The sequence below is a fragment of the Streptacidiphilus cavernicola genome (assembly GCF_042510955.1).
GTDB classification, from domain to species: Bacteria; Actinomycetota; Actinomycetes; order Streptomycetales; family Streptomycetaceae; genus Streptacidiphilus; species Streptacidiphilus cavernicola.
On the sequence record NZ_JBHFAB010000013.1, the window covers coordinates 1 to 105234 of the forward strand.

141 protein-coding genes, 6 tRNA genes and 2 pseudogenes (1 of these 149 only partly in view) are annotated in these 105234 nt (G+C 71.0%); 74 read left to right on the forward strand and 75 right to left on the reverse strand.

Features of this window, described 5'->3' with window-relative positions:
• The first annotated feature begins 321 nt into the window (after positions 1-321).
• Complete coding sequence (locus tag ACEZDE_RS18150; protein WP_380537337.1) at positions 322-519, forward strand: hypothetical protein; 198 nt, start codon at positions 322-324, stop codon at positions 517-519.
• Positions 520-708: 189 nt separating this feature from the next.
• Positions 709-1047 carry a hypothetical protein gene (locus tag ACEZDE_RS18155; RefSeq protein ID WP_380537338.1) on the forward strand — a complete coding sequence of 113 codons (339 nt, stop codon included), beginning with the start codon at positions 709-711 and terminating at the stop codon, positions 1045-1047.
• A 418-nt stretch (positions 1048-1465) separates the two neighbouring features.
• Here ACEZDE_RS18155 and ACEZDE_RS18160 read toward each other — a convergent pair whose 3' ends face one another.
• The 17 genes from ACEZDE_RS18160 to ACEZDE_RS18240 all read right to left on the reverse strand — a co-directional run bounded on the left by ACEZDE_RS18160 (position 1466) and on the right by ACEZDE_RS18240 (position 8999).
• Entirely contained in the window at positions 1466-1690 is a 225-nt protein-coding gene (locus ACEZDE_RS18160) for a hypothetical protein (RefSeq protein ID WP_380537339.1), read from the reverse strand.
• 196 nt (positions 1691-1886) lie between these two features.
• Complete coding sequence (locus ACEZDE_RS18165) at positions 1887-2300, reverse strand: DUF6221 family protein (RefSeq protein WP_380537340.1); 414 nt, start codon at positions 2298-2300, stop codon at positions 1887-1889.
• Positions 2301-2311: 11 nt separating this feature from the next.
• On the reverse strand, positions 2312-2578 hold the full coding sequence (locus ACEZDE_RS18170) for a hypothetical protein (RefSeq protein ID WP_380537341.1): 267 nt from the start codon (positions 2576-2578) through the stop codon (positions 2312-2314).
• Positions 2575-3006 carry a hypothetical protein gene (locus ACEZDE_RS18175; RefSeq protein WP_380537342.1) on the reverse strand — a complete coding sequence of 144 codons (432 nt, stop codon included), beginning with the start codon at positions 3004-3006 and terminating at the stop codon, positions 2575-2577. Before ACEZDE_RS18175 ends, ACEZDE_RS18170 begins: the two co-directional genes overlap by 4 nt.
• Positions 3003-3431 carry a hypothetical protein gene (locus ACEZDE_RS18180; protein ID WP_380537343.1) on the reverse strand — a complete coding sequence of 143 codons (429 nt, stop codon included), beginning with the start codon at positions 3429-3431 and terminating at the stop codon, positions 3003-3005. The genes ACEZDE_RS18175 and ACEZDE_RS18180 overlap by 4 nt, the downstream gene beginning before the upstream one ends.
• The gene (locus ACEZDE_RS18185; protein ID WP_380537344.1) at positions 3431-3634 is read right to left on the reverse strand and encodes a hypothetical protein; all 204 of its coding nucleotides are present in this window, start codon (positions 3632-3634) and stop codon (positions 3431-3433) included. The genes ACEZDE_RS18180 and ACEZDE_RS18185 overlap by 1 nt, the downstream gene beginning before the upstream one ends.
• A complete protein-coding gene (locus ACEZDE_RS18190; RefSeq protein WP_380537345.1) occupies positions 3631-3804 on the reverse strand; it encodes a hypothetical protein in 174 nt (57 codons plus the stop codon). The genes ACEZDE_RS18185 and ACEZDE_RS18190 overlap by 4 nt, the downstream gene beginning before the upstream one ends.
• A 2-nt stretch (positions 3805-3806) precedes the next feature.
• Positions 3807-4052: a hypothetical protein gene (locus ACEZDE_RS18195; RefSeq protein WP_380537346.1), complete on the reverse strand. Its 246-nt coding sequence runs from the start codon at positions 4050-4052 to the stop codon at positions 3807-3809.
• Between the two features lies 1 nt (position 4053).
• Positions 4054-4314, reverse strand: coding sequence for a hypothetical protein (locus ACEZDE_RS18200; protein WP_380537347.1), 261 nt, complete (start codon positions 4312-4314; stop codon positions 4054-4056).
• Positions 4315-4631: 317 nt separating this feature from the next.
• Entirely contained in the window at positions 4632-4949 is a 318-nt protein-coding gene (locus ACEZDE_RS18205; protein ID WP_380537348.1) for a hypothetical protein, read from the reverse strand.
• Between the two features lie 43 nt (positions 4950-4992).
• On the reverse strand, positions 4993-5283 hold the full coding sequence (locus ACEZDE_RS18210; protein ID WP_380537349.1) for a hypothetical protein: 291 nt from the start codon (positions 5281-5283) through the stop codon (positions 4993-4995).
• The gene (locus ACEZDE_RS18215) at positions 5276-5563 is read right to left on the reverse strand and encodes a hypothetical protein (RefSeq protein WP_380537350.1); all 288 of its coding nucleotides are present in this window, start codon (positions 5561-5563) and stop codon (positions 5276-5278) included. Before ACEZDE_RS18215 ends, ACEZDE_RS18210 begins: the two co-directional genes overlap by 8 nt.
• Entirely contained in the window at positions 5560-5997 is a 438-nt protein-coding gene (locus tag ACEZDE_RS18220) for a DUF7448 domain-containing protein (protein ID WP_380537351.1), read from the reverse strand. Before ACEZDE_RS18220 ends, ACEZDE_RS18215 begins: the two co-directional genes overlap by 4 nt.
• Positions 5998-6062: 65 nt before the next feature.
• Positions 6063-6305 (reverse strand): hypothetical protein, encoded by a 243-nt coding sequence (locus tag ACEZDE_RS18225; protein WP_380537352.1) that lies wholly within the window; start codon positions 6303-6305, stop codon positions 6063-6065.
• 132 nt (positions 6306-6437) lie between these two features.
• A complete protein-coding gene (locus ACEZDE_RS18230; protein ID WP_380537353.1) occupies positions 6438-7832 on the reverse strand; it encodes a replicative DNA helicase in 1395 nt (464 codons plus the stop codon).
• Positions 7829-8719: a hypothetical protein gene (locus tag ACEZDE_RS18235; protein WP_380537354.1), complete on the reverse strand. Its 891-nt coding sequence runs from the start codon at positions 8717-8719 to the stop codon at positions 7829-7831. Before ACEZDE_RS18235 ends, ACEZDE_RS18230 begins: the two co-directional genes overlap by 4 nt.
• A gap of 46 nt (positions 8720-8765) precedes the next feature.
• Positions 8766-8999 (reverse strand): helix-turn-helix domain-containing protein, encoded by a 234-nt coding sequence (locus ACEZDE_RS18240; RefSeq protein ID WP_380537355.1) that lies wholly within the window; start codon positions 8997-8999, stop codon positions 8766-8768.
• A 239-nt stretch (positions 9000-9238) separates the two neighbouring features.
• Here ACEZDE_RS18240 and ACEZDE_RS18245 point away from each other — a divergent pair, with 239 nt between their 5' ends.
• The 17 genes and pseudogenes from ACEZDE_RS18245 (at position 9239) to ACEZDE_RS18325 (ending at position 19010) form a co-directional block, all read left to right on the forward strand.
• Positions 9239-9724, forward strand: coding sequence for a hypothetical protein (locus ACEZDE_RS18245; protein WP_380537356.1), 486 nt, complete (start codon positions 9239-9241; stop codon positions 9722-9724).
• Between the two features lie 13 nt (positions 9725-9737).
• A complete protein-coding gene (locus tag ACEZDE_RS18250; RefSeq protein ID WP_380537357.1) occupies positions 9738-9938 on the forward strand; it encodes a hypothetical protein in 201 nt (66 codons plus the stop codon).
• Positions 9939-10098: 160 nt separating this feature from the next.
• A pseudogene (locus ACEZDE_RS18255) lies at positions 10099-10380 on the forward strand (SOS response-associated peptidase family protein); the annotation flags it as partial.
• Positions 10381-10715: 335 nt separating this feature from the next.
• Positions 10716-11102 carry a DUF7718 family protein gene (locus ACEZDE_RS18260; RefSeq protein WP_380537358.1) on the forward strand — a complete coding sequence of 129 codons (387 nt, stop codon included), beginning with the start codon at positions 10716-10718 and terminating at the stop codon, positions 11100-11102.
• Complete coding sequence (locus ACEZDE_RS18265; RefSeq protein WP_380537359.1) at positions 11092-11505, forward strand: hypothetical protein; 414 nt, start codon at positions 11092-11094, stop codon at positions 11503-11505. Before ACEZDE_RS18260 ends, ACEZDE_RS18265 begins: the two co-directional genes overlap by 11 nt.
• A gap of 315 nt (positions 11506-11820) precedes the next feature.
• On the forward strand, positions 11821-12033 hold the full coding sequence (locus ACEZDE_RS18270; RefSeq protein WP_380537360.1) for a hypothetical protein: 213 nt from the start codon (positions 11821-11823) through the stop codon (positions 12031-12033).
• Between the two features lie 116 nt (positions 12034-12149).
• Complete coding sequence (locus ACEZDE_RS18275) at positions 12150-12305, forward strand: hypothetical protein (RefSeq protein ID WP_380537361.1); 156 nt, start codon at positions 12150-12152, stop codon at positions 12303-12305.
• On the forward strand, positions 12302-12565 hold the full coding sequence (locus ACEZDE_RS18280; RefSeq protein ID WP_380537362.1) for a hypothetical protein: 264 nt from the start codon (positions 12302-12304) through the stop codon (positions 12563-12565). Before ACEZDE_RS18275 ends, ACEZDE_RS18280 begins: the two co-directional genes overlap by 4 nt.
• Before the next feature lie 233 nt (positions 12566-12798).
• On the forward strand, positions 12799-13053 hold the full coding sequence (locus ACEZDE_RS18285) for a helix-turn-helix transcriptional regulator (protein WP_380537363.1): 255 nt from the start codon (positions 12799-12801) through the stop codon (positions 13051-13053).
• A gap of 143 nt (positions 13054-13196) precedes the next feature.
• Positions 13197-13595, forward strand: coding sequence for a hypothetical protein (locus ACEZDE_RS18290; protein ID WP_380537364.1), 399 nt, complete (start codon positions 13197-13199; stop codon positions 13593-13595).
• The gene (locus tag ACEZDE_RS18295) at positions 13592-13801 is read left to right on the forward strand and encodes a DNA translocase FtsK (protein WP_380537365.1); all 210 of its coding nucleotides are present in this window, start codon (positions 13592-13594) and stop codon (positions 13799-13801) included. Before ACEZDE_RS18290 ends, ACEZDE_RS18295 begins: the two co-directional genes overlap by 4 nt.
• A 4-nt stretch (positions 13802-13805) precedes the next feature.
• Positions 13806-14102 (forward strand): hypothetical protein, encoded by a 297-nt coding sequence (locus tag ACEZDE_RS18300; RefSeq protein WP_380537366.1) that lies wholly within the window; start codon positions 13806-13808, stop codon positions 14100-14102.
• A gap of 112 nt (positions 14103-14214) precedes the next feature.
• On the forward strand, positions 14215-15003 hold the full coding sequence (locus tag ACEZDE_RS18305) for a hypothetical protein (RefSeq protein WP_380537367.1): 789 nt from the start codon (positions 14215-14217) through the stop codon (positions 15001-15003).
• A 53-nt stretch (positions 15004-15056) separates the two neighbouring features.
• Positions 15057-15224 carry a hypothetical protein gene (locus ACEZDE_RS18310; RefSeq protein ID WP_380537368.1) on the forward strand — a complete coding sequence of 56 codons (168 nt, stop codon included), beginning with the start codon at positions 15057-15059 and terminating at the stop codon, positions 15222-15224.
• Between the two features lie 530 nt (positions 15225-15754).
• Entirely contained in the window at positions 15755-16480 is a 726-nt protein-coding gene (locus tag ACEZDE_RS18315) for a hypothetical protein (protein ID WP_380537369.1), read from the forward strand.
• A 29-nt stretch (positions 16481-16509) separates the two neighbouring features.
• Positions 16510-18612, forward strand: a complete 2103-nt coding sequence (locus tag ACEZDE_RS18320) for a hypothetical protein (protein WP_380537370.1) — start codon at positions 16510-16512, stop codon at positions 18610-18612.
• A complete protein-coding gene (locus ACEZDE_RS18325) occupies positions 18612-19010 on the forward strand; it encodes a hypothetical protein (protein WP_380537371.1) in 399 nt (132 codons plus the stop codon). Before ACEZDE_RS18320 ends, ACEZDE_RS18325 begins: the two co-directional genes overlap by 1 nt.
• A 362-nt stretch (positions 19011-19372) precedes the next feature.
• Here the strand turns inward: ACEZDE_RS18325 and ACEZDE_RS18330 are convergent, their stop codons facing one another.
• Positions 19373-19609, reverse strand: a complete 237-nt coding sequence (locus ACEZDE_RS18330; protein WP_380537372.1) for a hypothetical protein — start codon at positions 19607-19609, stop codon at positions 19373-19375.
• A 116-nt stretch (positions 19610-19725) separates the two neighbouring features.
• Between ACEZDE_RS18330 and ACEZDE_RS18335 the strand changes: the two genes are divergently transcribed.
• The 33 genes from ACEZDE_RS18335 to ACEZDE_RS18495 all read left to right on the forward strand — a co-directional run bounded on the left by ACEZDE_RS18335 (position 19726) and on the right by ACEZDE_RS18495 (position 41344).
• Positions 19726-19926, forward strand: coding sequence for a hypothetical protein (locus tag ACEZDE_RS18335; RefSeq protein WP_380537373.1), 201 nt, complete (start codon positions 19726-19728; stop codon positions 19924-19926).
• A 208-nt stretch (positions 19927-20134) separates the two neighbouring features.
• Positions 20135-20908 (forward strand): hypothetical protein, encoded by a 774-nt coding sequence (locus tag ACEZDE_RS18340; RefSeq protein WP_380537374.1) that lies wholly within the window; start codon positions 20135-20137, stop codon positions 20906-20908.
• Positions 20909-21023: 115 nt separating this feature from the next.
• Positions 21024-21251: a hypothetical protein gene (locus ACEZDE_RS18345; RefSeq protein WP_380537375.1), complete on the forward strand. Its 228-nt coding sequence runs from the start codon at positions 21024-21026 to the stop codon at positions 21249-21251.
• Positions 21252-21408: 157 nt separating this feature from the next.
• Positions 21409-21486, forward strand: a tRNA-Met gene (locus tag ACEZDE_RS18350).
• 1 nt (position 21487) lies between these two features.
• A tRNA-Leu gene (locus tag ACEZDE_RS18355) sits at positions 21488-21560 on the forward strand.
• A gap of 5 nt (positions 21561-21565) precedes the next feature.
• A tRNA-Leu gene (locus ACEZDE_RS18360) sits at positions 21566-21639 on the forward strand.
• A 1-nt stretch (position 21640) separates the two neighbouring features.
• Positions 21641-21723, forward strand: a tRNA-Ser gene (locus ACEZDE_RS18365).
• 64 nt (positions 21724-21787) lie between these two features.
• Positions 21788-21870 (forward strand) — tRNA-Ser (locus ACEZDE_RS18370).
• Positions 21871-21874: 4 nt separating this feature from the next.
• Positions 21875-21946, forward strand: a tRNA-Gln gene (locus ACEZDE_RS18375).
• 149 nt (positions 21947-22095) lie between these two features.
• Entirely contained in the window at positions 22096-22230 is a 135-nt protein-coding gene (locus tag ACEZDE_RS18380; RefSeq protein WP_380537376.1) for a hypothetical protein, read from the forward strand.
• Between the two features lie 2 nt (positions 22231-22232).
• Positions 22233-22367 carry a hypothetical protein gene (locus ACEZDE_RS18385; protein ID WP_380537377.1) on the forward strand — a complete coding sequence of 45 codons (135 nt, stop codon included), beginning with the start codon at positions 22233-22235 and terminating at the stop codon, positions 22365-22367.
• The gene (locus tag ACEZDE_RS18390; RefSeq protein ID WP_380537378.1) at positions 22367-22726 is read left to right on the forward strand and encodes a hypothetical protein; all 360 of its coding nucleotides are present in this window, start codon (positions 22367-22369) and stop codon (positions 22724-22726) included. The genes ACEZDE_RS18385 and ACEZDE_RS18390 overlap by 1 nt, the downstream gene beginning before the upstream one ends.
• Positions 22723-22929 carry a hypothetical protein gene (locus ACEZDE_RS18395; protein WP_380537379.1) on the forward strand — a complete coding sequence of 69 codons (207 nt, stop codon included), beginning with the start codon at positions 22723-22725 and terminating at the stop codon, positions 22927-22929. Before ACEZDE_RS18390 ends, ACEZDE_RS18395 begins: the two co-directional genes overlap by 4 nt.
• Before the next feature lie 20 nt (positions 22930-22949).
• Complete coding sequence (locus ACEZDE_RS18400) at positions 22950-23135, forward strand: hypothetical protein (protein ID WP_380537380.1); 186 nt, start codon at positions 22950-22952, stop codon at positions 23133-23135.
• A 30-nt stretch (positions 23136-23165) separates the two neighbouring features.
• A complete protein-coding gene (locus ACEZDE_RS18405) occupies positions 23166-23354 on the forward strand; it encodes a hypothetical protein (protein WP_380537381.1) in 189 nt (62 codons plus the stop codon).
• Positions 23351-23935 (forward strand): hypothetical protein, encoded by a 585-nt coding sequence (locus ACEZDE_RS18410; protein ID WP_380537382.1) that lies wholly within the window; start codon positions 23351-23353, stop codon positions 23933-23935. The genes ACEZDE_RS18405 and ACEZDE_RS18410 overlap by 4 nt, the downstream gene beginning before the upstream one ends.
• 22 nt (positions 23936-23957) lie before the next feature.
• Complete coding sequence (locus ACEZDE_RS18415; RefSeq protein ID WP_380537383.1) at positions 23958-24263, forward strand: hypothetical protein; 306 nt, start codon at positions 23958-23960, stop codon at positions 24261-24263.
• Positions 24264-24297: 34 nt separating this feature from the next.
• Complete coding sequence (locus ACEZDE_RS18420) at positions 24298-24654, forward strand: hypothetical protein (protein WP_380537384.1); 357 nt, start codon at positions 24298-24300, stop codon at positions 24652-24654.
• Between the two features lie 12 nt (positions 24655-24666).
• Positions 24667-26856, forward strand: a complete 2190-nt coding sequence (locus tag ACEZDE_RS18425) for a hypothetical protein (RefSeq protein WP_380537385.1) — start codon at positions 24667-24669, stop codon at positions 26854-26856.
• A 10-nt stretch (positions 26857-26866) separates the two neighbouring features.
• Positions 26867-27601 carry a hypothetical protein gene (locus tag ACEZDE_RS18430; protein ID WP_380537386.1) on the forward strand — a complete coding sequence of 245 codons (735 nt, stop codon included), beginning with the start codon at positions 26867-26869 and terminating at the stop codon, positions 27599-27601.
• Between the two features lie 15 nt (positions 27602-27616).
• Positions 27617-29032, forward strand: a complete 1416-nt coding sequence (locus tag ACEZDE_RS18435) for a DNA-packaging protein (protein WP_380537387.1) — start codon at positions 27617-27619, stop codon at positions 29030-29032.
• Positions 29033-29052: 20 nt separating this feature from the next.
• Entirely contained in the window at positions 29053-32109 is a 3057-nt protein-coding gene (locus tag ACEZDE_RS18440; protein ID WP_380537388.1) for a phage portal protein, read from the forward strand.
• 9 nt (positions 32110-32118) lie between these two features.
• The gene (locus ACEZDE_RS18445) at positions 32119-32499 is read left to right on the forward strand and encodes an XkdF-like putative serine protease domain-containing protein (protein ID WP_380537389.1); all 381 of its coding nucleotides are present in this window, start codon (positions 32119-32121) and stop codon (positions 32497-32499) included.
• A complete protein-coding gene (locus ACEZDE_RS18450; RefSeq protein ID WP_380537390.1) occupies positions 32496-34361 on the forward strand; it encodes a hypothetical protein in 1866 nt (621 codons plus the stop codon). The genes ACEZDE_RS18445 and ACEZDE_RS18450 overlap by 4 nt, the downstream gene beginning before the upstream one ends.
• A gap of 78 nt (positions 34362-34439) precedes the next feature.
• Positions 34440-35939, forward strand: a complete 1500-nt coding sequence (locus ACEZDE_RS18455) for a hypothetical protein (protein WP_380537391.1) — start codon at positions 34440-34442, stop codon at positions 35937-35939.
• Between the two features lie 98 nt (positions 35940-36037).
• The gene (locus tag ACEZDE_RS18460; protein ID WP_380537392.1) at positions 36038-36406 is read left to right on the forward strand and encodes a hypothetical protein; all 369 of its coding nucleotides are present in this window, start codon (positions 36038-36040) and stop codon (positions 36404-36406) included.
• A 230-nt stretch (positions 36407-36636) separates the two neighbouring features.
• Positions 36637-36846, forward strand: a complete 210-nt coding sequence (locus ACEZDE_RS18465) for a hypothetical protein (RefSeq protein WP_380537393.1) — start codon at positions 36637-36639, stop codon at positions 36844-36846.
• 39 nt (positions 36847-36885) lie between these two features.
• Positions 36886-37194 (forward strand): hypothetical protein, encoded by a 309-nt coding sequence (locus ACEZDE_RS18470; protein WP_380537394.1) that lies wholly within the window; start codon positions 36886-36888, stop codon positions 37192-37194.
• Between the two features lie 703 nt (positions 37195-37897).
• Positions 37898-38242 (forward strand): hypothetical protein, encoded by a 345-nt coding sequence (locus ACEZDE_RS18475; RefSeq protein ID WP_380537395.1) that lies wholly within the window; start codon positions 37898-37900, stop codon positions 38240-38242.
• Between the two features lie 124 nt (positions 38243-38366).
• Positions 38367-38927 (forward strand): phospholipase D-like domain-containing protein, encoded by a 561-nt coding sequence (locus ACEZDE_RS18480; RefSeq protein WP_380537396.1) that lies wholly within the window; start codon positions 38367-38369, stop codon positions 38925-38927.
• Positions 38908-39795, forward strand: coding sequence for a GH25 family lysozyme (locus tag ACEZDE_RS18485; RefSeq protein ID WP_380537397.1), 888 nt, complete (start codon positions 38908-38910; stop codon positions 39793-39795). The genes ACEZDE_RS18480 and ACEZDE_RS18485 overlap by 20 nt, the downstream gene beginning before the upstream one ends.
• Before the next feature lie 447 nt (positions 39796-40242).
• Positions 40243-41079: a RhuM family protein gene (gene rhuM / locus ACEZDE_RS18490; RefSeq protein ID WP_380537398.1), complete on the forward strand. Its 837-nt coding sequence runs from the start codon at positions 40243-40245 to the stop codon at positions 41077-41079.
• A gap of 100 nt (positions 41080-41179) precedes the next feature.
• Positions 41180-41344, forward strand: coding sequence for a hypothetical protein (locus tag ACEZDE_RS18495; RefSeq protein WP_380537399.1), 165 nt, complete (start codon positions 41180-41182; stop codon positions 41342-41344).
• A 69-nt stretch (positions 41345-41413) separates the two neighbouring features.
• Here the strand turns inward: ACEZDE_RS18495 and ACEZDE_RS18500 are convergent, their stop codons facing one another.
• From ACEZDE_RS18500 to ACEZDE_RS18530, 7 genes are all read right to left on the reverse strand, one after another.
• The gene (locus tag ACEZDE_RS18500; RefSeq protein ID WP_380537400.1) at positions 41414-41746 is read right to left on the reverse strand and encodes a hypothetical protein; all 333 of its coding nucleotides are present in this window, start codon (positions 41744-41746) and stop codon (positions 41414-41416) included.
• A gap of 68 nt (positions 41747-41814) precedes the next feature.
• Positions 41815-42300: a DUF5949 family protein gene (locus tag ACEZDE_RS18505; protein WP_380537401.1), complete on the reverse strand. Its 486-nt coding sequence runs from the start codon at positions 42298-42300 to the stop codon at positions 41815-41817.
• Entirely contained in the window at positions 42300-42503 is a 204-nt protein-coding gene (locus ACEZDE_RS18510; RefSeq protein WP_380537402.1) for a hypothetical protein, read from the reverse strand. Before ACEZDE_RS18510 ends, ACEZDE_RS18505 begins: the two co-directional genes overlap by 1 nt.
• 63 nt (positions 42504-42566) lie before the next feature.
• Entirely contained in the window at positions 42567-43379 is an 813-nt protein-coding gene (locus ACEZDE_RS18515; protein WP_380537403.1) for a hypothetical protein, read from the reverse strand.
• Positions 43380-43466: 87 nt separating this feature from the next.
• Positions 43467-44087, reverse strand: coding sequence for a hypothetical protein (locus ACEZDE_RS18520; RefSeq protein WP_380537404.1), 621 nt, complete (start codon positions 44085-44087; stop codon positions 43467-43469).
• 503 nt (positions 44088-44590) lie between these two features.
• The gene (locus tag ACEZDE_RS18525; RefSeq protein WP_380537405.1) at positions 44591-45220 is read right to left on the reverse strand and encodes a 2'-5' RNA ligase family protein; all 630 of its coding nucleotides are present in this window, start codon (positions 45218-45220) and stop codon (positions 44591-44593) included.
• The gene (locus ACEZDE_RS18530; protein WP_380537406.1) at positions 45205-46689 is read right to left on the reverse strand and encodes an XRE family transcriptional regulator; all 1485 of its coding nucleotides are present in this window, start codon (positions 46687-46689) and stop codon (positions 45205-45207) included. The genes ACEZDE_RS18525 and ACEZDE_RS18530 overlap by 16 nt, the downstream gene beginning before the upstream one ends.
• Before the next feature lie 248 nt (positions 46690-46937).
• Here ACEZDE_RS18530 and ACEZDE_RS18535 point away from each other — a divergent pair, with 248 nt between their 5' ends.
• A complete protein-coding gene (locus ACEZDE_RS18535; protein ID WP_380537407.1) occupies positions 46938-47141 on the forward strand; it encodes a hypothetical protein in 204 nt (67 codons plus the stop codon).
• Positions 47142-47604: 463 nt separating this feature from the next.
• On the opposite strand, the gene ACEZDE_RS18540 is transcribed toward ACEZDE_RS18535, so the two are convergent.
• Together ACEZDE_RS18540 and ACEZDE_RS18545 are read right to left on the reverse strand one after the other, a co-directional pair.
• Positions 47605-47925, reverse strand: coding sequence for a helix-turn-helix transcriptional regulator (locus ACEZDE_RS18540; RefSeq protein ID WP_380537408.1), 321 nt, complete (start codon positions 47923-47925; stop codon positions 47605-47607).
• A 528-nt stretch (positions 47926-48453) separates the two neighbouring features.
• Positions 48454-48729 (reverse strand): annotated as a pseudogene (locus ACEZDE_RS18545) (cysteine hydrolase family protein); the annotation flags it as partial.
• A gap of 134 nt (positions 48730-48863) precedes the next feature.
• Here ACEZDE_RS18545 and dapD point away from each other — a divergent pair.
• Complete coding sequence (dapD, locus tag ACEZDE_RS18550) at positions 48864-49859, forward strand: 2,3,4,5-tetrahydropyridine-2,6-dicarboxylate N-succinyltransferase (protein ID WP_380537409.1); 996 nt, start codon at positions 48864-48866, stop codon at positions 49857-49859.
• A gap of 286 nt (positions 49860-50145) precedes the next feature.
• A complete protein-coding gene (locus ACEZDE_RS18555; protein WP_380537410.1) occupies positions 50146-50343 on the forward strand; it encodes a hypothetical protein in 198 nt (65 codons plus the stop codon).
• Positions 50344-50422: 79 nt separating this feature from the next.
• Here the strand turns inward: ACEZDE_RS18555 and ACEZDE_RS18560 are convergent, their stop codons facing one another.
• The 8 genes from ACEZDE_RS18560 to ACEZDE_RS18595 form a co-directional block, all read right to left on the reverse strand.
• Positions 50423-50962, reverse strand: a complete 540-nt coding sequence (locus ACEZDE_RS18560) for a DUF6099 family protein (RefSeq protein ID WP_380537411.1) — start codon at positions 50960-50962, stop codon at positions 50423-50425.
• A gap of 198 nt (positions 50963-51160) precedes the next feature.
• Positions 51161-51517, reverse strand: coding sequence for a nucleotide pyrophosphohydrolase (locus tag ACEZDE_RS18565; protein ID WP_380537412.1), 357 nt, complete (start codon positions 51515-51517; stop codon positions 51161-51163).
• Positions 51514-52830 carry an AAA family ATPase gene (locus ACEZDE_RS18570; protein WP_380537413.1) on the reverse strand — a complete coding sequence of 439 codons (1317 nt, stop codon included), beginning with the start codon at positions 52828-52830 and terminating at the stop codon, positions 51514-51516. Before ACEZDE_RS18570 ends, ACEZDE_RS18565 begins: the two co-directional genes overlap by 4 nt.
• 7 nt (positions 52831-52837) lie before the next feature.
• Positions 52838-53719 (reverse strand): putative RNA methyltransferase, encoded by an 882-nt coding sequence (locus ACEZDE_RS18575; protein WP_380537414.1) that lies wholly within the window; start codon positions 53717-53719, stop codon positions 52838-52840.
• Positions 53720-53784: 65 nt separating this feature from the next.
• Positions 53785-54231: a fic family toxin-antitoxin system, toxin component gene (locus tag ACEZDE_RS18580; RefSeq protein WP_380537415.1), complete on the reverse strand. Its 447-nt coding sequence runs from the start codon at positions 54229-54231 to the stop codon at positions 53785-53787.
• On the reverse strand, positions 54228-54461 hold the full coding sequence (locus ACEZDE_RS18585; RefSeq protein WP_380537416.1) for a toxin-antitoxin system HicB family antitoxin: 234 nt from the start codon (positions 54459-54461) through the stop codon (positions 54228-54230). The genes ACEZDE_RS18580 and ACEZDE_RS18585 overlap by 4 nt, the downstream gene beginning before the upstream one ends.
• An 83-nt stretch (positions 54462-54544) precedes the next feature.
• Entirely contained in the window at positions 54545-55897 is a 1353-nt protein-coding gene (locus ACEZDE_RS18590; protein WP_380537417.1) for a class I SAM-dependent RNA methyltransferase, read from the reverse strand.
• A complete protein-coding gene (locus ACEZDE_RS18595; protein WP_380537418.1) occupies positions 55894-57969 on the reverse strand; it encodes an APC family permease in 2076 nt (691 codons plus the stop codon). Before ACEZDE_RS18595 ends, ACEZDE_RS18590 begins: the two co-directional genes overlap by 4 nt.
• A gap of 423 nt (positions 57970-58392) precedes the next feature.
• Here ACEZDE_RS18595 and ACEZDE_RS18600 point away from each other — a divergent pair, with 423 nt between their 5' ends.
• On the forward strand, positions 58393-59055 hold the full coding sequence (locus ACEZDE_RS18600) for a potassium channel family protein (RefSeq protein ID WP_380537419.1): 663 nt from the start codon (positions 58393-58395) through the stop codon (positions 59053-59055).
• The gene (locus ACEZDE_RS18605) at positions 59055-59720 is read left to right on the forward strand and encodes a potassium channel family protein (RefSeq protein ID WP_380537420.1); all 666 of its coding nucleotides are present in this window, start codon (positions 59055-59057) and stop codon (positions 59718-59720) included. Before ACEZDE_RS18600 ends, ACEZDE_RS18605 begins: the two co-directional genes overlap by 1 nt.
• Before the next feature lie 68 nt (positions 59721-59788).
• On the opposite strand, the gene ACEZDE_RS18610 is transcribed toward ACEZDE_RS18605, so the two are convergent.
• The 4 genes from ACEZDE_RS18610 to ACEZDE_RS18625 are packed head-to-tail and all read right to left on the reverse strand — an operon-like array spanning position 59789 to position 64192.
• The gene (locus tag ACEZDE_RS18610) at positions 59789-60517 is read right to left on the reverse strand and encodes a DUF3159 domain-containing protein (protein WP_380537421.1); all 729 of its coding nucleotides are present in this window, start codon (positions 60515-60517) and stop codon (positions 59789-59791) included.
• A 7-nt stretch (positions 60518-60524) separates the two neighbouring features.
• The gene (locus tag ACEZDE_RS18615; protein WP_380537422.1) at positions 60525-60926 is read right to left on the reverse strand and encodes an OB-fold nucleic acid binding domain-containing protein; all 402 of its coding nucleotides are present in this window, start codon (positions 60924-60926) and stop codon (positions 60525-60527) included.
• A gap of 45 nt (positions 60927-60971) precedes the next feature.
• The gene (locus tag ACEZDE_RS18620; RefSeq protein WP_380537423.1) at positions 60972-61655 is read right to left on the reverse strand and encodes a response regulator; all 684 of its coding nucleotides are present in this window, start codon (positions 61653-61655) and stop codon (positions 60972-60974) included.
• Entirely contained in the window at positions 61652-64192 is a 2541-nt protein-coding gene (locus ACEZDE_RS18625) for an ATP-binding protein (RefSeq protein WP_380537424.1), read from the reverse strand. Before ACEZDE_RS18625 ends, ACEZDE_RS18620 begins: the two co-directional genes overlap by 4 nt.
• A 163-nt stretch (positions 64193-64355) precedes the next feature.
• Here ACEZDE_RS18625 and ACEZDE_RS18630 point away from each other — a divergent pair, with 163 nt between their 5' ends.
• From ACEZDE_RS18630 to ACEZDE_RS18660, 7 genes are all read left to right on the forward strand, one after another.
• Positions 64356-65768: an amidase gene (locus tag ACEZDE_RS18630; protein ID WP_380537425.1), complete on the forward strand. Its 1413-nt coding sequence runs from the start codon at positions 64356-64358 to the stop codon at positions 65766-65768.
• Positions 65769-65932: 164 nt separating this feature from the next.
• The gene (locus ACEZDE_RS18635) at positions 65933-67180 is read left to right on the forward strand and encodes an ROK family transcriptional regulator (protein WP_380537426.1); all 1248 of its coding nucleotides are present in this window, start codon (positions 65933-65935) and stop codon (positions 67178-67180) included.
• A 296-nt stretch (positions 67181-67476) separates the two neighbouring features.
• Positions 67477-68808, forward strand: coding sequence for an LLM class flavin-dependent oxidoreductase (locus tag ACEZDE_RS18640; protein ID WP_380537427.1), 1332 nt, complete (start codon positions 67477-67479; stop codon positions 68806-68808).
• Positions 68809-68834: 26 nt separating this feature from the next.
• On the forward strand, positions 68835-69857 hold the full coding sequence (locus tag ACEZDE_RS18645) for an ABC transporter substrate-binding protein (RefSeq protein ID WP_380537428.1): 1023 nt from the start codon (positions 68835-68837) through the stop codon (positions 69855-69857).
• 32 nt (positions 69858-69889) lie between these two features.
• Positions 69890-70837 carry a TauD/TfdA dioxygenase family protein gene (locus ACEZDE_RS18650; protein ID WP_380537429.1) on the forward strand — a complete coding sequence of 316 codons (948 nt, stop codon included), beginning with the start codon at positions 69890-69892 and terminating at the stop codon, positions 70835-70837.
• A gap of 26 nt (positions 70838-70863) precedes the next feature.
• Positions 70864-71727: an ABC transporter permease gene (locus tag ACEZDE_RS18655; RefSeq protein WP_380537430.1), complete on the forward strand. Its 864-nt coding sequence runs from the start codon at positions 70864-70866 to the stop codon at positions 71725-71727.
• 1 nt (position 71728) lies between these two features.
• Positions 71729-72418, forward strand: coding sequence for an ABC transporter ATP-binding protein (locus ACEZDE_RS18660; protein ID WP_380537431.1), 690 nt, complete (start codon positions 71729-71731; stop codon positions 72416-72418).
• 26 nt (positions 72419-72444) lie between these two features.
• Here the strand turns inward: ACEZDE_RS18660 and ACEZDE_RS18665 are convergent, their stop codons facing one another.
• The 7 genes from ACEZDE_RS18665 to ACEZDE_RS18695 form a co-directional block, all read right to left on the reverse strand.
• On the reverse strand, positions 72445-73185 hold the full coding sequence (locus ACEZDE_RS18665; protein ID WP_380537432.1) for an ABC transporter ATP-binding protein: 741 nt from the start codon (positions 73183-73185) through the stop codon (positions 72445-72447).
• A complete protein-coding gene (locus tag ACEZDE_RS18670; RefSeq protein WP_380537433.1) occupies positions 73182-74237 on the reverse strand; it encodes an ABC transporter ATP-binding protein in 1056 nt (351 codons plus the stop codon). The genes ACEZDE_RS18665 and ACEZDE_RS18670 overlap by 4 nt, the downstream gene beginning before the upstream one ends.
• A 109-nt stretch (positions 74238-74346) precedes the next feature.
• The gene (locus tag ACEZDE_RS18675) at positions 74347-77181 is read right to left on the reverse strand and encodes a hypothetical protein (RefSeq protein ID WP_380537434.1); all 2835 of its coding nucleotides are present in this window, start codon (positions 77179-77181) and stop codon (positions 74347-74349) included.
• Entirely contained in the window at positions 77178-80639 is a 3462-nt protein-coding gene (locus tag ACEZDE_RS18680; RefSeq protein WP_380537435.1) for an ABC transporter permease, read from the reverse strand. The genes ACEZDE_RS18675 and ACEZDE_RS18680 overlap by 4 nt, the downstream gene beginning before the upstream one ends.
• A gap of 182 nt (positions 80640-80821) precedes the next feature.
• On the reverse strand, positions 80822-81610 hold the full coding sequence (locus ACEZDE_RS18685) for a DUF3710 domain-containing protein (RefSeq protein WP_380537436.1): 789 nt from the start codon (positions 81608-81610) through the stop codon (positions 80822-80824).
• A 2-nt stretch (positions 81611-81612) separates the two neighbouring features.
• A complete protein-coding gene (dut, locus tag ACEZDE_RS18690; RefSeq protein WP_380537437.1) occupies positions 81613-82125 on the reverse strand; it encodes a dUTP diphosphatase in 513 nt (170 codons plus the stop codon).
• Between the two features lie 2 nt (positions 82126-82127).
• Positions 82128-82718: a PaaI family thioesterase gene (locus tag ACEZDE_RS18695; protein ID WP_380537438.1), complete on the reverse strand. Its 591-nt coding sequence runs from the start codon at positions 82716-82718 to the stop codon at positions 82128-82130.
• A 106-nt stretch (positions 82719-82824) separates the two neighbouring features.
• Between ACEZDE_RS18695 and ACEZDE_RS18700 the strand changes: the two genes are divergently transcribed.
• On the forward strand, positions 82825-83280 hold the full coding sequence (locus ACEZDE_RS18700) for a DUF3093 domain-containing protein (protein WP_380537439.1): 456 nt from the start codon (positions 82825-82827) through the stop codon (positions 83278-83280).
• A 24-nt stretch (positions 83281-83304) separates the two neighbouring features.
• Here ACEZDE_RS18700 and ACEZDE_RS18705 read toward each other — a convergent pair whose 3' ends face one another.
• The 3 genes from ACEZDE_RS18705 to ACEZDE_RS18715 all read right to left on the reverse strand — a co-directional run bounded on the left by ACEZDE_RS18705 (position 83305) and on the right by ACEZDE_RS18715 (position 86024).
• Entirely contained in the window at positions 83305-84267 is a 963-nt protein-coding gene (locus ACEZDE_RS18705; protein ID WP_380537440.1) for a hypothetical protein, read from the reverse strand.
• A gap of 25 nt (positions 84268-84292) precedes the next feature.
• Positions 84293-84592, reverse strand: a complete 300-nt coding sequence (locus tag ACEZDE_RS18710) for a DUF4193 domain-containing protein (RefSeq protein WP_030258984.1) — start codon at positions 84590-84592, stop codon at positions 84293-84295.
• Positions 84593-85049: 457 nt separating this feature from the next.
• Entirely contained in the window at positions 85050-86024 is a 975-nt protein-coding gene (locus ACEZDE_RS18715; RefSeq protein WP_380537441.1) for an acyl-ACP desaturase, read from the reverse strand.
• A gap of 358 nt (positions 86025-86382) precedes the next feature.
• Between ACEZDE_RS18715 and ACEZDE_RS18720 the strand changes: the two genes are divergently transcribed.
• The 8 genes from ACEZDE_RS18720 to ACEZDE_RS18755 all read left to right on the forward strand — a co-directional run bounded on the left by ACEZDE_RS18720 (position 86383) and on the right by ACEZDE_RS18755 (position 92962).
• Positions 86383-87438 (forward strand): tyrosine-type recombinase/integrase, encoded by a 1056-nt coding sequence (locus tag ACEZDE_RS18720; RefSeq protein WP_380537442.1) that lies wholly within the window; start codon positions 86383-86385, stop codon positions 87436-87438.
• Positions 87439-87442: 4 nt separating this feature from the next.
• A complete protein-coding gene (locus tag ACEZDE_RS18725; protein ID WP_380537443.1) occupies positions 87443-88018 on the forward strand; it encodes a hypothetical protein in 576 nt (191 codons plus the stop codon).
• A gap of 312 nt (positions 88019-88330) precedes the next feature.
• Positions 88331-91201, forward strand: coding sequence for a hypothetical protein (locus ACEZDE_RS18730; RefSeq protein WP_380537444.1), 2871 nt, complete (start codon positions 88331-88333; stop codon positions 91199-91201).
• Positions 91194-91715: a hypothetical protein gene (locus ACEZDE_RS18735; RefSeq protein ID WP_380537445.1), complete on the forward strand. Its 522-nt coding sequence runs from the start codon at positions 91194-91196 to the stop codon at positions 91713-91715. The genes ACEZDE_RS18730 and ACEZDE_RS18735 overlap by 8 nt, the downstream gene beginning before the upstream one ends.
• A complete protein-coding gene (locus tag ACEZDE_RS18740) occupies positions 91712-92107 on the forward strand; it encodes a hypothetical protein (RefSeq protein ID WP_380537446.1) in 396 nt (131 codons plus the stop codon). Before ACEZDE_RS18735 ends, ACEZDE_RS18740 begins: the two co-directional genes overlap by 4 nt.
• Positions 92104-92394, forward strand: a complete 291-nt coding sequence (locus tag ACEZDE_RS18745) for a hypothetical protein (RefSeq protein WP_380537447.1) — start codon at positions 92104-92106, stop codon at positions 92392-92394. The genes ACEZDE_RS18740 and ACEZDE_RS18745 overlap by 4 nt, the downstream gene beginning before the upstream one ends.
• Before the next feature lie 56 nt (positions 92395-92450).
• The gene (locus ACEZDE_RS18750; protein WP_380537448.1) at positions 92451-92642 is read left to right on the forward strand and encodes a hypothetical protein; all 192 of its coding nucleotides are present in this window, start codon (positions 92451-92453) and stop codon (positions 92640-92642) included.
• Between the two features lie 2 nt (positions 92643-92644).
• Positions 92645-92962: a hypothetical protein gene (locus ACEZDE_RS18755; protein ID WP_380537449.1), complete on the forward strand. Its 318-nt coding sequence runs from the start codon at positions 92645-92647 to the stop codon at positions 92960-92962.
• 68 nt (positions 92963-93030) lie between these two features.
• On the opposite strand, the gene ACEZDE_RS18760 is transcribed toward ACEZDE_RS18755, so the two are convergent.
• Positions 93031-93273, reverse strand: coding sequence for a DUF3263 domain-containing protein (locus tag ACEZDE_RS18760; protein WP_380537450.1), 243 nt, complete (start codon positions 93271-93273; stop codon positions 93031-93033).
• Between the two features lie 185 nt (positions 93274-93458).
• Between ACEZDE_RS18760 and ACEZDE_RS18765 the strand changes: the two genes are divergently transcribed.
• A complete protein-coding gene (locus ACEZDE_RS18765) occupies positions 93459-94280 on the forward strand; it encodes a hypothetical protein (RefSeq protein ID WP_380537451.1) in 822 nt (273 codons plus the stop codon).
• Between the two features lie 48 nt (positions 94281-94328).
• On the opposite strand, the gene ACEZDE_RS18770 is transcribed toward ACEZDE_RS18765, so the two are convergent.
• From ACEZDE_RS18770 to ACEZDE_RS18890, 25 genes are all read right to left on the reverse strand, one after another.
• Entirely contained in the window at positions 94329-94790 is a 462-nt protein-coding gene (locus ACEZDE_RS18770; protein ID WP_380537452.1) for a hypothetical protein, read from the reverse strand.
• Positions 94791-95003 (reverse strand): hypothetical protein, encoded by a 213-nt coding sequence (locus tag ACEZDE_RS18775; RefSeq protein WP_380537453.1) that lies wholly within the window; start codon positions 95001-95003, stop codon positions 94791-94793.
• 340 nt (positions 95004-95343) lie between these two features.
• Positions 95344-95664 (reverse strand): hypothetical protein, encoded by a 321-nt coding sequence (locus ACEZDE_RS18780; protein ID WP_380537454.1) that lies wholly within the window; start codon positions 95662-95664, stop codon positions 95344-95346.
• Positions 95661-96068: a hypothetical protein gene (locus ACEZDE_RS18785; protein ID WP_380537455.1), complete on the reverse strand. Its 408-nt coding sequence runs from the start codon at positions 96066-96068 to the stop codon at positions 95661-95663. The genes ACEZDE_RS18780 and ACEZDE_RS18785 overlap by 4 nt, the downstream gene beginning before the upstream one ends.
• Positions 96065-96667, reverse strand: a complete 603-nt coding sequence (locus tag ACEZDE_RS18790; protein WP_380537456.1) for a DUF6349 family protein — start codon at positions 96665-96667, stop codon at positions 96065-96067. Before ACEZDE_RS18790 ends, ACEZDE_RS18785 begins: the two co-directional genes overlap by 4 nt.
• Complete coding sequence (locus ACEZDE_RS18795; RefSeq protein ID WP_380537457.1) at positions 96657-97250, reverse strand: hypothetical protein; 594 nt, start codon at positions 97248-97250, stop codon at positions 96657-96659. The genes ACEZDE_RS18790 and ACEZDE_RS18795 overlap by 11 nt, the downstream gene beginning before the upstream one ends.
• Entirely contained in the window at positions 97243-97659 is a 417-nt protein-coding gene (locus ACEZDE_RS18800; RefSeq protein WP_380537458.1) for a hypothetical protein, read from the reverse strand. The genes ACEZDE_RS18795 and ACEZDE_RS18800 overlap by 8 nt, the downstream gene beginning before the upstream one ends.
• Entirely contained in the window at positions 97656-98063 is a 408-nt protein-coding gene (locus tag ACEZDE_RS18805) for a hypothetical protein (RefSeq protein WP_380537459.1), read from the reverse strand. Before ACEZDE_RS18805 ends, ACEZDE_RS18800 begins: the two co-directional genes overlap by 4 nt.
• Positions 98060-98503: a hypothetical protein gene (locus tag ACEZDE_RS18810; RefSeq protein ID WP_380537460.1), complete on the reverse strand. Its 444-nt coding sequence runs from the start codon at positions 98501-98503 to the stop codon at positions 98060-98062. The genes ACEZDE_RS18805 and ACEZDE_RS18810 overlap by 4 nt, the downstream gene beginning before the upstream one ends.
• Positions 98503-98973, reverse strand: a complete 471-nt coding sequence (locus ACEZDE_RS18815) for a DUF6884 domain-containing protein (protein WP_380537461.1) — start codon at positions 98971-98973, stop codon at positions 98503-98505. The genes ACEZDE_RS18810 and ACEZDE_RS18815 overlap by 1 nt, the downstream gene beginning before the upstream one ends.
• Positions 98970-99161 (reverse strand): hypothetical protein, encoded by a 192-nt coding sequence (locus ACEZDE_RS18820; RefSeq protein ID WP_380537462.1) that lies wholly within the window; start codon positions 99159-99161, stop codon positions 98970-98972. The genes ACEZDE_RS18815 and ACEZDE_RS18820 overlap by 4 nt, the downstream gene beginning before the upstream one ends.
• Positions 99158-99571 (reverse strand): hypothetical protein, encoded by a 414-nt coding sequence (locus tag ACEZDE_RS18825; protein ID WP_380537463.1) that lies wholly within the window; start codon positions 99569-99571, stop codon positions 99158-99160. Before ACEZDE_RS18825 ends, ACEZDE_RS18820 begins: the two co-directional genes overlap by 4 nt.
• 32 nt (positions 99572-99603) lie before the next feature.
• Positions 99604-100008 (reverse strand): hypothetical protein, encoded by a 405-nt coding sequence (locus tag ACEZDE_RS18830; protein ID WP_380537464.1) that lies wholly within the window; start codon positions 100006-100008, stop codon positions 99604-99606.
• Complete coding sequence (locus ACEZDE_RS18835; protein WP_380537465.1) at positions 100008-100262, reverse strand: hypothetical protein; 255 nt, start codon at positions 100260-100262, stop codon at positions 100008-100010. Before ACEZDE_RS18835 ends, ACEZDE_RS18830 begins: the two co-directional genes overlap by 1 nt.
• Positions 100259-100600 carry a hypothetical protein gene (locus ACEZDE_RS18840; protein ID WP_380537466.1) on the reverse strand — a complete coding sequence of 114 codons (342 nt, stop codon included), beginning with the start codon at positions 100598-100600 and terminating at the stop codon, positions 100259-100261. Before ACEZDE_RS18840 ends, ACEZDE_RS18835 begins: the two co-directional genes overlap by 4 nt.
• Positions 100597-101097 (reverse strand): hypothetical protein, encoded by a 501-nt coding sequence (locus ACEZDE_RS18845; RefSeq protein WP_380537467.1) that lies wholly within the window; start codon positions 101095-101097, stop codon positions 100597-100599. The genes ACEZDE_RS18840 and ACEZDE_RS18845 overlap by 4 nt, the downstream gene beginning before the upstream one ends.
• A complete protein-coding gene (locus ACEZDE_RS18850; protein ID WP_380537468.1) occupies positions 101094-101342 on the reverse strand; it encodes a hypothetical protein in 249 nt (82 codons plus the stop codon). The genes ACEZDE_RS18845 and ACEZDE_RS18850 overlap by 4 nt, the downstream gene beginning before the upstream one ends.
• Before the next feature lie 138 nt (positions 101343-101480).
• Positions 101481-101909: a hypothetical protein gene (locus ACEZDE_RS18855; protein ID WP_380537469.1), complete on the reverse strand. Its 429-nt coding sequence runs from the start codon at positions 101907-101909 to the stop codon at positions 101481-101483.
• Positions 101910-101980: 71 nt separating this feature from the next.
• Positions 101981-102754, reverse strand: coding sequence for a hypothetical protein (locus ACEZDE_RS18860; RefSeq protein WP_380537470.1), 774 nt, complete (start codon positions 102752-102754; stop codon positions 101981-101983).
• Positions 102755-102756: 2 nt separating this feature from the next.
• A complete protein-coding gene (locus ACEZDE_RS18865; protein ID WP_380537471.1) occupies positions 102757-103491 on the reverse strand; it encodes a hypothetical protein in 735 nt (244 codons plus the stop codon).
• Positions 103488-103733, reverse strand: a complete 246-nt coding sequence (locus tag ACEZDE_RS18870; protein WP_380537472.1) for a hypothetical protein — start codon at positions 103731-103733, stop codon at positions 103488-103490. The genes ACEZDE_RS18865 and ACEZDE_RS18870 overlap by 4 nt, the downstream gene beginning before the upstream one ends.
• 3 nt (positions 103734-103736) lie before the next feature.
• Positions 103737-103964, reverse strand: coding sequence for a hypothetical protein (locus tag ACEZDE_RS18875; protein WP_380537473.1), 228 nt, complete (start codon positions 103962-103964; stop codon positions 103737-103739).
• Between the two features lie 70 nt (positions 103965-104034).
• Positions 104035-104466 (reverse strand): hypothetical protein, encoded by a 432-nt coding sequence (locus tag ACEZDE_RS18880; protein WP_380537474.1) that lies wholly within the window; start codon positions 104464-104466, stop codon positions 104035-104037.
• Positions 104463-104768: a hypothetical protein gene (locus tag ACEZDE_RS18885; protein WP_380537475.1), complete on the reverse strand. Its 306-nt coding sequence runs from the start codon at positions 104766-104768 to the stop codon at positions 104463-104465. The genes ACEZDE_RS18880 and ACEZDE_RS18885 overlap by 4 nt, the downstream gene beginning before the upstream one ends.
• Positions 104769-104875: 107 nt before the next feature.
• On the reverse strand, positions 104876-105234 hold the 3' portion of the coding sequence (locus ACEZDE_RS18890; RefSeq protein WP_380537476.1) for a hypothetical protein. It continues 52 nt past the right edge of the window; 359 of the gene's 411 nt are visible here — the last part of the coding sequence; its start codon lies off the right edge, out of view — the gene reads right to left on this strand; it ends in the stop codon at positions 104876-104878.

Consider the following 105234-nt stretch of genomic DNA (forward strand, 5'->3'; position numbering starts at 1 on the left):
GAACCGGGAGTAGACCGGCCCCTGCCGACGACCGGGATCCCCCTGGGGAACCGACCGCCGTCAGGGTGGGGAATTACGCCGACAGCAACCGCCCGAAGTAGGGGAAAAGCGCCGTCGCTGACAAACGGCACCCTGCGGACTGGGCCGGGCTCGGCCGGGCAGCCGGCCCGATCCGCAACCAGCAGATGGTCGACGCCGGCGCGGTCCTCTGCCTCGCGTTCCCGCTCCACAACGCGCGCGGGACGAAGGACTGCATCAGGCGCGCCGAGGCGGCCGGGATCCCAGTCCGCGTCTACCGGTCCGCGGCGAAGGAGCAGCAGCGTGCCTGACGACCCGGAGACCCTCAATACGACCAGCGAGCACTGCCCATGCGGTCACGGGCATCCCGACCTGTATCAGTGCATCGGCGGCTGGATCTACGGGCCCTGCGATCACGAGGATTGCGGCGGGGTCTGTGAAACCGTCGCCGAGTGCAAAGGGCTGCCCGGCTGCTGCGACATCAGGGCCGACAAGAGCTGACCGGTCGAAGGCGGCCCACCCCGTGCATCGGGTGGGCCGCCCTCGTGTGCGCGGGTTCCGGGGTCGACTGCCTGTCGGCCGGGGTGCGCATCACCGACGCTACGGCGGGGGTCTGACAGTGCCTGATGCATGCCCATGCAACGCAGGGCAGGAGTGGTACACGAAGCCGATCGAAAGTATATTCGAACCATGCCGCCGGACTACACCCCCACCGAAGAAGCCGTAGAGATGCCGCCCTGGCGGCCGGGCCAGCCGCGGTACGACATCCGGCTCTACCCGCACGGCCGCGAGCCGCTGCTGTGGGTCTACGTCTACGGCGACTGGCACGAAGCAACGGTCCGCGCCCGACACCGCTACCGCACCGGCACCGCCTACCAGGTCGGCATCCGCCTCCCCGCGCAGCAGCCGGGGACCTATGGCAATTTCTCCCGCACCTACCGGTGGGGCACGCCCGCAGTCCAAGTCCGAACACGGGAACTCCCCGAGGAGCAGGCGCGGGCCGCGATCGACCGAGTGATGTCAGATTGACGAACTGAACGCCGCCACCTCGACCCGGCCCGTGCCTGCAGTGGGCAGGATCCGGGCCAGCCGCGCACCCGCCGGCCGCTCAGACAGATCCCGCAGCGGAGTACGCCGCGGCACGGAACGGACAGGAGCGGAGGCAGCCTCACGGGCGGCGGCAGTGTTCATGGGGCCATGGTGGCAGATTGGCCCACCCTCTGCGCGTCAACCAGGTGGCTGCCGTGGGCCACTTTGCGCGAGAGCAGCGGGTCCAGGGCGTGGCACGGGCCAGCACACGAGCCCCCACGGCACGGAACCGGCGGGGTACACCATGCCATGCCGACGATCCCCGGGCCGCCGCCAGCGGCGTGGTGCGGGCCGCGGTGCAGAGGGTCGCCGTCCTGGCAGGCGACCGGGTAGCCGTTCTCGTTCTCGACACCGCAGTTCACCCGCGCATCCTCCGCTCAACTTCCTTCTCCAACGCCGCGCATGGCTTGCACACGTCCTCGACGTCGCCGTCCGGCGCCGGGTTCAGCTCCTCGCGGGTGCAGTACTCGAAGCACAGGCAGCACATCACCCGGCCGTCCGAGAGCCGGTCCAGGCGCGTCCAGGTGCCGCCATTGGCGAGCGGGACGATGAGGAAGTCCGCGGGCTCAGTCGCTTCGGTCACTGCGGTCCCTCCTCTCGACGTCCTACGGTCCGCCGCGGCACTCTGCCGGACCGGATGGCCCGGCCGAGCGCTGCGGCTTCGGCCTGGCTGAGGTACTGCGCGCCGCCGGGCCCGTGGCTGAGGTAGTAGCCGCGACCCCAGCGGACATGCCAGCGGGCGACGAGGCGATTGCGATGCCACCAGTAGGTGAGGCGGCTCACGGCCGCTCCTCGTATCCCTCGGCGAGCACCGCGAGGTACGCGGCCACCCGCTCGTCCCGGCCGCAGAGGCAGGGTTCGCCATAGCACTGCTCGGTCCAGCCGAAGCCATGTTCCTCGGCGAGCAGCAGGTCCAGCAGTCGGCGGTCACGGGCGACTCGGGCCAGCACGGTCGCCGGGTCCTGGCGGGCGATGTGCTCAGCCACGCTCTCCGTGTCTGAGGATTCCGCAGACACGGCGGTCACCCCGTCGTCGAGTGAGTCAATGATGACGAACGGGCGCTCGTAGCTTTCCTTGCCGCGCCAGACGTGCCACCGCGCAGCCTCGTCGGCCCAGGTGGCTGCTTGCGCAACGGCTTCCTCGGCGTCGAGCTCAGCCCGAATCCTGGCCGCAAGGGTGTCGATGTCGGTCACAGGGCGATCTCCTATCTTGCCGCAGCGTCCAGGCCACGGCGGAGCCAGGAGTCGCACGGGGCGCACAGTTCCATCCAGCGTGGGTCGATCGCGAGGCCGAACAGGCTCTCCAGCACGTAGGCGGAGTGCCCCGGATGCCCGCACCGGAGGCAGGTGAGTGGCTGCTGGATCCGCTCGGTGATCTGCCCTGCACGGTCGCAGGGCGGAACCGGGTCGAGCAAGTTGAGGTCGATAGTGGCCAGCCATGCCCGCAGGCCCAGGACTTCGGTCTCGGTCACCGGTCCGCCTCCGTCCCGGGGTCGACGTCGGGGTGGGTGAACCGGACGGGCAGGCCGAGCCACCGGGCGTAGGTGATCTCCGCGCGGGTGCTGTCGCCCACGTAGTCGCCGACGACCAGCATCTCACTGGCCATGCGGATCTTCGCCCGGTGCAGCTGACCCAGCTCGCGCATCGACTCGTCCGGGTTCGCCAGCCGAGCGCCCCAGATCGCCATGCTCACGTGCGGCATCACCACGATCCGGCCGGACAGCGACTCCGCCGCCGCGTGTTCCTGCATCAACGCCGCGAACCTCATGCTCCCGCAGATACACACGACCTTGGGCTTCACGGTCCGCTCCTTCAGGTACGCCTCGAACCGGTCGACCTCGACCTGGTCACCAGGCAGGAGTTGGGCACGCGGGTCGGTGCCGCACTGGCCCGGCCTCACCACTGGCCTCCGTCGCTGACGTCCCGCCCGAGCGGTACGGCAGCCTCGTGGCAGTCACAGTGCTGCTCGCAGACGTGCTCGCCGAGCGGCGTCCCGGTATCGGCGTGCAGGCGGTAGGCATCGAGGAGGTTATCGAGCGCCACCCACGTCGGGCCGTCGGGCACGTACTCGTCCCGCTCGGACTTCAGCCACCCATCGACCGCGTCGCCACGCCGCGGCTGCTGGGCAGCAGCGTAGGCAGCAGCCCAGTCCAGGCCGGAATGCTCGCCAAGGTGGTGCTCGCGGTGCTGGGCGGCGAGGTCAATGAACATCTGCACCAAGGACGGCGGGTACTCGGCGCGGATCTCAACGACCTCACGCCAGGTGCACTCGGGGAATGGGCAGGTGACGGTGTGCGTGTCGACGATGGGACTGGGGTTGACCATCACGCCTCCTCTGGTCTCTGCATGGTCGCGCCTTGCATGTCGGAGTAGCCCAGCAGCACCTCGACCGAGGCGTGGGCACTCATGAGCCCTTGCTCGGGGCTGGCGACGACGACTAGGCCCGTGGTCGGGAACTCGGCGCAGGGGTACAGCTCGCCAGCGGGGGTAGTCAGGTTGAACGGGCGAGCGAAGTCGGGCACGGTCACGATGCCTCCTCGGGGCGCTGACAGGTGTCGTGGTCGTAGCAGCGGCACCGCCCGCACCCGGCACACAGGTGCACCCACTCGGTGCCGCAGATCCCGCAGCCGCCGTCGAGGGCGACCTCCAGGCTGTCGAGCAGGAGCAGGCGGTCGAGCAGTTCGTCACGGGTCGGCATGGTCAGACCTCCTCGGGCTTCTTCCACTGCAGTCCGAGCCCGGCAGCCCGGCAGGACGGACATACCGCCTCGCCCCAGGTGATGCCGGGGTAGGTGGAGTCCCGCGCCAACCATCCGGCATTGATGGCCTCGCGTAGAACGATCTCCGTCTCCTGGTAGATCGGGAGGTCACCCCGAAAGAGGCTGGGGTCAGCGACGAAGGTGGAGTCCTTGCAGCGATCGCAGTAGAGCGCGGTCGTGAGGCTCATGTCAGACCTCCCTGGTGCCGCCGTCGGCGGTCCGCACGGTGAGCTTGCATCCGCAGGTGCCGACGTTCTGGCTCCCGCATTTGCCGCAGCAGGTGCACTGGTACTCGTTGCCGCCGCAGTCGCAGCAGTGGTCCGGAACACGCTCACCCGCCCCGCCGCAATGCGTGCAGTCGTCATCCTCGCCGTAGCAGCCGCACTCCTCCAGCTCGTAACAGCCACCGGACGGGCAGGCGGTGAGGTCTTCGTCGTCGAGCACGGTCATGAGGGTGACCTTTCGCGTAGAAGGTGATGGTTTACGGTAGTTCCAGTGTCCCAGATCTGACTCATGATTAGAACCCGTTTGAGCGAACCCAGGTGACCATTTCCGCAGCTCACCGGTTGTGCAAGGCGTGATCGAAGCACCACCCCAGGCGGCCCGTGTCCCGGCCCAACGCAACCGCCGCAGCACCCGCCCCGCCACCGCGGACGAGCCCGTGTTCGCCGCCCTCGCAGCCGAATACCGTGCCGCGGGCCGCATAGTGCCTGGTGATCGCGACCGGGAATGGGTCGACGCGGTCGTGACCCGGATCTGGCGGTAGGTCAGGACGGGCCCAGGCCCCTCCGGTGAAGCTCCCGCGACATGGGAATCCCCGGGGCCCCGTTGAGCCGCTCCACGTCGATGTCGATCAGCCCCAGCTCCAGCAGGTGCAGCAGCGCCTCCCGGATCTGGCACCGGGTAGCAGCGGCCTTGGTCATCTCAGGGTGCTTGTACGGGCCGTCGTCGCTGAACGTCCAGTCGTCGGCGGCGAATCCGCCGTGGCGCAGGATCTCGTCGAACGGGCTGCGGCCGGACTGGTCGATCTCGATCCGGGGCCAGTCGTCGAACATCCCAGTGGGCAGTGCGGGCTTCTCGGCCACGGTGGGCCTCCTTCGTGGTGGTGCCCGGCTGGCAGAAGCCAGCTCAGGCGGACGGGGTGATGGGCTGGGCGTCGGGGGCGTCCACGATCGCCGTGGGGTAGATGAAGACGGAACGCATGACGCTCCGGCCGGTCGTCGGGCTGATGACCTTGAGCTGCCACGAGTCATCGCCAGGGCGGTGCTCCCAGTGGCGCTCAGGCGGCTCGGTGTCGTACCGGAACTCACGCGCCAGGGCTGCGGCCTTGACGTCGCCGAGGTGCCCACTGACCCCGATCGGGCGGTGATTCCAGACGGCGACGTAGACGATGGCGGGCGACAGCAGATGCTCAGCCATGGCTGATCTCCTTGCCGTGCGTCTCGGCTTCGTGCTGCCGGATGTCCTTGCACGCCTCGGCAGAGGTGTCCCTGCCGGGCCCGCGCCAGTTGTGGTCGGGGCAGCACCCGTGATGCGGCGCACCCTGGATGTCAACGAGGGCCACCTCCAGCTCCGCAACCCGCTCCCGCAGCACCGCGTTGGCCTCGTTCGCCGCGGCGAGCATCTCCGCGAGGTCGATCTCGTCGAAGTCGGCCAGTAGCTGGCGGGCAGCCTCGGGCATGTCGTCGTAGCGGCTCACCGGGCGACCTCGATCACGGTGATGTCGAACCCGTACCCGTAGTAGAACGGGTTCCCGCACGACCAGCCCACGGTCAGCTCCAGCACGTCGCCCATGTCGGCGAAGACATGCCAGTGCGTGAACCCGCCGGTCGTACCCACGCCCGTGACGACGTGGTCGATGCGGTCGGCGTGCAGCAGGAAAGCCTCCAGCTCGGTGTAGGCACAGCAGTCGCTGCTGTCGGCCAGGAACACCCGCTTACCGCTGTCCAGCGTCAGGGCGGTGCCGGACGTGCCACGCCAGCTGTCGGCGCCCGGGATCGGGACGCCCCTCTCGACGCTGACGATCCGGTGGCCGACGACGGCTTCGGCGAGCGTGGCGACGTTGTTGGGCATGGTGCCGTTGTCGTCGTCCTCGGACAGGATCTCGGTCTCGTAGTTCACGGTGCTGCTCATGTGCTTCTCCTTCGGGTGGGTGCCGCCCGGCCAACGACCAGGCAACGGAGGGCGGGGTTACGAGGTCAGTCGTCGACTTCCGGCTCGACGCCCTCGACGGCCTTGAACCAGCCCTGAAGCGAATCGGTGATGAGCATCCGCTGCGTGGGCAGCGCGGTCGCTGCGGCCAGCGCGAGGATCGCGTGGACCTGGGCGCCGGCCGTCATGCGGCTGATCTCATCGGTCGTGAGATCGGTCATGCCTGTGCTGCCTCGCTCGGCGATCGCCAGCAGGCGTTCGGCTTCGGCGTAGTGCTCGTGACCGTTCATGGGTTCTCCTTCGATCAGAAGTGCGTGGATTGATTTGCTTTGCCTATCAATCAGGCAAGACGGTACCGCTGCGAGCCGCGGCAAGCTGGTCAGTACCGAGGCGGTACCTGCCGCCCTGATCAAAAGTCCAGCTCAGGGCGGGAATTCAAGCTCAGCTCGCGGCGGCGGGGTGGCCGCAGTCAGGTTCCGCAGGGCCGCGAACTTGCCCTGGAAGTTCAGCCAGATCTCCACCCCGCGCCGGCCGTTGCGGTTCTTCGCGACGACCAGCAGCACCTTCCCGGCATTGGGCCCGGTGTCGTTGCCCTCGTCGTCAAGCTCCCGGTGCAGCAGCAGGACCGTGGACGCGTCCTGCTCGATCTGCGAGGAGTCCTTGAAGTCCGACACCAGCGGGCGCCGACCGACCGTGGAGCGGTTGAACTGGGCCAAGGCGACGACCGGGACCTCGAACTCGTCCGCGATGCCTTTCAGGCCCAGGCTGATCGACGCGACTTCCTGGGTGCGCCCGCGGCCGGCGTGGGCGCTGTCTGGGGTGACGATCTGCAGGTAGTCGACGATGACGATGGCGGGCTTGCGGTCCTGGGAGGCCATCCATCTCACCCGTGAGCGGATCTTCGCGATGGTCATGGACGGGGAGTCGTCGAGGATGAAGTCCGCGGCGGCCGGGGACATCATGCGGTCGTTGACCCGGGCGATCTTGCCCCAGCGGGGTTCGTCCAGGTTGCGGCGCATCAGGTAGTCGAGTTCCAGGTTCGCCTCGGACGAGGTCAGCCTGGACAGCAGCTCCGAGCCGCCCATCTCGATCGACGCCACCAGCACCGGCTGCTGTCGCCGGAACGCCACGTGCGCAGCGAGGTTCAGAGCCAGCAGGGACTTCCCGCCGGACGTCGCCGCGCCGACCACGGTCAGCTCCTTGGGGCGGAACTGCACCACGGCGTTGAGGTCGGGCCACGGGGAGTCCAGGGCCCGCGGGTCGTCGTGCTTCTCCAGCTCGTCGACGTACCCGGGCCAGCGGTCCGCCACCGACAGCAGTTCCTGCTTGCCGCCGGCGGTGTCCGCGAACAGGCCCTGGAGCTCGGACAGCGCGAGGGACGCGATCTCGTCGGCGGGGGTGTCGCGCATGCGGGCCCTGGCGGCGAGCTGCTGGCCGAGCTGCTGGAGCTTGCGGAGGTTGTACAGGTCGGCGACGGTGTCGGCGCAGTCGATGCCGACGGAGGCGGTGGGCACAGCGCTGACGCAGGTATGGAGGTAGGACGGGCCGCCGCAGCGCACGAGGTCGCCAGTGCGGCGCAGGGCCCGTTCGACGGTGATGGCGTTGGCGGTGGTTCCGGGGGCGTCATGGAGGCGCAGGATCGCCTGGTAGATCAATTCGTGGGCGCGGCGGTGGAATGCTTCGCCTTCGCCGAGGACGGGGGCGACCTGGTCGACGACGCGGCTGGACAGGAGCATCGCGCCGATGACGGTCTGCTCGGCGAGGAGGTCGGCGAGGGGTTCGTCGGCGGAGTCGGGTGGTTCGTCGTAGTCGTTCATGCTGCGCCGTTCTGGTAGTGGTCGGGGTGGCAGTAGCAGGGGCCGGATGCGGGGAGGTCCATGACGGTGGTGAAGCGGTAGCGGGTCTCCTCGTCGCAGTCCTCGTCCTGGCACCACGGGGGCATGGGCCGGGCGGTTGGCGAGTCCCGGGTGCGGGTGGTGGGCTTCTTGGCGAGGTCGTCGATCCGCCCGGGAAGTACGGCGCGGAAGCTGCTGATCCCGCCGGGGTTCTTCGTCAGCTCGGCCGCGAGGGCGTCGTTCAGGTCCCAGCCCTGCTGCGCGATCCGTTCCAGGAGCAGCGGGGCGAGCTTGCTGGCGGTTGCCCGTCCTGCCGCCCAGGGTCCGGGCAGCGACTGGAGGAAGCGTTCGGCTTCCTGTTGCTGTCCTCCTCCGCCTCCCTCGATGTCAGATGAGGCAGACGGTGCGGCAGGTGCGGAGGTGGTGGTCTTTGGTGAGGTGGTGGTGTTGGGGTCGGGTGGGCCGACCGATTCGCCATCAGATTGGTCGGGTGAGCCGACTACCCCTGGTCGGGCGAGCCGACCGATTGCAGAATCCGTATCGGTCGGGTGAGCCGACCGATTGGTGCGCCGCTCGTAGGTGGCCCGAACGTGTCCGATGGCCTTCGGCAGCCGGTACACGCTTGCTCCATAGGGGCCCTTCTCGCCTTCGACCACCTCCAGCTCACCGAGCTGATGGAGTACCGGAAGTGCAGCAGTGACGGCTTCACGGGTGCAGTTGGCCCGCCCCTGAAGGAAGGTCAGCGATCCGTAGGCCTTGCACTCGGTAGCCGAGGGCAGCGCTTTGTCGGCGAGGGCCAGCATCACCATGCGGCCGACACCCTTGGAGCGGGAGTGATTCCACACCCAATCCATCGCTTCAAGGCTCACTGACTGGTCTCCGTTGATCAGCTCGACTGGGCAGGTTCTGCGGAGGTCAGCCGGAGCTGATGAGCTTGTCGACGGTGAGCTTGTAGGCGTCGGCGAGTTGGCCGAGGGTGTGCAGGCTGGGGTTGTTCTCGCGGCGGGTGATCCGCGAGAGGACTCCGGTGTCGACGCCGGAGCGTCGGGAAATCCGCGACAGGTGCAGTCGTCCGTCGCTTCGGACGTCGCCGACGAGCGTTGCTGCAGCCCGCAGGATGTCGAGGTTGAGGGTGTATGTGGCGGCCACTTTTGACCTTCCGGGGAGGATGCGGACAGGCGAAACGAGACCCTCAAGGTTCTTGGGCTCGCACAGCAATAGTACCGCACGTTCTGTTCCATCACAGAGGTCGTACTTGCACCATGTCTCCGCCCAAGAGCCCGAAACCGGCCACCACCTGCGCAAATCAGACCCCGCGTCCATGACAGCGGGTAGCCCAGGCGCTACGATCTGCCCGTGACCATGGGCGCGCACACGAAAGGGCAGGGATGAGCGGCGAACACGAGGACTTCGCCCGCTGGCTGCGACAACGCGCCGCGTTCATGGGCTTCGACACCACCAAGCGCGGCATGATCTCCCGCCTCGCCGAAGCCGCTGGTGTTGACACCGGCCAGATGAGCCGCTTCCTGCGCGGGCAGGCGTTGCCCGCCATCGAAGGACAGCGCGGGCTCGCCAAGGCCCTGGGAGTCAAGCTCCCCGAGGTCATGATTCGTGCCGGCTCAGCCCAGCCCGACGACTTCGACGACGTCACGCCCCGCTCGACGTCCTACGAGATCGAGCGCGCCGCAGAGATCCTCGGCGTCCCGCCAGGCCAGCGCCGGGTCTACGTGCGGATGATGAAGTCCATGGCACTCCTCGCGGGCAGCACGAACACTGCGGCGATCCTCGAAGACGAAGACGCGGTCACGCCGCCCCCGTCGGAGGACTACCAGCAACGGGGCGCGGCCGAGACCAGCCGCCCCTTCGGCGACTGAGCCGGCGAGCGCGATGACGAAGATCTGCATCCGCTGCGGGTTCGAGATCAGGGACGGCCACGACTACCAGCCTGTCCAGGGCGGCGGCTTCGTCCACTACCTGCTGTGCTGCCGGGAGTGCGGCGCGTTCGGGCCTGACGACCTCCGGGACCCGCGCGGCGACGAGCACGAAGGCGGATGCTCGCGAAGAAGCCGAACACGCCCACCGTCGTGAACGGCCGATGTCACACCCGGGGTCCCGTGCCGCTCTCAATCAGCCACCGGCAGCACCATGCCGCCGGACGACTGGAGGAGGACTCATGGACCCGCTCATCTGGTACCCCGACATCTGGTACCCGAAGTTCCTGAACGGCTGATCCGCGGACACCGGCCCCGCCCGCAAGGACGACCCCGACGCCTGGGCCCTGAGCTGCACCATCATCACGACCGAGGCCACCGACGCCGCGGGCCGCGTCCACCCCCGCATGCCACTGACCGTGGCACCCGAGCACTGGGACGACTGGCTCAACCCCGACCACATCGACCCCGCGGACCTCCGAGCACTGCTGGAGCAGCTGGCGCACGGGCAGCTCACCGCCAGGGCCGTCAGCACCGCAGTGAACAGCGTGCGGAACAACGGGCCCGAGCTGCTGACGGACGCGGACATCACCGGCTGAGCCCAGCGAAAGCCGATGGCCGCAGCGGCCAGGGGCGACAGCGGAAACGTCCAGCCCGAAGCCTTCGCCTGGGTGTCTAGGACTGAAGCTCGCGGCGGCCGGGTCACCGCGACGGGAGGTCGTCGAATGTTGACTGGCACGACGGGCTGCGGGCGACACCGAACGCTCGGGCGTCAATCTCGTGCATGGCCTTGCTCACATTCGGGCGAACCGCGACCATCCAGTGGGATTCGTGACCGCGGTGAGACGCTCAGGCGTTACCGTGAGCGGCCGGACCGATGGGGGGAAGCATGGGGAAGTCGCGAGGACGTCGACAGGAACACCGCCTGGCCGACATGGCCACCATCCCCAAGGACTACAAGCCGCCGCCCATCCCGCCCGCCATCGAGACGAACTTCCCCATCGACCTGACCGACACCGACATCCTCAAGGTCCGGCAGGTCGAGTACCGGAAGTGGGTTGTCGACTTCGCGATCATGCAGCTCACGATGGAGGCTGGCGAGTGGGTCCACGTAGCGCGGATCGACTGCTGCCACGGCATGATCCACCGGCACCAGTTCGCCCAAAACGGTAGAGATCTCGACGGTCGCCTTGAGATCAAAGCCATCCCTGCCGATGACGACAACAGGTGGGAAATCGTCCAGGATGGCTTCTACAAGGCCATCGGCACGATGCAGGAAGAGTGGGAAGACAACCTCCGGAGGTGGCGAGATGGCCGGTGATCGCGACGTGCGCATCAAGGCAGGATTCGCCCTGGCCAAGGCCCTCGGAACCCCTGAGACCCGGGCGATGTTCGCCGACCACGGCTACCAGGACGAACAGCCGATCGTCATGGCGCTGGAGTCCGACACCATCCAGGACGTCTTCGCGCGCCTCCAGAGGTACGCACCACCGGTACTGGTCGCCATCTACTGGCCCGAGACCGAGCGCCTGGCGTACACCCAGATGGAGCCGTCGGCGGAGCCGCAGGACTACAGCCCTGAACGCCATGATGTCGGCGGAGGCAGCACGATCGGGATGCTGTGGGAGCACACCGACAGGCAGGCGAATGCCAACATCCGCTTCCGGCTCCAGTGGGGGCAGCCGACGATGAACCTCACCTACTTCCAGACCGCCTCAGTCTGAGGCTGCCCAGGCGCCCGCCCTCCTTCAGGAGCCGCGGGCGCTTCCCTTGTCCGCACAAACGTTCCTGCTGCACACCCCTAGCGGCCCACCCGCCTCGGGCGTAGCGTCCTCGTCACTGCGGAGGCCGCCCCTACCCACCCCCCACGGCAGGGCAGGCCCGCAGCCGGCGTCCCGGCGCAGCCAACCGCCGAGGGCGCAGCGCGCGTCGAAGCGCCGCGACTTCTTCATGGGAGGCCGCGGCGCTTCCATGCAAAGGCCTGCCAAACCACCCGCACGGGCGGCATTCACACCCCAGGCCGCGGGCATGGACTTCACATGGCCGACGTCAGCGCATTCACCGCCTCCACCGCCGCAGGCCAGACCACACCACCATGCTTGATCTGCCGGGCCGAGACAGACCGGGTCACCGAATACACCACCGACGGCGTGGCGGAGATCCACTACGAACCCTGCGGCCACCAGGAACGCATCGGCAGGCCGACCCTCGAAGCGTGGGTCGTCATCCAGGAGATCATGGACCTGGAATGAGCCCTGGCAGACAGCAACCCCACCTCCAGCGGAGACGGGGCGCTTCTGCGTACCGGCCCACCGTGCGCACCCGTCCCGCTACCGTAGAGTCCGGACCTCAATCCTCGGGGGCGACCATGGCAGACCGGCCCTGCAACGCGTGCGGCGGCAGTGGTGGCACGTTCAAGATCGAGTACACCTACGAATCGGACGGCAAGGGCGGCATGGTGCCCGTCGCCCGGCAGATCTACAGCCCCTGCTCCAACTGCGGCGGCTCCGGGAGGATCGCGTGACCGACGACATCAGCCGCGGGATCTTCGTGTGCCAGGACTGCGGACGCCACTACCTCCCGCCGGCGGACATGCAGTACCCGTGCGGCCCGGCGTCGGAGATCTTCTGCGCCACCTGCCAGCCGCTGAACTCCCCCGCGCTCGCAGCGCAGCACGGGGTCAACCTAGCCGACAACATGATCAAGCCCCGGAGTCGCGGACCACGGCGCGCCGGCAACGCACCCGCCGCCCGGGGCAAGACCGGGCGCAGCAAGCTCGGTTGACCACCGCACGACAGAGCGCCCCGACCATCGCGGTCGGGGCGCTTCTGCGTGCGGTCACTCAGGCAGCGGGATGCAGGTGGGTCTCTCGACGCGCACTCCCATCGCCCTTACTATGGCCCTACCGCTGGTCATATGTTAAGAGAGGCGCGATGCGCGTGAGCGCCCTGGTACTAGATCGCCCACCGCTCCACCCGGTAACTTGCAGCCATCTGTGGTGGCAAGGAGGCGAAAACGTGGAAGATCCGTACCTGGACACCCAGGGTGTGGCGGCGCTGACGGGTCTGACCGAGTCGACCGTCCGCAACCACATCAAGCGCGCGAAGAAGAACCGGCTCGACGGTGCCGTTCGCCCAGGTGACATGCCGCCGCCGGATGAGACGTTCGGCCAGTCCCCCGTCTGGAAGAAGTCGACGATCCTGCTCTGGCGCAGCAACATGCCCGGCCGCGGGGTGGGCGGCGGACCGAAGCCGAAGAGCCGCCCGGAGTAGCCGAGAGCAACCGAAGCCCCTTCCGCAGCCCGCGGCGGGGGCTTCTTTCTGTCCAGAACTATGCCCCAACGCTTGACCATGGATTCAGAGCGGGTCTATCTTGTGATCGACAGCCGGTCACAAGTTAACGGGAAGGCTCGGCCATGACCCAGGCACCCGCACAGACCCAGCCCGTCCACGAGGTCCGCGAGACGCTCCGCCCCGTCGACCTCCCGACGGAGCCCCTGCGGATCACCGCCCCGCTCCGCCCCCGCCCGGCCCCGCCGAAGCAGGCCCTCACCGCCCGGCCGCTCCCGCACGACCTCGATGACTACCCCGTCACCGTCACACCCAAGACCCCGGACACCCCCGCACCCATCGCGCCCTACACCCCGCCCGGGGCACTCCTCAGCCGCGACCGCGTCTTCCACCCCGAGGTGTACGGGCCCGTCGACCGGTACGACACCCACGCCGCCTGGGCCGCGTTCGGTGAGGACCCCGACAAGCCCAGCGCCCCGATCCCCGGGCAGCGCCGCCCCAGCGACTACGGCAGCGCGGCATGAGCGACGACCTCCTGCGCGAAGCCGCCGTCATCATCGTCACCTCGCAGTTCGCTGCACCCGACCGGCTCCAGCGCCGCCTGCACATCAGCTACGGGTACGCCCACCGGCTCCTCGATGAACTGGAGCAGCACGGCGTTGTCGGTCCCGCCCAGGGCACCCAGCCGCGTGATGTCCTCGTCCGCACCGTGCCCGACAGTCTGCGGTGATCCCATGACCGGCGACCGAACCTACGACCTCACCTCCGCGGATCTGACCCGGCAGCTCGCCGACCTCGGCGACGACGAACCCGCCGAGCGCTTCGACTACGACCTCTGCGCCGCCCTGGTCGGCTGGGCCGAGGTCACCCGCGGCACCGACCGCGACGCCGCAGGGCAACTCCGGTGGGCCACCAGCAAGGGCAGCAGCAGTCACACCCTCAGTGCCAGCCAGGCCGACCGGCTCACCCACCTCCTCAACCTCGACACCGCCGTCGTCCTCGCCCACCGCGCAGCAGCCCGGGAGGAATGACCCTCGACCGGCCCGTCGTCCAGTGATAGCCCCGCAGACGCGACCGGCCCGAACCCAATCCCCCGCGGCCGGGCCGGTCGCCCCACCACCTTGCTAACCCGAAGGAGACCTCGTGGCCGAGCAGGACTCGAACGACCGTGCCGTGAAGTGGCTCGTTCGCCTGTCCGTCGCCGCCGGGGTCGTCTGGACCGCCGTATCGGAATGGCAACTGGCCCGGATCATCGGCGCACCGTCCTGGGTGGCACCAGCATTACCCCTCGCGATCGACGCCTACGTCATCGCTGCGGTCCGCGCGGGGAACCGGAAGGACCTCGCCGGCGCGCTCGGGATCATGTCGTGCGCGCAGATCGCCGCCCGGCTCCTCGACGCCGGCCAGGTCCAGGTGTCCGTCGCGCTGGTCGCGTTCGTGTCGATCCTGGTCCCTTTGACGATCTGGCGGGTCCACTCCCTCGCCGACGCGCACCCGGTTCAGGTTCGCCCCGAACCCGAGCGGAATCTGGAGCCTTCGGCCGCCGAGGTTCCGCTGAACCTGCCGGAACCGGTTCGGAACCGTGCCCCGGAACCTCCCCTGAACCAGGTTCCGAACCGGCCGCCGGAACCTCCCGCGAACCAGGTTCCGGCACCTCAGGAACCTGCGGAACCGGTGCCGCCGAACCTGACCCGGAACCAGCCCAAGCGAACCAAGCCCCGAACCACACCACCCACTCCTACCGCGAACGCGGGGACCCCGACGGTCGGTCAGCAGGTCCGCCAGATCCTCGACCTGATCGAGACCCACGGCTACGACGACGTGAAGCTCAAGTTCGTCATGGCCCGCACCGGCATGTCGAAGACCACCGCCTACAACCGGCTCGTCGAAGCCCGCGCCACCTGGGCCGAGGAGCACGGCGAGACCGACTGACCGCACTGTCGCCGCTGTCGTCGTCGCTGTAGCCCGCCGACACCCCACCCCCCATGACCCCTGAACAGGGCCGACACCCCGGCTACGACGACGACAGCGACAGCACCGGCTACACCGACTACACCGAGGAGACCCCATGGCGGACACCAAGGCTCCGCCCGCGCCCACCGAGCCCAGCGTCTACGCCCCAGCACCCGCTCCGGCCGCACCGCCCGCTGTGACGATCGGCTGGACCGCCCCTCCGCCGCAGGCCAAGACCCCCGCAGAGCTTAAGGCGCCGAAGCGCCGGGCCCTACCGGCCGGTCCTGCCCTGGCTGCGGCGGGGAACGCCACCGTCCTGGCCGTCACCTCGGCCTACGACGCCGCCGGATGGGCCGGGCTCGCCGGGGCCGCCGGTGTCGTCGCGGCCGGGACGGTCGGTGCCGTGGCGCAGCGGCGGCGGACGGTGAGGTCGCGTCAGGCCTCGGTCCGCGCCGGGCGCACCGGTTCACCCTGGGCCGGTTCGGGTTCGGGTTCCGGCGGGAGGTTCGGAGGTTCAGGTTCGACCGCTGGTTCACGCCGGGGTTCCGACTCGCCTGCGGCAGGTTCGCCACGGAGTGGTTCAGGGAGTACGCGAACCTCTCCAGGTTCAGGTTCGGGCCGCCCCTCCTCCGCGGGCCGGACGCCCGGAACGGGTTCGGGCGGAACCTCAGCCCTCGACCGGATCGCGGACCGGCTGCGCGGTGGCGACGGCAAGAAGAAGCCCGACGCCATGAACCAGAAGCAGGCCCGAAAGAAGAAGAGCACCCCCGCCCGGTCCGAGCCCGGGAGTCTCGCCCGCGCCCGGAAGCGCGCCGCCGCCGCGTGGGCCGCAGACCGGCCGCGCCGTCAGAACAACCGCGCCGTCGCCGCCCAGGACCTGCGCCGTGCCCGCAACGCCGGGGCCCATGTGCTGCGCGCTGTCCGGTCCGGGATCTGGGGCAGCATCCGGCACCTGTCCCTCCGCAAGGGCGCAGCCAGAGCCGCCGCTGCTTGGAAGGCCCGGCACGCCCAACGCACCGCCCCCGCTCCGCAGCCGACCGTCGCCTCGACCGTCCGCCGACCCGCCGCCACCACACCCGCCCCGAACCCTGGAGGACCGTCCATGTCCGGACACCACTTCCTCGCCCCCGCCATGGACGCAGCCGCCCGCGCCGGCTCCTACAACCCGACCGGCATGATCCAGGTCATCCAGGACTTCGGCGGCCTCGCCGAGGCCATGGAGCTCTGGGCCCAGGCCATGAAGATCACCGTCGAGAACGCCGACGCCCAGTTCCCCCTCGACCCGGGCCTGATCGAGACGATGCGGCAGGTCCACTCGCTCACCCTCAAGGCCGCCGAGATGGCCGGCGAACTCCAGCCCGCAGCTCGCAAGCTCCACGCGGCCGACCTGGAGCGCCACGACAACCCGCGCAAGGGCCGTGCCGGTGAGCGCATGTGGGACATCGCCTCCAACTAACCCTGCCACCGCAGGAGAAGGGCAGCCCCGTGAACCTCGACTGGGACGCCAAGCACGGCGCCGTCACCGGCGCGATCAACACCGCGACGGCCACGCTGGCCGCAGCCTCGGTCGAGCACGCCGCCCACCTGCCCCTGTGGTCCGCCGGGCTCCTCGCCGGGGCCGGGCTGCTCGGCACCCATGTGGCCGGGCTCAGGATGAAGGTCTCCGGGGCGACGCTGGGCTTGCGCGCCGCGACGTGGATGGCGGCCGGGGCCTGGTGCTCCTGGGCCGCGGTCGAAGGCCCGTGGACACGGAACGTCCTCGTGACCCTCGCCGCCGGGGCACTGGGCCTCGGCGGCGCCATGGCCGGAGCCCATCACGTCGAGGAGAAGCAGGCCGAACAGCAGGCCGCTGCCGAAGCCGCGGTCAAGCGCGCCTCGATGGACTGGAAGCGGCAGCGGGTCGCGGACGAGTGGGATCAGCGTCTTGCAACCGTGTGCACCGGCAGCACCGCACACGTCATCGGCGTCGAGGAGTGGGAGACCGGCGGCGGCTACACCCTGGACACCGAATGCCTCGGCGGGACGCGGTGGCGCGACCTCAAGACCTTCGAGGAAGCCCTCGCCGCCGAAGCCCGCCTCCCCGAGGGCTGCGGCGTCGAGGTCAAGGCCGGCGCTCACCGCGGCGCCGCCCTGATCGACGTGGCCACGGTGAACCGGCTCATCGGAGAGGACCCCTACCCGACGGAGTACTCGCCGCTGACCCTGACCGGGCCGCTGCCGCTCGGCCTCCACCGCGACGGCAGCGACCTGGCACCCAACATCCGCGAGCTCACCACCCTGCTGGCCGGCCGCAAAGGCTCCGGAAAGACCAACCTGTCGAACGTGTTCCTCGCCGGACTGTGCCGGATGCCGGACAACCTCACGTGGATCATCGACCTCAACGGCGGCGGCCTGGCCCTCGCCTGGCTGCACGCCTGGCACCAGGCCGGGCGCCCCGGGCAGCCGCCCGTCGACTGGGTCGCCGACACCCCCGACAAAGCCCTCGCCATGGCCACGGCCGCGCTGCGGATCGCGAAGGCCCGCAAGCCCGGCTACAAGCACCTGGAGATCGCCGCCAACACCGACAAGCTGCCCGTCAGCCCGCAGGTCCCCGGCATCCTGATCGCCGGGGACGAGATCGCGGAGATCTACTCCCCCAAGGCGCGCCGCGACCCCGTGCTCCGCGAGACCGGCGACGTCCTGATCCAGGTCGTCGAGTTGGCCCGCGCTGCCGCCGTGAACGCCCTCGTGACCGCCCTGCGCGCCACCCAGGACGTCCTGTCCGAGCCGCAACTCCTCGCCCAGTCCGGCCTGAAGATCGGCATGAAGTCCGACGAGCGGGAGATGTCCTACCTGTTCGGATGGTCGGACCGGATCAGCCCCGAAGACGCACCGTATCCCGGCTGCGGGTTCGCCAAGGTGCTCGACGAGCCGGCGCGCCCGTTCAAGGCGTACCGGATGCTGCCGAACCAGATCGCCGACATCGTCCGCGCCACCAGCCAGCTGCACCCCGAACTCGACGACCTGTCCCGCCGGGCCGCCGGCGAAGCCTACGAAAAGCGATGGGAGCACACCGACCACCTGTTCGGCCTCGGTACCGCACCCGAGCAGGCCATCACCACCACGGCGGAGCGGCAGGCCCCCGAGCGCCCGCGCGGATCCGGCGTCACCGCGGGGTGGGGCACGGAGCCAGCCGGGCCGGACGCCCAGGCCGCGATCGACGAAGCCGAAGCCACCCGGCAGCGCCTGCACAAGGCCGTGGGCGAAGCAGCCGACCACGACGCCGACCTCGACCGCCAGTTCCAGCAGATCCTCGAAGGCGGCGGAGCACTGTGGAAGCCGCCGACCCCCGACGCCCCCTCGGATCACCCGGTCATGCCGACGCCCGGGATCATCGACGACGCCCGCTGGCTGACCGTGTTCACCATCGTGGCCAAGGCTGGACCTGCGGGCATCAACCCCGCCGCGATCGCCGAGTTCTTCGCCGCGGTCTCCCCCGTCGGCACGACTGTCCCGTCCCGGTCGGCGATCACGGACTGGCTCAAGAAGGAACCGAAGGTCCACCAGCCGTCGACCGGCAGGTACGCCCTGCGCACCGAGGAGATGTGATGTCCGACTACGCCGAGGCCGTGCGCGACTGGCGCCCGCTCGACACCGCCCTGGAGCAGGCGTACCGACCCGAGCCCGTGTACCTGCCCGCACCTCTGCTGCCCGCGGCCCCGGTGGTGCATCAGCCCGTGGTGCTGCCCGAGCGGGCCCCGTTGCGCGCGGACCCGTGGGTGGTGCGGCCCATCGCCCTGGGCGGCTTCGTGGCCCTGGTCGGTCTCGGTGTGGACCTTGCTGGCCAGGGGATCCGCGCCGCGGGCCCGTACCTGTGGGCACTGGCCGGCGCGCTCGGGGCACTGGCCGCGATCATCGCCTTACTGAAGGCCCAGACCGCGGCACCGGGCAGCGGGACGCAGATCAACATCAGCGGCGGGAAGAACAAGTTCCGGGACGTCCGGTGACCGACCCCGAGATCAAGCCCGGAGACCCGCGGCCCGACGTCACGCACTTCGTGGTCCACCCCGACGGGACGCGGCAGCACAGGTTCGCGATCCCCCGCCCGCTGCAGGCCCCGCGGGTACAACGCCCGTCGCGAGCCCGGGTGGTGTGGTCGTACACCTGGCGGTACCTCCTCATGGCCGCGGCCATCTGCGCCTGGGTATGGCGGTGAGCCGCGGCCTCGGGCACCGGATCGGGAACTGGTGCGGGAAGGTCATCTTCTGGACCGCCATCATCGCCACCATCCTGCTGTCCGTCGGACACTGACCCACCCACCGCGAGAAGTGCGCGATGGCCAGCGATCCTGGAGTCGCGGACTGACCCGTCAGTGCCCGAGCACCGACCGGATCCAGTCGATCAGCCACACCCCGCCGAAGAGGGTCCCGAATCCCAGCGCCATCCCCACCGGGAGCACGATGCGGTCCGGGAAGGTCCCCGTCCCGGCGTCCTCCTTCGTGGCCGGCTCCCCGGTGTCCTGGTAGACCGCACCGGTACCCCAGCAGCTGGCGCACTCCTGGCCTGCCTCGCCGCGCCCGGTGCCCGCACACCGCGGGCACCCCACAACCGGTCGCCTCGCGCGCTTCGCCATCGCCACCCCGTTCCCCCGCGACCTCCGTCCGAAGCCCGATCTTCCCACTCTGCCCACCAACTCCCCCACCAGCGCGCCATCATGGGCTCATGGCCATCGCCGAGCCACAGCCGTCCCGCTGGTACCCGCTGCCCATACGCAGGTACCGCGAGATCATCGAGATGTTCCGCTACGACTGGAACATGATGGCCAAGGCCGACTTCGGCGAGGACTACCCCGAGATCGACTTCGCTGAGGCCGAGCGGCTGTGGGTCGAGCTGAACGACGAGCAGCAGCAGGCGGTCGGCTGACGGTTCGTCGGATTCGCCCGCGCGATTCGGGAGGATCGGGCATGCTGGGCGGCGGGCGATCCACACCGCCCGGGAGCCCCGTCCGCAACCCCCGCCGACGGGGCTTCCGCGCGTCCGACCGCGGCATGGCAGGAACGTTCCGTCACGGGCGTGACAGAGTGCAACAATGGTGTGATCCCTCCACTCCTGCGACCCGGGAGCCCGCACCATGCTCGTCAAGAAGACCTGCCCTGGTCCCTGCAACAATGCCTGGCGGAAAGCCGAAGAAACCCTCACGCTCCGAGGCACCGAACACTCCATCAGCCCCGCCTGGGGGCAACCCGCCCAGTGCTACACCTGCGTAGGCCGCACCCTCGAACACCTCGCCGCCCTCCCCCAGCTCCTCATCGCCGTCCGGAACGAAGCCGTCGAAGGCACCCCGACGAAGCTCACCGGAACGATCGGACGCGTCGGGCTCCACCCCGCGTGGCCCGGCCAGGCCTCCCGGCTCCTCATCGACCGGATCGTCGGCGAGATGGCCGAGTTGCAGGCCGACATCCTCATCCAGCGCGGCATCTGGAAGGTCGGCACCGAGCCGGGCGACGGCACCGTCGCCGAGGAAGACGCCTACATCGGCGGGATCGTCGCCACCCTCGAAGCGCACTGGGAGTGGGCCATGCAGCACCACCCCGCTGCCGACGAGGCCTACGACCGGGCCAGCGCCAACCCCGGCTCCCAGGCCAGCACCTGGTACCGCGCCACCGTCTACTTCACCAAGGACCACGAGCAGCGGGAAGTCGAACGCCTCGCACCGTGCCCCAAGTGCCGCGGCCCATGGCTGCACGAGTCCCGCGACCTGCGCCTGGTCAACGGTGAACCGTACATCGCGTGCGGCGACGACACCTGCGGAAAGCTCATGACGAAGACCGAGTACGACGACTATGTCAGGGCCATGCGGAAGTCCATGGAACGCGGCAAAGCGTTCCGGAAAGCCGCAGCTTGACGACACCCGGCATCATGCATGATCCTTGGCGGCGGAGCACCATGCTCGCAGACGTTCCGAAAGGCCCCGCCGTCACTGACGCGGGGTCTTTCTGCATGTGCCAGGAGGTGACCTCATGGTCGACCTGTCGGTAGACCTCACCACCACGTACTGGACCACCGCCGAGGCCGCAGACGCCGCCGGGGTCGACGCCAACGTCGTCAGGAACTGGAAGTACCGCGGCCGGCTGACGTCCGATCGGAAGAACTGGCGCGGCGAGTCGCTGTTCCTCGCGGCTGACGTCGTCCGGGCCGAGAAGGCCACACGACAGAAGGCCCGGCGCGTGTACCCGGTCGCTGCCTGATCTGCCCTGCCGCTACCTTCCCCCGGCGGCAGGGTCCCGCGCGCCCGCGGTGAGGGTCGCGGGCGGTGTTGCGCACCCCGGTCGAGGGAGCACCTCCCGGGGCGCGCGACCACAAAACCCTTCGACCCAACCCTGGCCCGTTCGTAGGATTAACAGCAGCGAGGTGGAGCAGTTCGGTCAGCTCGGCGGCCTCATAAGCCGCAGGTCACGGGTTCAAATCCCGTCCCCGCAACCAAGGCGTCGTACCCCAACGGCAGAGGGACTCGGTTCAGGACCGAGCCAGTGTGCGTTCGAATCGCACCGACGCTACGCAAGGCGCTGTGCCCCAACTGGCAGAGGGGGCGGTCTGAGGGACCGTCGGTTGCAGGTTCGACTCCTGTCAGCGCTACGGAGAGGTGCCAGAGCGGTAATGGAGCGGCTTGCTAAGCCGTCGTCCGGGTCACCGGCGCAGGTTCGATCCCTGCTCTCTCCGCGCCTGACAAGGCCAGCCTGATCCACTGTTTCGCCGTCCGCCGGGGGCGAGAGGACGGATCACTGGAAGGTTCGGCATTGGCATGCCAAGCGCTCCCGAAAAGCGTGGCGGGTAACACCGTTGGGGGTTCAACTCCCTCACCTTCCGCTGATCCCCGTTCGTCCAACTGGCAGGACGCGGCGCTCTGGACGCCGAAACCGTGGTTCGAATCCACGGCGGGGAGCGTAGGGGAAGGCCGCGGGTTCGAGTCCCGCCCGGTCAAGGCGAAGTCCGGCCGGTAGCTCAGTTGGGTAGAGCGTCCTCGGGGTGCCGCCGGTTAGTCGTGGATCTTCGCACCACGGACCGGCGGCCACTTTCTTGAAGGCGGTGATCATGCCCGCCTGCCTTGAGTGCGGCCACCCGATCCCCGAGGACGACACCGAGCCGGACGGGTTCTGCTCGTACCGCTGCGCCCTCCTCCAGGCCCAGTACATGCCGCTGCCGGACACTGCCCCGGAAGGCTGGTGACCGTGGACGCCTGGGTGTTCTGCTCCTGCGGCGACCTGTACACCGACCACGCCGAAGGCGGGAAGTGCCGGGCGACCAGCCTGGACGGCTGGCCATGTGAGTGCACGCAGTTCGACACCGACGACGAGGTCGAGTGATGGCCGAGGTCACGCAGACGATCCTGCACGGCGACCCGCAGGGCCGTCAGGGCAACTGCCTGCAGGCCGCCGTCGCCTCCCTGCTCGACCTACCGCTGGACGACGTCCCGCACTTCGTCGAGGCCGACGACTGGACCGCCTGCCTCGTGGACTGGGCCGCCGAGCAGGGCTGGCTCGCGCGCTACGCCCGCCCCGATGCCCCGGTTGCGCTCGGGATCGCCTGCGGCCCGTCGCCCCGGGGTGTCCACCACGCGGTGGTGATGCGCGACGGCGTCGTCGTCTGGGACCCGCACCGTTCGCGGGACGGGCTGGTCAAGATCGGCATGATCGTCGAGTTCAGCCGGATCGGAGCAGCTTGACCCAGGACGACCCGAAGCCCGACGACGCCTGGCGTGCGATCGACGCCCCGTTCCGCCCCCGCGACGACTGGCAGCCGATCCCCGGCGCGTGCAGCAGGTGCGGCGAACGGGCGTGGCTCGGGGAGACCCGCTGGTGGCACCACACCGGCCGGGCCTGCCCCTCGCGGCGGCCAGCTGAGTTCATCCCCGACCCAGCCGAGTAACCCTCACCTCGGAGTCACCCATGCCGAAGATCAAACCGCCCGAGAAGAAGCGCGCCCGAGCACTCCAATGCGAGACCGGGCGCCCCTACATGTCGTGCCTCACCGAAGTCCGCGCACAGATTGCAGCCGAACAGGCTGAGACCGAGACCGAGGCCGCGCCCGACTTCACGTCGCCGACCAGCAGCGGCCTGTTTTCGCACGCCTGACCCACCCTCACCCCCGAAGGACACTCCCTCATGTCCAACATCGCGATCCACCCTGCCGCGTTCACCCGCTCGAAGCGCCGCGCCATCAGCCGCGTCGAAGCCCGACGGTTCGCGTTCTATAACGGGCCCGCACCCCGCTACGAGCCCGTCCGCGACACGTCCTGCCACCAGCACCACCGGCAGCAGCCCTGCAAGCGGTGCGCGGGAGACCAGACGTGAGCCGGTACAACGCACGCGTCCGAGCCGACGCCGGGCTCACCGGCACGTTCGCCTGCGACAGTCTCCATGTCGACAGCGGCGGGAACCTCAGCCTCAACCTCCAGCGCAGCACGGACGAGGTTGTCACGATCGCCCGCTTCCAGCACGGCTACTGGTCGAGCTACGAGCTGGACGTGGATCCCAACCCCGAGCCGGACTCCTTCACCGATCGCGGGAACCAGTTGCGCGCCAAGGAAGCGGCCGAAATAGCGGCGCTCACCGCCGAATGGCAGTCCGCGCGTACCAGAGCGGACTGCTCATCCGTCGTCGCCGCTCTCGACCTCCACCGGCCGTGCCATCCCTACTCCATCGTCCAGTGCGCCCACTGCCAGACCGGCAGCGATGCACCCGACAAGGACTTCGCACGGTGGCCCTGCGCCACGTACACCGCGCTCACCAACATGCCCGTACAGGCCGCCGAGCCCGAGCGCCGCCCCCTCGCACCGATGGACATCACCCTCACCATGCAGGGCACCGTCGGCAGCGAGCAGGACATCGCCGAGGCCATCCGGCGCGCACTGTTCCGCCAGTCAAAGCTCTGACCCTCACTCAAGGAGTTCCACCATGTCCTTCGCCAGCATCAAGACTGCTCTCGTCCACCTCTTCGGTATCGAGGAGACCCGCGCCCACGCCCTCGTCGAAGCCGTCATCACCGATGCGCTGCCCGTCCTCCAGCAGGCCCGGCAGGACATCACCAACGACGTCGTCAAGCTCGTCGGCGAAGCCAAGGCCGACGGGGCGGCCCTCTACACGGAAGCCCTCGCCGACGTGAAGACCGAGATCGCCGCACTCAAGGCACTCATCAACTCCACGCCCGCACCGGCACCGGTCGCCGTCGCCGACCCGACGCCGGTTGCACCCACCGCCTGACCACACACCAAGCCGCCATCAGGGGAGGTGACCAGTGACGCTGCCCCTCCCCTGGACCACCAGCGGGCCAGTCGGCTCCCAATGGCAGCAGCAGTTCGACTTCCCGACCACGGACCTCAGCACCTACACGTGGACCCTCGTCCTACGCACCAGCACCCAGCAGACTGGCACCCCCATCGCCCGAATCAACAGCACCAGTACCACGGCGAGCGGCTACATCACCGTCAACGCCACCGCCGGGACGATCATGGCGGTCCTCTCGCCCACCGCGACAGCAGCCCTTTCGCCCGGCGAGGTCTACGCACTCGCCCTGTGGGCAGACCCGGGCCTGTCCGACGCGACCACCTGGGTCCGGGGCCTGTTCACCGCCACACCCGTAGCCGCACCATGAGCGGGAGGTGCCGTGCCTGACGTGATCATCTCCCCCACCGGCGTCCAGGGCCCGACCGGCGCCGGCTGGCTTCACGGCACCGGGGCACCGGCCGACAGCACGGGCTTCGACGGCTGCTACTACGTCGACGAGACCAACCCGAACGCCATCGCCTACTACGGGCCCAAGACCGCCGGGACCTGGAGCGGGCACGGCCCGTACACGTTCGGCGGCGGAAGTGGTGTCACCAGCGTCGGCGCCACCGACGCGTCCATCATCGCCAGCGGCACCAACAACGCGCCGACGCTCAGCACCGGGACTCTCGACGAGATCGCCACCCTGCACCCGGCTGCGGCGGACTGGTCCAACAACAGCAAGAAGATCACGCACGTAGCGCACGGGGCAGCAGCCAACGAGGTTGCAACGTTCGACCAGATCCCCACCGCCCTGCCGCCCAACGGTGGAGCCGCCGGGGATCTGTCCGGCACCTACCCGGGCCCGACCGTTGCCAAGATCAACGGCACTGCGGTACCCGCCACGACCGCCCCAGGGACCGCCCTGACGACCGCCGCCGCGGGCGTGGCAGCCTGGACCGGAAGCCTCGCCGGGGCGTGGGTCTTCAACGTCACCGCCTACGGGGCGGTCGGAGACGGCAAAGCTGTCGCCGACGCCGCCATGGCCAGCAGCGGCGCCATCCTCACCTCAGCCACCGCTGGCTTCACCGCAGGCGACGTTGGCAAGGCCATCATGGTCAAGGGCGCTGGCCCGACGGGTCAGACCACCCTGGTCACCACCATCGCCAGCTTCCAGAGCAGCACTCAGGTCACCCTGAACGCCACCAACACGTCTGGGGCCAACCTCACCAGCGGCCTGATCCTGTGGTCTACGGACGACACCGAACCGATCCAGGCCGCGATCGATGCCGCGATCAGCTTCGCGAAGGTGTTCGGTCCAGCGAAGGTCTTCTTCCCCGTCGGGAAGGGCCGCTTCTACGGCGTCGCCGGGGCTTTGGTCACCGGTGGCCAGACCCTCGGCAATGGCCAGCTCACCCTCGGTGCGCCCGTCGCCACGACCGGCGGTAAGGTCATCCTGGGCCTTGAAGGCGTCGAGAACGGCAGTGCCTTCGAGCACTGGGAGCAGCTACTTCCGCAGCTCAACGGGTCGACCCTGGTGTCCTTCGGTGTCTTCGCGAACCCGACCGCGCAGAACAACAGCATCAACGCCAACGGGAACGCCGCCGTCATCGGCGGCCCATCCCAGCCCGGCGGGTACGGGGTCGCACCCGGGGTGTTCAGCAACATGCTGCTGACCGTCCGGAACCTCTCCATCCTCACCACGTACTCGCTCTACGGGCTCACCTACACCGCACTCGACCTCAGCGGGCTGGCCGAGGCGAACCTGTTCGACTTCGGGTATGGCACCACCGGCATCGTCCCCAGCGGCGACTTCGGCTCCCCGAACCAGTTCGCCAACGGGCAATCCATCGGTGTCCTCATGCCCGCCAATGGCAACAACGACAACAACGTCTGCCGGAACATCAGCTGCCACGGCGGCTATACCTGGGCATTCTTCGCCACTGAGCACACCGTCGTCGACCGCATGGCGATCCTGTACTCCTGGTCGGGGTTCTGCCCCGTCGGCACGTACTTCTCTTCCGTCGGTGCCACCCACGCCGTCAAGGTGCAGCAGTTGTCCGTCGAGGGCTGCACCAATCAGATCTACGTCGTCGGCGCCGGATCCGGCGGCGTCGGGCCGATCTGCGACATCGACCAGCTCGACACCGAGGCCGGCAACACCACGATCGCGGGCAAAGACGCCACATCGCTCGCCTCCGCACTCGGGACGATCAAGCTCACCGGGCTGTTCAACCCCGCGAACGTCACCGCGACCAACCCGACCGGGCTGCGGGTCATCAACGGGCAGCAGGCCACCCCTTCGGTGACGAAGACCGGCGACTACCAGGTCACGATCATCGACCGGGTCGTCCTCGTCAACGCCTCCGCCGGGCCGGTCACCATCACCCTGATCGACGCCCGCTACACCCCCAACGAGTACACGGTCGTCAAGACGGACAGCAGCGGCAACGCCGTCACCGTCAAGGCCCAGACCGGGCAGGTCATCAACGGCACCAACACCCAGACCCTGGGCAGCCAGTACGCCACGATGACCGTCTACTCCGCGCTCGATGGAACCGATAGCACCTACAAGTGGTGGAAGCGCTAGGGGGCCGCTCATGACCCCGCGTGTTCCCCGCCCTGGTGACGTCCGCTGTGGGGGCGTCTACGGGGAGAAGTACCGGCAGCGGCCGGAGCTGATCGGCACGCAGTGCACCCAGATGGTCGACCCCTCCATCGGGTTCTGCGGGATGCACAAGGAGATCCCCGAAGACCGGCGCTGCAAGGGCCGAGGACGGCCGCACTGGGCGATGAAGGGGCAGGCCCTCTGCGGTATCCACGGCGGCAAGAACCCGAGGAACAGGGCTGCGGCTGAGCGCCGGCTCCAGGAGGCGAGGGTGGCGAAGTTGGCACAAACCTACGGTCTCAAGATCGAGACGACCGCCACGGACGCCCTCCTCGACGAGGTCCAGTGGACCGCCGGGCACGTCGCCTGGCTGCGCGAGCGCGTCCAGGAGATCGAGGAGTACAGCAGCAACTCCGACAGCGAGAACCCCCTCGTCTGGGGCGTCACCCGCCGCAAGGAAGGCGGCGAGGACCGCGGCACGACCGAAGAAGCTGGCCCGAACGTCTGGATCAAGCTGTACCAGCAGGAGCGGCAGCACCTCGTGCGTGTCTGCTCCGAGGCAATCCGCGCTGGCATCGAAGAGCGCCGCGTGAAGCTGGCGGAAGCCCAGGGGGCCCTGGTCGTCAAGGCGATCAACGCAATCCTCAACGACCTCGACCTCAGCGCCGAGCAGGCAGCCAAGATCTCCGACGTCGTACCGCGGCACCTGCGAGCACTGTCGGCCTAGCCGGGGAGGTGGCTTGTGACCGCCACCGCCGACTGGCTCGAATACGCGGCCCGCGACTTCGAGATCGTCCGCCCGCCGACCTGGCGCAAGATCGCCCGGCCCGAGCAGCTGCCCCCCGAGGGCGACGACTGGCTCGTCTGGGCGTTCATCGCCGGGCGCGGTGCCGGAAAGACCCGGTCCGCGTCGGAGTTCTCCATCGAGCAGGCCCGCGACATGCCCGGCTCCCGCGGTGCCCTCATCGGCCGCACCCCGGCGGATGTCCGAGACGTCATGATCGAGGGCGAGTCGGGCATCATCGCCTGCTCGAACAAGGACTTCATGCCGGTCTACGAGCCCACGAAGCGGCGTCTGACCTGGCCCAACGGATCCATTGCCACAGCGTTCTCCGCCGAAGTCCCCTCCCAGCTCCGAGGCCCCCAGCACCACTGGGCCTGGGCTGACGAGGCAGCGGCATGGACCGACGCCCCCAAAGGCGACGTCCTGGACACCGCCTGGAACAACCTGATGCTGGGCCTGCGGCTCGGCGAGCTGCCCCGGTGCGTGGTCACCACCACCCCGAAGCCCAACGCCCTGACCCGGATCATCCTGGCCCGGTCCTCCACTGCCGTCACCCGCGGCTCCACTTACGACAACCTCGGCAACCTGGCCCCCAGCTTCCGCGCGCAGGTCCTCGCCACCTACGAGGGAACTCGCATCGGCCGCCAGGAACTCATGGGCGAGCTCCTCGACGACGTCGAAGGTGCCCTGTGGACCATTGCTGGCCTTGACGAGGACCGTGTCACCGCCCATCCGGACATGCAGCGCATCGTCGTTGCCGTCGACCCGTCCGGCGGGTCCGGGCCGAACAACGACGAGCAGGGCATCATCGTTGCAGGCCTCGGCATCGATGGAGCCCTTTACATCCTGGCCGACCGGTCCTGCTCGCTGTCTCCGCATGGCTGGGCCTCCCGGGCGGTCGGTGCCTACCGGGAGTTCTCTGCGGACCGGATCGTCGCCGAGGTGAACTACGGCGGCGCGATGGTCGAGTCGACGATTCGGCAGGTCGACAAGAACGTCCCCGTCGATGTCATCAGCGCATCCCGCGGCAAGGTCCAGCGCGCCGAGCCCGTTGCTGCCCTCTATGAGCAGCACCGGGTTCACCACGTCGGGGCGATGCCGAAGCTCGAAGACCAAATGACGACCTGGACGCCGAAGGACGGCACCAGTCCCGACCGGCTCGACGCGCTCGTATGGGCGATGACCGAGCTGACCGACGACTTCAACGCCGCGATGTGGATCGAGTACATGCGACGCAAGGCCGAGGCCGCCGAGCCCGCGGTCGACGCCAGCGCCGAGGCCGCCAGCGCAGCAGCCGCTGATCCCGCACCGCAAGACGACCCCGTGGCCGCTCGTCAGCGGGCCCGCAACGCCGCCTACCGCGCCCAGTGCTGACCATGCCGAAGGGGGTTCCGGTGCCCGACCCCCGCCGCCTGATCAAGACCTACGGCACCAACGTCCCCGCGTCGATCGCGGCAGGCGAGGCGGCCTCTCAGATGGGTCCGTCGTCGCCGTTCAGCCCCGGCGAACCCCTCGGTCCCTACGACGGGTACTCGCGCACCCCGCGTACCGAGAACTACGTCACCAACGTCAACGTCGCCACCCGGCCCCGGACCTACGAGCGCGTCAGTTTCGACACACTCCGCGGACTGGTCGAGTCCTACGACGTCGCGCAGATGTGCATCTGGCACCGCATCGACTCGATCCGGTCCCTGGACTGGTCGCTGGTCGCGCGCTCCGGCTTCGGTGGCGACGTCACCGATGCGATCGCCACCGGCATGAAGGTCCTCGCAAAGCCCGACGGCCAGCAGCCGTTCTCCGCGTGGCTGGGCGCGTTCCTGTACGACACCCTGGCCTATGATGCCGGTTGCCTGTATCGGCTGCGGAACCGGCGCGGCGACGCGATCGGGCTGCGCGTCGTCGACGGCACGACCATCGCACCGCTGCTGGACTACTGGGGCAACAGCCCGCAGTCCCCGGCGCCTGCGTACATGCAGTACGTCAACGGCCTGCCATGGGACCAGCTAACGCGCGACGACCTGGTCTACCAGCCGTTCCGCAAGCGCCCCAACTCGCTGTACGGGCTGGCACCGCTGGAGACGATCCTGCTCAACGCGAACACGGATCTTCGTTTCCAGGCGTACTTCCTGCAGCGCTTTACCGAGGGCAACATCCCCCAGGCGTTCGCCTCCGCCCCGGAGACCTGGACCCCCGAGCAGATCGAGCAGTTCCAGGAGTACTGGGACGCGTGGATCCTCGGCGACCAGGCCGCCAAGGCACAGATCAAATGGATGCCCGGCGGCGGCAAGATCGAATGGTCGAACGAGAAGGACTTCCAGGACCACTTCTCGCTGTTCCTGATGCGGAAGACCGCCGCGGCGTTCCACGTCGTCCCGGCCGACCTGGGCTTCACCGAGTCCGTCAACAGGTCGTCGGGCGAGTCCCAGGCTGACGTACAGCACCGCGTCGGGGACCTGCCGCTGCTGCGCCATGTCCAGACGATCCTGTCCGCGTTCCTCCAGGACGACCTAGGCCTCCCGGTCGCATTCGCGTTCGACCTCGGCGAGGAGCAAGCCGACCGGTTGCAGCAGGCCCAGGCTGACAAGATCTACATCGAGTTGGGTGTCGTCGGCTCATCCGAGATCCGGGAGAGCCGCTACGGCCTGCCCGAACCGGACGGCCAGCCCGTTCCCCGTTTCATCAACACCACCCACGCCGGGCCCGTCCCCCTGTCGTCGCTCTACGCGGTCGCCGGTCCCGTCGACCCGCAGAGCGCCGCACCCGAGCCCGGCGCACCACTGCCGCACTCGGTGTTCACCGACGTTCAGGGCGTCATCGCGTCGCCGCCGGCGACTGCGGAGCCGTTGGCAGAGCAGATCTACGGCCTGGATGCGATGCCCGAGGCGCCGCCGCCGCAGCCCGTTGCCCAGCCCCCCGGGGCCGCGGTCACCAAGGACGGCGAAGGTACAGCAACCGCAGGCATCACCACCCAGACGGGCCTTACCTCCTACGACCTCGTCGGACAGCACGGACACGAGGACGACGCGCAGGAGCTCGCCAAGGCGGAGATGGCCGCATACCGGTCGTTCACCAAGAAGCGCCGCCGCACCGGACGGTGGACCGACTTCGAGTTCCGCGCCGTCGATCCGGTCCGCGGCCGACGCCTCAACCAGGCCGGGCGCCTCGCCATCCGCAAGGCCGCCGGCGAGGTCAGCGTCGCCGGTCTCGCCGTCCAGGCCGCGGACACCGGCCGGGTCCTGATGCTGCAGCGAGCCCTTGATCCCGAGGATCCCGCGGCCGGCTACTGGGAGATGCCGGGCGGCCACATCGACGACGGTGAACTCCCGCTCCAGGGTGCCTGGCGGGAGTTCGCAGAGGAGACCCGATCCCTCCCCCCGCCCGGCGCACAGGTCGGAGCATGGATCAGTGCGGACGGCATCTACCAGGGCTTCGTCTGGCAGGTCCCATCCGAAGCGTTCGTATCCCTTACAGACCGCGACCAGGTCACGAACCCGGACGACCCGGATTCGGACCAGGTCGAAGCCATCGCCTGGTGGGATCCCGAGCAACTCGCGGGCAACCCGGCCGTGCGGCCAGAGTTGCTCGCCGACCTCGACCAGGTCCTCGCCGCTTTTGGCGTCGAGGAGTTGGAGAAGGCGGCCGCGGGAAAAAGTGAAGCCCCCGACCAGGGAGCTCACCAGTGGCCCGGATGGGAAGCCGACGAGGACACAGCCCACCACTGGGCGGCGGTCCTTGCTGCGGCTCTCGGCGGCATCCTGACGGCATCGGCCGCGCAGGATCTCGCCGCCCGATTCCTCGCAGAGGTGGCCTTCGACGGCAATGCCGGGCAGGGCGAGTTGACCGCCGCAGCCGACGACTGGCTGGCCGGCCAGTCACTTGACCTGGCCACGCCGGTCACCGACACCCTGCCTGGGCTGTACACCGACGGGTACCTCGTCGGCCTCACCTCCGCGCAGGCTGCGGCCACCGGCGACCGGGTCCAGCACAACGGCTGGACGCCCGGCGACACCGACAGCGCCGAGCGAACCATCGTCGGCCAGAGCGCGGAGGACGGTCTCGCGCCGCTCCTGGACCAGGTGCCGGAGACCGCGCAGGGCATCGCCGACACCCGTCGGCGAGATTTGGCCCGGGAACTCGCCAGGGGCCTGATCGCCGGAGCTACTGCCGTGGCTCTCGGGCGGGCGCTGCGCAATTCGCTCAGCAACGTCGATCGGGCGCTTGCCGTGGCCATCACCGAGATCACCCGCTCGTCCGGGCTGGCCGCGCTGTTCGGCTACGGACAGCGCGGCGTCACGCAGGTTCGGTGGGTCCTCGACCCGTCCAGCACGACCTGCGCCCTGTGCATCGCCAACGCCGGGGCCGGACCGATCCGCCTCGGTGCCGCCTTCCCCAGCGGAGACCGAACCGCCCCGGCGCACCCCAACTGCCGGTGCGCCGTCCTGAACGCCTAGGAGGTGCCCATGGCCGAAGAAGCCAGGTTCGTCCTCGGCTTGGCATACCAAGCCGGCCCGGACCCGCGGATCGCCAAGGGCGCGGACGGCGGCCGGGACTTCTTCTCCCCGGAGGAGCTGGAGAAGGCGTGCTGGTCCTTTCTGCCCGGCGGGGGCGAGATCGGGCTGTTCCACGCCGACGGCACGGTGGGCCACATGACGGTCACCGAGAACGGGATCTATCGCGGCCCCGACTGGCCGCAGCCCGACGGAACCGTCATCAAGGCCGGGGATTGGCTCATCGGCGGAATCTGCGACGAGACCGCCTGGCAGCTCGTCAAGTCCGGCCGAGTCACTGGCTTCAGTCCGCAGGGCGTCGCCCGGCGCATCCGACCGAGGAGTGAGACATGACCGACGTTCTCGGCACGGATCCCGAGTTCACCGAGCTGGTAGATGCTGACGTGCCGCGGGTGGACCTCGTGTCTGCCGCCGCGAACGGCTCTCCCGGGTTCCTGCTGATGAAGCAGGACGACCGGGCCGGGCTGATGCCGCCCGACGCGATCCGCGAACTCATCGGTAAGACCGCCGCACCGTTCCCTCCGGCCCCGGCAGAGACGGTGACAATGACCGGCAGCCCCGCCGCGATCTTCAAGCTCATCCACGAGGCCGCGGTCGCCAAGGCAAAGTACAACGCCGCCGACCTCAAGCGCATGGCCAACTCCGGCGCGGCCATGGCCGACGAGAGCTATCCGATCGGTGACCGCGATGACCTCGACCGTGCCGTGCGCGCGGTCGGCCGCGGCGGTGCCAACCATGACGCAATCCGACGCCACGTCATCGCACGCGCACACGCTCTCGGCGCCAAGTCCGAGATCCCGGACAACTGGAACGCCGACGGCTCGCTGAAGGGCGATGTCACGAAGGAGACGACCATGGACGACGACGCCCTGGACCCGATGACCGCGCTTGCCGAGCCCGACGGTAACGCCTCCGGCATGGACACCGACCCCGGTTCCCCCGCGTGGGAGGCCGTCGACGCTGCGACCGCCCGCAAGTGGACCAGCATCCTGGCCCGCGCAAAGGGCGCCGTCGACATACTCGCCGACCGCGAGCTCATGGAAGCCGCCGCGGGAGACGAGGACGACGCGGAGAACGCCTGGGACCTCCAGGACGCCTGCTGCGCCCTGGACTACGCCATCTCGGTCCTGGCCCCGTTCGCGGTGGCCGAGCAGGCTGAGGCGGACTGCTGCGACGACATGCAGATGGTCGGCAAGGCCCTCGCAGGGTTCGACACCGCCGCCCTGGACACCGTCGAGGCCCTCGGCCACGTCCGCAAGGCCGGCCGGGTCCTGTCGACCGCCAACGAGCAGGCGATCCGCGGCGCCGTCGACTCCCTGCAGAAGGTCCTCGCCAGCCTGCCCACCGCCCCCACCACCGAGGAGGCCGGGGTCCCGGTCGCCAAGACCGCGAACGAGGAGGCCGACATGGCCGAACCCACTCCCAGCGCCGACGTGACCGAGGCTTCCGGCCAGGAGGCCGCCATGGGCGTCCAGCAGGCCAACCCGAAGCCCGTTGCCGGACTGCCCGTCACCGACGTGGCGAAGGCCAACGGCGACAAGCCGGAGATGGTTGCGGTCTTCAACGCGAACGGCAAGCTTGTCGGCATCGTCGACCCCGACAAGATCACTATGGTGTCCGGCGCCTCGGCCGACGACGACAGCTCCAGCGCGGACACCAGCAGCGACACGGGCGGCGCCGACACCAGCGCCCCGGCTGCCCCCGAGGCCACCGACCTCACCCCCGCCCCGGCGGCCGAGGCCGGAACCCCCGCCGACGCCGTCCCCGACGACGACGCCGTCACCAAGTCCACCCCCGACACCACTCTCACGGACATGTTCAAGAGCAGCCTCCTGGCTGCGGTCGAGAGCGCCTTCACCGAGCACAGCACCAGCCAGAACACCGTCCTCGCCAAGCAAGGCGAAGCGGTCCTGGAGCTGGCGGGCCTCGTGAAGGAGCTGAAGGGCCGCATCGGGGCGCTGGAGGAGCAGCCCGCCGAACCGCGTGTCTTCACCAACGGAGCCGTCCCGCCGCGCGACCTGCGTGGCATGGACCGAGGCGCAGCGGCCCAGGTCGATGTGGCCAAGGCCCGGGAGCAGAAGGACCAGATGTACAAGGCCCGCAACGCGACCGAGCAGAACCGCATCGCGCAGGACATGCAGGCCGACGCCATTGCCGCACTCCAGGCGATTCACCAGGGCAGCGCCCGCCAGTAAGCGCCCCACCAGCAGCCCCAACCCAGCCCCCGAGAGCGCCAAGCGCCCGGGGGCTTTCGCATGCCCAGGAGGCACCCCTTGAGCACTTCGCTCGGCAATCTCACCGAGGAGACCCTCGGCGCCATCATGAAGGCGCAGACGACCGGGATCCTCGAATCCACCGGGATCTACAGCTATGACCTGTCCGAACTCGTCTCGCTGATCCCCGTCATCACACCGTTCCGCGACATCGTCGCCCGCAAGATGAGCCCGGACGGCAACCCGTTCGCGGTGTGGCGCGCGATCATGAACCTCACCAACTCGCAGCCGGACCCGTCGATGGGCTTCGACTACGCCGCCAACGAGGTCCAGTTCCAGGAGCAGGACTTCCAGGCCCGCTACAAGCCCATCGGGTATGCCGGCCTGGTCACCCAGGACGCCTACGACCTCGCGAAGGGCTACGGCGACCCCTACGCCATCTCGACCTTCCAGACACTGAACCAGCTCCTCATCGGCGAGGACCGCAAGCTGATGGGGGCGCAGTCGTTCGCCCTCGCGCACCCGGCCGCACCGACCGTCACCCAGCACACCACCGGCGGCACCATTGGTGCGGTGAGCCTGTACATCGGCGTCGCCGCCAGGACCGGCAGTGGGTACTACTACGGTTCTGGCAACTCCCAGGGCACCGCCAGCCTGGTGTCCACGTTCGGCTCCGGGGCGACGAACTCCGTCACCGCGACCGTCACCGCGGTCCGTGGCGCGGTCGCCTACGACTGGTTCTACAGCGCGGACGCGTCGACCTGGTACTACTACACGACTACCACGACCAACACCGTGACGGTCACCAAGACCATCTCCTCGAACCAGGCACTGCCGACGGGCAACTCCGTCCCGGATCTGTCCACCAGTTGGAAGGGCACCGCGAACACGGTCCCGACCATCAACACCAGTGCGGACAACGGGTCGGCGAACGCCAACGACTACGACGGGTTCCTCGCCTCCCTGGCTGGGGACTACAACGGCACCGGTCAGTGGGAGACCCCCGGCACCGGCACCGCCAACCCGTCGATCTTCAACTCCCTCGATGGGGCAGCGCTGACCCTGACCGGCGGCACCGTCAACGAGATCGAGAACGACATCTTCCTTCCCCTGTGGAACCAGGTGAAGTGCAGCCCGACCGCGCTGATGATGAACGCGCAGCAGGCGCAGGAGATCGCGAACCTCGTCCTCGGATCCAGCTCCGCGACGACCTACCTCACCACGGACGCCTCGGGCCGCATCTCGACCACAGCCGGTGGCCGGGTCGGCGAGATCGTCAACGCCCCCGCGGGTGGCGTGACGGTCCCCATCGAGGTCCACGTGTCCCTGCCGCCGGGCACCATCGTGGCCCGCACCGACAGGGTCCCCTTCCCACAGGCGAACATCTCCAGCGTCCTGGAGTGCCGCACTCTGCGCGACACCGCCCAGTTCGACTACGGCATCAGCCGCGTCGCGAACACCGCCGGCGGCGGTCCTCGCAAGGAGTTCGAGATCCGGACCGTGTCCGCCTTCGTGAACCGGGCCCCGGTGTCCATGGCCGTACTCGGCAACGTGGCCTGACCTGCCGGTTCGTTTCCCCGGAGCTGTCCCTGCGGTGCCGCAGGCCTTGTGGGGACAGCTCCCGCACCCACCACCTCACCCCCTTCGAGGAGCAAGGCATGCGCCTGTATACGCGCACGGGCGCGTCCGCGCTCACCGACCCGGCCACCGGCATCGTCTACGAGGCCGACGAGCAGGGCGGCTTCAACTTCCCCGACGACCTGTCCGACGGCCTGCGCCGGTTCGCCGTTCGCGGCCAGCCGATGTGGGAGGACGACATCGAGCGCCAGCGCCGCATGATCAACGAGGAGTTGGAGCGCCGCAAGGACCCGGCGACACTCCTGGACGCCGTGCAGCAGATCCTGAGCGCCGCCAAGGGCACCCAGGTGCCTATCGCTCCGCCCCAGCCGGAGCCGGTCGACGGGCCCGAGCAGGCGAAGCCGCCCCGCAAGCGCGCTGCGGCCAAGTCGGTTTCTCCGGACTGCTGACGCCGAACGGCTCCTCCGGGACCGCGTCGGCCCTGTCGGAGTTCCTGCCGGTACAGCAGGGCGCGGGGCCGTTCTACGGCACGTCACAGTGGTACCTCCTCGACGGCTGGTTCTACTCACCGACCGGATACGCCAGCTTCTCGCCGAGCATCAACTGGTACAACACCAGCCAGGGCTTCCTGTCCACGGCCAACCACACAACCACTCTCGCCGCGGCAACATGGACGCATGTGCAGGCGTACTACGAGGCCCCAGCAACAGCGGCCTACGCCAAAATCAACATCCTTGAGAGTGGCACACCAGCAAGCTCCAACCTGGTGTACCTGTCGAACGTGACGCTGCCCCCGTCGCCCGAATGCGTGGGCGCGATCACATCCGCCGCAACCGTCGACTACGCCGCAGGCCCATGGCCACCCAGCAGCATCACCCAACTCATCTGAACCACCCAACAGCCCCGCACCATCACCGAAGGGGGCGACGTGCCAGATGAAGTCACTCCTGGTGAGCTGGACCGCAGGATCCGGGATCACGAACTGCGGACGGACCGGGTCCACGCCGAACTGGACAATCGCATCACCCGGGTCGCCACGGAGGCAGTCCAGGCTGATGTGCACGACCGGATCGAACGCGACCGGGACAAGGAGCTTGCGGCGTTGACGAACCGGGTCACGAAGCTGGAGGAACGGCCTGGGCTGACGTGGGGCCGGGTGGTCGCGGGTGCCGCGGTTGTGATCGCACTCCTGGCACTGGTGTTTCAGGCGTACTCGACAGTAAAGGGGGCACAGTGACGGCCTCTCATGCTGCTTCGGATGCCCCGGTGCCGCGGCGCCGCCGGTTGACGACGGGAGTGGTCCTGGTCGGGGCGTTGCTGCTGCTGGCGGCGATCGGCTTCATTGCCTGGGCGTTGACGACTCTGGCGCATCAGAATCAGATGTTGCAGCAGAACCAGTCGGCGTTGTCGGCGGCGCTTGATCAGACGCGGACGCAGTTGACTGACAACGGGATCACGCCGAAGGCTCCGCCGCCGTCTTCGATCGTGCAGGGTGTCCCGGGTGCGGCCGGGTCGGTCGGTCCTGCTGGCCCAGCGGGCGCTGCGGGTGAGCCGGGGACTGCAGGTTCGCCGGGCCCGGTCGGACCTTCAGGGGCACCGGGTGCTGCAGGGCCGGCGGGCCCGGTCGGGCCGGCAGGTCCTGCTGGGGCGCCCGGCCAGGACGGCACCAAAGGCCAGGACGGCCAAGTTGGCGCCCAAGGTCCCGCAGGTCCCGCAGGTCCAGCGCCGTCCGGTTGGTCGTTCACGGCGACTGATGGAACGGTCTACGACTGTGCCCCGGATCCGGCTGGGTCGACGCATTACCAGTGCACCCCCGTGTCGGGCCCGTCGCAGCCGCAGTCGCCTTCCCCGTCGCCGACCACGACCGCGGTTACGGCGTCGTCGCGGCAGACTGAGCACCGGTCGGTCACGGCGGTGTCGACCGGACCGGGGAGGCCGTGATGCGGGCTGCCCTGCGCTGGCTCCCGGCCCTGGTGGCCTTGGCTGCCTATGATGTCTACCTGTTGCTGTGCCGACTGGCCGAAGTTCAGGGCAATGTGGAGGCGCAGTTCATCATCATCACGCCGGGTCTGATCGCGAGTCATCTGTTGCATAGGCACCGGTCGGACCGGCAGTACGCGGAGCAGGTGGGGCGGTCTGCTGCTTTGGCTGCGCAGGTGGGTGTGCAGCAGCAGGAGCTGGCGGCCCACCGTGCGGACATGGCGGCGGTTGCGGAGCAGGTCGGCGAGATCCACGCCCTGCACCTGCACGGGCGCTGGCCTGAAGACCGCCACCAAAGCCGGTGACCCGCCGAATGCAAGCTTCGGCCCGTTTGCTTGAACTTCCCTCCCCGCGAGTTCCACCTGCCCTGCACTTCGCCCCCGCGCCTGCTGGCCGGGGGTTTTACTGTGCCCACTCTCGGAGGTACCCATGGCCCTTGCTGACCTGTCCGTCCTGGACGGCTTCAAGACGGGCGGCTACCCGCCGGGTTACCCACTGCTCGTCAGGACGATGTACAGCCCCGTCGATGACATCCACGGTGCGCTGCTGGAGTTGATCCGCTCTGCGACGCAGAGCCTGATCGTCGCGGTCTACGGGTTCGACGATGAGGAGTTCGCCGACGCGCTCCATGCGAAGCTCACCGACGAGCACGTCTTCGTGCAGCTGACTCTGGACTCCAGCCAGGCCGGTGGCGTCCATGAACGGGCGCTGCTGGCGAGAGAGGCGTATCCGGCGTCGAGTATCGCGGTGGGCCGTAGCGAGTTCGGTGCGATTCAGCACATGAAGCTGCTGATCATCGATGGGCTCGATGTGGTCACCGGGTCGACGAACTGGTCCGTGGGCGGTGAGACGAAGCAGGACAACCAGACCACGATCATCCGTGACCCGCTCGTCGCCGCGGAGGCCCGGACCCGGGTCGATCACATCCACGCGCACATGCTGGCTGCCGCGGCAAAGAAGGGACTCGCTGGTGACTCTCTTCGGGCATGACGTCAGCTCCTACAATCCGGCCTATCAGCCGGCTGCGGGCACGTTCCACATGGTGAAGTGCAGTGAGGGCGCGCACACGCACGACTCCGAGTGGTCGACGTTGTCGGCGCGGGTGCGGGCTGCGGAGAACACGCTGCTGATCGCCTACCACTTCCTGCACTCCGACTCGACTCCGGCAGCGCAGGCGGCCAACACCGCGGAAGTGCCCGGGATCAAGGGCCTGCCGCTGATGGTCGACGTCGAGGTCGAGGGAACGTCGAAGCCCACCATCGCGCAGTGCGCAGCCTACGTCGACGAGGCCCGGAGGCTCGGCCTGAACCCTCGGCTCGTCTACCTGCCGAAGTGGTACTGGGAGGAACTCGGCTCGCCGTCGCTTCAGCCGCTGATCGACCGCGGACTGCACCTGGTCTCGTCCGCGTACCCGACCCAGGGTCACTACCCGGGCGACAGCGGTTCGGGCTGGCAGCCTTACGGGGGGATGACGCCGCTGATCTGGCAGTACAGCAGCGTGCCGCTCGACTGCGACGCCTACAAGGGCACCCTCGCTCAACTCACCGCCGTGCTCGGCGGAACTACCCCGGAGGACAACATGACACCCGCTGACCTGCTGAACACCCCGGTTCCGGGGGCGAAGATGCCGAACGGCTACGTGCCGAAGGTGTGGGAGCTGCTGAACGGCTCGAAGACTGCGGACACCCAGCTGGCGGCGCAAGCCACGCAGATCGCTGCTCTGGCGGCGACGGTGAAGACGCTGGCGGCACTAGCCGGCTCGCAGGTGGACACGGCTGCGGTGGTCGCCGCGGTGCAGGACGCGATCGGGAAAGCCGTGATCCACGTCGAGGTCGAAAGCGGGCCGGCCGCGGGCTGACCTATGGCTCGACCGATCCTCTGGTGCGGGTGGCGACGCTGGTTGCTGGTCGAGTGGTCGTGGCGTTGAGGGGCGCTGCGACCGTAGCGGGCCGTCCTCCGGGGCGGCCCGCACTGCTGCGTGGGCCCCGACTGTCTCGGCCAGGAACTGGTCACCATGGAATCGAAGCCCTGTCCGGCCCCGCGTGGGTCGGGCGGGGCTTCTTTCTCATAACTCCCCGTTGACCGCCGCGCCTTAGTGACACCCTGCACCGTGGTGGTTCAGGTGCGTAAATGACTGTACTCGCTGGTCACATGACGGTCCGCCAGCAAAAATCAACCAGTCGCATCCTGACGCTTTGTAGGCGTAGGCTCTCTTCATACTGGCCTTCGATCTGAAGGTCGCACAAAACGTTCAACCCCCGCGCGTCCTACCGCCGGGGGCCATGGCCAAAGGAGCACCACTCCCTTGAGCACTTCCGACCTTAGCCTGCCCACCCAGCACTCCGGCAGGGGCCGTTCACCCTTCGAGACGATCCGCCGCACCGACGAGTACGGCCGCGAGTTCTGGTCCGCCCGCGAGCTGATGCCATTTATGGGCTACGGCCGCTGGCAGCACTTCGAGCCGGCGATCGCCCGCGCGCAAGCCGCCGCGAGGAACGTCAGCGACCGGTCCGCAGTTTTCACGGAAGTCCGTGAAAACCCTTCTGGCCAGGGGGGACGGCCGCCGAAGGACTTCCACCTCAGCCGCGGCGCCGCCTACTACGTGGCGCTGAACGGCGACCCGACCAAGCCAGAGGTCGCAGCCGCCCAGGCCTACTTCGTCCACAGCACCCGCAGGGCGGAACTCGATGACCTCGTCCAGAGCGACATCAACGACACTGCCTTGGCCCGTGCCCGCGAGAAGATCGACTACCAGACCTTCCGGGACACGATCGCGAGCATCGCCACGGACTACGAGCCCTCCAGTAGGAATTCCTCCCAGTTCTTCGCTGTGATACAGAACAAGCTCTACATTCAGGTCACTGGTAGCGTCGCATCGGACCTGCGTGGCCTGCGGCAGTTGGAGACCTGGCCGGGCCGTGCGGAGGGCAAGCCCGAACCGGGCGAGAGGGCTGCCTGCCGGAACATCGCGAAGAACTACCTCACGTCCTCGGAGCTAGGGAAGATCAACCGGCTCGTGGCGATCCTCACGCTGATGGCGGAGGAGATCGTCGAGGACAACGTCAGCCTCACGCTGGCGCAGTGGGAGCAGATCGTCGACACCGAGCTGGCTCTCCGTACTCGCCGACTCACCGCTGCTTGAATCGCCCCGGGCCACCCGCTTACTTCCCCGGCGTCCGGCCGGGGTTGTCAGTGCCGGGTGGGAGACTGCCCGGCACCTGAGCAGGAAGGAGGAAACCGATATGCCCAAGAAGGTCGAGAAGGCGCTGGTCGTCTACATGCTGACGCACGTTGCTCACTGGCTCTTCAATGAGTTGATCGACGAGCAGGCGCGTAAGCGCAACTGGACTGGACGCCAGATCGAAGGAGCGAAGCTGCTCGTCGGAGGACTGATGCTGGTGCTGTAGTACGGCCGCCCGGCCCCGCTGAACCCGGGGCCGGGCGGCCCACCTCATTGTGCCCGCGGTATCGGCGGCTTACTTCTTCGGCCCCATCCACCCCTCAGCCCCGGTCGCGGCCTTGAGCGCGGCGTGCAGCGCCTTCCACGTCCCGTCCTTCTGCGCGGCGACGATCGCGGGGTGCGTCCAGAGGGCGTCCAGGGCCGCGGCTTCCGCGGTCCGGTACTGGTCGAGTTGCTGGTCTTCCTCGTCGGTCCAGCGTCGGAGCGGGCTGCCGGGTTCGGCGTCGCGGCCGGAACGGCGGAGGGCTTCCACGGAGTCGGCGAAGGCGACGGTGGCGGCGTGGGCGTCGTTCCATGCCTGCTGGAGGGCGATCAGGTCGGCGGCCAGGTCCGGGGTGGTGTCGGGCATGCCGGGAGGGTACCGGCAGGGTCGGACAACCGTGCGGGAGGCGCGGCCGGGCAGGTCGCGCCTCCGCGTCATCGAACGGGGATCAGACCCAGGGTGAACTGCCCGGCCGCAAGGGCCTGGTCGCAGTGGGCCGTCGTGTCCTCGCCGGGCAGCAGCGGGAGATACGTCAGCACGAGGACCGCTGTGCCGCGGTGCTGTGCGACGGTCCGCCACTCCAGGCTGCCGGGGTGCTGGACGTTCTCGCCGCTGGGGAAGGAGAGCTGCGCCCACCCGTCGTCCGTGAACGTCAGGTGGGTGCTCGCGGCCGGGTTCTCGGTCATGCTGCCCGGCTGCGGGTTCAGGCCCAGGGCGCTCGCGGCGGCAGCCATGGCCTCGGCAGCCGGGGTGCCCGTGGCCCCGTCTGCGGGGGTGCCGAGGTAGATGAAGGCGATGTCGGTGCCGTCGCGGGGGTCTTCGCCGATCCAGCCGGTCATGATGAGCTGGCCGAACAGGCCGGTCAGCGGGTTGTACTCGCTGGGTTCCCGGCGCGGCTTGCCGGGCTTCTGGCGTCCCATCAGTTCTCCTGGGTCAGGTCGGTGCGCTTGCCTTGTCCTTGGCGGTCGTAGGTGCGCACAGTCTCGGGGTCCCACACGGGGGTTCGGCCCACGTGCCGCTTCGCTGGGGGGGCTTGACCGCGGGCGACGTAGCCGTGCCACGTCTTGACCTTGATCCCCCAGGCGTCGGCGCACTGCTGCGCCGTCCACTCCTCTTCGGTCATTGCCTGTCCTAAAGTGAGGTGCCCCCGGCCACTTTCCCTGGCCGGGGGCACTGAGCGTATCGGTCAGTAGTCGCCCTTGAGGGACGTGATGTAGGAGGAGGCGTCGGCCTTGGACATCTCCTCGATCCCGGCGCGGTCCTTCGGGCCGTAGAAGAAGCCGCCGCCCTCACCGGAGCGCTCGCGGGCGGCCAGGAGCCTGAGGATGTAGTCGACCTGGCGGGGGGTGGCCAGTTCGCCCCTGGTGCGGCGCAGTTCGGCGAGCTGGGCGGCGCGGACCTCGCGGACGGCCGACTCGGCGGCCTCGATCGCGTCGCGCTCGGCCTTCTCGGCGATCCGCTTGGGGGCGCCCTCGGCATGCTGGAGCGCCCAGTGGACGAGCATGTCCACAATGCGGGTGCCAGCGGGCCACGCGCCCTTGATTTCGTGGTTGAGGTCCAGCGTCTTCTTGAGGTCGGTGGGGTCTTCGTTGCGGCTGCTGGTGATCTTCCAGTAGTAGCCGGTGCCGGTGCCGATCTGGCGCCCGGAGTGCTGCTCTTTGCGGATGTGGTACTCGGCAGGGGTCCGGTTGACGAACTCGCAGTGGGTCTCGGCCTGCTCACGGCTGAGGTAGGTGGCGTGGTAGACGCGGAAGTCGGTTTCGGTGCCGTCGGTGCGGCTGACGGTGTGGAGGGTGCGGCCGTACTTGTCGGTGCTTTCGGTGATCTCGAACCTGTCCATCGTGGCCTTCTTTCCGAGGGTGACGCGGTAGGCGAGGGAGGCTTCGTCGATGTCCCACCGGCCGCTGGTCTTGGTGGCTGCGACGGCTCCGTAGCGGCACCAGTGGCGGATGGTGGCGACGGTGACGCGGGCCTTGGCGGCTGCGGTGGTGGTGTTCATGGTGGCCTCCCTTTCGACGACCCCATCTTCACAGCCTGAGACTGTGAAGTCAAGCGGTTCAACGGGAAGGGCCCAAGATTCTTCCGATCAGTGCGTCGTCGGCGTATGAGCGCGACGGCAGGCCGTACCCCGGCAGCGCAGAGATCTGTAGCCGGTCGGCGTACCGCACTTGCCGCTCGCAGCGTCCACACACAGCGCCGCACCCGCCTCGTCCAGACGCGCGGAGAACACCGGGTCACGCGTCGCCCGCCCGTACACCTGCATCGTGGACACCCCCACCAACTCGGCCGCCGACTTCATGTCCGCCCCGGCCGCCACCGCGGCAAGCAGCAACTCGCGGTCCGCCTCCGGGAACGCCGCGTCGGCCGCCGCCCGGCGCGCCAGCCTGCTCCTCTCGCTGTGAGCAGCAGTGCAGGAAGCGCAGCGGCAGCCCAGCCGCCACAACGTCGTACCCGCGAACTGGTCGTGATCGAGCGGCTTAAGCCTCTTGCGGGCACCAGCAGTACGGAGCGCGGATCCGCGCCAACGGCGCACCGGCTGGCCGCCCCGGCCGCTGCGCCGCGGGACCTGGGGCTCGGGCAGCCAGCCGGCCAGCACGAGGGGGCGCAGCGCGGCACTCCCCACGCCGAGCAGAGCCGCCACCTCGGCGCTGTCGTAGTGGCGCTTTGGGTCGATGGCTTCGATGTGACGGGCAAGGGGATGTTCCATGGCCTGAGAGTATCCCCACGGGGGAGGGATTCGTCACCTGGAGTCGCGAATCCACTACAGTGCAAGCACTGCTCCCCTCGCACCAGGGGATGGTCCCAACACGTCCGTGGGACACGCACGGTGGAAATCCTGCTCCCCGCGCATGCGGGGATGGTCCTGACGCGTCCGTGGGACACATACCAGGTCGCAACCTGCTCCCCTCGCACGAGGGGATCCACGCCCCGCCCCCACCGGCGGGGCGTTCCGACTTCACGCCGCCCGCACGGATCCGCCTTCCCCCTTACAGGCATCCCGCGCCGCCACCGCCGCCATGTACGCGTCCACGAGCCGCCGGTACTCCACCCGCTCCCCGTCCGACCGCGGCGACCGCCCCGGCAGTCCGCGCAGGTAGTCGCGGATCTCCGCGTTCGCCCGGTCCACGGCGGCCTGCAGGTCCGGGCGGGATGGTGGGGGAAGAGGCACAGGACCATTGTCCCAGGCTGCTGCCCCATCCCCTCACCCGGTCAGGCCAGCGGCAGCGAGGCCACCGTCTCCCATTCATACATCTGGTTGTCCCGCTCCAGCAGGATCAGCTCAGCGCTCGCGATACGGGCACTGGCCGGCTCGGACGGCTCGGCGGCGATAGCGGCGAGCACCGGCCCCGCGGGCAGCGCGGCGTTGCTGTAGGCGATGGAGATGTGCGGCCCGAAGCCGTCCCGCTGCTCCGGAACCTCAGCCCAGACGGTGCCGATCGCAGTGCGGATTGCATCCCGCACAGCCTCGACCGGTTCCCTGGGCGCGGCCTCCCAGCGGATGGCTTCCGGCGTGAACGCGGGTCGGTCGATCGTGACGTCGAACGCCGGGACCAGCGCCAGTTGCGCGCGGGCGATGGCCACAATCGCCTCGACGTCGTCCTGGGCGACCTCGTCTACGAACCCCAGGCCCTGCATCGTCAGGTGCAGCCACTGGTTCGGGATCAGGTCCAGGCCGGGCACTGTGGCGAGGCGCTGCCGGTAGGCCTCAGCGAGGCGGTGGACCTGCAGGGCGTGATCGAACGTCAGGTGCCAGGTCAGGAAGCGGCGGCCGGTCGACCAGCCTGGTCGCCACCACCAGTGGTCCGCTGTGCTCTGCTGATCAGTCATCCAGTGATCCAAGCAGGCCCCGCGTCGCTTGGCGAGAGCGCGAGCTTCGGTGCGGACTCCCGGCAGTACACCTCGACCGCGCCCTGGATGTCCCGCCCCGCGACTGTGCCCAGATGGCCGCGGCCGATCGCCGCGGCCAACTGCTGGAGGCGCTTCGCGACGGTGTCGAGTCGCTTCTCGGGGGGCATAGCGAGGACCGGGCGCAGCGCCTCATAGGTGCCGTCGACGGACCCTGCGGCGAGGTGTGCGGTGGCGCGGATGATGTGGATCTGAGCTTCGGTCCCGCTCGCGCGGACGGCCTGCCGGTTCAGGAGCTTCAGGGCACTGTCGGCTTCGGCGAGGGCGTCGGCGGGGCGTCTGGCGCGCAGATGGACGGCGGAGGTGTAGTTGCCCTGGCGGACGCGGTCGCAGGAGAACAGGCCGCCGATCTCGTCCTCGCCGTTCTGCTGCTCGCGGGCCGTTGTGGCGCGGGCAAGGGCGACCTCGGCCTCGGCGGTCGCCCCAAGTTCAGCCCAGGCGTCTGCTTCCTGAAGGGCCAGGAGGACGGCGGCGCTGCCGGGGACGGCGTAGCCGGCTCCGCGGCGGGCGTGGTTGATGGCCTCGCGGTACCGGCCGTCCCAGAAAGCGATCTTGCTGCGGGTGGACAGGACCCAGGCGCGGAGCCCGTCATGTCCGGCGAGCTCGGCGCAGAGCCATGCGGTGCGGCCCTGGGTGTCGGCGGCGGACAGGTGCCCGAGGTCGGAGCTCATCCATGAAAGGAGACCGCACAGGTACCCGGCGGCAACGTACAGATCACTAGCCTGCCGGGGCGGCTGGTGGCCTTCGAGGAGCGCGAAGACCCGGTCGCGCAGGCGGCGGGTGCGGGTGAACATCACCATCGGGTCCCCGGTCAGGTACTCCAGGGACAGGGTGCGGACGTCGGCGAGGAGTTGCTCCAGGGCGATGTCGCCGACGTTCGACGCCTCTGCCCACTGCGCCCAGGACGCGGATTCCCCGGCGGCGAGGAGGACGAGTTCGGACGCGACGGGCTCCGGTGCCGGGCTCTCGCGGACGACCGTCGTCGGCGCGGTCGGCACGGCCTGGGTGGTGGCGCGCAGGATCCGCAGGTCGGAGTCGGGAAGGCTGCGCCGGTCGTCAAGGTCGAGGAGATCCTCAACAGAGCACCTGTAGGTGTCGCTGAGGAGCGCGAGGGCGGCCAGCGGTGGTCGACGGCTGCTCGGGGCGGGCCACTTCTCCCATTTCCCGAGCTGGGATGCGTCGGTGTAGGTGGGGTTCTCGGTGTCTCCGGCCGTGGTGTTGATACGGTCGGCAGCCTCGTTCAGTGACCATCCGTGGGCGTGTCGCCATGCCTCGCGTGGCCGGTATCCCCATCGGGTCCGCATCTCTATGGCGACAGCCGCCAGGGTGGCGCCCGCGGCGGTCATCTCTGTGCGGAGCGCGTCTCGGTCGGCCTTGGAACCGGCTTTCGGGCGGCTGGTCATGGGGGTCTCCGGGCAGGGAGGAGATTCGCTGAGGGTAGGTCAAAAGTAGCCCTGCCGGGGTGGCGTGGGGATGCTTCTGACCGGAATGGGGGTGACATCTGGGCCGGATTCAGTGCCCAAGTTCGGGACTGATCGCAGGTCAGCTCTTTGGACAGCGGTCCGGAAAATGTGGACACCGGAGCCCATGACCGCTGATGACCATTCGCGGCACCGTAGGGGTAGGCAATCCAGCCACGTACCCACGGGGAATGACGATGACGAATCAGGAGTCCGGGTCGGCGGCGACCGTGGCGTACACGCGCGCCCAACTGGACGCGAGGGCTTGCATTCAGTGCGGCAGCGCCGACGGCGAGCTGGTGCCCGCGGGTCACGTCCAGTACGAGATCCGCCCCGGGGAGCCGCTTGGCTGGGCCGTCGTCGCTCACCCCGAGCACCTTCCGGTCGCGTCGTGACCACGGCCCCGCCAGCAGCACACCAGGCACCGACGAGGTACCTGACCCCAGAGTGCCAAGTCGGCTCCGAGGCACCCGGCTTCCCCGACGGCTGCCCGGCCTGCCCGCACCCCGGCTACCAGAGCGAGCACCTCGGCTGGGTGCCGCGGATCTGCGGCTGCGCATGCCACCAGGGGGAGGACACATGACACCCACCGAGGAACCCGAAGGCACCGCGGCAGGCCACTGCCGGAACTGCGGCACATGGTCCGCAGCCGGGCGCATCGTCGCCGAGATCCACAGCGACTCCGGGGCCGGCGCCACCATCGTGCAGTGCCCCGACCAGTGCCCGACCATACCCGCGGCGACCAACAGGCCCAGGACGTGGACTCCCTGAGCGTCAGGCACATGGGGGTGTGAGGCAGGGTAGCGCACGACGTGCATGCGCGCCTGTTCACGCACATTCACAGAATCCACAGGAACGTCAAGCGTGATCATCTTCCGGTGGGTCCCAGACTGCCTCACCAGGTCCTGTGTCGCCGTCAGTAGGCATAGACCACTCCGGTGCGAACAGGCTGGTAACGGGCACGCCGAGGACCCTGGCAATCCGCTGTGCGGTGTCGATGGTCATCGCATTGATTGCCAACTCAGCAGCCGAGACGGTAGTCCGGTCCAGGCCCGCCCGCAGAGCGACGGCCTCTTGCGTGAGATCCTGCGCCTCCCGCAGACTGCGGAGTCGATCACCAACCTGTTTGCGTTGGGTCTCCACCCAGGAGGTCCAGGGGTCGGGTTCACGTTTCGACACCCATCACACGCTGAATGGATCATGAGAACTTGTCTGCTGGAAATATCCAGCAATGTCGGGAGCGGCCCGGCGCGGGGTCTTGCGGTCTTCACTAAGGTCGAACACATGAACGAGTTACGCGCGTAAGCAGGCACTGGCCTGATCGTGGGAGCGCTCCAAGATCTCCCCTCCCTGTTCGATACGCCCGACAGGGTCGACGCCCTACTGTCAGCAGATGCATTAAGTCGACGAGCGAGTCCACCGCTCAGGGCCCGCACACCACTTCACCCTCGAACCGCCCACCTCGGAGCACCGACTTGAGCACGCCGCAAGACCCCCTCCCGCCGGCCAATCTGTCCCCGTCTCAGGCCTATCGCTGGATCACAGGTCGCCGCCATCTCAGCATGGCGGACCAGATCGACATCAACGCCCTCGATCCCGCAGAGCGAGCGAGGCACTTCGGCCGCCTTAGGGCGACCATCGACGACCTGCTACGGCTCTGCTCCGACCTCAGCCGAGAGACACCTAAGCCGCCCACGGATGTGCTTTAGACAACGCGTTGTGGGAGGTCTTGTGCACCAGCGGTTCGCCCTCCCCGCGCTCCAGCTCCTCCAGCAGCCGGACCTGGCCGAGCGCGGGGTCGAACACGCCGCCGCTGCCGGGCTCGGAGTGCAGCACCCAGACCACCAGGTCACCGGCCTCGCGGGCCAGCGCGACCAGCCGGTTCACCTGGTCGGCGATCTTCGGGTTGTTGATCTCGGCCCACTCCGCGGCACGCGCTCGGAAGGACTCCTGGACGTCGATGACAATCAGTGCTCGGCTCATGGGAACCAGTCTGTGCTGGTCAGCACGGTAGAACCAGGCCCGATCGGGTCCCCGTGCGGACCGATCCGGTCAGCCCCTCGTCCGAACGCCGGTACGGTTCGGCGCGCCGGGGGACGATTCGTTACCGTACGGGGGTGACGAACCGAACCGCATCCCCCTCCTCCCTCCGCGGCGCTGTCGCCGCCGGTCTGGCCACCATCGCCGCCGACGGCACCGTGCTGGACACCTGGTTCCCCGCTCCCGAGCTGACCGACGGCGCCGGCCCGGCCGGGACCGTACGGCTGTCCGCCGACGAGGCCGCCGCCGCGCTCGGCGCCGGGGCCGCCGCCGCGCTGCGCACCGACCCGCGCCGCGGGGTCGAGGTGGTCGCGGTGCGCACCACCATCGCCGCCCTCGACGAGAAGCCGCTCGACGCGCACGACGCCTATCTGCGCCTGCACCTGCTGAGCCACCGCCTGGTCCAGCCGCACGGGCAGAGCCTGGAGGGCCTCTTCGGACTGCTCGCCAACGTCGCCTGGACCAGCATCGGCCCGGTGCCGGTGGACGGCGTCGAGGCGGCCCGGCTGGCCGTCCGCGCCGAGGGCGGCCAGCTCGCCGTCTACGGCATCGACAAGTTCCCGAGGATGACGGACTACGTCGCGCCCAGCGGGGTGCGGATCGCGCACGCCGACCGGGTCCGGCTCGGCGCGCACCTCGCGGTGGGCACCACGGTCATGCACGAGGGCTTCGTCAACTTCAACGCCGGGACGCTGGGCACCTCGATGGTGGAGGGCCGGATCTCGGCCGGCGTGGTGGTCGGCGACCACAGCGACATCGGCGGCGGGTCGTCGATCATGGGCACCCTCTCCGGCGGCGGCAAGCAGACCGTGTCGGTCGGCGAGCGCTGCCTGCTCGGCGCGAACGCCGGCATCGGCATCTCGCTGGGCAACGACTGCGTGGTCGAGGCCGGCCTCTATGTGACCGCCGGGACCCGGGTCACCCTGCCGGACGGCAAGGTCGCCAAGGCGGTGGAGCTGTCCGGCCAGGACAACCTGCTGTTCCGTCGCAACTCGCAGAGCGGCGCGGTCGAGGTCATCGCCCGCTCCGGCTCCTGGGGCGGGCTCAACGCCGAGCTGCACGCGCACAACTGACGCGAGGGCAGGGCGGGCCTGACGCGGCGGCCTGCTGGCGGCGGCCTGACGCGGCGGTCGGACGGCGGCCCCGGTGCACAGCGCATCGGGGTCGCCGACGTCCGTCTCGCGAGGATCGAACCCGCGATCGGTGGCTCGGGTCGCCTCCGTACCGGTTGACCGGCCCCGTCCCTCGTCGGTGTGACGGACAGTGACCGGGTCACGGCATGGCTCGTTGGCCTGCTCGGGACCGGCGCCACCTGCCGGAGCCCGGTCCGCCGCCGCATCGAGGAGGGGCACGCCCACCATGTCCGAGGCACCTGCCGTACCGGAGGGGTCGAGCCTGCTCTCCCCCGAACCCGCCGCCGCCCCTGCCCCCGCCCCGCACGCCGCTCCGCAGGACCTGCTCGCCCAGATGCAGCAGATGCTCGCCGCGCTGAACGCCGACCTGCTGCAGCTCGACGCCGACCTGCGGGTACCGCCGCCGCGCACCGAGTCGCCGTAGCGGGGATCGGAACCACCGCGCGAGGTCCGTCTGAGCGCTCCCAGGGCCAGGGGACGCCCCAGGGTCGACGCCCCCAAGGTCATCTGACGCCCCCGGGGTCGGCGGTGTCCGTGGCCTGCCAGTCGACGGTCGGCGACCGGAGCTCCCGGCAGGCCGGGTCGACCGCGCGGAGCAGCTGGGTGGCCAGGTCCTGGCACTCGGCCGCGGCGTCCACCGAGTCGATACAGCGCCAGTACAGCTCCTGCTCGGCCGCACCGCAGGCGAGGACGATCAGCGCCTCCGCTGTCTCCTGCACGAGTATCCGCAGCTCGCGGACGGTACCTGCGGGCTCCACCAGGAGCGTCAGCCGCTCCGCCCGGCTGGGCCCGGCGCCGTCGTCCGGTGGCCGGCCCACGCAGGCCGCCGCGTGGCCGGCCGCCTCGGCCACGGCTCGGGCGATCTCGGCGGCACCGCAGCCGGTGCCGTCCCGGACCGCCGACTCGGTCAGCTCCAGCGCCACCACCATGGCCACGGCCTCGACCAGCGCGCAGGCCTGCCAGGCCTCGGCCAGCACCTGCGGCACGCTGCGCGCCTCGGTCAGGCCGTGCCTGGTGGACTTGATCAGCCTCAGAGCGTCCATCCCGGTCACTCCCCGTTCTGCTCCCCGCGGGCCCGACTGCCCGTCAGAAGAACAGCGTGGAGCAGGAGAAACCCAGGTCGGCACGGTCAGCCGCCGCCTGTGGACAACTCGGGGGGTGTGCACAACTCCGTCACCCGCGAGGGTGAAGCAGCAGCCGCGCAGTTGCGGCAGGCACACGGTTGCAACAGCAGCCGCCGCTCAGCTGCCGTCCAGCGGCGGGGTCGCGCCTGCCGGGAAGCGGTGCTCATTGCGTTCGATCTTGGCGGCCAGCGCGGCCAGCGGGTCCACGTCCAGCGCCGAGCAGAACTGGAGCAGGTAGGCCAGCACGTCGGCCACCTCGTCCTCGACCCGGTGCGCCCGTGCCGGGTCCTCCATCACCGCCGCCGCCTGTTCCGGCGTCAACCACTGGAAGATCTCCAGCAGTTCGGACGCCTCCACGCTCAGCGCCGCCACCAGGTTCTTCGGCGTGTGGTACTGCCCCCAGTCCCGCGCCGCCGCGAACGCGCGCAGGCGCTGCTGCAGCAGGGGTACGTCCAGTCGCTGGTCATCGCTCATGCGCCCATTGTCCCGTCCCGCTCCCCCGGCCCGGCGCCGGGCTCCAGCACGCTGTACCCGGTGGCCGGATCCCGGCGGCAGCCCACCACCCGCACCCCGGCCGGGAGCACGCCGACCCCGGCACCCGCAGCCACCCCGCCACCACCCCCGTCCCGCGCCGTCGCCAGTACCCGGACGTGTCCGCGTTCGGCCACTTCGGCGGCCAGAGCGAGCAGGTCCGGGTCCAGGCCATCGGCCAGCACGGTCAGCAGCCGCTCGGCCTCCGGGACCTCCGCCGATTCCATCTGCAGCACCCCGGGACCGGTCAGCAGCACGGTGGCGAAGGCGATCCGGCGCAGCAGCCCGCTCCCCATCAGCCCGGCCGGGGTGCAGCCGCCCTGCTCCTCCCAGAGCGCCGCGACCACCCGCTCGACCCCGTCCGCGCCCCGGCCGCGCAGCACCCCCAGCTCACGCACCGGGACCGGGCTCGCCGCGCGGACGGTCTGCACCAGGCGGCCGTAGCGGATCCGGCACTCGCCCTGGATCCGGGCCAGTACCGCCGACAGGTTCTCCGCGCTGCTGCGCAGCCCGGCGTCGTCCGCGGCCGGGACCCAGCCCCGCATCAGGGCGGGCACCGGGTCGATCGGGAACACCTCGCGCAGCGCTGTCAGCAGGGCCTCGACCGCGGCGAGCACCCGCCGCTCACCCGCGGTGGCCCCGGCGATCCGCAGCGGCAGCTGCGCCGCGAGCAGGCTGTCCGCGGACAGCGGCGCCCGGATGTCGCCCTGCCGCCCGTCGCTGTGCCAGGTGGCGTTCACCCGGTGCCGCGCCCGGTCCTCCTCGGCGGTGGACAGCAGCACCCGCAGCGGCTCGCCGGGCCGGGTCTCGGTGATCCGCTCGGCGACGATCCTCGGGCCGCCGTCGGTGCGGACCGCGACCTCCAACCGGACCGCCCCGCCCTGCGGCGTCTGCACGGTGCAGCCGAGCCTGAACCCCGGCCTGCCGTGCGGGACGCAGCCGACGAGGCCGCCACGGATCGGCGCCAGCGCCTCGGCCAGCTCGGCCCCGCCGGCCAGCCCGGACAGCGCGGCGAGGCCGTCCAGCACATTGGACTTCCCGGCGCCGGAGACCCCCTCCAGCAGGGTGACCGGGGCCAGCGGCAGGACCCCGCCGACATGCGACTTGAACGCCACCAGCCGCAGTTCGCTGACGGTGGCCCGGCGCAGCGGCGGCGGGGTCGGCGCGGAAGCGGCCCCAGCCCCGGGAACGGCCCCGGGACCGGACGGAGACCCGGACCCGGACGGGTGGGAGGACAGCAGAGGCGGTGAACTCACACCCCGGTCAACGAGTGAAGCGGCTCAGGGTGACCGAGGCGGTCACCGGCACCAGGTCCGGCAGCGCGCCGATCCGCTCGGCCAGGGCGTCCTGGTCGGTGTGCCAGGCGCTGGGGCCCATGCCCGCCACGGTCCGCACCGCCGCGTGGTCCAGCAGCAGCGGGAAGGTGTGCTCGCTGTCCCCGGCCGGTTCCAGGTACGGGCCGAGGGTCGCGGCCAGCCGCTCCGGCTTCCGGTCGTCCACCCCGAGCAGGCCCAGCTCCCGGACCAGCTCGGTCAGGTGACGCGGCGTCGGGGAGACCACCAGCAGGCTGCCGCCGGGCCTGAGCACCCGTCGGATCTCCGGCCCGTTGCGCGGCGCGAAGACGTTCAGCACCAGGTCGGCGACCCCGTCCCGGAGCGGCAGCGGACGCCAGGCGTCGCAGACCACGGCCCCGGCCCGGGGGTGGGCGCGGGCGGCCCGGCGCAGTGCGAACTTGGAGATGTCCAGGGCGATGCCGTGCGCCTCCGGCAGCGCGTCCAGGACCGCGGCGAGGTAGTGGCCGGTGCCGGCCCCCAGGTCGACCACGCAGCGGCGGCCCGCGGCAGCCCCAGCCGTCTCGGTCGGTGCAGGCTCTGTCGGCGCGGTATCCGTCGGTGCAGCCGCCGCCAGCGCCGCGGCGATCGGGGCGTAGTGTCCGGCGCCGAGGAAGGCGTCGCGGGCGGCGACCATCGCGGCGGTGTCGCCGGTGCCGGTGTGGGCGTCGCCGGGCAGCAGGCTGGCGTAGCCCTGCCGGGCGATGTCGAAGCTGTGGCGGTCCTGGCAGCGCAGCGAGCGGCCGTCGGCAGCCTGGGCCAGGGCGAGGCCGCAGTGCGGGCAGGCGAGGTACTCGACGACGTCCTGCAGCACGCGTACGGCTCCCGTGGGGCGGTGGTTCCTGGGTCGGAGCCAGCCTACGGGGTCGGCTGCCGGGGTCAGGACTCCCCGCCGCCCGCCTCGCCGGCTCCGTCCGATCCATCCGGCCCGTCCTCCTCGCCGTCGGGCAGTTGGTCGACGATCCAGCCGGCCAGCCGCTCGGCCGCCGCCTCCACGCCGATCCGGCCCTCCCGCACGGCACGGGCCAGGCTGCGCATCTCGCGGGTGGAGGTGGCCACGTTCGCGCCGCCGGAGACCAGGTAGGCGAAGGCGACCGCGGTGGCGAACAGTTCGTTGTTGCGTTCCAGCGCGGGCACCCGGATCAGCTGGTGCATCAGCGCCGCCGCCCGGTCCTCGGGCTCGGGGTAGACCAGGACGTCGAAGATCTCCGCCTGGTGCCGGGTCACCGCCGCGACCAGCGAGCCGTAGTCGGTGACCCGAGGATCTCCCGGGGTGTACTGCTCGGCGACCATGAGCAGCCAGGACAGGTCGATCTCGACGTTCAACGGCGGTGGCCCGCCGCCTCGTGCTCGCCGAACTCGGCGAGGAAGGCCGCCTCGTACTCCTTCATGAACTGGGCGGCGGCGTCCACGAAGGAGCGGCCGGTCTCACCCATGTCCTGCTGGACCAGCTTCTCGATGTACTGGTTCATGCTGATCCCCTCCTTCTCCGCCCTGGCACGGGCGATCTCCGCCGTCGTCGCGTCCACGCGCACGTTCAGCTGCTTCTTCGTCATAGCTCCAAGCTAGCGCGATTCCGCTAGCATGCAAGGTCCGTGCTGAAGAAAGCCGAAGAATGCCGGAGAAACCCGACGGGCCGTCAGCCCGACACCGGCTCCAGGATCGCCACGCACTCGAAGTGCTGGGTCATCGGGAACAGGTCGAAGGCCCGCAGGCTGACCGGGCGGTAGCCGGCGTCGGCGAAGAAGGCCAGGTCACGGGCCAGAGCGGCCGGGTCGCAGGCGACGTAGGCGATCCGGCGGGGGCTGAGCCCGGCCAGGTGGCGCACGGTCTCCCGGCCCGCGCCGGCCCGCGGCGGGTCGAGCACCACCAGGTCGGTCTCGGTGATGCCGGTGCGCGGCAGCAGCCGCTCGACCTTGTCGCACTCGATCCGGACCCGGCCGTCGCCGATCAGGTCGGCGAGGTTGTGCCGGGCGTCGGCCACCGACTGCTTGGACGACTCGATCCCGAGCACCGCCCCGGTCTCTCCGAGCCGGTCCGCCAGCGCCCCCGCGAACAGCCCGACGCCGCAGTACAGGTCGAGCGCGTTCTCGCCCTCCTGCGGGTCCAGGCCCTCCAGCACCGCCGAGACCAGCAGATCCGGGGCCTCCGGGTGGATCTGCCAGAAGCCGCCGTCGCTGACCCGCCAGGTGCGGCCCGCCGCGCGCTCGCGGACGAAGGAGCGGCCGTGCACCTTGTGCAGCCCGCCGTGGCCGTCGATCCGCATCACCGACACCGGCCGGTCCAGCTCCACGATCGGCAGCCGGCGGTCCCCACGGGGCGTCAGAATCACCTGCCGGTCCGAGGAGCCGCTGGACGCGACCGCCTCGACTGTCGCCATACCGTCCCAGTCGCGGGACTCGACGCCCAGCTCGGCCACGCCGGGCGCGGCGATCAGGCAGCCGTCGACCGGCTGCACGGCGTGCGAGCGGTGCCGGCGCAGCCCGGCCTCGCCGGTGTCCGGGTCCACCGCGTACTGCACCCGGGTTCGCCAGCGCGGGACGGTGCCCGCGGGCAGCTTGCCGCCGACCGGTTCCACGCTGCCGTCCCAGCCGGCCTCGGCCGGGTCGAGCTTGGCCAGCTGCCGCAGCTGCTCGGTCAGCACCTGCACCTTGAGCTTGCGCTGCGCGCCGGGCGCGGCGTGCTGCCAGTCGCAGCCGCCGCACTTCCCGGGGCCGGAGAACGGGCACGGCGGCTCCACCCGGTCCTTGGACGGCCGGAGCACCTCCACCGCGTCGGCGCGCAGGAAGCGGGACGCCTCGGTGCCGTCGGTCACCTCGGCGACCACCAGCTCGCCGGGCAGCGCGTGTCGGACGAACAGCACCCGGCCCTCGTGCCGGGCCACGCAGTGGCCGCCGTGGGCGACCGGGCCCACGGCGACCTCGTACCGCTGCCCGACCAGGGAGGGGGCCTCAGGGGCGGTGGCCGAGGGGGTGCTGCGCGGGGGTGTCACTCTGTGCTGTCCTTGCTGTCGGTCGTGGCACCGCTCTTGACCGGAGCGGCTGTGCGCTTCTGCACACGGCGGAGGTCTCCGCGGCGGATCTGCCCGGGGGCGTTCCACTCGACCGGCTTGCGACGGCGCTCGGAGGACTCCAGCTGCCAGGGTACCGAGGTCACCATCACTCCAGGCGTGAACAGCAGCCGCCCCTTGAGCCGCAGCGCGCTCTGGTTGTGCAGCAGCTGCTCGTACCAGTGGCCGACCACGTACTCCGGGATGTAGACGGTGACCACCGCGCGCGGGCTGTCCTTGCGCAGCTGCCGGACGTAGTCCACCACCGGGCGGGTGACCTCGCGGTACGGCGAGTGCAGCACCTTCAGCGGGACCTCGATGCCGCGGCGCTCCCAGTCCTGCTTCAGCGCCGCGGTGTCGGCCGGGTCGACGTCCACGGTGACCGCCTCCAGCGTGGAGGTGTGCGCGGAGCGCGCCAGCTGCGCGTACGCCAGCGCGCGCAGGGTCGGCTTGTGCAGCTTGGAGACCAGCACCACGGAGTGCACCTTGGACGGCAGCAGCTCCTCGTCCGGGCGCTCCTCGGCCGCGACCAGCTCGGCGGAGACCCGGTCGTAGTGCTTCCTGATCGCCTTCATCATGATGAAGAAGACCACCATCAGCAGGCAGGACATCCAGGCGCCGGACATGAACTTGGTGGCCAGGACCACGACCAGGACGCAGGCGGTCATGCACAGGCCGATGCTGTTGATCACCCGGCTGCGCATCATCCGGCGGCGCACGGCCGGGTCGGTCTCGGTCTTCAGCAGCCGGGTCCAGTGCCGGATCATGCCGGTCTGGCTCATGTTGAAGGAGACGAAGACGCCGATGATGTAGAGCTGGATCAGCCGGTTCGGGTCGGCGCCGTAGCCGATGATGAAGACGATGGCGACGCCGGCCAGCATGATGATGCCGTTGGAGAAGGCCAGCCGGTCGCCGCGGGTGTGCAGCTGGCGCGGCAGGTAGCGGTCCTGGGCCAGGATCGAGCCGAGCACCGGGAAACCGTTGAAGGCGGTGTTGGCGGCCAGCACCAGGATCAGCCCGGTTGCTGCGGCGATGAAGTAGAAGCCCGGCGTGAAGTTGCTGAAGACGGCGGCGCTGATCTGCGCCAGCGCGGTCTTCTGGTGGTAGTTGGCCGGTGCGCCGATCAGCTGGGCGGTGTTCTCGGACATCTTCAGCCCGGTCATATTGCCCATCCAGATGATGCCCATCAGCATCACCACCGCGATCAGCGCCATCATCAGCAGCGTGGTCGCGGCGTTCTTGCTCTTGGGCTTCTGGAAGGCGGGGACGCCGTTGCTGATCGCCTCGACGCCGGTGAGCGCCGCACAGCCCGAGGAGAAGGTCTTGAGCAGCAGGAAGACCAGGGCGATGCCCGCCACGTCGGTGTGTCCTGCCGCCGGGACGAGCTTGAAGTTCGAACTGGCCGCGTGCATGTCCGTGCCGAAGCCGAAGTGCCGGATCGCCGCGTAGCCCATCAGGGCGAACACGCCGATCATGAAGCCGTAGGTGGGGACCGCGAAGGCCTTGCCCGACTCGCGGACGCCGCGCAGGTTCATCCCCATCAGGACGATCACCAGGGTCACCGAGATGACCGTCTCGTGCCCATGCAGCGACGGCACCGCGGAGACCACGTTGGCGACGCCCGAGGTGGTGGACACCGCGACGGTGAGCACGTAGTCCACCATCAGCGCGGCGGCCACGGTCAGCCCGGCGTTGTGCCCCAGGTTCACCGTGGCGACCTCGTAGTCGCCGCCGCCGCTCGGGTAGGCGTGCACGTTCTGCCGGTAGGACGCGACCACGACCAGCATCACCAGGGCCACCACTCCGCCGATCCACCAGGAGAAGTGGATGGTGGTGATGCCGGCGACGGCCAGGGCCAGGAAGATCTGCTCGGGTGCGTACGCCACCGAGGAGAGCGCGTCGGAGGCGAAGACGGGCAGCGCGAGCCGCTTCGGCAGCAGCGTCTCACCCAGCTTGTCGCTCTGGAGGGCGCGGCCGATCAGGATCCGCTTGGGCACGTCGGTGAGTTTGGACACGACGAGGATCGTAGAGCCTGTCATTGACGTGCTCTTAACGCCCCTCCGCTTGAGGCGCCCGCGCCTGGTGCGGCAGCCCCCGGGGAGGACTCCCGGAAGCCGGGGTCGACAGGCAGCGATTCACAGGGAGATGCACCTTCATCCCTGCAATACCAAGGCCAATAGCAGAGACGAGGATAGTGACGCCATCCCGCAAGGGCCCCCAAGGTTGCGAATCGATATCAGGACGGTGAGAGTTCCTTGGTCCCCTCTCACCCGCACTTCCCGGTTACCGGCCAGTTCCGCAGGCTTCGGCGGGTGTAGCTCCCCCGTTCGCCGGGGTACTGCGGTTGTGTCATTGACGCGCGAGGGTGCGACCCTTGTGCGGACATCGTTCGAATCGGTGTCAGGATCGAGCCGGGACATCACACCGGAAGGACGGGCGTGCACATCGTCATCATGGGTTGCGGTCGCGTGGGTTCTGCTCTCGCACGCACCCTGGAGAAGCAGGGGCACTCGGTCGCCGTCGTCGACCAGGACCCCACGGCGTTCCGCCGTCTCGGCGCGGGCTTCACCGGTCAGCGGGTGACCGGGGTCGGCTTCGACCAGGACACGCTCCGCGAGGCCGGTATCGAAGAGGCCGGGGCCTTCGCCGCGGTCAGCAGCGGGGACAACTCCAACATCATCGCCGCGCGGGTGGCCCGGGAGAACTTCGGCGTGGAGAACGTCGCGGCCCGGATCTACGACCCGCGCCGCGCCGAGGTCTACCAGCGCCTGGGCATCTCCACCGTCGCCACGGTGCGCTGGACCGCCGACCAGATGCTGCGCCGGCTGCTGCCCAGCGGCTCCGAGCCCAACTGGCAGGACCCCAGCGGCGCGGTCCAGCTCGCCGAGGTCCCGGTGGCCCCCGCCTGGATCGGGCTGCGGCTGTCCAAGCTGGAGCAGGCCGCGGACGTGCGCGTCGCCTTCATCAGCCGGCTCGGCGTGGGCACCCTGCCCACCGCGGAGACCGTGCTGCAGGAGGGCGACCTGGTGCACATGATGATGCGCACGGCAGACCTCGAGGCCGTCGAGGCCGTTTTCGCGAAGGGCCCGGAGGAACACTGATGCGGGTAGCCATTGCCGGGGCCGGTGCGGTGGGACGATCCATCGCGGGCGAGCTGCTGGAGAACGGCCACGAGGTGCTCCTCGTGGACAAGAACCCCAAGTCCATCTCGGTGGAGCGGGTGCCGCAGGCCGAATGGCTGCTCGCCGACGCCTGCGAGATCACCGCGCTGGACGAGGCGGCGCTGCAGCGCTGCAACGTGGTCATCGCCGCGACCGGGGACGACAAGGTCAACCTGGTGGTCTCGCTGCTGGCGAAGACCGAGTACGGCGTGCCGCGAGTGGTCGCCCGGGTGAACAACCCGCGCAACGAGTGGCTGTTCAACGAGGCCTGGGGGGTGGATGTGGCGGTCTCCACCCCGCGGCTGATGTCGGCGCTGGTCGAGGAGGCCGTGAGCGTCGGCGACCTGGTCCGGCTGATGCGCTTCAGCCAGGGCGACGCCAACCTGGTGGAGATCACCCTCTCCGGGACCGCGACCGCGGTCGGCACCCGGGTCAGCGACGTGGAGTGGCCCGAGGACACCGCGCTGGTCACGATCATCCGCGAGGGCCGGGTGCTGGTGCCCAGCGGCAGCGACAGCCTGGAGGGCGGCGACGAGCTGCTGTTCGTGGCGACCTCCGAGCGCGAGGGCGAGCTGGAGGCCCTGCTCGCGGGCGAGAACGAGTAGCCCACCCGGGTACGCAGGACAAGGGGCCGGTGACCTGGTGGTCACCGGCCCCTCGTCCGTGTACTCGGCTAGCGGCGCTCGGCCTCGGCCGGCTGCTGCGCCGCCGCGGGCTCCTCGCCCGCCTCGGCGTCCTCGGCCTGGACCACCTTGATCGGCGGCGGGGCCTTGGACAGGATCAGCCAGGAGAGGTAGATCGCGACCAGCCACGGCGGCACGCCCAGGCCGATCTTGGCGACACCCAGCCAGGTGACCTTGTGCGCCCAGTAGAGCGGGAACAGGATCGCCGCGCGCAGCGCGAACAGCGCGATCCAGACCCAGGTCGCCTTGGTGTAGGCGGCCAGCCGGCCCGGGTTCTGGGTCCGCCAGGTCATGTTCTCGCCCAGGATCGGGCCCAGCATCATTCCCACCAGCGGCCAGCGGACCAGCACCGAGACCAGGTAGACCAGGCCCAGCACCACGCCGTAGATCATCGACGGCAGGTAGAAGTCCTCGGCCTTGCCCGACTTCATCGCGACGAACGCGCCGATCGCCACCCCGAGCACCCCGCCGAAGGCGTGCTTCAGGGTCTCCCGGCGGGCCACCCGGACCAGCGCCAGCAGCACGGTGATGCCGAACGCCGACCAGGACGAGAGCGCGAGATCCTTGGTGATCGTGTAGATCAGGACGAAGACGAAGCCGGGCACGGTCATGTCGACCATGCCGCGCACCCCGCCGAAGGCGTCGATGAGCGAGGTGTCGACGGCGGCCTTACCGGCCGTCTGCTCCGGGGCCTCGGTCGACCTGTGGCTGTGACTCACGCTGGTGCTACTCCGTTCCGACGGGGCGCAGCTCGTACCGGGGGTTGAAGAGCACCCGGCGGCCCCGCGCGTGGCTGATCCGACCGTGGGCCACCAGGCGGCGGCCGGGCTCTATCCCGGCGATCGAGCGGCGGCCGAGCCAGACCACGTCCAGCGCGTCGGTGCCGTCGAAGAGTTCCGCCTCCAGCGCCGGGACGCCGGCCCGGGGGCGCAGCGTCACCGCCCGCAGGGTGCCGGTGACCGTCACCTCCTGGCGGTCCTGGCAGGAGGCGATGGGGGTGCAGCCGGCTTCCACGGCGTCCTGGCGGAGCTCCTCCGCCTGCAGTTCCTCGCTGCTGGCCGCCAGCCGGTTGAGCATGCGGCGAAACCGCCCGCCCTGCTGCTGCTCACTGCGGATGTCACCACTCATGCCCGAAGCGTACAGCGCCGGACCGCACCGGATCACTGTGCGAACTCACTGTTCGAAGCGGTATCCCATGCCCGGTTCGGTGATGAAGTGCCGGGGGTGCGCCGGGTCGGCCTCCAGCTTGCGGCGGAGCTGGGCCAGGTAGACCCGGAGGTAGTTGCTCTCGGTGCCGTAGGCGGGCCCCCACACCTCCTGGAGCAGCTGCTTCTGGCTGACCAGCCGGCCCGCGTTGCGGACCAGCACCTCCAGCAGGTGCCATTCGGTGGGGGTGAGCCGGACGTCCGCGCCGTCGCGCTGGACCCGCTTGGCGACCAGGTCCACGGTGAAGCCCGCGGTGGTGACCACGGCCTCGTCCGGCTCGCCGCCGGACGGGGCGGCCCTGCGCACCGCGGCGCGCAGCCGGGCCAGCAGCTCGTCCATGCCGAACGGCTTGGTGACGTAGTCGTCGGCGCCCGCGTCCAGCGCGTCCACCTTCTCGTCCGAGGTGTGCCGGGCCGAGAGCACGATCACCGGGATCGTGGTCCAGCCGCGCAGGCCGCGGATGACCTGGGTGCCGTCCATGTCCGGCAGGCCGAGGTCGAGCAGCACCACGTCCGGGTGCCGGGCGGCGGCGAGTTCGAGGGCGGAGGCGCCGTCGTGGGCGGCGTCGACCTCGTAGCCGCGGGCGCGGAGGTTGATCACCAGCGCCCTGGCGATCTGCGGCTCGTCGTCGACGACGAGAACCCTGGTCATGCGGTGTCGCCCTTCGGCCGTTCTGGATGGGGGTGCGGTTGCGGACGGGTGTACGGGAAGGAGAAGACCATGGTCAGGCCGCCGCCGGGGGTGTCCTCCGCGGTGAGGCTGCCGCCCATGGCCTCGGTGAAGCCGCGGGCGACGGCCAGCCCGAGGCCGACCCCGACGCCCCTGGGGGTGTCGCCGTAGCGCTGGAACGGCTCGAACACCTTGTCCTTGGCCTGGTCCGGGATACCGGGGCCGTGGTCGGCGACCCGCAGCTCGATCCGGTCCTGCTCCCCGGTCAGCCGCAGCACGCTGCCGGAGACCAGCACCTGTCCCGGGCCCTGGTACTTCACGGCGTTCTCGACCACATTGGCCAGCGCCCGCTCCAGCAGCCCGGGGTCGCCCTCCAGCAGCGGCATCTCCTCGGAGACGTCCAGCCGCACCGCGTCGGCCGGGACGCCGCGCAGCGCCAGCGGGACCACCTCGTCCAGGTCGAACTCGCGGACCAGCGGGACCACCGCGCCGGTCTGCAGCCGGCTCATGTCCAGCAGGTTGCCGATCAGGTGGTCCAGCCGGTCGGCCCCCTCCTCGATCCCGGCCAGCAGTTCCGCCTCGTCCTCGGCGCTCCAGCGGATGTCCTCGGCGCGCAGCGAGGACACCGACGCCTTGATGCCGGCCAGCGGCGTCCGCAGGTCGTGCGAGACGGCGGCCAGCAGCGCGGTGCGGATCCGGTTGCCCTCGGCCAGCCGGCGGGCCTCGGCGGCCTCCTCGCCCAGCCTGCGCCGGTCCAGCATCACCGCCGCCTGGGCCGCGAACGCGCCGAGCACCCGGCGGTCGCCGGCCGGGAGCACCCGTCCGGAGAGCGCCAGCGCCAGCTGCTCGCCGACCGGGACGTCCACGTCCGCCTGCTCGGGGCGGCTCACCGGGGCCGGGCCGACCGCGCCGGCGCAGGTCCACGGGCCGAAGTCCTGGCTGCGTTCCAGCAGCGCCACCGACTCCATCTGGAAGGTCTCCCTGACCCGCTCCAGCAGGGCGGGCAGTGCCTGCTCGCCGCTGAGCACGCTGCCGGCCAGGAAGCTCAGCGTCTCCGCCTCGGCCCGGCTGCGGGCCGCCTCGGCGGTGCGGGCGGCGGCCAGGTCGACCACGTAGGCGACGGCCAGCGCCACCGCCAGGAAGATCGCGATGGCCAGGATGTTCTGCGGGTCGGCGACGGTCAGCGTGTGCAGCGGCGGGGTGAAGTACCAGTTGATCAGCAGTGACCCGATCACCGCCGAGGCCAGGGCCGGGAACAGGCCGCCGGTGAGCGCGGCGGCGACGGTCAGCGCGAGGTAGAGCAGCATGTCGGTGCTGTCGCTGCGGTGGCCGCCGAGGATCCAGGTGAGCAGCAGCGGCCCGGCCACGCCGAGCAGCCAGCCCACGCTGGTCCTGGCCGGTCCGAGCCGGGCGATCCGCCGGATCGGGCGGACCCGGCCGGTGGCGACGTGCTCGTGGGTGACGATGTGGACGTCCACGTCCCCCGCGTCGCGGGCCACGGTGGCGCCGACGCCGGGGCCGAGCACCCACTCCCAGGCCTTGCGGCGGCTGCTGCCCAGCACGATCTGGGTGGCGTTGACGCCGCGGGCGAAGTCGAGCAGGGCCACCGCGGCGTTGTCGCCGAGCACCGAGTGGAAGCTGCCGCCGAGCGACTCGACCAGGGCCCGCTGCCCGGTCAGCTCCCCCGGCGAGGCGCCGGTCAGCCCGTCGCTCCTGGCCACGTAGACGGCCAGGATCTCGCTGCCGGAGCCCTTGGCGGCGATCCTGGCGGCCCGGCGGATCAGGGTGCTGCCCTCGGGGCCGCCGGTGAGGCCGACCACGATCCGCTCGCGGGCCTGCCAGGTGTCCTTGATCCGGTTGTCGGCCCGGTAGCGCTGGAGGTACTCGTCGACCCGGTCGGCGGTCCACAGCAGCGCCAGTTCGCGCAGCGCGGTCAGGTTGCCGGGGCGGAAGTAGTTGGAGAGCGCGGCGTCGACCTTCTCCGGGGCGTAGACGTTGCCGTGCGCCAGCCGCCGCCGCAGCGCCTCGGGGGTCATGTCGACCAGTTCGATCTGCTCGGCCCGGCGGACCACCTCGTCCGGGACGGCCTCCTGCTGGCGCACCCCGGTGATCCCCTCGACCACGTCGGAGAGCGACTCCAGGTGCTGGATGTTGACGGTGGAGACCACGTCGATGCCCGCGTCCAGCAGCTCCTGGACGTCCTGCCAGCGCTTGGCGTTGCGCGAGCCGGGGACGTTGCTGTGGGCCAGTTCGTCCACCAGGGCGACGGCTGGCCCGCGGGCCAGCACCGCGTCCACGTCCATCTCGGCGAAGACCGAGCCGCGGTGCTCCAGCGAGCGCCTGGGCACCGTCTCCAGACCGGCCAGCAGCGCGGCGGTGTACTCCCGCCCGTGGTCCTCGACCACGCCGACCACCACGTCCGCGCCGCGCTCGCGCCGCCGGTGCGCCTCGCCGAGCATGGCGCAGGTCTTCCCCACTCCGGGAGCGGCCCCCAGGTAGATCCGCAGCCTGCCGCGCATGTCCGTCCTCGCTCCTCGTTCCAGCCGAGCGTACGGGACGGCGACCGGCCGGACGGCCCGCCGGACCGGCCCGCAGTCAGTTTTGACGGCATCCTGACGGGCCCTGTCCCAGCGTCGTCGCCGATGCGAGGATCGGCGGCACCATCATCTGAGGGGATATGCAATGACGCAGCTCCACGACCTGACCGCGCTGGAACAGGGTGAGTTGATCAGCACCGGGAAGCTCTCCCCGGTCGAGCTGACCGACCACTACCTGGACCGGATCGACCGGTTGAACGCGACCGTCGGCGCGTACATCACGGTGACCCCGGAGCTGGCCCGGGAGCAGGCGGCGAAGGCGGAGGCGGCGCTGCGCGAGGACCGGCCGCTGTCGCCGCTGCACGGGGTCCCGGTGCCGGTCAAGGACCTCAACTTCGTCGCCGGGGTGCGGACCACCCTGGGTTCCGCCGCCTTCGCCGAGCACGTCCCGGAGACCGACGACCACGTCGTCAGCAAGCTGCGCGAGGCCGGGACGGTGCTGCTGGGCAAGACCAACACCCCGGAGTTCGGGCTGCCCTGCTACACCGAGAACGAGATCGCCCCGCCCGCCCGCACCCCCTGGGACCTGGACCGGTCCGCCGGGGGCTCCAGCGGCGGCGCGGGCGCGGCGGTGGCCGCCGGGCTGGCGCCGCTGGCGCAGGGCAGCGACGGCGGCGGCTCGATCCGGATCCCGGCCTCGGTCTGCGGGCTGTTCGGGATCAAGCCCAGCCGGGGCCGGATCAGCAGCGGCCCGACTCTGTACGACATCAGCGGCCTGAGCACGGCGGGCCCGCTGGCCCGTACCGTCGCGGACGCGGCGGCGCTGCTGGACGTGATGTCCGGACCGATGCCGGGGGACCCGTACACCGCGCCCGCGCTGCCGCCCGGCGAGACCTTCCTGGACCAGGTGGCCCGCGAGCCCGCCGCGCTGCGGGTGGCCGTGCTGACCACCCCGTCGATCCCCGGGATCACCGTGCACCCGGACTGCCTCGCGGCCACCGAGAGCGCCGCCGAGCTGCTCGCCTCGCTGGGCCACCGCCCGCAGGCGCTGGAGCTCCCGGCCGACGACAACCTGCGGGTGGTGTTCGAACGGGTGTGGGCGGTGATGGCGGCGGCCCGGCCGGCGCCGGACGAGTCGCTGCTGATGCCGCTGACCCGGCATCTGCGCGCGCTCGGACGGGAGGTCTCCGGGCCGGACTTCGCCGCCGCGCTCTACACCTTCCGCGCGGTCGGGGCGCTGGTGGCGACGCTGCAGCAGGACTTCGACGTGATCCTCACGCCGACCCTGGCCCAGCCCCCGGCCCTGGTCGGCGGCCTGCGCGACGACCGGGACCCGGTCCGGGAGTTCGGCAACCTGACCGCCTTCACCCCGTTCACCGGGCTCTACAACTCCACCGGCCAGCCGTCGGTGAGCCTGCCGCTGTACTGGAACGAGGCCGGACTGCCGATCGGGGTGATGCTCGGCGGACGCTACGGCGACGAGGCGACGCTGATCTCGCTGTCCGCACAGCTGGAACGGGTCCACCCGTGGGCGCACCGCAAGCCCGCGCTCTGGTAGTCCGCGTCCCGGCCGGCCCCCTCCGGTTCGCAGGACTGCCACACCGCTGTAACACACGTCCATTGACCCTCCCCGACGGCGTTGCGACCATCGGCGCATGACCTCCTCGACCTGTCCCGGCGGCCGGTAGCCGATCCGTACCCCGTCGACCGAGGACTCCGCCGATGCCGCTCGCGCTGATTGCCACTCCCGCACCGCCGCCCGTGCCCGAGCAGCCCGACGGGGCGGCCGCCGTGCTCCGCGCCGCCCTGCGCCGCGGGCCCCTGGCCCGCACCGCCATCAGCAGGGAGACCGGCCTGAGCCCGGCGGCCGTCTCCCGGCACGTGGCCGACCTGCTGGCGCTCGGCCTGGTGTACGAGCCCAGGGAGCAGCCCGCGCAACCCCGGCCCGGGCGACCGCGGATCCCGCTGGACATCGACACCGGGCACCACCTGGCGGCCGGGGTGCACATCGCCATTCCGCAGCTGACCTTCTCGCTGACCGACCTGCGCGGCCAGGTCACCGCGCAGGAGCAGGCCCCGCGGCGGGCGGACCCCACCGGGGTGCTGCAGGACATCGCGGCCCTGCTGCCCGGCTTCCTGCGCCGGCACGCCGGGGGCCGCTCGGTGCTCGGCCTGGGCGTGGTCACCGGCGGCCGGGTGGACCCGGAGTCCGGGGTGCTGGTCGAGAACAGCGCGCTGGGCTGGCGGCAGGTCCCGCTGCGGCAGACCCTGCGGTCGGCGACCCGGCTGCCGATCCACGTGGACAGCCACGCCCGTGCCCTGGCCCAGGCCGAACTGCTCTTCGGCGCGGGCCAGGAGGAAGGTGCCGTGCGAAGCACGCCGGACAAGAGCGGCGGCGGGCGACGGGAGGGCAACCTGGTGCACCTGTTCGTCGGGAACGTGGTGGACGCGGCCATCGCCGCGGGCGGGGTGCTGCTGCGGGGGCGGGACAACAGTGCGGGCGGCATCGCCCACCTGCCGGTGCCGGAATCGACCACGCCCTGCCCCTGCGGCCGGACCGGCTGCCTGCAGGCCACGGTCTCGGACCGGGCGGTGGCCGAGCGCGCGGTCGCCGAGGGCGTCGTGCCGCGGCCCGAGCTGCCGCTGCTGCTGGCCGCGGCCGGGCAGGGGAGCCGGCACGCCCTGGAGCTGTGCCGGGCCAGGCTGCGGCTGCTGGCCCCGGCGGTGGCGCTGCTGCTGGACATGATCGGCCCCGATGTCCTGGTGCTCACCGAGGCGGTCACCATGTACCTGCCGGAGCTGCTGGACGAGCTGCACCAGGAGGTGGCCGCGCACACCCGGCAGCCGGTGCAGCAACTGGTCCGCCCGAGTTCCTTCGGTCCCGGGGCGCTAGCGGTCGCGGCCGGTGCACCGGTGCTGGCCTCGGTGCACCGGGATCCGCTGGCGCTGCGGACGGCGAGGTCGGCATGACCGCCAACGGCGCCGGAGTTAGTTCCACCGTGTCAGAAACCGTTGCCGCCAAGGTCGGCAGCCCGCAGACTCGGGGTATGGACGCACAGCGCAGGGCGACGATCCGGGGGGCCGCAGGCCGGCACCCGGTGAACGCCTTCCGCCTGCACCACTTCGCCGGACTGGGCTGTTAGCTCCTCGTCGCCCTCCCCGCGTTCCGTTCCGCCCGTGACCGCTCCGGGTTCTGACGGCACGTCGTTCCCGCACGTCGCTTCCGCACGCCACCTCGCCACCTCCACGTCCCGGAGTGCTCACGCATGCCCACAAACCGCAGGCAACTGCACCTCAACCTCTTCCTGATGGGCGTCGGCCACCACGAGGCCGCCTGGCGCCACCCCCGTACCGACCCGGCGAACCTCTCCTCACTGGCCCACTTCCAGCGGCTGGCCGCCACCGCCGAGGCCGCCGCCTTCGACTCGGTGTTCCTCGCGGACGGCGTCGAGGGGCCCGACCCGTCCCGGGCCAACGCCTGGATCAGCCACTTCGAGCCGTTCACGCTGCTGTCCGCGCTGGCCGTGGGCACCGAGCGGATCGGGCTGATCGGGACGGTCTCCACCGGCTTCACCGAGCCCTACAACCTGGCCCGGCAGTTCGCCTCGCTGGACCACCTCAGCAAGGGCCGGGCCGGCTGGAACATCGTCACCTCGGCCGGAGACCGGGCCGCCCGCAACTTCAACCGGGACGCCAACCAGGAGCACGCGGTCCGCTACCAGCGGGCCGCCGAGTACCTGGAGGTGGTGCGCTCGCTGTGGGACAGCTGGGAGGACGGCGCGCTGCTGCTGGACAAGGCGGAGGGGCGGCTCACCGATCCGGCCCGGCTGCACGAGGTCCGGCACAGCGGCGAGCACTTCCGGGTGCTCGGCCCGCTGAACATCCCGCGCGGCCCGCAGGGCCACCCGCTGCTGGTGCAGGCCGGCAGCTCGGCGGACGGCCGGGGCTTCGCCGCGGCCAACGCCGAGGCGGTGTTCACCGCGCAGCAGACGCTGGAGGAGGGCCAGGAGTTCTACCGCGACCTCAAGCGCAGGGCCGCCGCCCTGGGCCGCGACCCCGCCGGGATCGTGGTGCTGCCGGGCATCGTCCCGGTGCTCGGTTCCACCGAGGCCGAGGCCAAGGCACTGGACCAGGAGCTGGACGACCTGATCGACCCGACCAGGGCGGTCGCCACCCTGTCGGTGGTGCTCGGGGTGGACCTCGGCGCCCACCCGCTGGACGCCCCGCTGCCGCCACTGCCGCCGCTGACCGCGATCAACGGGGCCAAGAGCCGGTTCACCCTGATCCGCGACCTGGCCGAACGCGACCGGCTGACGCTGCGCCAACTGGTCGGCCGGCTCGGCGGCGGACGCGGGCACCAGGTCCTGGCCGGCACCCCGGAGCAGGTCGCCGACCACATCGAGCTCTGGTTCGACCAAGGCGCGGCCGACGGCTTCAACATCATGCCGCCGATCCTGCCCGAGGGCCTCGACCTGTTCGCCGAGCACGTCGTCCCCCTGCTGCGCGAGCGCGGCCTGTTCCGGCACGAGTACAGCGGCCGGACCCTGCGCCAGCACTACGGGCTGGACCGCCCGGCCAACCGCTACGCCTCCGTCTGACCCGTCGATCCAAGGAACCCACAGCCATGCGCACCCATGCCCTTCGCGCCCTCGCCCTGCCCGCCCTCGCGGCACTGCTGCTCCCGTTCGCCGCCGCCTGCGGCGGCAACGCCTCCGCCGACACATCCGGCGGCGCCAAAGCCGGACCGGTCACCCTGCGCGTCGGCGACCAGGGCAAGTTCCTGCAGACCCTGCTGCAGACCTCGGGGGAGCTGACCGGCCTCCCCTACAAGGTGGAGTTCGACCAGTTCAACAGCGGTCCGCTGGTGAGCCAGGCGATCGTGGCCGGTGACGTCGACTTCGGCGTCATGGGCGACACCCCGGCTCTGAACGCCGCCGCGGCCGGGCTCCCGGTGGACGTGGTCGCGGTCAGCCACACGGTCGGCCCCGGCTACACCCTGCTGGCCCGCGCGGGCTCGGGCATCCGCACCCTCGCCGACATCAAGGGCCACAAGGTCGCCTACTCCAAGGGCACCGCCAACCAGGGCTTCCTGCTCCAGGCGCTGGAAACGGTCCACCTGAAGCAGGCGGACGTGGTCCCGGTCGACGTCCCGCTGCAGAACATCGGCGGGGTACTGGAGTCGGGCAGCGTCGACGCCGCGACCGTGGCCGCCCAGGACCTGGTGACCTACACCGCGGCGCACCCGGACGCGGTGAAGCTGATCAACGGCTCCCAGGTGTCCTCCGGCTACACCTTCTGGCTCGCCACCAGGACGGCCCTGGCGAACTCCGCCGACCGGACCGCGCTCAAGGACCTGGTCGGCCGCCTGATCAAGGCCACCGCCTGGAACCGGGCGCACCCGGACGCCTGGATCGACGCCTACTACGTGAAGGTCAACAAGCAGACCCCGGCCGTCGGCAGGCTGGTCTACCGGAACTCGGGCGAGACCACGTTCTCGCCGCTGGACCAGAACGTCGTCAACGCCCAGCAGCGGCAGGCAGACCTGTTCCTGGCCAACGGCCAGGTCCCCGGAAAGGTCGACGTCGCCAGTGAGTTCCCGGCCGACGTCACCCAGGAGTTCAGCGCACTCGTCGCCGCCAACCAGTAGCAGCAGACAGCAGCACGACGAAGGGAAACCCCATGACTCTGACCGTCCGCCAGGTCGCCGGCCACATCGGCGCCGACATCCACGGAGTCGACCTCGCCCAGCCGCTCGACCCCGCCGAGGTGCAGCAGATCCGGGAGGCGCTGCACCGCCACAAGGTGGTGTTCTTCCGGGGCCAGGAGCTGGACCACGCCGCGCAGATCGCCTTCGCCCGGCAGTTCGGCGAGCTGACCTACGCCCACCCGCACGACGACACCCCGCCCGAGGACCACCCGGAGATCTTCACCATCGACCCGGCCCGGTTCGAGCAGCGCTACGGCAAGGGCTTCCGGGACGAGTACCGCAAGCGCCAGTACAGCTACTTCGACGGCTGGCACACCGATGTGACCGCGGCGGTCAACCCGCCGGCCGGTTCGATCCTGCGGGCCGAGCGGGTGCCCGAGGCCGGCGGCGACACCACCTGGACCAACCTGGTCGCCGCCTACCAGGGCCTGTCCGCCCCGGTCCGGGCCTTCGTGGACACCCTCCGCGCCGAGCACCGCTACGGCGGCAGCGCCCGGATCTCCGGGGACAGCGACTACGCCAAGCGGATCAACGACAACCTGCTGGTCTCGATCCACCCGGTGGTCCGGGTGCACCCGGAGACCGGGGAGCGGGCGCTGTTCGTCAACCCCGGCTTCACCAGCCACCTCGTCGACGTCAGCCCGGCCGAGAGCAAGCGGATCCTGGACCTGCTCTACGCCGAGATCACCCGTCCCGAGTACACCGTCCGGTTCCGCTGGGAGGCCGGCCACGTGGCCTTCTGGGACAACCGCGCCACCGCCCACCTCGCCCCGCGCGACCTGGAGCACCTGGACGTGGAACGCAGGCTGCACCGGGTGACCCTGATCGGCGACCTGCCGGTGGGACCGGACGGGCGCAGCTCCGAACTCGTCGAGGGCAGGCCCTTCACGGCCGACCACCGGGTCGCGGCCACCGTCTGACCCCCTTTCCCGCGGAAGGATCCACCATGGCGACCACCGTCGCAGTACCACCGGACACGAGCCAGGACCCCGACACGGCGGCACTGATCGACGCCGGCACGCTGAGCCGTCCGCACCGGACCCGGGTCCCGCTCCCCCGGTGGCTGCGGCGGCTGGCCGGCCCGGCCCTGGTCGTCGCGGTCTGGCAGCTGCTGGGCACCCTCGGGCAGATCAACCCGCGGATTCTGGCCACCCCGAGCCAGGTGGCGGTCGCGGCCTGGCAGCTAACCAGCGACGGCGAGCTGGGCACCAATCTGCTGGCCTCGCTGCAGCGGGTGGTGGTCGGCCTGGCGATCGGCGTCAGCGCGGGCGTGCTGCTGGCCGTGCTGGCCGGACTGTTCCGGCTGGGCGAGGAGCTGATCGACTCCACCATGCAGGTGGTCCGGGCGCTGCCGGTGCTCGGGCTGCTGCCGCTGGTGATCATCTGGTTCGGGGTGGGCGAGCAGCCGAAGATCGCCCTGGTGGTGTTCGCCGCCGCCTGCCCGGTCTACATCAACACCTACGCCGGCATCCGCGGCGTGGACAACCGGCTGGTCGAGTCGGGCCGGGTGGTCGGGCTCGGCCGGCTCGGGCTGATCCGGCACGTGGTCCTGCCCGGTGCCGTGCCCGGCTTCCTGGTCGGCCTGCGGTTCGCGCTGACCAGCGCCTGGCTGGTGATCATCATCGCCGAGCAGCTCAACGCCACCAGCGGCATCGGCTACCTAATGAACCAGGCCCAGGCCTGGTACCGGACCGACATCATCGTCCTCGGCCTGCTGATCTACGGGCTGCTGGGGCTGCTCGCCGACTCGCTGGTCCGCCTGCTGGAGCGCCGCCTGCTGGTCTGGCGCCATGGATTCAACGGAGCCTGAGATGACCCCACTCGCCGTCAGCGCGACCGATCTGCACCGCTCCTTCGACGGCCGCGAGGTCCTGGCCGGGATCGACCTGACCCTGCGCCAGGGCGAGTTCCTGGCGCTGCTGGGCCGCAGCGGCTCGGGCAAGAGCACCCTGCTGCGGGCGATGGCCGGCCTGGACCCGGAGTTCACCGGGCGGCTGCTGGTGCCCGAACGCCGCTCGGTGGTGTTCCAGGACCACCGGCTGCAGCCCTGGAAGCGGGTGCTGGACAACGTGGTGCTCGGACTGCCCAGGGCCGGGGCCAGGGCGGCCGGGCTCACCGCGCTGGAGGAGGTCGGCCTGACCGACCACGCCAGGGCCTGGCCGGTCACCCTCTCCGGCGGCGAGGCCCAGCGCGCGGCGCTGGCCCGCGCCCTGGTCCGGGACCCGCAGCTGCTGCTGCTGGACGAGCCGTTCGGCGCACTGGACGCGCTGACCCGGCTGCGGATGCACGGGCTGCTGCGCGAGCTGTGCGCCCGGCACCGCCCGGCCGTGCTGCTGGTGACCCATGACGTGGACGAGGCCATCGCGCTGGCGGACCGGATCATCGTCCTCACCGACGGTCGGCTCGGCCGCCCGCACCAGGCGGTACGGGGGTCCGCCGAGCTGCGGACGGAGCTGCTGGCCGAGCTGGGGGTCGGCGTCGGGGAGCCGGTGGCGGCCTGATCCCCAGCCGGCCGCCGCCCTGGCCGCTACCCCTCGACGATCTGGCCGTCCCTCAGGTCGAGCACCCGGTCCGCGAGCTCCATCAGCGCCGGGTCGTGGGTGGCCACCAGGGCGGTGACGCCCTCGCTGCGCACCACCGCGCGCAGCAGCTGCATGATCGCGCGGCCGGTGTCGGAGTCCAGCTGGCCGGTGGGCTCGTCGGCGATGATCAGGGCCGGCTGGTTGGCCAGCGCGCGGGCGATGGCCACCCGCTGCTGCTGGCCGCCGGACAGCTCGCCGGGCCGCTGGTCGACGTGGTCGGTCAGGCCGACCAGGCCGAGCAGCTCGCGTACCCGCTCCTCGCGCTCGCGCGGCGGGGTGCGCTTGAGCCGCATCGGGACGCCGACGTTCTCGGCCGCGGTGAGGATCGGGATCAGCCCGAAGGACTGGAACACGAAGCCGATCCGGTCCCGGCGCAGCGCCAGCAGCCCGTCCTCGGGCAGCTCGGCGCCGTCGGAGTCGGCGAGGGTGCGGCCGTCCACCACGATCCGGCCCGAGCTGGGCCGGTCCAGGCCGCCGACCAGGTTGAGCAGGGTGGTCTTGCCGGATCCGGAACGCCCCTTGAGCGCGGTCAGTTCACCGCGGCGGGCGGTGAAGGACACGCCGCGCAGGGCGTGCACGGCGGTGGAGCCGCTGCCGAAGGTCTTGTGCAGGTCCTGGACCTCCACCATCGGCGCTCCGGGCTCGGCCACCGCGGCGGCGCCCTGCGGTGCGGTGCTGCTGCTCATCGCTTCCCCTGGTTCTGGTCGGAGTTCCGGTCGGAGTCCTGGTCGGGCCCGGCGCCCGGGTCGGCGTCGGCGTCCCCGTCCGCGTCGGCCCTGGCCTGCCGGGCCGCCGCGTCCGGCCATACTCCGATGTGATCGGCCTCCAGCGCCAGCCTCACCCGCTTGCGCATGTGCAGCCGCTCGGTGAACTCGGACGGTAGCTGCAGCCGTCCGTTGCGGTCCAGTACCGCGTACTCCTCCGCGGTCAGCTCCTCCACGCCGTCCTGACCGGTGGTGACGCTGCGCAGGACCTCGGTGGAGGTGCGGCCGTTGCGGATCCGCACGGTGCGCTGGACCTGCTCGGAGACCAGTGCGTCATGGGTGACCACGACCACGGTGACGCCCAGGTCCCGGTTGGCGCTGCGCAGCGCGGCGAAGATCTCCTCGCTGGTGGCGGTGTCCAGCTCGCCGGTGGGCTCGTCGGCGAACAGCACCCGGGGGCCGTTGGCGTTGGCCACCGCGATGGCGACCCGCTGCTGCTCGCCGCCGGACAGCTCGCCGGGGCCGCGGTCCCGGCAGTGGCCGACGCCGAGCAGGTCGAGCAGCTCCTCGGCGCGGGCCCGGCGCTTGCCGCGCTTGACCCCGGTGTAGCTCATCGGCAGCATCACGTTCTCGACCGCGGTCAGGTACGGGAGCAGGTTGCGGGCGGTCTGCTGCCAGACGAAGCCGACCGTGCCGCGCCGGTAGGCGAGCCGGTCCCGGCGCTTCATGGCGAGCAGGTCGTGGCCGGCCACCTCGGCCGACCCGGCGGTGGGGACGTCCTGGCCGGACAGGATGCCGAGCAGGGTGGACTTGCCGGAGCCGGAGGCGCCGATGACCGCGATCATCTCCCCCTTGGCCACGGCCAGGTCGAGCCCCTGCAGGGCCTGCACCTCGACGCCCTCGGTCTGGTAGATCCGGACCAGGTTCTCGCAGACGATCAGGCCCTCCTCCCGGTCCGGCACCCCGGCCGCGGCGGCGCGGCGGCGCAGCTCGGCGAGGTCGGGCGGCGCAGTGGTCGGGCTGTTGACGGTCACGGTGTTCCCCCCGGCGAAGCGTCTGTGGCAGTGGCGATGATGGTGGTGGCAGTGGTGGCCAATTCTGTCGTTTCCTTGCTTGGCTCGGTAGCTTTTTTGCTCACCCCGGTCATGTGCCCCCCAGTCTGAGCACCGCGCCGAGCCGCCGCGTGCGAGCCACCGTACTCTCCACCACCGCGGCCCCCAGGACCAGCAGTCCCAGGCCGAGGCCGAGCAGCAGGGTCAGCCGGTAGTCGGTGCGCAGGGCCGGGTCGGCCGGGCCGCCGGTGAACTGACGGATACTCAGTGCCGGGCCCAGGATCCGCGGCTCCAGCACCCCGATCAGCACCCCGCCCAGGGCCGCGGCGGCGGCCAGCGGCAGCAGCTGCGCGATCTGCAGGAACGTCGCCGCCCCGCCGCTCAGGCCGAGCGTGCGCAGGTAGGAGCTGGTGCGGTTGCGCTCACGGGCGGTCAGCACCAGCTCCAGGGCGACCGCGAGCAGCCCGAACAGCACCGCCAGCAGCGTGCAGACCGTGTACGAGGTGCTCACCAGCCGGGCCAGGCCGTCGTCCCGCAGCTGCGCCAGCTGGTCGGCCCGCAGCCGGATCTCGGCCAGCGGGCCGAGCGCGTCGCCCGCCGCCAGCGCGGCGGCCCGCGGATCGGCCCCGGGCCGGTCGTAGACCAGCAGCGCGGTGGCGCCGGTCAGCTGGCCGGGGAGCACCGCGTCGGCGGCGCCGGTGGCCACCATCAGCACGGTCCCGGCGGGCAGTCCGCCGGTGATCGGTCCGAGCGCCGGGTCGGCCAGGGCCGCCGGGTCCAGCACCCCGGCCGGCCGCACATGGAGCGCCCCGGGGACGGTCACCGCGGCGTCGACGGTGGCGGTGAGGGTCTCCTTGGACTCCTCGGCGAAGAACGCGGCACCGGTCAGCACCGGGAACGACTGGTCGGTCGGGTCGGTGCGGACCGGCCTGCCGTCGCCCAGCGCGGCCAGGGCCCGCACCAGCGGCGAGCCCGGCTCGGCGGCGGCCAGCCGGGCCGCGTCCACGGTGACCAGCGCGACCCCGGCGTAGGTCGCCCCGTTGACGTCGCCGACCAGGTGGACGCTGCGGCGGTGCTCGGCCACGGTGGTCCGCACCGGGCTGCCGGCGCCGGACGGGACCGGCTTGGGCGTCACATTGCCGCTCTGCAGCACGGCCACGTCGCCGCCCGCCGACCAGGCCGCGCCGACCGCCCCGCCGTCCGCGATCGAGCGCGAGACCAGGCCGCCGAACACCGCCGTGCCCAGGGTGATCACCAGGACGAACAGGGCCAGCGCGGTCGCCGGGGCGTCCCGTCCGGCCCGGCGCAGGCCGACGAAGGCGACCACCCCGCTGCCCCGCCTGGCCTGGCCTGCCAGCAGCCGGAGCACCAGCGGGTAGATCCGGACCAGCAGCAGCACCGCGGCCGTGGCGAGCAGCACCGGCACCAGGCTGAGCTGTAGGTCCACCCCGTCCCCGCCGCCGCTGCCCCGGGCCCGCAGGGCGACCGTCCCGGCCACCGCCAGCAGCAGCGCGGTCGCCTCCAGCACCGCCCGGCGACCGCGGCGACGGCCGCGCCGCCGCGGATCACGGGCGACCGCGGGCTCCCTGACCGCCTGCCAGGTCAGCAGCGGGACCAGCAGCAGCGCCAGGCCGGTGCCCAGCAGCGCCAGCAGCGGCTGCGGCGAGCCGCTGGTCCCGGTCGGGGCGAGCCAGCGCCCCAGGAACCAGCCCAGCGCCGCCGCGGCCAGCACCACCGGCGTGGTGATCGCGGTCCGCAGCAGCACCAGACCGGTACTGGACGCCCCGCGCGAGCGCTGCAGCGCCAGGTCGTCGGCCCGGCGGCGCAGCAGCAGCCGTATCGCCACCAGAACGGTCACCAGGCCGACCGCGAACAGCGAGGCGCCGGCGAACGAGGCGAGTTCCCTGGTCTGCACGTCCTCGCCGGCGAAGGCAGTGGCCAGCGGGGTGAACCGGTCGTCGAGCTGGTACGTGCCGACCTTGACGTTGCCCATCTCGCACTGCTCCCGGCCCATCGGGTCCGAGGAACCGCACATGCTGCCGGCCAGGTCGGTCGGGTAGGCCTGGAGCGCGCTCAGCACCCCGGCGGCCTGGTGCACCGCGTCGTGCCCGAGCCCGAGCCGGAGCTCCCAGGTGATGGTGGGCAGGGTGATCGCGTCGTCCTTCATCTCCGCCGCGGCGTCCGCGTCGACCAGGCCCTGGACCGAGACGTTGGCCTTCCCGTCCTTGGTCCCGTCCGGGTAGGACTGCGGCTGGTTCAGGGTGGGCTGGTCGCGCCAGAAGTCGTCGTCGGGGTCGACCGGCTCGAAGATCCCGGAGACGGTGAAGTAGGTGCTGTGGAAGACCCCGAGCAGGGGCTCCTCCTGGGCGGTGACCTGCTGGCCCACGGTCAGCCCGGTCAGCGCGGCGGCGGCCCGCGAGATCGCGATGCCGGGCGGCGAACCGGCCGGGGCCCGCCCGCCGGGCGGCCCGCCCGCCACATAGCGCAGGTGCGCCGCGGCGTCGCTGACGTGATGCGGGGTCAGCGAGGTGGTGCTGGCCCGGTCCACGGTGCTCTGCGGGGCGGTCACCTTCAGCAGCGGGAAGGTCACCACGGTCCTGGCCACCGTCAGCGAGGACCCGGTCGGCAGGGTCGCGGTCCCGACCACCTGCTCGCCGCCCGCGGCGGTCTGGCTGAGCACCGGACCGGCGTGCGCCTGCAGCGCCGGGTCGTCGAAGACCTCCTCGGCGGTGCTCACCGACACCAGCGCCGGGCCGTGCTGGGCCGCGGCGACCCGGTGCCGCAGCGCCTGGTCCCGCTGGCCCGCCAGCACCACCGGACCGGCCGCGCCGATCCCGGCGAGCACCGCGACCAGCACCGCCAGACAGGCCAGCAGCGGCAGGTCCCCCCTGGCCTCGCTGCGCAGCAGGCGTGTTCCGCCGGTCATGAGTCTTCCCCCGCTCGCAGAGTCCGGACCAGGTCCACCCGGGCGAGCAGCCGGGAGAGGGTCATCACCACCAGGCAGATCGCCCCGGCGGTGGCCACCGCCGTCAGCGCCACCCACAGCCACGGCACGTCGATCCGCAGCGGGGGGTACGGCTGCTCCCCGGTGTCGTCCACGGTGACCAGGGGCAGGATCACCGCGGCCAGGCCGACCCCCAGCAGCGCCCCGGGGAGCACCGCGAACAGGGTCACCCCGATCTGCTCCAGCCAGAGCAGGGTCGCCAGCCGCCGGCTGCGCGTGCCCATCGCCCGCAGCAGCGCGAACTCGCGCCGCCGCTCCCGGGTGGTGATCACCACGTGCACGGTGAAGCCGATCACCGCGAACGCCGGGGCGAGCAGCCGACACAGCGCGAGCACCGCCCGCATCCCGAACCGGAACGGGTCGGAGCGCTGCTGGGCCGCGACCTGGTCCCGGGTGACCGCCGTGCCCAGCAGCGGGTCCGCGGCCACGGCCGCCGCGTCGGCGGCCGGGCGGGTGCTGGTCAGCCACCATCCGTTCGGCTGCTGCGGGCGGATCCCCTTGGCCAGCTCGGCGGCGGCCAGCACTCGCTGGTCGACCAGCAGGGCCGACTGCAGGCTGCCGACCCCGGGCAGCGCGGGGACCGTGCCGACGACCGTCACGTCGACGTTCTGCTCCTGCCCGATGCCGTCCAGGCCCACCCCGATCCGGATGGTGCCGCCGACCCGGGTGTGGGTCTGCGCGACGAAGGAGTCGTCGGCGAGCACCGGGACCGGCTCCGCCTGCCAGGGCCCCGGCCTGCCCGGCTCCAGCCGGACCGCGGTACCCTCCGCCTGCCCGCCCGGCGGGGCGGAGGCGACCTCGGCGCTCAACAGCGGCGCCGCGCCGCTTCCCCCGGACAGCGTGCACACGCCGGTGGGGTAGTGCGCGGTCGAGGCGGCGGGGGCGGAGCCCGCTGACGCGCAGTCGGTCGTGCCGGCGGCCAGGGCGGCCCCCGCCTGGCCCGGCCCCCCGGTCCGGTCGTACCAGCGCTGCCCGGTCGGCAGCGCGGCGGTCCAGCCGTCCCCGCCGATCCGGTACAGGGTCAGTCCGAACCGGGCCGCCGGCTGGTCGGGCAGCGGCGTCAGCGCCAGACCGGTCACCCGCAGCGGGTAGGCGCTGTCGGCCCGTCCGGGCAGGGCCAGGTGCAGCGTCCGGCGGACCCCGTCGGCCGCGGTGGGCGGGAGCGCGAGCTGGTCGCTCACCCCGTCCGCATCGACCACGGTGACGGTCAGGCCCGGCGCCGAGACCCTCGCGCCGGGCCCGGTGTCCGCGCTCAGCGCGAGGTCGAGGTCGATCCCGGCCGGGTGTCCTGGCAGCGCCACGCCGTCCGACGACCGGCCCTTTCCGAGTGACGCGACCTCGGCGGCGTAGTGCGGTCCGGCCAGGTCCCGGCGCAGCGACGGCGGCGGCGGGACGGCGCGTCCTGGCGCGGTCGCGGTGCTGTCGATGCCGATCAGGCCGACCGCGACGCTGTCCTCGGCGGCCATCGCCTGGTTCACCGTGACCGGGTTCACCGCGCTGACCCCGGGCAGCGCCTGCAACCGGGCCCGCAGCGACTCGGCCGGGTAACCCGGGGCCCCGCTCGCCGCCGCCGAGGTGACCGCGACGTCCGCGCCGATGGTGAACTGGGCCTGGTCCTCGGCCAGGGCGTCCAGGCAGGCCAGGGCGGTGGTCGCGAGCGCGCCGACGGTCACCGCCAGGCACATCAGCACCACCGGGCCCGCGTGCCGCTGCGAGCGCCGGCTGATCTGCCAGCCGGCCAGCGGCAGCACCAGGCCGCGGCGGCGCCGGGCGAAGGCGTCCAGCAGCCGGGAGGCCAGCGGCAGCAGCCGGAGCAGCAGCACCGACGCCGCGCCCACCGCGACCACCGGGACCAGCACCAGCACCGGGTCCACCGTCCCGGCCAGGGTCACCGTGGAGTGGTAGTGCCGCAGTTGCAGGTAGCCGAGGACGGCCACCGCCAGCAGCGCCAGGTCCGCGCCGAACTGCTGCGCCGCCGCGGCCCTGGCGCTGCGCACCCTGACCCGGACCGCGAAGTCCCGTCCGGTCACCGTGCGCAGCACCGGCAGCAGCGCGGCGGTCCCGTGCACCAGCGCGGTCAGCAGCACCGCGCCCCAGGCCTCCGCACCCAGGGTGCTGCCGGGCAGCGGCCCCTGCAGCAACCCGGTCCGGTGCAGGCCGCGCAGCAGCGGCTCGGCCAGGAACGGCGCGGCCACCGCGGTCGGCAGCACGATCACCGCCCACTCGACCCCGGCCGCGGTCAGCAGCCGCTGCCCGCCCGCGCCCCTGGTCTGCTGCAGCACCAGCTCGGTCCGCCGGTGCGCCGCGAGCTGACGGGCAGTCAGCACCAGGGTGGTCAGTGCCAGCACCGCGAGCAGCGCGCCGGGCAGGTAGAGCGCGGACCTGGCCACCACCTCGGTCCCGGCCAGGTGGTCCAGGATCACCGGCAGCGTGGAGGTGGGGTTGACCAGCAGCAGCGACGGGTCCGCGCCGTGGAACACCGAGTGGTTGGTGTCACTGGTCGTCAGCTCGGTCACCCGCTGGCCCAGGCCGGGCAGGTCCCCGGCCCGCAGCCGGGAGAAGTCGGGGACGGCGTCCCAGCGGACCGCGACCTGCTGGTTGAACGCGGCGGTGCCGTTCAGCTGCCCGGGGGCGACCAGCACCAGGTCGGTGACGTCGGTGGCGTTGCCGGCGACCGCGCTCCAGAAGCCCGGCTCGGTGGCGGACGGCCGGAACAGGCCGGTGATCCGCAGGGTGACCCGGTGCTGGTAGGAGTCCTCCAGCTTGAGCAGCGAGCCCGGCTTGAGGTGCAGCCGCAGCCCCAGCTGCTCCGGCAGGGCCGCGTCCACCGGGGTCCCGTCGCCGCTGGTCGGGCCCTCGGCGCCGGGGTGGACCACCGGCAGGTGCAGGAAGGCGCCGCCGGGGGCGTCGCCCGCACCGGCCGGCCAGCTGCCGGACACCAGGACGCCGTGGGCGGCGGCGCCCTGGACCGCGACCGGGTACATCGGCGTCGGCGTGACCGCGGCCCCCGGCACCACCAGCGGGGTCTGGCCGACCAGGCCCAGGTAGGTGTGCCGGGCCACCGGCCCGAAGGTGCGGTCCAGAGCGGCCCTGACGTCCCGGTCCCCGACCGCCATCCCGGCCGCCGCGTAGCTCGCGCTGACCTGGACCTGGGCTTCCGGCTGGGCCGCGACCCGGCTGACCGTGCCCGCGTCCACCGCGAACCCGGCCAGCGCGGCGAGCGCCGACAGCACCGTCCCGGCCAGCAGCACGGTGAGCGCGGCGGCGGTCAGCACCAGGCCGTGGTGCGCCGAGCGGCGGATCTGCACCGGCAGCCTGCGCGGCGGTCCGCCGCTGCCGGCCTTCCCCTGGCCCCCGGCTCTGACGGCTGTCGCGGCCACGCTGCTCCCCCGGCTCGTCCATGACTCTGGTCTAGACCAGAAACGATCTGCCACAGCATGGGGGGCCGACGCCCGGGAGTTCAAGGGTTCCCGGAAAGGTGGCAGGCGACCTTCCGGTTGCCCCGCGGACAAAAGCGGCAGGCCCCCGCGAACGGGGGCCTGCCGTGGTCCAGCGGGGTGGTTCAGCGGACCTCGGTGATCTCCGGGCCGCGCTCGAACGGGTTCATCGGGTCGCCGCTGAAGCGGTTCTCCGGGGCGGCCGGCTGCTGCTGCGGCATGCCGTCCGCGACCATCTGCGCGTCCTCGGGGAGCTTCAGCACGATCGGGTCGCGCGGCGCCATCGGGGTCTCCCCGCGGACCACCACGGTCTCCCGGAACACCTGCTCCAGGATCCCGGCCGACTCCGGCTGCACCGCGGCCTGGCCGGAGATCACGCCGCGCAGGAACCAGCGCGGCCCGTCGCAGCCGACGAAGTGCACCACCTGCACGCCGCGGGTGCCGTCCGGCAGCGCCACCGGGACCTGGGCGCGCAGGCCCCAGCCCAGCGGGCCCTCCTCCTCGTCCACGGTGCCGCCCTGCTGGGTGATCCCCGAGGCGATCTCCTCGCGGACCTCGCCCCAGATGCCCTCCGACTTGGGGGCCGCGAAGGCCTGCAGCTGGATGGCGCTGTTACCGAGCACCAGGGTCGCCGCGACGATGGAGTCGCCGGCCACCTCGACCCTCAGCTCCATGCCCTCGACACCGGGCACCAGCAGGCCGCCCAGATCCACTCGGCCCTCCGCTGCGTCCTCCACCTCGGTGGAGTCCCAGGGGCCGTCCGGACGCGGCGCGGGCGGAAGCCCCACCCGCTCGTCCTCGGCGTCGTCCTCCTCCACGGAGTCCACACCTGCGATGTCCTCGCTGTCCTCGAAGGCCTCGTCGCCCTCGATCTGCTCGACAGCGTCCTCGCTCTTGGCGCGACGACGGAACACGGTCACTGTCCTTCCCGGTCGGGTACCGAAGAGATTTCCTGCCCGGCCGCCGGAATGCTAACCGCGGCATGGCCGCCCGTCGACCCGAAGCCACCGATGGCACGCGCCGACCCCGGAAGTTCCGCCACCTCGTGGAAACGGACCTTCTCGACCCGCTGGACGACCAGCTGGGCGATCCGGTCCCCGCGGTGGAAGACCACCCGCTCGCGCGGGTCGAGGTTGACGACGATCACCTTGATCTCACCACGGTACCCGGCATCCACCGTTCCCGGGGCATTCACCAGGGCCAGACCGCAGCGGGCGGCGAGTCCGGAGCGCGGGTGGACGAACGCCGCGTAGCCGTCGGGCAACGCGATGGCGACCCCGGTCGGCAGGACCGCCCGTTCCCCGGGCGCGAGTTCGGCGTCCACGGTGGTGCGCAGATCGGCCCCGGCGTCACCGGGGTGGGCGTAGGAGGGGGCGGGCAGCTCCGGGTCCAGGCGGCGGAGCAGCACGTCCACAGGGTGCTGGGTCATGGCTAGGGGTTCACCTCGAAGGCGCGGGCGCGCTTGAAGACGTCGGGGTTCTCCAGGGCCGCCTTGATGTCCTCGGGACGGCCGTGGGTGGTGAAGTGGTCCAGTCGCACCTGGACGAAGAGGGCGCGGGCGGCTATCGCCAGCGGCCCTTCGGGGCCCTCCACCCTCCCCTCTCCGGTGCAGTAGATCTTCCGTCCGGCGACCGCCTCGACCCAGGTCCTGATGAACAGGGTGGCGCCGACCGGCACCGGGCGGACGAAGTCCGTCTCCAGCCGGGCGGTCACCGAGGCGGTGTGCAGCAGCCAGTTCAGCGTTCCCAGCGCGTCGTCCAGCGCGGCGACCAGCACTCCGCCGTGGGCCAGGCCGGGACCGCCCTGGTGCGCCGCGCCCACCGTGAACTCCGCGCTCACGTCGACCCCGGTCCCGGCCGTGGCGGCCAGGTGCAGCCCGTGCGGCTGCTGCGGGCCGCAGCCGAAGCAGTGCTCGTAGTGCGGGTCGATCAGCGTCCCCGGGGCCGGGGCCTCGGGGTGCCGGACCGGGGCGACCGCGTCCGGCGGCGGGGTCAGCGAGGGGCGGGAGGTGTGCGTCGTCACGGACCGGACATTACAGAACTTCCCCGGGGAGGCCGAACCCGCGGCCGGTGACGCCCAGCGGCCACCCCTGTGCGGAACTCCCAGGAAGCACGCCCACAATGGAGGCATGTACGACGAACGCCTCACGGCTCCGCTCACCTGGTGGCTGTTCCCCGCGGGCAGCGGGGTGTCCTTCGGGCTCATCTTCTACCTGTTCGGGACGGTCCCCGGGCTGCTCGCCCTGGTGGCCGGCGCCGCCGTCGCGGCCGTCCTGCTCAGCTCCTACGGCGCGGTCCGGATCCGGGTGGTGCAGGGCCTGCTGGTGGCCGGCGACGCCCGGATCCCGGTGGAGGCGCTGGGCGCGGCGGAGGAACTGGACCGCGCCGAGGCCTTCCTCTGGCGCACCCGCAAGGCGGACGCGCGCGCGTTCATGCTGCTGCGCTCCTACATCCCCACCGCGCTGCGGGTCGAGGTGACCGACCCGGACGACCCGACGCCGTACCTGTACCTGTCCACCCGCACCCCCGGCGCCCTCGCCGCGGCGCTGGAGACGGCCCGCCAGGACGCCCTCCGGGCGGGCTGACCGGACGGCTCGCCGGATCGGCGCCTACTGGCCGAGGGCCTCGCCGGGCTTCGCGTCGGCGCCGGACCCGGCACCCGCGCGCCGTCCGAGCCTCGCCCTGCCCTTGCCGCCGTTCCTGCCCGCGGCCGGCAGGCCCGTCCCGGCGGCGGCGTCGGCCCAGTAGCCGGGCACACCCGGCGGACGCGCGCGCAGGTCGCGGCGGATCTCCTGGGCCAGCTTCGCGGTGTCCCTGCGGTTGACCACCGCCCCGGCCACCGCGCCCACCATCATCGGCGTCAGCGACGGCAGCTTGCGCAGCCCGCTGCGGGTCAGCCGCTTGCGCAGCTGCTGCCGCAGCTCCTTGCCCGCACCCAGGGCCACCACCGTGCCGGGACGGGTCAGGTCCAGGCCGCGGCGCGAGGACCAGACCGACAGATAGGCGCTGGCCCGCTGGCTCGCGCTGCCGGGGACCGGCTGGCCGTAGACCTCGTACAGCTCGGCGATCATCTTGATCTCGATCGCCGCCACCGCGAGCAGCTCACCGGCGATCTCCACCGTCATCGCGGGCGGGACCGGGAGCATGGCCGCGGCGCCGACGCCCGCGCCCACCGAGGCGGACGCCTTGATCGCGCCCGACGTGAGGCTGTCCGCGAGGTCCTCGGCGGACCTGGCGGAGGGGTGCTGGGCGCGGAGCGTGCGCAGGTCGCGGACCGGGATCCGCGGGACCGCCTCGGTGAGCCGGTCCACCAGCCGCAGGGCGCCGTCCTTGGTGCTGCTCCCCAGCAGTGAGGCGCCCTTGGTCCATCCGGTGCCCAGACTGCCCTTGAGCGCACCTGCGAGCGAGGCCATCCTGCGGCCCCGCTCGCCCTGCGGGACGGATTCCGCCGGAGCGGATCCGTCCCAGACCTCCAGTTCGGCGGCGATGCGGGCCAGTTCGTCCGCGGTGTCGTCGACCGACCGGTCGTCGCTGTTCGACTCTTCGTTGTCTCGCTGTCGGAACGGCCTCATAAGGACCTCCCTACCCCGAAACGCGTCAGGCCGCGCAGTCCCGGCAGATCGGGTTGCCGTTCTTCTCACTCGCCAGCTGGCTCCGGTGGTGCACCAGGAAGCAGCTCATGCAGGTGAACTCGTCGGCCTGGCGGGGCAGCACCCGGACGGAGAGCTCCTCGTTGCTGAGGTCCGCTCCGGGCAGTTCGAGACCTTCGGCCGCTTCGAACTCGTCGACGTCGACCGAGCTGGTCGACTTCTCGTTCCTCCGGGCCTTCAGTTCCTCGATGCTGTCCTCGTTGAGGTCGTCATCGGTCTTGCGTGGGGTGTCGTAGTCAGTAGCCATGTCGCGGGCCCCCTTCGGGTGTCTGCGGGTATCTCCAGCGCAGGTAACGCGCGGGAAGCCGGACTTGTGCCCGACCCGAGGGCGAGATTTTGCCTTACTTCAAGCCCTGTTACTCAATCGACACCCGTACCGACCCCCAAAGAGGTGATCGCGGGTACGTTCGGGCGCCTCGGACGGGTGAGCCGTGCTGCGGTTCCGCTGACCACTTACCGTGATCATGACCATTGGAAACCCCCCGGGTCGCCCCGATCCCGCCCAGTCGCGCCAAGGAAAATGCATGGCAGGACCGGGTGCGGGCAGCCTCGAACACCCGTCGCGCTGCGTCACCGGGGCACGGTCGGTGACACAGCGCGATCGGCTGGAAATGATCGCCGAACGGCTAGAATTGTGACGTTAGTCACAGTTCTGAAAAGTCCTGACTTACTCATACATAACCGGGAACCCCGGGCGGTCCGGGTCAGCGGTTCGCCTGGGCCGCGGCCCGGCGGGCCAGCAGCGCGGCCCTGCGCTCGTCGAAGCGGGTGGCCTGGGCGTCCAGGCCGGACAGGTACATCCCCAGCTCCTGCTGGGCCCGCAGGCCCTCCGGGCCCAGCCCGGAGACGTCCATGACCTTGAGGTTGCGCAGCACCGGCTGCAGCACGTCGTCGTGGTGGATCCGCAGGTTGTAGATCCCGCCGATGGCCATCTGCGCGGCGGCCCGCTCGAAGCCCGGCATCCCGTGGCCCGGCATCCGGAAGCCGGTGACCACGTCCGCCACCGCGCGCATGGCCTGGTCCGGGGCAATCTCCAGGGCGGCCTTCAGCAGGTTCCGGTAGAAGACCATGTGCAGGTTCTCGTCGGTGGCGATCCGGGCCAGCATCCGGTCGCAGACCGGGTCGCCGGAGTTGTGCCCGGTGTTGCGGTGCGAGATCCGGGTGGCCAGCTCCTGGAAGGCGACATAGGCGACCGAGTGCAGCATCGAGTGGCTGTTGTCGGACTCGAAGCCCTCGGCCATGTGCGTCATCCGGGCCCGCTCCAGCGCCACCGGGTCGACCGCGCGGGTGGTGAGCAGGTAGTCCCGCATCACGATGGCGTGCCGGCCCTCCTCGGCGGTCCACTGGTGCACCCAGGTGCCCCAGGCGCCGTCGCGGCCGAACATGCTGGCGATCTCGTGGTGGTAGCTGGGGAGGTTGTCCTCGGTGAGCAGGTTCACCACCAGCGAGATCCGGCCGATGTCGGTGACCGGGGACTGGTCCACGGCCCAGGCCTCGCCGCCCATGATCCCGTCGAAGTCACGGCCCTGGCTCCACGGCACGTACTCGTGCGGCATCCACTCCTTGGCGACGCCGAGGTGGCGGTTGAGCTCGCGCTCGACCACCTCCTCCAGCGCGTGGAGGAGCTGTGCGTCGCTCCACGTGGCGGAGCCGGCGGGACGGGAGGGGGCGATGGTCACGGCATCCAACTCTCGGTACGAGCATTCACCTACGCCTCCGTAGGTTACGCCACCGTATGTTTTTCGCGACTCGAACACCAGACTGCACGTGAGACGGGGCGCACGGGTCTCCGAGTACGCCCCCTTGGGTGCGTATGTTGCGCAAGCCGGTCGCAGCGACACAAGCACTGTGCCGCGGACTGGGGACAAGATCAACGAGTCTTTCCCCGCGCCGGCTGCGGCTTGATCAGCCGGATTTTCAAGCATGGACGACGTAAGTGGAACTGCGTTGCCCTTTTCCGGTTCTGTGCACACGAAATGACCATGAGATCCGCTGTTCAACCCATTTGGCGGATCACACCGGTGTAGACCAATCGTCATGAAAACGCCGATTCCGGACGAACCGGAACTCAACCGCTGGGCGGCCGACATGCTCGCCGCACTCACCCCCGACGCGACGGTCAAGACCCGCGTCGGAGCCGTCCGGGCCATCACCCGCCGGGCGAAGCTCGCCTCGCCTCACGACATCACCGAGGACGACATCACCCGCTACTACCGCGAACGGCGCGTCGGCAGCACCACGCGCCGGGTCTACCTCAACGCGATCAAGGCGTACGCCGCGTGGGCGAAGATCCCCAACCCGGGGGCCAACATCAAGGTCGGTCGGCCCCCCAAGCGCCGCCCCAACCCGATCAGGGACGAGCGCTTGCACGCCCTGCTGGCGGCTGCCAGCCCGGAGCAGCGGGCCCAGATCCTGCTGGGTTCCCACCAGGGTTTCCGTGCGATGGAAACCGCCAAGGTCGCCGGCGAGGACGTGTGGACCGACGGGGCCGAGCCGCAGCTGCGGGTCATCGGCAAGAACGGTTCCGACGAGGTCCTGCCGCTGCACCCGCTGGTCTGGCAGGCGCTGCGGCCCTTCGTGGAGCGGGCGGGCGACGGCCCGCTGTGGCCGCACATGGTGGGCGGCGAGTCGGTGTCGCTGATGTACCGCAGGCTCACCCGGCTCCTGGGGTACCGCAACGAGCGCTACCACAAGCTGCGGCACTTCTACGGCACAAAGATCCAGATCCACGGCGGGGACATCAGGTTGACCCAGGTCCTGATGCGGCACGACAGCTCCAGCTCGACCGAGGGCTACGTCGAGGTGGCCGAGGGGCGCCGGAAGAAGGCCGTGGAGAGCCTGCCGGACGTCTCGGCGGCGTTCGGCCCGGTAGGAACCCCTGAGGCCGACCAGACCCCGCCGCACGCCCCTGCGGGGCCGTCCTCGCCCTCCGACGGGCCCCTGCCGCCCGTTCTGCCGCCGTCGCCGCCCGCGCCCGCGGTCGCGCCTCCGCCGCCGCCTCAGGCCCCGTTCCTGCCGCCGAGCCCCGGCCCGCTGTTCCTGCCGCCGGTGTTCCCGCCGACCGGCACCTTCCCCACCGATCCGAAGGAGTGAGCACATGAATTCCGCCTCCACCCGCGTCCCCGGGCCCACGCCCGCCGCGCCGGTCTCCGAGGAAGTCCTCGCCATCCTGCTGAACCGGGCCGACGCCACCGACCTCGCCGTGTGGCGCGTGGGCGCCTGGGCGGGCCTGCGCGGCGCGGAGACCATCTCGCTCGCGGCCGGCTCGGTGATCGCCGAGTGCGACGAGGACGGCCTGCCCGCCCTGGCCGGCCTGGACGCCTACGGGCGGCCGTGGCGCATCCCCGTGGACCAGGCCACCTACAGCTGCCTGCGTCCGATCCAAGCGGCTGCCGACGGCGGCCTGCTGTGGCCCGGCCTGACGCCCAGGTCCCTGAGCATCCGCCTGCGGCGCGCTACCGAGCGCCTGGGCCTTCCCCGGATGAAGTACGCCGACCTGCGGTTCCGGTACGCGAAGTGCGTCCTGGAGGCCAGCGGCAGCCTGGTCGTCACCAACCGGCTGCTGCGGCGCAGCGCCTACCTCGGCGTCGTGGCCGAGGTGCCGTGGGACGAGCTGCGCAGCACGGTCAACCGCCTGCCGAAGCTCGGTCGGCGCTCCCAGGGCCAGGCGTGAGCCCCGGCCTGTTCTCAGCAGGCCGGGACTCACACCTGTAGTCATCCTGCCCCCGCTCCCGGTTGCTCCGGGAGCGGGGGATCACCCGAAGGAGTGATCCCTTAGGGATCACCCCGGCGAATCTCCCCCAGCGAAAGCGCGGCCCGTCCCTGCGGGCGGGCCGCGCCCTACCCGTCGCGCAGAACGCCCGGCCCCGCAGCTGACACACAGGTCGCGCGGGCACAGACCCTCTGGAGCATCAGTGAACTCCCCGTTCTCCTTGGAACTGTCAACTCGCCTTCCCAGCAACCTTTGTGCAGCAGAGGCCCAGCTGTGAGCGGGGCCAAGCTGACCGCCGATGACCTCCTGGCCGCCATCCTCGACGTGGAACAGGCAGAGCCCGGCGCCGCCCGGCAGGCCGCCGCGAAGGCCCTGACGGCGGCGACCACCGCTCTGGCCGGCACCGAGCAGGCCGCCGAGGTCGGAACAGACCTGTTGAGGCAGGCCAGCCGTCACCTTGAGCTCGCAGGGCAGACCCTGGACGCCACCCGCCTCGAAGCCTTCCTGCCGACCTACCACTCGGCGGTGCGCAGCATGGTGCTGAGCGCGGTCAACGCACCTCCCACCGTGTGGCCGCAGATGCTGAAGGAGCTTCGCCACCCCAGTCACGAGGCGGAGATGACGCACTTCCTGTCGGGCCTGTCCCTGCTGTGCCACCAGCTGAACCGCGACTACCCGCTGATCGGTTGGCGGTTCCTCACCGACGAGGAGATCTCCGACATCCGGGAGCAGCCCGAGCCCGCCGCGGAAGCCACCTGTGACTTCTGCGGGCGTACGCAGGCGGTGGCCTGGTGGCGTGTGCGGCCCTTTGCGATCACCGGGGTTCCGATGGTCGGCGACTGGGCTCAGGGCACGATCTTCTACGCCTGCCGGGACTGCCTGGCCATAGTGCAGGCCCGCGACGAGGACGGCCTGCTGCGCAGAACGGGCCTCGACGGCCCCGAGTCTCCCCTGAACCGGGCTCTCCTGGCCGGCTTCTGGGCGGGCCCCCTGTCCGGTCCCAACCCGCTCGGCGCAGTGCCGGCCTGGTGGGACGAGGCCATGGCCCTCGGCGACGTCATGACGCTGCTCGACGGAGCCGGGCGCTTTCATCAAGCGGCGAAGATCCACGGGCCGGGTAGCGAGGAGGCGACGGCCGCCGACACGGCGCTGCGCCGCGACGCCTGGTTGGTGCTGGAGGCCCGTCGCGGTCCGCTGGTGCTGCGGGAACTGCTGGCCGCGATCAGCATCTCGCGCGCGAACCTCCCCGCGGCAGCGGACCCGGCCGCACAGATCATCTTCACTCTCGCCGACAGCCTGTCGGCTCAGCAACCGGACGCGGTACTGGAGCACTTGGCGCTGCGCGACGCACAGAACAGCCAGGACACCGCCGATGCGATGGTCGGCTGCGCCTACCTGCTGACCGGACCCGCCCCGACCGCACCGAAGCCGCAGGCCGATCCGAACGAGTTCAGCGACGAGGACCTGAACGTGCTGCGCGGAGCGATGACCGCGGACGGCGGCATCCAGCTCACCGACGAGCTCCAGCGGATGCTCGGCATCCGGATCGGCGGCCCGACCCGTTCCAAGGAAGCCGAGGTGGTCGTCATCACGCAGGAGACCCGCGACGACGTCGACCTGATGCTGAACCTCGCCGCAGGAGCACTGCACGGACGCGACCGGTCGAACGAGCGGCTGCTGTCGTACAGCGCGGAGGTCGTGACCCGGGAGAACGCCGAACCGGTCGCGGTGATGCTGCTCAGCCAGGCCGGCGAGTACCTGGTGGAGGCCGAACGGCTCACCCGCAAGCGTCACATCGCCTCCGAGCTGCTGCCCGACGCCTCCGCCCAGACCCTGGCGCTGCTGGAGTATGCCCGCGACGGCGCCACCCGGGACCTGCAGATCACCGTCGAGGGCGTCGTGGCCTCCTGCCCGCCGCCGGGCGCCGCGGAGTTCCTGTTCGCGACGGCCTTGGTCACGGTGCAGCTGGAGGCGCACACCGCGCGGCTGCGCGAGGACCTGGAGAACGGCCAGGGCTGGCGGGTCCAGGACCCGATGCGGCTGCGCCAGTGGCGCACCCGGCTGATGGAGGCGCTGCGCGGCGAGGAGTTGCTGGCACACACCGCCTACGCGCTGGAGCAGGACCTGGGCACGCTCGTGCCGTTCGGGCTCAGCAGCAGGGACGCGGCCCGGATCCTGCACGAGCAGGAGGCGACGCGCCTGTCCAGGGCGCGGCTGATCCATGCCGATGCCGACCTGTGCTCCTCCGCGATGCGCCGGGCTCTGCGCGGTCGCCGCAACCCCGTCGAGCGCCGCCGCATCCCCTGCCAGAGCGGACTGGTGGTGCTGGACACCCCGATCCCCCGGGCGGGCACCGCACCGATCGTGGCCATGTCGTGGGCACCCTGGCGCATCGACTTCAACCCCACCGCCGTGGCTCCGGTGCCTATGCGGCTGCCGGACGGCTCCGTCATCACGGAGCCCTGCTGGCAGCTGCGCCACCCCGTCGACCCGCAGGACGGCACCCTGCTGCACCGGTCGACCTCCAGTGACGCCTGGTACTGGGTGACGCTGTGGGTCGACGGCCGGCTGGCACCGGTGGACCGATTGCCGCTGTCGTGGGAGACCGAGTCGCTGATCCGGATCGGGCACCAGTTCCCTCCGGACATCGCAGAGCACAGCTCCGACCTGGCGATGCGCTTCCTGGTGGCCTGCTGGGACCTGGCCACCCAGCAGGTCATCGGCCCCCGGATCACCGAGGTTCGTCAGGTGCGGCAGAAGCCCGGCCATACCAAGGCCGACCGGCGCCGCGGTGTCGAGGACGACGGAACACTCCACCTGTGGACCCTCAAGGGCCGCCAGGTCATCCCCGCCCAGCCGGGCAACGACGAAGGAGTCGGCGGGGGCGGACCGGGCACCGGCGGGAAGTGGACGGTCCGGGTGGACTACGACGACTTCGACCGCGACCAGTGCTTCAACCCGCGTCTCCACAAGGAACTGGGCGGCATGTACGACCCGGTGAAGAACCCGACCGGACGGTGCATCCACGACGAGGTCACCGTTCGAGGCCACATCCGGGGCCCGGCCGGGGCACCGATGTCCACCCGCAACGACCGCACCGTGTACCAGCTCAAGGACCCCGAGGGCGGATCCAGCCGTGGATGACACCGACCCGCGGCTGGGCCGCATCGCCCAGACCGCCGACCTGATGATGCACTGCCACAACACCCGCCGGTACACCGAGGTCCAGCGCCTGGCCGTACGGACCGGCGAGGAGCTGGGCGCCCTGGGCGTCATGGGCCTCGCCGTCTGCTTCTGCGGCCTGCTGTGGGACCACACCCCGGACGACATGCGCTCGGCCGACGCCGCCCGGGTGCCGATGATCGGCGGTCTGTTCGCCTTCGACGGGGACGACGACTCGGCCTTGGAGGAAGCCCGTCGCCTGTGGCGCAAAGCCGGCAGGGCCGACCCGGGAACGCGCGAGGAGGCCCGGCAACTGGCCGCGCTCCACGCCAAGGCCCGCCGACTGGCACAGGACCTGGTCACCAACCACCACTCCCCCCACCAGGCGCTGGCCATGCTCGAACGCGTCGACGACGACCTGTCCCTGAGCATCCTCGCGGTCGCCCACCTGGTGACCGTCTGCGGCGGCTACGTCCCCAGGGACCGGGCCCTGTGATCAAAGCCAAGGTCTTCACCGAGCAGGGCCTGCCGATACTGCTGATCGGCCTGACCGCCGCGAACATCGCGAGCCTGCACGCCGGCAACGCGCTCACCATCGACACCTCCCGCTTCGGGCTGCCGCACATCGACCTCCTGATCACCGGCCAGGGCCACGGACAGGTCGCCGCCGTACGCGAGCCCAGCGACCCGGTACCGCTGGTCATGGTCAACCTCCACCCCGACCAGACACCGGAGATGATCACCGAACACAGCGCGGTGCGCCTGGACCTGGACCACCTGTCCGTGGGCCCGATACGGCTGCTGGTCTTCGCCGCCGAGGACGAACACGCCCTGACCTCGCTCCTGGGCCCCTTCCTTGGCCCCCAGCCGACGGGCGAGCGGCGATGACCCGGCCGGCCGCACTTCCGGCCTGGATATACCGCTGCGAATCGTGCCTGGCCTACGCCAACGTCCCCGTCCAGGAACTGTCCGACCTGATCGGGCTGCGCCTGGCCGGCTGGGTCACCGACCACCTGCTGGCCGATCATCCCGAGGCGCTGCCGCCCTACCGGACCGACTGCGCCTACTGCTCGTCCTGGCAGCGTGCCGAGGCGGCTGGCGAGAGCGGCGTCACCGAACCGGCGATGCGCCACCGGGCCTCCCACATCCTGTCCGACATCCTCACGGAGCACTGATGACCAGACGCAGAACAGCAGCAAGGTGCGAGCGGTGCCGGGTGCTGCGTACGGCCTTGGACGCTGTCCTGGACCTTCGCCCCCACCTGGACTACGACGCGTGGGCGGAGGTGACGGGGCAGGTCAGCCGCGCCCGAGCCTCGCACCTGCGCGAGTCCCACCCGGGGCGGGCGGCCCTGATCGGGCTGCCCGCCCCGGGCCCGCTGCTGCGCTCGGTGGGCCTTCCGCGCGACGGATCGGGGAACTGACGGTGTCTCATCTCCCCTACCGGTGCGCCCTGTGCGCTGCTCCGCCCAGCTGGCACCCGATGGACCTGCGGCACCGCTACTGCTCCATCTGCGGCAGTTGGCCGTGGATTCAGCGGATGTGCTCGGCAGTGGCCGACGAGCACGTGTGCGACCTTCTCTTCCCGCACGGCGGGCTGCACCTCTGCCTGCGGCCGGTCGAGGAGCTGACGCTGCCGACGCGCGGCGCGGGCGGCCAGTGCAGCAGGGTGGCGGTGTTCTCGGCGGTGTGCGTGAGCTTCGCCGACCGTCCCACGGCGCTGACCGCGGACAGCGGGGGCTGACACCGCCCCAGCGCGGCGGCCAGCTACTGCCTGGGGGCGCCGGCCGGGCCCGGCGTTGCCCGCCCGTCTCAGCGGCGGGCGCGGGCCGCGTCCGCGCGGGCTTCTATGATCCGGAACGCTCCTGGCGAGATCTCGCGTGCCTGCGGCACCCCGGCCAGGTTCCGGGCGATCTGCCAGAACCTGGCCGGGGTGATGCCCAGGCGGTCGCGGACCAGTTGGTCTCGCGCGATCCGGCTGCGGGTGTTCAGGACGGGCTGGAGCAGTTCGGCGACGGCCCTGTGCTGGTCGCTGAGCGTCTCGGGAGCGGTCACCTACCCATGGTGCCAGGAGGGTCCGTCGCCGGGCTTCTGCTGCTGGCCCGGCCCCTGGCCGGGGGGTACCGGTGGGAGCGAACGTACGGGCAACGGTTCCGCGTTCGACATCCGTGTCCCCCATGGTGACGGTTGTGCAGGAAGGTGGCGGAGTTGCCCTCCGGCCGCGGCTAGGGTCGTTGGTCGTGGCGAAGAAGACCAAGAGGACCGGGGGCCAGCGCCGTTCCGGCAACCCCGGGCACCGGGCAGCGGCCGAGCTCGCCCAGGCCGTCCAGGAGATGCAGGGAACTCCGTTCGGCGACCTGCTCGGTCATCTCCTGACTGGCGGTGCCGTCCCCCCGCAGCGCCCTGCCCCAGCCCCGGACCGGGTCGAGATCCAGGCGGACGACCCCGAGAACACCATCTGGATCGTCGGCAATCCCCGGCTCGAGCCGGACCTGACCGTCGAGCCCACGTGCGGCTTCCAATGGGCCGACCAGAGCGCCGTCGTGTCCACGGCCACGGTGCGCCAGATGGCCACTGACCTGCTGGCCTGCGCCTCCTGGGCCGACATGACCGGCCTGCTGCGACACCGCCTGCAGCTCGACCCCGAGATGGCGAACGCCGTCCTGCTCGACATGATCCGGTCCAGTGGCCACACCCGCGACCACTTCGGCGACCCCGGGGTGATGACCTTCTCTCCCGGAGCCGTACGCCAGCGGCCCGAGGGGCTGGTCCTGATCACCGGCCTGGGCCGCAACACCGCGATCAGCCCCGACGGTGCACGGCAGATGGCTGCCTCCTGGCTGGAGACGGCGATGTCGGTGACCACCGACGAGGCAACCTCCTTCGCCCTGCGGGAGCTGGTCCAGCTGGACACTCCGGCCATCGAGGGCGTCATGCAGTACCAGCGCCTCCTGCACTCCATGAAGGTTCCCGGCCAGGACCGGATGCACCGCGACGAACTGGTCCGTCTCAAGTCCATCCTGGCGGACATGCCCGAGGACCCGACCGAACCTCAGGAGTGAGCGCCGGCACAGTCGTAGCGGGGGCCGCCGAAGATCCCAGCCAGTACTTCAGGGCGTCCCCGGGTCGGCGGCCTCCATGGCGGCCAGCAGCACGGGGTCGGGCGGGACGGCGAACAGGATGAAGCCGCCGTCGTCCGGCGGCAGGGTCCACCCGGCGCCGAGCAGTGCCTGGCGACACTTCGCGAGCCCCTTGCTGGCCTTGGCGTGGTCGCGCCGGCGGGCCTTGGTGAAGACGGAGTTGGGCCTGCGGTTCAGGTAGGCGTTCTGCATGGCTCGGCCGACCTCGGGGCTGGCGATGCGGAAGATCGGGTAGCTGAGCATGATCCGAGCGGTCAGGGGGTGCATGCCTGGGCTGCCGATCTCGGGGCGGGGTGGTTGCAGCGCAAGCTCGAAGCCCATCTTCACCATGCCGTCGGCGCCGATCCTGGCCGGCTTGCACCCGGCGGCCAGCAGGACTGCGCGGGCCCGCTCGTTGAGCGCTTCGTTGAAGGCGAGCTGGTCGGCGTCCATCTACTCGACGTACTCGCCGTTCTCGTCCGGGTAGCTGACGCCCAGGGAGAGCTGGTACTGCCAGTCGTCGAAGGTGACGCCGGGGACATTCATCCAGCCGGTCATCTTGACACGGGCCTCGGGCTCGCTCTCGCACCACCGGGCGGCCTTGCGCAGCGCCGCGGCGGCGGTGGTGCCGGTGAAGTCGACGACTGCGCACGGACGGAACGACACGTCGGCTCCTCCCTCCTCCCCGTTCTCTTCGTCCTGGTCGTCCTCTTTCATATCGCGAACGGCCTCGGCTGTGCGCGTCAGGTCGCGCTCCAGGTCCCGGGCCATGCCGGGCGGAACGGCCAGCGCTACGGGGCGGAGCAGGTCGGTGGACGCCTGCGCCGTGCGGACCGCAAGGCCCGCCGCTGTGCCAGACGGTGCATGGTTCACGGTGTCGGACCTCTCGCTCTCAGGTGGTGACGCCTCCCATGTTGGCTGGTGGGCGGGCTTGTTGTCAGCGGTTAGTGGCAGCCAGGCGGTGAAGTGGCATGTGCCAACGCGGGGTCCGGTTCCCGACCTGCGGTCAGCGCGGGTCGACGTAGACGGTCCAGCCGAGGGCGTCGGCCATGCGCAGTGCCAGGGAGCGGCGCGACTGCGGGTGCTCCTCGAATCCCTTGCAGACCGCGGCCGGCTGGCCGGTGCCGGGGGTGACGCCGTCCGATTCGTGGCACACGACCTGCCCTTCGCAGTCGATGGCCTCGCGGGTGATCTGGGCCAGGCGGCCCGGTGCCAGGTGCATGAGGTTCCCGGGGCGGTAGATGCACGTCGTGCACTTTTTCGACATGACGCGCACGCCCCACGGTCCGGCGACCGCGATGTCCCTTCCGTCCTGGTCGCCGCTCACGGTTCGATTCCGTTCCTCTCCTCGTGCTGGCGGCGCAGCTCCGGCTCGTTGCGCATGTCGGGGATCTCCGAAGCGCTGACGAAGGGCCCCTGGTAGCCGTCCTGCACGACGATCGACAGGGCCCGGATGATCAGGGTGCCATCGCAGGCGTGGCAGGGGCAGGCAGGCAGGGGGAAGCAGTTACGGCAGGAGGTGTCGTCGCACAGGGCGTCGGTGGTGCGGCCGTGCCAGCGGATCCCGGTCCAGTGCTCTCGGTCCAGCACGTGTCCGTGCAGGAGGGGTTCGCCGAAGCACGGCCAGGTTGCCGCGGCGCTGCGGGCGGCGGCCTGGCTGGTCCAGGTCGCCCGGCACAGCGAGCAGCGGGCGCGGCGGTGGGCGACGGTGGCCAGTTCGTGGCCGTTCACCACAGGGCGTCCTGGGCGGTGACCTGGACGCTGGCGCGGGCGGCCGGGGCCAGGGCCGGGTCGGTGCCGGCGGACAGGTCGTAGCCTCCCCAGGGCTGGCGGTCACGGGCGTTGGGGACGTGGCGGGTTCCGCCTCCGTTGCGCCAGGTCCGTATCGGTCCGCCGCGCCGCAGCCAGTCCCGGCCGTAGACGTGCTCCAGCATCCGGTGGCGGACCGTCCGGCGCTTGGGGTCGCTGCCCTCCTCGTAGGTCATGGCGGCGACCGCCGGGATACTGCGCCACGAAGGGCCGAAGGCGTGGTCGTGGGCGTCTTCGACCGCGTGGTTCTCGGCGTCCTGGTGGACTCCGGCGATCCAGGACAGGCGTTCGGGGCCCAAGTGGTCGCAGTTCAGGCAGGCGCCGCGGAACCGGAGGGTGGTGCCCAGCCCGCGGCAGATCACCGTGGGCCGGCAGCTGCCGGTCGGCGGGCCGAAGTTGGGGTGGGGGTGGGTGGTGCCGACGTGCCAGGCCCACTCGGCGCAGCCGAAGCGCTGGTTGGGAGGGATGCGCGGGTAGGCGTGGGCGTGCCAGCGGGCGCTGTGGGGCTGGCTATTGTCCACCGCTGCTCCTGGTGCGGGTGGCGACTTGGGCGGCGAAGCGGGTCAGGGCGGCGGCAAGGGTTCCCCGGGTTTCGTCGTACCGCTCAAAGCGGTCCGGGTGGGGGCGTGCGTGCTCGGTGGCGAGGTAGGTGGCGGTGGGGTCGAGGAGCACGGCGTTGGCGGTGCGGATCTCGATGCGGTCGGGGCGGCTGGCCAGTGAGGGGATGGATCCGCCGGCCTGGGCGCGGCGGATGATCTCTGCGTCGACGTCGGAGGGGGCGGCCCATGCCTCGGTGGTGAGGTAGATGGCGAACGCCTTCGGGTCGATCTGGCGGTGCAGGGCGTCGGCCAGCCCGCTGGAGGCCGGCAGCAGGTGGGCCGGCATGCGCAGGGCGCCGGTCAGCGCGTCGACGCCCGCCGCGACCTGGCCCAGGGCCCAGATGAACCTGGGGACGGGGAACGGTCGCAGTTCTACCCCGGTCGCGGTGGTGAGGAGTTGGCCCACGGCCGGGGCCTGGTCCCATTCGGTGCGTGAGGCCAGTTCTCGCTCCAGCGCTTCGTACACCTGCTCGTGTGAGTACGCGGGGGGCTGCTGGTCAGGCATGGGGGTCCTTTCCGGTGAAGCAGTCGTGTTCGGCCAGCAGCGCGGCGATCCAGTCGGGTACGACCGGCTGCTCCAGGCCCTTGATCCGGTGGACGAAGCAGACAGGCTGGAGCGCCCTGGCGGGGTTGACGGTGTCGTCGTCGCGGACCCGGCCCCCGTAGACGTAGGCCCCGGCCAGGGCCAGCGGTTGGCCTTGTTCAGACTGCCATTTCAGGTACAGCTCCTGCGGCCGGACTGCGAAGTCGAGGCCGGTCAGGGCCGTGTCCAGGTCCGGTGCCGCGTGCAGGCGGTAGCGGCGGGCGATCCTGACGCGGTCCGGGTCGGGGGCGGGTCCGTAGCCGCGCGAGGCGGACCGGTCCTCGTAGTACAGCTCCGCGGTCGGCACGGCCGCCCGGGTCGGGTCGCTCATGCCGCCCCACCGGCCGCGGTGATGCCGTGCACCGTCGTGCTGCGCCGGGGCGGGCGGCAGGCCCGGCGCAGGCGGGCGGGCGCGATGGGCATCTGAACGGTGAGGAGTTCGGGCAGGCGCCAGAAGCGGAGCTCGTCGATGATCTGGCCCTCGTCGTAGGACTTCTCCTCCAGCAGGATGCGGCCGGCGATGTAGAGCATGAAGCCGCTGTCGAGGTACTGGTGCAGGCGCTTGGTGTATTCGGCGTGCTCGCCGAACGTCTGGGCATGGTCGTCGTCCTCGCGGTGGACGTCGAGGATCTCGCGCCACTGGCCGTCGATCAGGACGCGGTCGCCCTCGCGCAGGTCGGCTGCGCGGATCTGCCCGGTGGTCCAGGTGGTTCGGAGGACTTGCTGGTCGGTCATGGTCGGGTTCCGGTGAGGGTGTCGAGGGGGCGGTAGAGGGCTTGCATCCAGCGGGGCGGCAGCGTCTGGGGGGCGACGTCGCCGGCGGGGTACCAGATGACGGTGATCTCGCGGCTGGCCGCGTTGACAGTGCCGTCGAGCAGCACCCGGCGGCCGGCGACGATGCAGTTGCGCAGCACGAAGGGGGCGCCGTCCAGGGCGACCCAGCGCAGGTCCATGCGCAGCGGGGCGACCTTGAAGGAGTTCCAGTGGTCCTGCTCCTCCGGAGTCAGGTCCAGCGGATCGGTCAGCTGGTAGGAGTGGCGGATCTCGTGGCACGAGGCGGGCTGGTCGCCGAGGTGCACGATGCTGTCGTGGTGGACGAACAGCAGCTGGGCTCCGGGCCGCGGGCGCAGCAGGGTGCCGGCCGCCGCGGCGCGTATACCGCCGAGGGCGGCCATCAGGCGTACGTCCGGGTGCGGGCCGCGATGTCGGCCAGGGTCAGGCGCCCGTCGCGGATGTCCTTGTACGTCTGGTTCATGTAGCCGACGGGCTGGCCTTCGGCGGGGGCGATCAGGCGGGGCCATGCCTGGCGGGCGGCCTGGGCGTACAGGTGGGGGCCGAGCAGGACGCATCGTTCGGCGGTGAGCAGTCCGAGGTCGCGGGCCTGGGTGCGGACCTGTTCGGCGGTGATCGCGCCGGGGAAGGTGATGCGCTGGTCGTAGGGGTGGGTGACGGTGTCGGGGTGGATCAGGCCGTGGCGGGCGGAGAGCACGTACCAGCCGTGGCGGGGGGCGAGGCGTTCGGCGGCGGCGCGGGCCAGGCGGAACGTGGTGCTCTGGTAGAGGTCGCGGGCGGGCATCGGCCCGGGGGCCTTCTGGGAGCCGCAGGCGACCACGACCAGGTCGGGCGGGTAGTCGGTGGCGTTCACGGGGTCTCTTCGGGGTCGACGAGGTGGAGGTGGACCAGGCAGACCGCGACGTGGATGCGGTCGGGCCCGGGGGTGATCAGGTGGGCGCGGTGCCAGGTGCCGGGGGCGGCGTGGGCGCAGCGGGCGCTGGTGGTGGCGGAGAGTTCGACGGCCACGGTCGCGGAGGGGCGGGGGGCTGTGGTGATCACTGGTCGGCTCCGTCGCCCAGGGTCAGCGCGCCGACGAGCTGCTTGCGGACGCGGATCGCGGCGTGGTGCATGGCGGCGGACAGCGCGTTGTGGACCGGGTCGTCGTAGCGGACGGGCATGTTGCCGTCCAGCAGGTCCTCCTGGATGCGGGCGGCGATGGTGCGGGCGGCGTCGATCGCGGCGCCGGGGCCGACGGGCATGCGGCGCTGGGTGCGGTCCTGCAGGTCGCGCCAGTAGGCGTTCTCGGCTTCGGCCTCGACCAGTTCGCGGTGGGTGTTGGAGGAGATGGTGCCGGGCTCGGCGAGCGCGGCGGCCATCCGGGTCCGGGCCTTGTCGGCGCGCTGGGCGCTCTTGGTGACGTGGCGCTGGAGCTCGCCGAGGATGAGGTCGGAGGTGGTGGTGGTCGGCATCGGGGAAACCTCGCTTTCTTGATACTTTAATCCTAAGGTATGTCGGAGCGTTTGTCCAGTTCAGAGGGCATTTCCCGGTGCGGCCTCAGGTCCTCCAGGTAGAGGTCTCCCAGTGGGATGGACTCGTTGTAGACCACCCTCCAGCCCTGCCCCGGCTCGTTCTCCAGGCGGCGGTCGTAGCCGACGAGAATCCCGGCCGGGCCGGTGCGGTCGCTGTGCGCCATCGAGGGGCACTGGCCCAGGTCGCGCAGCCGGTTCATCTGCGTGGCCAGGTCGCGCCACGCCTGCTCGACCAGCGCGGTGTAGACCGCCTCCCGGCCGCGGCCGGGCAGTTCGGCCCACTGGTCGGGGTGCAATCCCGGCGGTACCCAGCCCTCGGGCCAGCCGAGGGACAGCCGCTGCTCGTCGGGCCCGATCGGGCGTCGTCCGGTGGTCATCAGCTGGCCGCCTTCACGGTGTGGGTGCAGCCGGCGTGGCGGCGGTCGCGTCGCATGTGGCTGTAGAACTGGTTGCCGGTGAAGCCGCACGGGCAGCTGATCGGCCAGTGGACGTCGGAGCCGGGGTAGCCGCCGCGGGCGGCGTACTCGAGTTCGGCGAGCTTGGCCCACGCCTTGGTGGCCGAGTCTCGGTTGCGCGGGCTGTCCTTGAGGTTGGCGGCCAGCAGCGGGATGCCGTCGGGTCGGGTGGTCACAGGTTCAGGTCCTTCTCGTGCTGGGCGGCTCCGGCCAGGTGGCGGGCGGCGGAGTGGGCGAGGCCGTGGGCCGTGTACTGGTCGGCGGTCAGGGCGTGGGCGCAGAAGCGGGCGGCGCGGTGGTAGCGCAGGGCGGCGCGGTCCAGGGCGGCGGCGCGCTGGAATCCGGCGGCGACCGCGTCGGCGGCGGCCGGGCCGCCCTTGACGGCGGCGGCGCAGGCTTCGGCGTGGGCGGCTCGGGAGCGGGCGTCCAACAGGGCCGCGCGGCCGACGGCCGCGAACAAGGTGGCAGCCCAGTCCTTGCGGTCCTGGTCGGTGACCGACTGATTGGCGCTCACCGGACCTTCGTCCCCTCGATCGGAGTGAGGACGGCGGGGGCTGCCCGGTTCAGCGGCGCGGGGTCGGCCAAGGGGTCCTCGCAGGCGCGCAGGTGTTCGTGGGAGTCAGCGAAGACGGTCCCGCAGCCGCTGATGCACAGGACCTGCCCGGGGGTCAGGGTTCGCTGTTCCTCGTAGCGCGGTTCCTCGGGCGCGGCGGTGACGGCGCGGCGGTGGGTGCACAGCCCGCGGGCCTCGGCCTGCGCCTCGTTCGCGTCGTAGCGGTCGCGGGCGTCGGCGATGGCGGTGTGGCGGTAGGCGTCGACGCGGGCGCGGCCGGCGCCGGTCCGCATCGTCCAGGCGGTCAGCTGCTCCTCGATGCGGTCGGGGTCGAGTTCGGACAGCGCGCGGCCCAGTTCGCCGTCCTGGTCGGCCAGGCGGCACAGGGTGTCCAGCGCGTCGGCGTGCAGTTCGGCCTTCTCGGCGGCGTCGCGGATGTCGCGGGTGGTCTCGATCACGAGGTGGTCTCCTGGTGGTGCTCCTGGGCCAGGGCGTAGCCGAGGACGAAGCCCTTGGCGCGCTCAAGGGAGGGCAACTGGTGGCCGTCGTCGAGCAGGCGGGGGCTAGCGCGGTGGGGGCTGATGTCGTTGACGGCGTAGCCGTAGCGGCCGTCCGACAGGTCGCGGCGGCGGATGGCGGCGGCGAACTGGCCGTCGTCGCTGATGACTTCCCAGCGGTTGGTGCCGATGGTGGAGAAGTGCATGGGTCGAAGTCCTCCGGTTGTGCTGACAGGGGTGGGCGCGCTGGCGCGTTTGCGCAGGCCAGAGCTCACCGTTGGGCAGTCCCGCTTGACGGGTTCCGGTCGGGGCCGTGGTGCGCACCGCGGCGACGGCGGCCAGAGTCAGGCGGCCTGGGCGGTGGGCTGGTCCGCCATGGCGATGATGACCGCGAGTTCGCGCAGGACGTGGACCGCGGCATCGTGATCGGCGTGTGCGTCGGCCTGGTCGAGGAGGTCGGTGCACCGTGTGGTCAGGTAGCCGTTGATCAGGTTCTCGGTCAGGCGCGTGTGTGCGGCGCGGACGGCGGCGATCGGGTCCTCGTCGTCCGGGCTGTCGGCGGGGCGCCGGTTCTTGGCGATCCGCTCCCAGAGGGCGGCCTTGGCGTCGTGCTGGATCATGTCGCGGATCAGGTGCCTGGGGGCGCGGCCGTCGGCGAGGGCGTTCGTCAGGTGCCGGCGGGCGTCGTCGGCCGCTGTCGTAGCTGAGGTGACCTGGAAGCCGAGGTACTTGACGGCGAGGTCGACGCCGCGGGCGTGGTCGGTGGCGGTCATGTGCTTCACCTTTTCCTTTATTGATACTTTAATCCTACACTTCGATGCAGATGTAGGCAAGTTTCCGCAGGTCAGAGGACATTTATGGGCAGTTCGGCTTGACGGGCGCCGGTCGGCGCCGGGGTGCGCACCGCGACGGCGGCGGCGGCCAGGACCGCGCGGGCCACGTGGGGCGGAAGGTTGTGGAAGGTGACCTCGACGTTGGTAGCGACGTAGCTGCTGATCTTGATCGCGGCGTCCGGGCGGCCGATGGTGGCGCTGCGCTGGAAGCGCACCATGCCCTCCAGCGGTTCCTCGTGCCACGTCATCCTCCGGTCGCGGTCCGCGCCGCTGCGCCGATCGTCGGCGTTGGCCGTGCCGCCTTCGACGCCGTAGACCTCGCGCAGCAGCGCTACGCAGTCCTCGACGCCTGCGACCTTGACCAGGTGCTCGTGCTGGCGCTCGACCACCACCACCATCGCCGCGTCGAGCTGGGGCATGAGCCGGCGGGTGATGTCCACGGCGATCTGCTCCGCCGTCTTGGCCCGGGTGACCGTGATGGTGCCGCTCTGTATGTCGAAGCGGTAGTAGTAGGCGCCATCCTGGGGCAGCGCGGCGTGGATGTTGAACCGCATCGCGGCCAGCCGCTCCTGCCCGATGACCAGGAACACCCCGTCCTCGCGGTGCAGGTACAGCCGCGGGTTCCACTCGTCGATCGGCGCCTCGTCCGCTCGCCACTCGCCAGCCAGCAGGCCGGGCAGTTCGCGGCCCAGCTCCCGGAGTTCGGAGCGCAGTTGCTCGGTGCGCTGCTTTTCCTCCTGCTGGCCGCGCCGTACGGCGGCGGCCTGCTCCTCGGTGAGCGCCACGGCTACCCCCTCTCGCGGCGGTCGCGGTCGAACTGCGCCAGGATTTCTGGGAGCCGGGCGCCGGCGGTCCTCAGGCGGGTGCGGCCCTCGCCGGTGACGTCGACGTCGTGGGCGCCGGCCGCGCCGGAGGCCACGGAGGCGAGCAGGACCGGCACGGAGCGCGTGGTGCCGTCGCGGCGCAGCCGGGTCCACAGCTCAAGGTGGGGGTCGCCGTCGGCGCGCTCGATGGCGTGCTGCAGCAGCTTGCGGATCGCGGCGGTGACGCCCAGGCCCTGGCCGCGGTAGTACTCGGGTTCCTCGTTGTCGTCGGATTCGGGGGCCGGGAACAGGGCGTAGTCCCAGTCGCGGGGCGGCAGCGGCGTCAGGGTGCCCAGGTGGCCGTCGCACAGATGGGCGTTCAGGCGCTGGGAGCGGTCGGCGGTGTCCATCACCATCGCGGCCGGGGCCTTGCAGAGTATGCAGGTAGCCGTGTACTCGCGGATGCGCTGGACGGCGTGGACCCAGGTGCCGTACGGCAGGTCGAGGGTGACGCGGTCGCTGGCCAGGCCGTTGTCGGCGACCGCGTCGACCTTGACCATGCCGGTCAGGTTGCCGGGTTCGGTGGCGATGATGGCGTAGCGGACCCCGGGGGTGCCCTCGATGGAGAAGATGTCCCGGTCGGCCAGGTCGGACAGCTGCCAGCGGTTGGGGTCGTAGCCGGAGGGGACGGGCAGTGAGTCGATCACGGTTACGCTCACGGCTGCATCGTCGCTTCGTCGGTGAGGGTGGTGAGGACGTGGGACAGGTCGGCGTACGACAGGGTGCGGGTGACGCACTGGTGGAGCTGGGCCAGCGCGCCGTGGGCGGTGCCGAGGACCAGGCCGCGGCGGTCGGTGGCCACCCAGCCGCCCAGGTGGGCGAAGGTGTAGACGCGCTCGTCGCTGTCGGGGAGCTGGGACCACTCGCAGCCGGGCGGGATCTGCAGGATGGTGCCGATCACGGGTCAGCCTCCGATCGGGGTGTCGAGGCGGCCGTAGGGGCGGTCGCCCGCTCGGCGGACGAGCAGTTCCTTCGGGTCGGCGCCGTTGTTCTTGTCCAGGGCGTCGGGGGCGTACAGCGCGGTGTCGGGCTCGATCCGGCCGGTGCGGCGCAGGGACTCGAACCAGGCGATGGCGTCCTCGCGGGTGTCGAACTCGCGACTCAGTCGGATGAAGTGCTTCTTGGTGGCCATGGTGGCAACTCTCCTCTTTTTGATACTTTAATCCTAATCCACGGACGCCCTGATGGCAAGTTTCCGCAGGTCAGAGTGGGTGAATGCTGTCCGGGAACGCCGTCCACACGTCGCCGGCCGATACCGTCCGGCCAGCTGCGGTGCGCGCCGGGGCGACGAGCACGATCTCCGGGTTGCCGTGCTCGTTGGTCGAGCGCACGCGGGCCTCGACCAGCTGCTCCTCGCACGCCCAGCGGACCTTCGCCCCGGTCGACCACCACTGCCAGGGGCGCCTGGCGGGCTGCGGGGCCCGCGGGTCCAGGCCGGTGATCTCCATCCAGTCGGCCTCATTGTCGAGGGCTTCGGTCAGCTCGACCAGGTCGACGCGCAGGACCTCAAGATCCTCACCGGCGGCGGCCCGGCGGTAGAGCTCCAGCAGCCGGGGAGCGGCGGAGTAGTCGTCCATCTCGACCGCCGTGTCGTGCAGAGCCAGCAGTTGGACGGTGAAGTCGTCGGCGTTCACCGGGGCGCCGCCCCCAGGGCGGCGATGACCGGCTCCAGGGCGCCGGCTATCTGGTCGGGTTGTTGGCCGGCCACCAGCGACCGGTAGGCGATCAGCAGTGCGGAGGCCACGGGCCTGAGGGCTTCGACGGGGCCGTGGGGGCGGTGGGACAGCTGGGTCGTCAGGTCGTAGAGGCCGATCAGGGTGCGGCGCACGTGCATGTCCACCGGTACGTCCTCGACCAGCTCCGCGGCGAGGAACAGGACGCCGTCGTCGACGCGCTCGGTGCCCTCGTTGATGGTTGCGAGGATCCCCTGTGCCACGGCGGACAGGGCGCCGTGCAGACCTTCCCATCCGCCGTCGGCGCAGGTGCACCGGGCAGGGGTGTCGGCCTCGTTCGGACCGTGGGCGGGCGTGGAGCCGGGGCGCTTCACCGCTCGCCCGCTTCGGCCAGTGCTGCCGCGGCCGGCTGAAGAGTCGCGGCGATCCAGTCAGGGCGCTCCCCGGAGACCAGCGACCGGTGGGCGATCAGCAGCGCGGACGCCACCGGCACCAGGGCCGGGATGCGTTCCTCGGGCCGGTGGGACATCTGTGTCGCCAGGTCGTAGAGTCCGATGAGGCTGCGCCGGGTGTAGGCGTGCAGGTCCACCGGCTCGTGCTCGACCAATTCGGCGGCCAGGAGCAGCAGGTCGGCGTCCAGGTCCAGGACGGTCGGACTGGCGGGGGGCTGCATGGCGGCCACAATGCTGTGGGTCACGTCCGTCAGGACTTTGTGCAGCCCGCCCCAGC

Coding starts and splice junctions, on each gene's coding strand:
- ACEZDE_RS18190 (WP_380537345.1), bottom strand. CDS start 3,804: ATGCCGACCCGTGACGAACTGCTCGACCGCCTGCTCCTGCTCGACAGC.
- ACEZDE_RS18230 (WP_380537353.1), bottom strand. CDS start 7,832: ATGAACGACTACGACGAACCACCCGACTCCGCCGACGAACCCCTCGCC.
- ACEZDE_RS18430 (WP_380537386.1), top strand. CDS start 26,867: ATGACCCCGCGTGTTCCCCGCCCTGGTGACGTCCGCTGTGGGGGCGTC.
- ACEZDE_RS18855 (WP_380537469.1), bottom strand. CDS start 101,909: ATGACCGCCACCGACCACGCCCGCGGCGTCGACCTCGCCGTCAAGTAC.
- ACEZDE_RS18335 (WP_380537373.1), top strand. CDS start 19,726: ATGGCCATCGCCGAGCCACAGCCGTCCCGCTGGTACCCGCTGCCCATA.
- ACEZDE_RS18260 (WP_380537358.1), top strand. CDS start 10,716: ATGGCCACCATCCCCAAGGACTACAAGCCGCCGCCCATCCCGCCCGCC.
- ACEZDE_RS18405 (WP_380537381.1), top strand. CDS start 23,166: ATGTCCAACATCGCGATCCACCCTGCCGCGTTCACCCGCTCGAAGCGC.
- ACEZDE_RS18325 (WP_380537371.1), top strand. CDS start 18,612: ATGTCCGACTACGCCGAGGCCGTGCGCGACTGGCGCCCGCTCGACACC.
- ACEZDE_RS18710 (WP_030258984.1), bottom strand. CDS start 84,592: ATGGCTACTGACTACGACACCCCACGCAAGACCGATGACGACCTCAAC.
- ACEZDE_RS18245 (WP_380537356.1), top strand. CDS start 9,239: ATGAGCGGCGAACACGAGGACTTCGCCCGCTGGCTGCGACAACGCGCC.
- ACEZDE_RS18655 (WP_380537430.1), top strand. CDS start 70,864: ATGGCGACCACCGTCGCAGTACCACCGGACACGAGCCAGGACCCCGAC.
- ACEZDE_RS18700 (WP_380537439.1), top strand. CDS start 82,825: ATGTACGACGAACGCCTCACGGCTCCGCTCACCTGGTGGCTGTTCCCC.
- ACEZDE_RS18650 (WP_380537429.1), top strand. CDS start 69,890: ATGACTCTGACCGTCCGCCAGGTCGCCGGCCACATCGGCGCCGACATC.
- ACEZDE_RS18770 (WP_380537452.1), bottom strand. CDS start 94,790: ATGGACGCCGACCAGCTCGCCTTCAACGAAGCGCTCAACGAGCGGGCC.
- ACEZDE_RS18265 (WP_380537359.1), top strand. CDS start 11,092: ATGGCCGGTGATCGCGACGTGCGCATCAAGGCAGGATTCGCCCTGGCC.
- ACEZDE_RS18510 (WP_380537402.1), bottom strand. CDS start 42,503: ATGACCGAAGAGGAGTGGACGGCGCAGCAGTGCGCCGACGCCTGGGGG.
- ACEZDE_RS18620 (WP_380537423.1), bottom strand. CDS start 61,655: ATGACCAGGGTTCTCGTCGTCGACGACGAGCCGCAGATCGCCAGGGCG.
- ACEZDE_RS18275 (WP_380537361.1), top strand. CDS start 12,150: ATGGCAGACCGGCCCTGCAACGCGTGCGGCGGCAGTGGTGGCACGTTC.
- ACEZDE_RS18220 (WP_380537351.1), bottom strand. CDS start 5,997: ATGAGCAGCACCGTGAACTACGAGACCGAGATCCTGTCCGAGGACGAC.
- ACEZDE_RS18605 (WP_380537420.1), top strand. CDS start 59,055: ATGCGGGTAGCCATTGCCGGGGCCGGTGCGGTGGGACGATCCATCGCG.
- ACEZDE_RS18625 (WP_380537424.1), bottom strand. CDS start 64,192: ATGCGCGGCAGGCTGCGGATCTACCTGGGGGCCGCTCCCGGAGTGGGG.
- ACEZDE_RS18310 (WP_380537368.1), top strand. CDS start 15,057: ATGACCCCTGAACAGGGCCGACACCCCGGCTACGACGACGACAGCGAC.
- ACEZDE_RS18800 (WP_380537458.1), bottom strand. CDS start 97,659: ATGAGCGACCCGACCCGGGCGGCCGTGCCGACCGCGGAGCTGTACTAC.
- ACEZDE_RS18270 (WP_380537360.1), top strand. CDS start 11,821: ATGGCCGACGTCAGCGCATTCACCGCCTCCACCGCCGCAGGCCAGACC.
- ACEZDE_RS18585 (WP_380537416.1), bottom strand. CDS start 54,461: ATGACGAAGAAGCAGCTGAACGTGCGCGTGGACGCGACGACGGCGGAG.
- ACEZDE_RS18415 (WP_380537383.1), top strand. CDS start 23,958: ATGTCCTTCGCCAGCATCAAGACTGCTCTCGTCCACCTCTTCGGTATC.
- ACEZDE_RS18225 (WP_380537352.1), bottom strand. CDS start 6,305: ATGAACGGTCACGAGCACTACGCCGAAGCCGAACGCCTGCTGGCGATC.
- ACEZDE_RS18250 (WP_380537357.1), top strand. CDS start 9,738: ATGACGAAGATCTGCATCCGCTGCGGGTTCGAGATCAGGGACGGCCAC.
- ACEZDE_RS18660 (WP_380537431.1), top strand. CDS start 71,729: ATGACCCCACTCGCCGTCAGCGCGACCGATCTGCACCGCTCCTTCGAC.
- ACEZDE_RS18675 (WP_380537434.1), bottom strand. CDS start 77,181: ATGACCGGCGGAACACGCCTGCTGCGCAGCGAGGCCAGGGGGGACCTG.
- ACEZDE_RS18180 (WP_380537343.1), bottom strand. CDS start 3,431: ATGGTCAACCCCAGTCCCATCGTCGACACGCACACCGTCACCTGCCCA.
- ACEZDE_RS18630 (WP_380537425.1), top strand. CDS start 64,356: ATGACGCAGCTCCACGACCTGACCGCGCTGGAACAGGGTGAGTTGATC.
- ACEZDE_RS18155 (WP_380537338.1), top strand. CDS start 709: ATGCCGCCGGACTACACCCCCACCGAAGAAGCCGTAGAGATGCCGCCC.
- ACEZDE_RS18825 (WP_380537463.1), bottom strand. CDS start 99,571: ATGCCGACCACCACCACCTCCGACCTCATCCTCGGCGAGCTCCAGCGC.
- ACEZDE_RS18210 (WP_380537349.1), bottom strand. CDS start 5,283: ATGGCTGAGCATCTGCTGTCGCCCGCCATCGTCTACGTCGCCGTCTGG.
- ACEZDE_RS18560 (WP_380537411.1), bottom strand. CDS start 50,962: ATGGACGCTCTGAGGCTGATCAAGTCCACCAGGCACGGCCTGACCGAG.
- ACEZDE_RS18450 (WP_380537390.1), top strand. CDS start 32,496: ATGACCGACGTTCTCGGCACGGATCCCGAGTTCACCGAGCTGGTAGAT.
- ACEZDE_RS18520 (WP_380537404.1), bottom strand. CDS start 44,087: ATGGAACATCCCCTTGCCCGTCACATCGAAGCCATCGACCCAAAGCGC.
- ACEZDE_RS18850 (WP_380537468.1), bottom strand. CDS start 101,342: ATGCACTTCTCCACCATCGGCACCAACCGCTGGGAAGTCATCAGCGAC.
- ACEZDE_RS18340 (WP_380537374.1), top strand. CDS start 20,135: ATGCTCGTCAAGAAGACCTGCCCTGGTCCCTGCAACAATGCCTGGCGG.
- ACEZDE_RS18475 (WP_380537395.1), top strand. CDS start 37,898: ATGCGGGCTGCCCTGCGCTGGCTCCCGGCCCTGGTGGCCTTGGCTGCC.
- ACEZDE_RS18535 (WP_380537407.1), top strand. CDS start 46,938: ATGACGATGACGAATCAGGAGTCCGGGTCGGCGGCGACCGTGGCGTAC.
- ACEZDE_RS18745 (WP_380537447.1), top strand. CDS start 92,104: ATGACCCGGCCGGCCGCACTTCCGGCCTGGATATACCGCTGCGAATCG.
- ACEZDE_RS18380 (WP_380537376.1), top strand. CDS start 22,096: ATGCCCGCCTGCCTTGAGTGCGGCCACCCGATCCCCGAGGACGACACC.
- ACEZDE_RS18830 (WP_380537464.1), bottom strand. CDS start 100,008: ATGACCACCGGACGACGCCCGATCGGGCCCGACGAGCAGCGGCTGTCC.
- ACEZDE_RS18295 (WP_380537365.1), top strand. CDS start 13,592: ATGAGCGACGACCTCCTGCGCGAAGCCGCCGTCATCATCGTCACCTCG.
- ACEZDE_RS18460 (WP_380537392.1), top strand. CDS start 36,038: ATGCGCCTGTATACGCGCACGGGCGCGTCCGCGCTCACCGACCCGGCC.
- ACEZDE_RS18400 (WP_380537380.1), top strand. CDS start 22,950: ATGCCGAAGATCAAACCGCCCGAGAAGAAGCGCGCCCGAGCACTCCAA.
- ACEZDE_RS18495 (WP_380537399.1), top strand. CDS start 41,180: ATGCCCAAGAAGGTCGAGAAGGCGCTGGTCGTCTACATGCTGACGCAC.
- ACEZDE_RS18345 (WP_380537375.1), top strand. CDS start 21,024: ATGGTCGACCTGTCGGTAGACCTCACCACCACGTACTGGACCACCGCC.
- ACEZDE_RS18705 (WP_380537440.1), bottom strand. CDS start 84,267: ATGAGGCCGTTCCGACAGCGAGACAACGAAGAGTCGAACAGCGACGAC.
- ACEZDE_RS18555 (WP_380537410.1), top strand. CDS start 50,146: ATGTCCGAGGCACCTGCCGTACCGGAGGGGTCGAGCCTGCTCTCCCCC.
- ACEZDE_RS18635 (WP_380537426.1), top strand. CDS start 65,933: ATGCCGCTCGCGCTGATTGCCACTCCCGCACCGCCGCCCGTGCCCGAG.
- ACEZDE_RS18720 (WP_380537442.1), top strand. CDS start 86,383: ATGAAAACGCCGATTCCGGACGAACCGGAACTCAACCGCTGGGCGGCC.
- ACEZDE_RS18515 (WP_380537403.1), bottom strand. CDS start 43,379: ATGAACACCACCACCGCAGCCGCCAAGGCCCGCGTCACCGTCGCCACC.
- ACEZDE_RS18290 (WP_380537364.1), top strand. CDS start 13,197: ATGACCCAGGCACCCGCACAGACCCAGCCCGTCCACGAGGTCCGCGAG.
- ACEZDE_RS18300 (WP_380537366.1), top strand. CDS start 13,806: ATGACCGGCGACCGAACCTACGACCTCACCTCCGCGGATCTGACCCGG.
- ACEZDE_RS18200 (WP_380537347.1), bottom strand. CDS start 4,314: ATGACCGTGCTCGACGACGAAGACCTCACCGCCTGCCCGTCCGGTGGC.
- ACEZDE_RS18645 (WP_380537428.1), top strand. CDS start 68,835: ATGCGCACCCATGCCCTTCGCGCCCTCGCCCTGCCCGCCCTCGCGGCA.
- ACEZDE_RS18505 (WP_380537401.1), bottom strand. CDS start 42,300: ATGGGACGCCAGAAGCCCGGCAAGCCGCGCCGGGAACCCAGCGAGTAC.
- dut (WP_380537437.1), bottom strand. CDS start 82,125: ATGACCCAGCACCCTGTGGACGTGCTGCTCCGCCGCCTGGACCCGGAG.
- ACEZDE_RS18810 (WP_380537460.1), bottom strand. CDS start 98,503: ATGGCCGCCCTCGGCGGTATACGCGCCGCGGCGGCCGGCACCCTGCTG.
- ACEZDE_RS18480 (WP_380537396.1), top strand. CDS start 38,367: ATGGCCCTTGCTGACCTGTCCGTCCTGGACGGCTTCAAGACGGGCGGC.
- ACEZDE_RS18390 (WP_380537378.1), top strand. CDS start 22,367: ATGGCCGAGGTCACGCAGACGATCCTGCACGGCGACCCGCAGGGCCGT.
- ACEZDE_RS18640 (WP_380537427.1), top strand. CDS start 67,477: ATGCCCACAAACCGCAGGCAACTGCACCTCAACCTCTTCCTGATGGGC.
- ACEZDE_RS18725 (WP_380537443.1), top strand. CDS start 87,443: ATGAATTCCGCCTCCACCCGCGTCCCCGGGCCCACGCCCGCCGCGCCG.
- ACEZDE_RS18500 (WP_380537400.1), bottom strand. CDS start 41,746: ATGCCCGACACCACCCCGGACCTGGCCGCCGACCTGATCGCCCTCCAG.
- ACEZDE_RS18445 (WP_380537389.1), top strand. CDS start 32,119: ATGGCCGAAGAAGCCAGGTTCGTCCTCGGCTTGGCATACCAAGCCGGC.
- ACEZDE_RS18805 (WP_380537459.1), bottom strand. CDS start 98,063: ATGACCGACCAGCAAGTCCTCCGAACCACCTGGACCACCGGGCAGATC.
- ACEZDE_RS18195 (WP_380537346.1), bottom strand. CDS start 4,052: ATGAGCCTCACGACCGCGCTCTACTGCGATCGCTGCAAGGACTCCACC.
- ACEZDE_RS18530 (WP_380537406.1), bottom strand. CDS start 46,689: ATGACCAGCCGCCCGAAAGCCGGTTCCAAGGCCGACCGAGACGCGCTC.
- ACEZDE_RS18315 (WP_380537369.1), top strand. CDS start 15,755: ATGAACCAGAAGCAGGCCCGAAAGAAGAAGAGCACCCCCGCCCGGTCC.
- ACEZDE_RS18875 (WP_380537473.1), bottom strand. CDS start 103,964: ATGGCCACCAAGAAGCACTTCATCCGACTGAGTCGCGAGTTCGACACC.
- ACEZDE_RS18565 (WP_380537412.1), bottom strand. CDS start 51,517: ATGAGCGATGACCAGCGACTGGACGTACCCCTGCTGCAGCAGCGCCTG.
- ACEZDE_RS18615 (WP_380537422.1), bottom strand. CDS start 60,926: ATGAGTGGTGACATCCGCAGTGAGCAGCAGCAGGGCGGGCGGTTTCGC.
- ACEZDE_RS18795 (WP_380537457.1), bottom strand. CDS start 97,250: ATGCCTGACCAGCAGCCCCCCGCGTACTCACACGAGCAGGTGTACGAA.
- ACEZDE_RS18665 (WP_380537432.1), bottom strand. CDS start 73,185: ATGAGCAGCAGCACCGCACCGCAGGGCGCCGCCGCGGTGGCCGAGCCC.